104 protein-coding genes and 4 pseudogenes (1 of these 108 running past the window's edge) are annotated in these 114605 nt (G+C 67.7%); 64 read left to right on the forward strand and 44 right to left on the reverse strand.

The genetic code is table 11. From position 1 onward, the window contains the following. A protein-coding gene (cofD, locus tag F1D05_RS27530; protein ID WP_185443367.1) for a 2-phospho-L-lactate transferase crosses the window boundary here: on the reverse strand, positions 1 to 903 show its 5' portion. 75 nt of this gene lie to the left of the window's left edge; 903 of the gene's 978 nt are visible here — the first part of the coding sequence; the start codon lies at positions 901 to 903; its stop codon lies off the left edge, out of view. Between the two features lie 124 nt (positions 904 to 1027). Between cofD and F1D05_RS27535 the strand changes: the two genes are divergently transcribed. From F1D05_RS27535 to F1D05_RS27550, 4 genes are all read left to right on the forward strand, one after another. After that, entirely contained in the window at positions 1028 to 2338 is a 1311-nt protein-coding gene (locus F1D05_RS27535) for a hypothetical protein (protein WP_185443368.1), read from the forward strand. Between the two features lie 320 nt (positions 2339 to 2658). Next, positions 2659 to 2910, forward strand: a complete 252-nt coding sequence (locus F1D05_RS27540) for a WhiB family transcriptional regulator (protein ID WP_020389877.1) — start codon at positions 2659 to 2661, stop codon at positions 2908 to 2910. A gap of 221 nt (positions 2911 to 3131) precedes the next feature. Further along, positions 3132 to 6044, forward strand: a complete 2913-nt coding sequence (locus tag F1D05_RS27545) for a glycosyltransferase family 2 protein (RefSeq protein ID WP_185443369.1) — start codon at positions 3132 to 3134, stop codon at positions 6042 to 6044. Next, entirely contained in the window at positions 6041 to 7516 is a 1476-nt protein-coding gene (locus tag F1D05_RS27550; RefSeq protein ID WP_185443370.1) for a DUF5719 family protein, read from the forward strand. Before F1D05_RS27545 ends, F1D05_RS27550 begins: the two co-directional genes overlap by 4 nt. 119 nt (positions 7517 to 7635) lie before the next feature. Here the strand turns inward: F1D05_RS27550 and F1D05_RS43185 are convergent, their stop codons facing one another. After that, the gene (locus tag F1D05_RS43185) at positions 7636 to 8529 is read right to left on the reverse strand and encodes an alpha/beta fold hydrolase (protein WP_206685848.1); all 894 of its coding nucleotides are present in this window, start codon (positions 8527 to 8529) and stop codon (positions 7636 to 7638) included. Between the two features lie 292 nt (positions 8530 to 8821). After that, on the reverse strand, positions 8822 to 9265 hold the full coding sequence (locus F1D05_RS27560; RefSeq protein ID WP_246486013.1) for a metallopeptidase family protein: 444 nt from the start codon (positions 9263 to 9265) through the stop codon (positions 8822 to 8824). A 31-nt stretch (positions 9266 to 9296) separates the two neighbouring features. Here F1D05_RS27560 and F1D05_RS27565 point away from each other — a divergent pair, with 31 nt between their 5' ends. The 11 genes and pseudogenes from F1D05_RS27565 (at position 9297) to F1D05_RS27615 (ending at position 20020) form a co-directional block, all read left to right on the forward strand. Further along, a complete protein-coding gene (locus tag F1D05_RS27565) occupies positions 9297 to 9692 on the forward strand; it encodes a DUF3499 domain-containing protein (protein WP_185443371.1) in 396 nt (131 codons plus the stop codon). A gap of 166 nt (positions 9693 to 9858) precedes the next feature. Continuing rightward, positions 9859 to 10956: pseudogene (locus F1D05_RS27570) on the forward strand (Gfo/Idh/MocA family protein); the annotation flags it as partial. Positions 10957 to 10985: 29 nt separating this feature from the next. Then, positions 10986 to 11726, forward strand: a complete 741-nt coding sequence (locus F1D05_RS27575; RefSeq protein ID WP_185443372.1) for a ThuA domain-containing protein — start codon at positions 10986 to 10988, stop codon at positions 11724 to 11726. Between the two features lie 38 nt (positions 11727 to 11764). Next, positions 11765 to 13153, forward strand: coding sequence for a phosphomannomutase/phosphoglucomutase (locus F1D05_RS27580; RefSeq protein ID WP_185443373.1), 1389 nt, complete (start codon positions 11765 to 11767; stop codon positions 13151 to 13153). After that, the gene (locus tag F1D05_RS27585) at positions 13153 to 13353 is read left to right on the forward strand and encodes a Trm112 family protein (protein WP_185443374.1); all 201 of its coding nucleotides are present in this window, start codon (positions 13153 to 13155) and stop codon (positions 13351 to 13353) included. The genes F1D05_RS27580 and F1D05_RS27585 overlap by 1 nt, the downstream gene beginning before the upstream one ends. Continuing rightward, positions 13350 to 14381 (forward strand): phosphoheptose isomerase, encoded by a 1032-nt coding sequence (locus F1D05_RS27590; RefSeq protein ID WP_246486014.1) that lies wholly within the window; start codon positions 13350 to 13352, stop codon positions 14379 to 14381. Before F1D05_RS27585 ends, F1D05_RS27590 begins: the two co-directional genes overlap by 4 nt. A gap of 42 nt (positions 14382 to 14423) precedes the next feature. Continuing rightward, positions 14424 to 15593, forward strand: a complete 1170-nt coding sequence (manA, locus tag F1D05_RS27595) for a mannose-6-phosphate isomerase, class I (protein WP_185443375.1) — start codon at positions 14424 to 14426, stop codon at positions 15591 to 15593. Positions 15594 to 15623: 30 nt separating this feature from the next. Further along, the gene (locus F1D05_RS27600) at positions 15624 to 16583 is read left to right on the forward strand and encodes a cation diffusion facilitator family transporter (protein WP_185443376.1); all 960 of its coding nucleotides are present in this window, start codon (positions 15624 to 15626) and stop codon (positions 16581 to 16583) included. A 315-nt stretch (positions 16584 to 16898) separates the two neighbouring features. After that, complete coding sequence (locus F1D05_RS27605) at positions 16899 to 18590, forward strand: DUF885 domain-containing protein (RefSeq protein WP_185443377.1); 1692 nt, start codon at positions 16899 to 16901, stop codon at positions 18588 to 18590. Between the two features lie 21 nt (positions 18591 to 18611). Beyond that, complete coding sequence (locus F1D05_RS27610; RefSeq protein WP_206685849.1) at positions 18612 to 19442, forward strand: carbohydrate ABC transporter permease; 831 nt, start codon at positions 18612 to 18614, stop codon at positions 19440 to 19442. After that, complete coding sequence (locus F1D05_RS27615; RefSeq protein ID WP_206685850.1) at positions 19439 to 20020, forward strand: carbohydrate ABC transporter permease; 582 nt, start codon at positions 19439 to 19441, stop codon at positions 20018 to 20020. The genes F1D05_RS27610 and F1D05_RS27615 overlap by 4 nt, the downstream gene beginning before the upstream one ends. A gap of 4 nt (positions 20021 to 20024) precedes the next feature. Here F1D05_RS27615 and F1D05_RS27620 read toward each other — a convergent pair whose 3' ends face one another. Then, positions 20025 to 20237: a DUF1918 domain-containing protein gene (locus tag F1D05_RS27620; RefSeq protein WP_185443378.1), complete on the reverse strand. Its 213-nt coding sequence runs from the start codon at positions 20235 to 20237 to the stop codon at positions 20025 to 20027. A gap of 203 nt (positions 20238 to 20440) precedes the next feature. Here F1D05_RS27620 and F1D05_RS27625 point away from each other — a divergent pair, with 203 nt between their 5' ends. From F1D05_RS27625 to F1D05_RS27635, 3 genes are read left to right on the forward strand one after another with little or no spacing between them, the layout of a single operon-like run. Further along, entirely contained in the window at positions 20441 to 21832 is a 1392-nt protein-coding gene (locus F1D05_RS27625; protein ID WP_246486015.1) for an MFS transporter, read from the forward strand. 35 nt (positions 21833 to 21867) lie between these two features. Further along, on the forward strand, positions 21868 to 22038 hold the full coding sequence (locus tag F1D05_RS27630; RefSeq protein WP_185443380.1) for a hypothetical protein: 171 nt from the start codon (positions 21868 to 21870) through the stop codon (positions 22036 to 22038). Further along, on the forward strand, positions 22013 to 22447 hold the full coding sequence (locus F1D05_RS27635) for a TetR/AcrR family transcriptional regulator (protein WP_185443381.1): 435 nt from the start codon (positions 22013 to 22015) through the stop codon (positions 22445 to 22447). Before F1D05_RS27630 ends, F1D05_RS27635 begins: the two co-directional genes overlap by 26 nt. 28 nt (positions 22448 to 22475) lie before the next feature. On the opposite strand, the gene F1D05_RS41000 is transcribed toward F1D05_RS27635, so the two are convergent. Together F1D05_RS41000 and F1D05_RS27645 are read right to left on the reverse strand one after the other, a co-directional pair. Then, a complete protein-coding gene (locus tag F1D05_RS41000; protein WP_246486016.1) occupies positions 22476 to 22850 on the reverse strand; it encodes a dihydrofolate reductase family protein in 375 nt (124 codons plus the stop codon). Positions 22851 to 23011: 161 nt separating this feature from the next. Beyond that, entirely contained in the window at positions 23012 to 23380 is a 369-nt protein-coding gene (locus tag F1D05_RS27645; protein ID WP_185443383.1) for a MerR family transcriptional regulator, read from the reverse strand. 117 nt (positions 23381 to 23497) lie between these two features. Between F1D05_RS27645 and ahcY the strand changes: the two genes are divergently transcribed. After that, a complete protein-coding gene (gene ahcY, locus F1D05_RS27650; protein WP_185443384.1) occupies positions 23498 to 24934 on the forward strand; it encodes an adenosylhomocysteinase in 1437 nt (478 codons plus the stop codon). A gap of 194 nt (positions 24935 to 25128) precedes the next feature. After that, positions 25129 to 25551: a hypothetical protein gene (locus F1D05_RS27655; protein ID WP_185443385.1), complete on the forward strand. Its 423-nt coding sequence runs from the start codon at positions 25129 to 25131 to the stop codon at positions 25549 to 25551. Between the two features lie 16 nt (positions 25552 to 25567). Here F1D05_RS27655 and F1D05_RS27660 read toward each other — a convergent pair whose 3' ends face one another. Together F1D05_RS27660 and F1D05_RS27665 are read right to left on the reverse strand one after the other, a co-directional pair. Beyond that, positions 25568 to 26293: a helix-turn-helix domain-containing protein gene (locus tag F1D05_RS27660; RefSeq protein ID WP_185443386.1), complete on the reverse strand. Its 726-nt coding sequence runs from the start codon at positions 26291 to 26293 to the stop codon at positions 25568 to 25570. 29 nt (positions 26294 to 26322) lie between these two features. Next, complete coding sequence (locus tag F1D05_RS27665; protein WP_246486017.1) at positions 26323 to 27327, reverse strand: RDD family protein; 1005 nt, start codon at positions 27325 to 27327, stop codon at positions 26323 to 26325. A gap of 103 nt (positions 27328 to 27430) precedes the next feature. Here F1D05_RS27665 and F1D05_RS27670 point away from each other — a divergent pair, with 103 nt between their 5' ends. The 10 genes from F1D05_RS27670 to F1D05_RS27710 all read left to right on the forward strand — a co-directional run bounded on the left by F1D05_RS27670 (position 27431) and on the right by F1D05_RS27710 (position 37163). Beyond that, entirely contained in the window at positions 27431 to 28429 is a 999-nt protein-coding gene (locus F1D05_RS27670; protein WP_185443387.1) for a stage II sporulation protein M, read from the forward strand. Positions 28430 to 28461: 32 nt separating this feature from the next. After that, entirely contained in the window at positions 28462 to 29223 is a 762-nt protein-coding gene (locus F1D05_RS27675; protein ID WP_185443388.1) for a DUF1206 domain-containing protein, read from the forward strand. Between the two features lie 150 nt (positions 29224 to 29373). Further along, positions 29374 to 31023: an ABC transporter substrate-binding protein gene (locus F1D05_RS27680; RefSeq protein ID WP_281388764.1), complete on the forward strand. Its 1650-nt coding sequence runs from the start codon at positions 29374 to 29376 to the stop codon at positions 31021 to 31023. After that, on the forward strand, positions 30947 to 31219 hold the full coding sequence (locus tag F1D05_RS41010; protein ID WP_246486018.1) for an LPXTG cell wall anchor domain-containing protein: 273 nt from the start codon (positions 30947 to 30949) through the stop codon (positions 31217 to 31219). Before F1D05_RS27680 ends, F1D05_RS41010 begins: the two co-directional genes overlap by 77 nt. Continuing rightward, complete coding sequence (locus F1D05_RS27685) at positions 31216 to 32241, forward strand: ABC transporter permease (protein ID WP_185443389.1); 1026 nt, start codon at positions 31216 to 31218, stop codon at positions 32239 to 32241. The genes F1D05_RS41010 and F1D05_RS27685 overlap by 4 nt, the downstream gene beginning before the upstream one ends. After that, positions 32238 to 33116, forward strand: coding sequence for an ABC transporter permease (locus F1D05_RS27690; protein ID WP_185443390.1), 879 nt, complete (start codon positions 32238 to 32240; stop codon positions 33114 to 33116). The genes F1D05_RS27685 and F1D05_RS27690 overlap by 4 nt, the downstream gene beginning before the upstream one ends. After that, entirely contained in the window at positions 33116 to 34075 is a 960-nt protein-coding gene (locus F1D05_RS27695) for an ABC transporter ATP-binding protein (protein WP_185443391.1), read from the forward strand. The genes F1D05_RS27690 and F1D05_RS27695 overlap by 1 nt, the downstream gene beginning before the upstream one ends. Continuing rightward, positions 34069 to 35004, forward strand: coding sequence for an ABC transporter ATP-binding protein (locus F1D05_RS27700; RefSeq protein ID WP_185443392.1), 936 nt, complete (start codon positions 34069 to 34071; stop codon positions 35002 to 35004). The genes F1D05_RS27695 and F1D05_RS27700 overlap by 7 nt, the downstream gene beginning before the upstream one ends. Positions 35005 to 35346: 342 nt before the next feature. Further along, positions 35347 to 36549, forward strand: coding sequence for an AAA family ATPase (locus F1D05_RS27705; protein WP_246486019.1), 1203 nt, complete (start codon positions 35347 to 35349; stop codon positions 36547 to 36549). Positions 36550 to 36620: 71 nt separating this feature from the next. Beyond that, positions 36621 to 37163: an RloB family protein gene (locus F1D05_RS27710; RefSeq protein ID WP_281388994.1), complete on the forward strand. Its 543-nt coding sequence runs from the start codon at positions 36621 to 36623 to the stop codon at positions 37161 to 37163. Between the two features lie 241 nt (positions 37164 to 37404). Here F1D05_RS27710 and F1D05_RS27715 read toward each other — a convergent pair whose 3' ends face one another. Genes F1D05_RS27715 through F1D05_RS27735 form a run of 5 tightly spaced genes read right to left on the reverse strand, consistent with a single transcriptional unit; the run spans position 37405 to position 42585 of the window. Further along, the gene (locus F1D05_RS27715; protein ID WP_185443394.1) at positions 37405 to 38697 is read right to left on the reverse strand and encodes a DUF58 domain-containing protein; all 1293 of its coding nucleotides are present in this window, start codon (positions 38695 to 38697) and stop codon (positions 37405 to 37407) included. Positions 38698 to 38752: 55 nt separating this feature from the next. Further along, positions 38753 to 39709, reverse strand: a complete 957-nt coding sequence (locus F1D05_RS27720; RefSeq protein WP_246486021.1) for an AAA family ATPase — start codon at positions 39707 to 39709, stop codon at positions 38753 to 38755. Between the two features lie 41 nt (positions 39710 to 39750). Further along, a complete protein-coding gene (locus tag F1D05_RS27725) occupies positions 39751 to 40902 on the reverse strand; it encodes a DUF4350 domain-containing protein (RefSeq protein WP_185443395.1) in 1152 nt (383 codons plus the stop codon). Then, positions 40899 to 41531, reverse strand: coding sequence for a DUF4129 domain-containing protein (locus tag F1D05_RS27730; RefSeq protein WP_246486022.1), 633 nt, complete (start codon positions 41529 to 41531; stop codon positions 40899 to 40901). Before F1D05_RS27730 ends, F1D05_RS27725 begins: the two co-directional genes overlap by 4 nt. Before the next feature lie 25 nt (positions 41532 to 41556). Continuing rightward, positions 41557 to 42585: a hypothetical protein gene (locus F1D05_RS27735; RefSeq protein WP_185443397.1), complete on the reverse strand. Its 1029-nt coding sequence runs from the start codon at positions 42583 to 42585 to the stop codon at positions 41557 to 41559. 226 nt (positions 42586 to 42811) lie between these two features. On the opposite strand from F1D05_RS27735, the gene mtrA reads away from it, so the two are divergent. Further along, positions 42812 to 43489 (forward strand): MtrAB system response regulator MtrA, encoded by a 678-nt coding sequence (gene mtrA, locus F1D05_RS27740; RefSeq protein ID WP_185449525.1) that lies wholly within the window; start codon positions 42812 to 42814, stop codon positions 43487 to 43489. Here mtrA and F1D05_RS41015 read toward each other — a convergent pair. Continuing rightward, positions 43449 to 43844 carry a hypothetical protein gene (locus tag F1D05_RS41015; RefSeq protein ID WP_246486023.1) on the reverse strand — a complete coding sequence of 132 codons (396 nt, stop codon included), beginning with the start codon at positions 43842 to 43844 and terminating at the stop codon, positions 43449 to 43451. The two genes, mtrA and F1D05_RS41015, sit on opposite strands and share 41 nt — an antisense overlap. 65 nt (positions 43845 to 43909) lie before the next feature. On the opposite strand from F1D05_RS41015, the gene mtrB reads away from it, so the two are divergent. The 4 genes from mtrB to hpf all read left to right on the forward strand — a co-directional run bounded on the left by mtrB (position 43910) and on the right by hpf (position 48603). Further along, on the forward strand, positions 43910 to 45220 hold the full coding sequence (gene mtrB, locus F1D05_RS27745; protein WP_246486024.1) for an MtrAB system histidine kinase MtrB: 1311 nt from the start codon (positions 43910 to 43912) through the stop codon (positions 45218 to 45220). Then, positions 45217 to 46989 (forward strand): LpqB family beta-propeller domain-containing protein, encoded by a 1773-nt coding sequence (locus F1D05_RS27750; RefSeq protein ID WP_185443398.1) that lies wholly within the window; start codon positions 45217 to 45219, stop codon positions 46987 to 46989. The genes mtrB and F1D05_RS27750 overlap by 4 nt, the downstream gene beginning before the upstream one ends. Positions 46990 to 47065: 76 nt before the next feature. Next, positions 47066 to 47755: a ComF family protein gene (locus tag F1D05_RS27755; RefSeq protein WP_246486025.1), complete on the forward strand. Its 690-nt coding sequence runs from the start codon at positions 47066 to 47068 to the stop codon at positions 47753 to 47755. Positions 47756 to 47979: 224 nt separating this feature from the next. Then, entirely contained in the window at positions 47980 to 48603 is a 624-nt protein-coding gene (gene hpf, locus F1D05_RS27760; protein ID WP_185443399.1) for a ribosome hibernation-promoting factor, HPF/YfiA family, read from the forward strand. Between the two features lie 84 nt (positions 48604 to 48687). Here hpf and F1D05_RS27765 read toward each other — a convergent pair whose 3' ends face one another. Continuing rightward, the gene (locus F1D05_RS27765) at positions 48688 to 49485 is read right to left on the reverse strand and encodes a S1 family peptidase (protein WP_185443400.1); all 798 of its coding nucleotides are present in this window, start codon (positions 49483 to 49485) and stop codon (positions 48688 to 48690) included. Positions 49486 to 49592: 107 nt separating this feature from the next. Between F1D05_RS27765 and F1D05_RS27770 the strand changes: the two genes are divergently transcribed. The 3 genes from F1D05_RS27770 (at position 49593) to F1D05_RS27780 (ending at position 55378) form a co-directional block, all read left to right on the forward strand. After that, positions 49593 to 50846 (forward strand): winged helix-turn-helix domain-containing protein, encoded by a 1254-nt coding sequence (locus F1D05_RS27770; protein ID WP_185443401.1) that lies wholly within the window; start codon positions 49593 to 49595, stop codon positions 50844 to 50846. 247 nt (positions 50847 to 51093) lie between these two features. Then, positions 51094 to 54015, forward strand: a complete 2922-nt coding sequence (secA, locus tag F1D05_RS27775; protein ID WP_185443402.1) for a preprotein translocase subunit SecA — start codon at positions 51094 to 51096, stop codon at positions 54013 to 54015. Positions 54016 to 54130: 115 nt separating this feature from the next. Further along, complete coding sequence (locus F1D05_RS27780) at positions 54131 to 55378, forward strand: nitronate monooxygenase (protein ID WP_246486912.1); 1248 nt, start codon at positions 54131 to 54133, stop codon at positions 55376 to 55378. On the opposite strand, the gene F1D05_RS27785 is transcribed toward F1D05_RS27780, so the two are convergent. From F1D05_RS27785 to F1D05_RS27810, 6 genes are read right to left on the reverse strand one after another with little or no spacing between them, the layout of a single operon-like run. Next, the gene (locus F1D05_RS27785) at positions 55369 to 56658 is read right to left on the reverse strand and encodes an alpha-glucosidase/alpha-galactosidase (RefSeq protein WP_185443403.1); all 1290 of its coding nucleotides are present in this window, start codon (positions 56656 to 56658) and stop codon (positions 55369 to 55371) included. The two genes, F1D05_RS27780 and F1D05_RS27785, sit on opposite strands and share 10 nt — an antisense overlap. Then, positions 56655 to 57581 carry a carbohydrate kinase family protein gene (locus F1D05_RS27790; RefSeq protein ID WP_185443404.1) on the reverse strand — a complete coding sequence of 309 codons (927 nt, stop codon included), beginning with the start codon at positions 57579 to 57581 and terminating at the stop codon, positions 56655 to 56657. The genes F1D05_RS27785 and F1D05_RS27790 overlap by 4 nt, the downstream gene beginning before the upstream one ends. A 1-nt stretch (position 57582) precedes the next feature. Then, complete coding sequence (locus F1D05_RS27795; protein ID WP_185443405.1) at positions 57583 to 58401, reverse strand: carbohydrate ABC transporter permease; 819 nt, start codon at positions 58399 to 58401, stop codon at positions 57583 to 57585. Next, the gene (locus F1D05_RS27800; RefSeq protein WP_185443406.1) at positions 58398 to 59336 is read right to left on the reverse strand and encodes a carbohydrate ABC transporter permease; all 939 of its coding nucleotides are present in this window, start codon (positions 59334 to 59336) and stop codon (positions 58398 to 58400) included. Before F1D05_RS27800 ends, F1D05_RS27795 begins: the two co-directional genes overlap by 4 nt. Further along, entirely contained in the window at positions 59336 to 60622 is a 1287-nt protein-coding gene (locus F1D05_RS27805; RefSeq protein WP_185443407.1) for an ABC transporter substrate-binding protein, read from the reverse strand. The genes F1D05_RS27800 and F1D05_RS27805 overlap by 1 nt, the downstream gene beginning before the upstream one ends. A 39-nt stretch (positions 60623 to 60661) precedes the next feature. Continuing rightward, positions 60662 to 61492, reverse strand: coding sequence for an endo alpha-1,4 polygalactosaminidase (locus F1D05_RS27810; RefSeq protein ID WP_246486026.1), 831 nt, complete (start codon positions 61490 to 61492; stop codon positions 60662 to 60664). Positions 61493 to 61831: 339 nt separating this feature from the next. Between F1D05_RS27810 and F1D05_RS27815 the strand changes: the two genes are divergently transcribed. The 6 genes from F1D05_RS27815 (at position 61832) to F1D05_RS27840 (ending at position 69031) form a co-directional block, all read left to right on the forward strand. After that, positions 61832 to 62857, forward strand: coding sequence for a LacI family DNA-binding transcriptional regulator (locus F1D05_RS27815; RefSeq protein ID WP_185443408.1), 1026 nt, complete (start codon positions 61832 to 61834; stop codon positions 62855 to 62857). Continuing rightward, positions 62857 to 64146 carry an extracellular solute-binding protein gene (locus F1D05_RS27820; RefSeq protein ID WP_185443409.1) on the forward strand — a complete coding sequence of 430 codons (1290 nt, stop codon included), beginning with the start codon at positions 62857 to 62859 and terminating at the stop codon, positions 64144 to 64146. Before F1D05_RS27815 ends, F1D05_RS27820 begins: the two co-directional genes overlap by 1 nt. After that, on the forward strand, positions 64143 to 65030 hold the full coding sequence (locus F1D05_RS27825; RefSeq protein WP_185443410.1) for a carbohydrate ABC transporter permease: 888 nt from the start codon (positions 64143 to 64145) through the stop codon (positions 65028 to 65030). The genes F1D05_RS27820 and F1D05_RS27825 overlap by 4 nt, the downstream gene beginning before the upstream one ends. Continuing rightward, positions 65030 to 65854, forward strand: coding sequence for a carbohydrate ABC transporter permease (locus F1D05_RS27830; protein WP_185443411.1), 825 nt, complete (start codon positions 65030 to 65032; stop codon positions 65852 to 65854). The genes F1D05_RS27825 and F1D05_RS27830 overlap by 1 nt, the downstream gene beginning before the upstream one ends. 67 nt (positions 65855 to 65921) lie before the next feature. Continuing rightward, positions 65922 to 66980 (forward strand): glycoside hydrolase family 130 protein, encoded by a 1059-nt coding sequence (locus F1D05_RS27835; protein WP_246486027.1) that lies wholly within the window; start codon positions 65922 to 65924, stop codon positions 66978 to 66980. Next, on the forward strand, positions 66977 to 69031 hold the full coding sequence (locus tag F1D05_RS27840) for a hypothetical protein (protein ID WP_185443412.1): 2055 nt from the start codon (positions 66977 to 66979) through the stop codon (positions 69029 to 69031). The genes F1D05_RS27835 and F1D05_RS27840 overlap by 4 nt, the downstream gene beginning before the upstream one ends. Here the strand turns inward: F1D05_RS27840 and F1D05_RS27845 are convergent. The 5 genes from F1D05_RS27845 to F1D05_RS42235 all read right to left on the reverse strand — a co-directional run bounded on the left by F1D05_RS27845 (position 69015) and on the right by F1D05_RS42235 (position 74261). Beyond that, positions 69015 to 70073, reverse strand: coding sequence for an aminoglycoside phosphotransferase family protein (locus F1D05_RS27845; protein WP_185443413.1), 1059 nt, complete (start codon positions 70071 to 70073; stop codon positions 69015 to 69017). The two genes, F1D05_RS27840 and F1D05_RS27845, sit on opposite strands and share 17 nt — an antisense overlap. Positions 70074 to 70107: 34 nt before the next feature. Further along, entirely contained in the window at positions 70108 to 70794 is a 687-nt protein-coding gene (locus F1D05_RS27850) for a helix-turn-helix transcriptional regulator (protein WP_246486028.1), read from the reverse strand. An 84-nt stretch (positions 70795 to 70878) separates the two neighbouring features. Beyond that, entirely contained in the window at positions 70879 to 71823 is a 945-nt protein-coding gene (locus F1D05_RS27855; RefSeq protein ID WP_246486029.1) for a VanW family protein, read from the reverse strand. Positions 71824 to 72016: 193 nt separating this feature from the next. Continuing rightward, entirely contained in the window at positions 72017 to 73018 is a 1002-nt protein-coding gene (locus tag F1D05_RS27860; protein WP_185443414.1) for an Rv3235 family protein, read from the reverse strand. A 1-nt stretch (position 73019) separates the two neighbouring features. Next, positions 73020 to 74261, reverse strand: a complete 1242-nt coding sequence (locus F1D05_RS42235) for a LysM peptidoglycan-binding domain-containing protein (protein WP_185443415.1) — start codon at positions 74259 to 74261, stop codon at positions 73020 to 73022. 156 nt (positions 74262 to 74417) lie between these two features. Between F1D05_RS42235 and F1D05_RS27870 the strand changes: the two genes are divergently transcribed. After that, on the forward strand, positions 74418 to 74972 hold the full coding sequence (locus tag F1D05_RS27870; RefSeq protein ID WP_185443416.1) for a hypothetical protein: 555 nt from the start codon (positions 74418 to 74420) through the stop codon (positions 74970 to 74972). 3 nt (positions 74973 to 74975) lie between these two features. Here the strand turns inward: F1D05_RS27870 and F1D05_RS27875 are convergent, their stop codons facing one another. Next, entirely contained in the window at positions 74976 to 75137 is a 162-nt protein-coding gene (locus tag F1D05_RS27875) for a hypothetical protein (protein ID WP_185443417.1), read from the reverse strand. Between the two features lie 59 nt (positions 75138 to 75196). Next, positions 75197 to 75445, reverse strand: coding sequence for a helix-turn-helix domain-containing protein (locus tag F1D05_RS27880; protein ID WP_185443418.1), 249 nt, complete (start codon positions 75443 to 75445; stop codon positions 75197 to 75199). A gap of 147 nt (positions 75446 to 75592) precedes the next feature. Here F1D05_RS27880 and F1D05_RS27885 point away from each other — a divergent pair, with 147 nt between their 5' ends. From F1D05_RS27885 to F1D05_RS27905, 5 genes are all read left to right on the forward strand, one after another. After that, on the forward strand, positions 75593 to 76255 hold the full coding sequence (locus F1D05_RS27885; protein ID WP_185443419.1) for an SAF domain-containing protein: 663 nt from the start codon (positions 75593 to 75595) through the stop codon (positions 76253 to 76255). Beyond that, positions 76255 to 77523: an AAA family ATPase gene (locus F1D05_RS27890; protein WP_185443420.1), complete on the forward strand. Its 1269-nt coding sequence runs from the start codon at positions 76255 to 76257 to the stop codon at positions 77521 to 77523. Before F1D05_RS27885 ends, F1D05_RS27890 begins: the two co-directional genes overlap by 1 nt. Positions 77524 to 77647: 124 nt before the next feature. Continuing rightward, positions 77648 to 78436 carry a DUF4097 family beta strand repeat-containing protein gene (locus F1D05_RS27895; protein ID WP_185443421.1) on the forward strand — a complete coding sequence of 263 codons (789 nt, stop codon included), beginning with the start codon at positions 77648 to 77650 and terminating at the stop codon, positions 78434 to 78436. Between the two features lie 124 nt (positions 78437 to 78560). Continuing rightward, complete coding sequence (locus F1D05_RS27900) at positions 78561 to 79217, forward strand: HAD family hydrolase (RefSeq protein WP_185443422.1); 657 nt, start codon at positions 78561 to 78563, stop codon at positions 79215 to 79217. Positions 79218 to 79219: 2 nt separating this feature from the next. Then, positions 79220 to 80434, forward strand: coding sequence for a glycosyltransferase 87 family protein (locus F1D05_RS27905; RefSeq protein ID WP_246486030.1), 1215 nt, complete (start codon positions 79220 to 79222; stop codon positions 80432 to 80434). A gap of 152 nt (positions 80435 to 80586) precedes the next feature. Here F1D05_RS27905 and F1D05_RS41025 read toward each other — a convergent pair whose 3' ends face one another. From F1D05_RS41025 to F1D05_RS27915, 3 genes are read right to left on the reverse strand one after another with little or no spacing between them, the layout of a single operon-like run. Then, complete coding sequence (locus tag F1D05_RS41025) at positions 80587 to 81342, reverse strand: hypothetical protein (protein WP_246486031.1); 756 nt, start codon at positions 81340 to 81342, stop codon at positions 80587 to 80589. Beyond that, positions 81287 to 81916 (reverse strand): hypothetical protein, encoded by a 630-nt coding sequence (locus F1D05_RS41030; RefSeq protein WP_246486032.1) that lies wholly within the window; start codon positions 81914 to 81916, stop codon positions 81287 to 81289. The genes F1D05_RS41025 and F1D05_RS41030 overlap by 56 nt, the downstream gene beginning before the upstream one ends. Positions 81917 to 81923: 7 nt before the next feature. Next, positions 81924 to 82412 carry a cupredoxin domain-containing protein gene (locus F1D05_RS27915; RefSeq protein WP_185443424.1) on the reverse strand — a complete coding sequence of 163 codons (489 nt, stop codon included), beginning with the start codon at positions 82410 to 82412 and terminating at the stop codon, positions 81924 to 81926. A 224-nt stretch (positions 82413 to 82636) separates the two neighbouring features. Here F1D05_RS27915 and F1D05_RS42240 point away from each other — a divergent pair, with 224 nt between their 5' ends. The 8 genes and pseudogenes from F1D05_RS42240 to F1D05_RS42255 all read left to right on the forward strand — a co-directional run bounded on the left by F1D05_RS42240 (position 82637) and on the right by F1D05_RS42255 (position 91381). Further along, on the forward strand, positions 82637 to 83143 hold the full coding sequence (locus tag F1D05_RS42240; RefSeq protein WP_281388765.1) for a wax ester/triacylglycerol synthase domain-containing protein: 507 nt from the start codon (positions 82637 to 82639) through the stop codon (positions 83141 to 83143). Next, positions 83043 to 84101 (forward strand): WS/DGAT domain-containing protein, encoded by a 1059-nt coding sequence (locus tag F1D05_RS42245; protein WP_281388995.1) that lies wholly within the window; start codon positions 83043 to 83045, stop codon positions 84099 to 84101. Before F1D05_RS42240 ends, F1D05_RS42245 begins: the two co-directional genes overlap by 101 nt. Further along, complete coding sequence (locus F1D05_RS27925) at positions 84098 to 84637, forward strand: DUF6912 family protein (RefSeq protein WP_185443425.1); 540 nt, start codon at positions 84098 to 84100, stop codon at positions 84635 to 84637. The genes F1D05_RS42245 and F1D05_RS27925 overlap by 4 nt, the downstream gene beginning before the upstream one ends. Before the next feature lie 46 nt (positions 84638 to 84683). Next, positions 84684 to 85613 carry a Ku protein gene (locus F1D05_RS27930; protein ID WP_185449537.1) on the forward strand — a complete coding sequence of 310 codons (930 nt, stop codon included), beginning with the start codon at positions 84684 to 84686 and terminating at the stop codon, positions 85611 to 85613. 61 nt (positions 85614 to 85674) lie between these two features. After that, positions 85675 to 87906, forward strand: a complete 2232-nt coding sequence (locus F1D05_RS27935) for a hypothetical protein (protein ID WP_185443426.1) — start codon at positions 85675 to 85677, stop codon at positions 87904 to 87906. Between the two features lie 189 nt (positions 87907 to 88095). Next, positions 88096 to 89523: a rifampin monooxygenase gene (rox, locus tag F1D05_RS27940; RefSeq protein WP_185443427.1), complete on the forward strand. Its 1428-nt coding sequence runs from the start codon at positions 88096 to 88098 to the stop codon at positions 89521 to 89523. Positions 89524 to 89751: 228 nt separating this feature from the next. Then, positions 89752 to 90387: pseudogene (locus F1D05_RS42250) on the forward strand (aldehyde dehydrogenase family protein); the annotation flags it as partial. 76 nt (positions 90388 to 90463) lie between these two features. Then, positions 90464 to 91381 carry an aldehyde dehydrogenase family protein gene (locus F1D05_RS42255; RefSeq protein ID WP_281388766.1) on the forward strand — a complete coding sequence of 306 codons (918 nt, stop codon included), beginning with the start codon at positions 90464 to 90466 and terminating at the stop codon, positions 91379 to 91381. Between the two features lie 156 nt (positions 91382 to 91537). Here F1D05_RS42255 and F1D05_RS27950 read toward each other — a convergent pair whose 3' ends face one another. After that, on the reverse strand, positions 91538 to 92185 hold the full coding sequence (locus F1D05_RS27950; protein WP_185443428.1) for a TetR/AcrR family transcriptional regulator: 648 nt from the start codon (positions 92183 to 92185) through the stop codon (positions 91538 to 91540). Between the two features lie 157 nt (positions 92186 to 92342). On the opposite strand from F1D05_RS27950, the gene F1D05_RS27955 reads away from it, so the two are divergent. Next, positions 92343 to 93224 carry an alpha/beta fold hydrolase gene (locus F1D05_RS27955; protein WP_185443429.1) on the forward strand — a complete coding sequence of 294 codons (882 nt, stop codon included), beginning with the start codon at positions 92343 to 92345 and terminating at the stop codon, positions 93222 to 93224. 70 nt (positions 93225 to 93294) lie between these two features. On the opposite strand, the gene F1D05_RS27960 is transcribed toward F1D05_RS27955, so the two are convergent. The 3 genes from F1D05_RS27960 to F1D05_RS27970 form a co-directional block, all read right to left on the reverse strand. Continuing rightward, positions 93295 to 93492 carry a hypothetical protein gene (locus F1D05_RS27960; RefSeq protein ID WP_185443430.1) on the reverse strand — a complete coding sequence of 66 codons (198 nt, stop codon included), beginning with the start codon at positions 93490 to 93492 and terminating at the stop codon, positions 93295 to 93297. A 104-nt stretch (positions 93493 to 93596) separates the two neighbouring features. Next, complete coding sequence (locus tag F1D05_RS27965; protein ID WP_185443431.1) at positions 93597 to 94094, reverse strand: DUF2505 domain-containing protein; 498 nt, start codon at positions 94092 to 94094, stop codon at positions 93597 to 93599. A 156-nt stretch (positions 94095 to 94250) separates the two neighbouring features. Continuing rightward, a complete protein-coding gene (locus F1D05_RS27970) occupies positions 94251 to 95228 on the reverse strand; it encodes an aldo/keto reductase (protein WP_185443432.1) in 978 nt (325 codons plus the stop codon). Positions 95229 to 95319: 91 nt separating this feature from the next. Here F1D05_RS27970 and F1D05_RS27975 point away from each other — a divergent pair, with 91 nt between their 5' ends. The 3 genes from F1D05_RS27975 (at position 95320) to F1D05_RS27985 (ending at position 97977) form a co-directional block, all read left to right on the forward strand. Continuing rightward, on the forward strand, positions 95320 to 95850 hold the full coding sequence (locus tag F1D05_RS27975; RefSeq protein ID WP_185443433.1) for a TetR/AcrR family transcriptional regulator: 531 nt from the start codon (positions 95320 to 95322) through the stop codon (positions 95848 to 95850). Between the two features lie 337 nt (positions 95851 to 96187). Further along, positions 96188 to 96694 carry a SigE family RNA polymerase sigma factor gene (locus F1D05_RS27980; protein ID WP_185443434.1) on the forward strand — a complete coding sequence of 169 codons (507 nt, stop codon included), beginning with the start codon at positions 96188 to 96190 and terminating at the stop codon, positions 96692 to 96694. After that, positions 96691 to 97977, forward strand: a complete 1287-nt coding sequence (locus tag F1D05_RS27985) for a hypothetical protein (protein WP_185443435.1) — start codon at positions 96691 to 96693, stop codon at positions 97975 to 97977. Before F1D05_RS27980 ends, F1D05_RS27985 begins: the two co-directional genes overlap by 4 nt. Before the next feature lie 57 nt (positions 97978 to 98034). Here the strand turns inward: F1D05_RS27985 and F1D05_RS27990 are convergent, their stop codons facing one another. The 6 genes and pseudogenes from F1D05_RS27990 to F1D05_RS42620 form a co-directional block, all read right to left on the reverse strand. After that, positions 98035 to 99867: a glycoside hydrolase family 76 protein gene (locus tag F1D05_RS27990; protein ID WP_185443436.1), complete on the reverse strand. Its 1833-nt coding sequence runs from the start codon at positions 99865 to 99867 to the stop codon at positions 98035 to 98037. Positions 99868 to 99869: 2 nt separating this feature from the next. Then, positions 99870 to 102647: an AbfB domain-containing protein gene (locus F1D05_RS27995; protein WP_206685852.1), complete on the reverse strand. Its 2778-nt coding sequence runs from the start codon at positions 102645 to 102647 to the stop codon at positions 99870 to 99872. Then, positions 102595 to 103134: an FG-GAP repeat domain-containing protein gene (locus F1D05_RS43190; protein WP_428995040.1), complete on the reverse strand. Its 540-nt coding sequence runs from the start codon at positions 103132 to 103134 to the stop codon at positions 102595 to 102597. Before F1D05_RS43190 ends, F1D05_RS27995 begins: the two co-directional genes overlap by 53 nt. Before the next feature lie 49 nt (positions 103135 to 103183). Beyond that, positions 103184 to 104104 (reverse strand): annotated as a pseudogene (locus tag F1D05_RS43195) (GDSL-type esterase/lipase family protein); the annotation flags it as partial. Further along, entirely contained in the window at positions 104101 to 104760 is a 660-nt protein-coding gene (locus tag F1D05_RS41045) for a glycoside hydrolase family 76 protein (RefSeq protein ID WP_281388767.1), read from the reverse strand. The pseudogene F1D05_RS43195 and the gene F1D05_RS41045, both read right to left, overlap by 4 nt. A gap of 76 nt (positions 104761 to 104836) precedes the next feature. Beyond that, a pseudogene (locus F1D05_RS42620) lies at positions 104837 to 105568 on the reverse strand (glycoside hydrolase family 76 protein); the annotation flags it as partial. 264 nt (positions 105569 to 105832) lie between these two features. On the opposite strand from F1D05_RS42620, the gene F1D05_RS28010 reads away from it, so the two are divergent. Continuing rightward, positions 105833 to 106408 (forward strand): NPCBM/NEW2 domain-containing protein, encoded by a 576-nt coding sequence (locus tag F1D05_RS28010; RefSeq protein ID WP_185443438.1) that lies wholly within the window; start codon positions 105833 to 105835, stop codon positions 106406 to 106408. Here F1D05_RS28010 and F1D05_RS28015 read toward each other — a convergent pair. After that, positions 106369 to 106935 carry a hypothetical protein gene (locus F1D05_RS28015; RefSeq protein ID WP_185443439.1) on the reverse strand — a complete coding sequence of 189 codons (567 nt, stop codon included), beginning with the start codon at positions 106933 to 106935 and terminating at the stop codon, positions 106369 to 106371. The two genes, F1D05_RS28010 and F1D05_RS28015, sit on opposite strands and share 40 nt — an antisense overlap. A 131-nt stretch (positions 106936 to 107066) precedes the next feature. Between F1D05_RS28015 and F1D05_RS28020 the strand changes: the two genes are divergently transcribed. After that, positions 107067 to 107918 (forward strand): tryptophan 2,3-dioxygenase, encoded by an 852-nt coding sequence (locus tag F1D05_RS28020; protein WP_246486033.1) that lies wholly within the window; start codon positions 107067 to 107069, stop codon positions 107916 to 107918. Positions 107919 to 108060: 142 nt separating this feature from the next. Here the strand turns inward: F1D05_RS28020 and F1D05_RS28025 are convergent, their stop codons facing one another. Further along, on the reverse strand, positions 108061 to 113400 hold the full coding sequence (locus F1D05_RS28025; RefSeq protein ID WP_185443440.1) for an AAA domain-containing protein: 5340 nt from the start codon (positions 113398 to 113400) through the stop codon (positions 108061 to 108063). Continuing rightward, complete coding sequence (locus tag F1D05_RS28030; protein ID WP_185443441.1) at positions 113397 to 114584, reverse strand: M48 family metalloprotease; 1188 nt, start codon at positions 114582 to 114584, stop codon at positions 113397 to 113399. The genes F1D05_RS28025 and F1D05_RS28030 overlap by 4 nt, the downstream gene beginning before the upstream one ends. Positions 114585 to 114605 lie beyond the last annotated feature (21 nt).

The raw sequence follows: 114605 nt of genomic DNA on the forward strand, positions 1-114605 counted from the left end.
CAGCGGCACGGCCTGGGCGTGGATCCCCGCCGCGGCGATGGATTCGAGCTGGGCCGCGTCGGAGGTGTCGATCAGCCAGCCGTCCAGTACGCCGCCGGCCGCGCGCGACCCGTAGTACCGGGCTACGGCGCCCGCTGTGGACTCCACCCCGATCGCCGCGAGCACCTTGTCGGCCATGCCGCGGACCGGACTGGTGCCGATGATCGGCGAGACCCCGATGACCGGTGCGGCCGTCTCCCGCACCGCCTCCCGGATCCCGGGGACGCCGAGGATGGTGCCGACCGAGACCACCGGGTTCGAGGGCGGCAGGATCAACGCGTCACAGGTGGCGATGGCATCCAGTACGCCGGGGGCCGGTTTCGCCTTGTCCTGGCCGATCGCGAGGATCTGGTGGGCCTGGACCTCGGCGTGCAGCCGGACCCAGTACTCCTGGAAGTGGATCGCCTTGCGGGTGCCCGGGTTCTCCGGGTCGTCCACGACCACGTGGGTCTCGACCCGGTCGTCGCTCATCGGCAGCAGCCGCACCGGCAGCTCCCAACGGGCGCAGAGCGCCTCCGTCACGGCGGTCAGGCCGTAGCCCGCGTCCAGCATCTGGGTCCGGACCAGGTGGGTGGCGATGTCGCGGTCGCCGAGGCCGAACCAGCTCGGCTCCACGCCGTACGCCGCGAGTTCTTCCTTCACCACCCAGGTCTCGTCCTCGCGGCCCCAGCCGCGTTCCTTCGAGATGCCGTCGCCGAGCGTGTACATCACCGTGTCGAGGTCCGGGCAGACCCGGAGACCGAACAGGGTGATGTCGTCGGCGGTGTTACCGACCACGGTGATCTCGGCGTCGGGGCGGGCCGCCAGCAGGCCGCGCAGGAAGGTGGATCCACCGACGCCACCGGCAAGCACTGTCAATCGCATGGGGACAGTCTCCACGAGTCGTCAAAGCAACGAACCACCGCACGACTATGCTGCCGTGGGTCCGAACTATGTGCACCGAGTATCAATCAAGTTGCACGGCCCCCCAACATCCCGAGGAGCCCTCGTGGTTACCGACGCAACCAAGAAGCTCAGAGAGCCGGTCGCGTACATCCTGCTCGCCTTCGCCGGCCTTTGGGCGCTGGCCTCGCTGATCTCACTATTCGTCGGCGACGCGGGGTTCACCTCCGCCAGCGCTGTCGTGCTCCACACGTCCATCCCGCCGTCCTTCGTCGGACTGGTGCTGGTGGTCGTCCTGTCGGCTGCCGTCTGGCTGGTGACCGAGGCCGGTGAGCACACGCCGAACGCGCGCCTCGTCACCTTGGCGGCGCTGTCCATCACCGGTGTGTACGTGCTGGTGGGCCTGATCGCCGTGTTCGCCGTCTTCGGCGACGACGCGGACGGCGCCGCGACCAAGATCGTGAGCTTCCTCTTCGGTCTCGCCGGTCTCGCGCTGCTCGGCGTGGCCGGTCTCTACATCCTGCGGACCTTCCAGAGCCTGCCGGTTCCGGTCCGCGCACCGAAGGCCGGGCAGCAAGGCCAGTTCGCCGGCCCGGGCGGCCAGTACGGCGGCCAGGGTGGCCAGGGTGGCCAGCAAGGCGCGCAGTACGGCCAGCAGGGCGGCGGCCAGTACCCGGCGCAGGGTCAGCAGCAGTACGGCCAGTACGGCGCGCAGCAGGGTGGCGCGCAGTACGGCCAGGACGGCGGCCAGTACGGCGCTTACAACGCGGGCGCCGACGCGGCCGCGGGTGCTGCCGGTGGTTACGCGGCAGCACAGCAAGGCGGCGAGCAGTGGCCGCAGGAGCAGAACTGGAGCCAGGGTGGCGAGCAGCAGGCCTGGTCTGCCGGCGACGCCGAGGCCCAGCCGCACGCAGGTGCCGCCGAGCAGCAGCCGGCAGAGCAGGCCTGGTCTGCTGAAGCTCACGGCACCGAGCCGACCCAGCAGTGGAGCCCTGAGGGCCAGCAGCAGTGGGGCGGTCAGGACCAGGCAGCACAGCAGCAGTGGCCGCAGGAGCAGCAGTGGTCCGCAGGTCAGGAGCACGGGCAGGACGCGGCTCCGCAGCAGTGGGCCGGTCAGGAGTACGGCCAGCAGGGTCAGCCCGAGTGGCAGGGTGCCGACCAGGGTCAGCAAACGCCGGCAGCCCAGGGTGAGTCCTGGTCGGCCGAGCCTGGTTGGCAGCCGGCCGAACAGTCCTGGCAGGCAGAGGACACGCCTGCCGCGACTCCTGCCGACGCTCCTGTCGCGGACGCCCAGCCCGAGCCCGAGGCAGCCGACGAAACCCGCGTAGAGCCGCACGTTTCGGACGCACCGAAGGACGGCGAGCCGGACCAGCAGGGACAGGCAGGCCAGCAGGGCTGGTGGTCCCAGCCTTCCTGACAAGGCAGCAAGCCCTTGCCGAAGGGGCGGCGAAACTTCTCGCAGATCCCTTCGCAAGGCACCGGTTGTGAGCGAGAGGCCTGTATACGCAGGCCTCTCGTTCTTTTGCAGCCGTGTTGCGGATGATGCCAATAGCAGACCACGGCTTGACTTTCGTGGATTGCAGGAATGTAATTTCAACCGTGTCGTTCGTTGGACACTCGGTATCGGGGACCGTTTTCAGCACACAGAACGGTCGAGGTCAGGCATGTGGGACCGCAAGCCCACATGTACAGGGGAACGAACAGGGTCGAGGAGGTCGTACCGTGACAGAAACGCTGATGGCGATTGTCGACGGTGAGGCGATCGAGGAGGAGCCGAACTGGCAGGAACGGGCGCTGTGCGCCCAGACCGATCCAGAGGCTTTCTTCCCGGAGAAGGGCGGCTCCACTCGCGAGGCGAAGAAGGTCTGCCTCGGGTGTGACGTACGGGGCGAATGCCTGGAGTACGCACTGCAGAACGACGAGCGCTTCGGAATCTGGGGCGGTCTGTCGGAGCGGGAGCGCCGCAAGCTGAAGAAGAAGGCCGTCTGATCCATCGGCGCGTGGTGGTGCCCTGCCACCCCGCCGTCGTCGGTGCAGCCGTTCAACCAAGTCAACACAAACTTCCTTAGCGCGTAGGCCCCGGCCGGACACTGTCCACCGGGGCCCGCGGCCGTGTAGGGGCACCACCGGGGTTCGCGTAAGCTCAGTCCTCGCCCCGGCCTGAGCAGGTCGAGGCAGGCCGTCCAACCCCTGAGGTGTTACTGCTCCGCATGGAACCAGAAGCTCCGGCCGGCTGGGATTTCTTCGACTCCGTCGACTTCCCGACCGACCTCACCAATGACCCGATGGGTCGCGCGCCGGTCCGGCATGTCGTCACCGCGGTCGTGGTCGGGCACGAAGGTGCGGCCTGGCTCCCGCGGTTGACCGAGGCGCTGTGGGCACTCGGCCGCCGCCCCGAGCGGCTGATCGCGGTCGACACCGGCTCCACCGACGAGACCGCCGAACTGCTGGCCACGATGCCCGCGGTCGAGCCGGTCGTCAGCCTGTCCGCCCGGACCGGCTTCGGTACGGCGGTCGCCCGTGGCCTCGAGACGGTCGGGTTCGCCCCGGTGCCGTCCGCTGTCGGGCCGTACGGCGACGACGGGCACATGCCGGTGGTCGAGTGGCTCTGGCTGCTCCACGACGACTGTGCGCCCGCTCCGAAGGCGCTGGAGCAGTTGTTGCTGCAGGCCACGTCGTCCCCGGACACGGCCGTCTGGGGGCCGAAGCTCCGGTTGTGGCCGCGTGATCGCGAACTGCTCGAGGTGGGCGTCACCACCTCGCTCGGCGGTCGCCGCGACACCGGTATCGAGAACGGCGAGCTCGACCAGGGCCAGCACGACCAGCCGCGGAACGTGCTCGCGGTCAGCTCGGCCGGAATGCTGGTCCGGCGCGACGTCTGGGAGTCCCTGAAGGGATTCGACCCGCGGCTGCCGATGTTCCGCGACGACATCGACTTCGGCTGGCGGGCCAGCCGGGCCGGTTTCAAGGTCGGCGTCGCCCCCGACGCGGTCGTCTACCACGCGCAGGCCGCCGCCACGGGGGAGCGCGCACTGGCCGGGACCAGGCGGCACGCGTACCAGCTCGACCGCGCCCACGCCTACTACACCGTGCTCGCGAACGCGCCGGCCAAGCTGCTTCCGCTGCTGGTCCTCAGGTTCCTGGTCGGAGCCACGTTCCGGTCGCTGTGGTTCCTGCTCGGCAAGACGCCCTCGGGCGCCGTCGACGAATGGACCGCGCTGCTCGGCACCGTGCTCGCGGGTGGCTGGACCCAGGCCCGCAAGGACCGCCGCAACCTCGACCAGGTTCCGTACGACGACATCAAGACGCTTTTCGGCCGATCGGTGCACGCGCTGCGGCACAACCTGGAAGAAACCGGCGGCACGATCTCCGAACGGCTCCGCGAAGCCTGGGCCGACGAGCCCGAGGAGCAGGTCGTCACCACGGCCCGCCGGGCCAAGAGCACTGCCCGCGTCGCGGTCGACCAGCCGCGCTGGCGCCGGCAGCTGATCCGCCGGCCGTTCCTGGTGGCCTGGGCTTTCCTGTTCCTCGGCGCCTTGGTGGCCGCCCGCAGCCTGATCGGAGGCGGCGTACTGCGGTCGCACCTGCTGCTGCCGCCGCATGAGAGCCTCGGCGCGCTCTGGCACGCGGCGGCATCCGCGCCGGACGGAGTGACTCCGCCTGCCTGGCTTTCCCAGTTCTGGGCTTTGTCCACCGTCACCTTCGGCCCGTCCGGAGCGACGAACGTGCTGCTGCTGGGTGCGATTCCGCTGGCCGCGCTGGCCGCCTGGGCGCTTCTGCGCGCCTTCGTGGTCGATCGGGTCGCCCGAGCGTGGGGCGCATCGGCGTACGGGTTGGCGGTCTTCACCAACGGGGCGATTTCGCAGGGGCGGCTCGGGACCTGTGTGGCGGCGATCGTGCTGCCACTGCTCGGCGCTGCTGTGCACACGGTCGCCAGGCGTCGCCGGGTCGTCATCCAGGGCAGTTGGCGGGCCGCGTGGTTCGCGGGGATCTGCCAGGCCGTCCTGTTCGCCTTCACTCCCGCACTGGGTCTACTGGCTGGGGTCGCCCTGATCGCGGGTGCTCTGCTCGGACTCGGCTGGCGGCGGCAAGGTCGTCAGCTCGTCTTCTCGGTTTTCCTCGGGCTGGTGCTGGTTCTGCCGTGGACCATCCAGTTGGTGCTGCACCCGTCCCGGCTCGGCCAGGAAGCCGGCGGCCCGCCGACCGCATCGGTCGGCCCCGGCGACAGCATCGCCCGGCTGCTGACCGGTACGCCGGTCGGCGCGCCCGCGCCGTGGTGGCTCGCAGTACCGCTGATTCTGGTGGCCCTGCTGGCTCTCACTCGCGAGTCGCGGCAGCGGTACGAGTTGCTCGGCTGGCTCGTGGCGCTGGCCGGCATGGTCGGCACGTTGGTGGCGAGCCGGCTCGGTGGTGGCAGCGGACCGCTGATGTTCGTGATGAGCGCCGGCTGGATCATCGCGGTCACCGTGGCCTGGGACTCGGTCGGGAAGTCGCGCGTATTGCTCATCCAGGGTGTGCTCGGCGTTGTCCTGGTGACGACCCTCGCCACGGCAGGGTTCTGGCTCGTGCGCGGTGACGACGGCCCGCTCCGGCGGGGACCCGAGCAGGATCTCCCGGCGTACCTGCAGTCCTCGCAAGGACCGCCGCAGAACGCGTCGATCCTGGTGGTTCGCAAGGAGCCGGCCAGCCCGATGAGGTTCGCGCTCGTCCGCGACGGCGGCCCACGGATGGGATCGCTGGAGGCAGCGCCGACAGCCGCACAGACCAAGCCGATCACGGATGTGCTGTCGACGCTCGGTGGCGGTGGCAGTGGCGAGGAAGGGCGGCAGTTGGCTGGTCTCGACGTCGACTACCTCTACCTGCCCGCGCCGGTCGACCCGACGCTGATGTCCACCCTCGATTCGCTGCCGGGTCTGACCCGGGCCAGCGCGGAGGGCGACGACGCGTCCTGGCTGATCGACCGGTCCTCGATCGAAGGCAAGGCGCCGCTGAACGACACCACCCGCAACCTGTGGCGGGTGCTCGGAATCATCGCCTGGATCATCGCGCTGATCGCTTGCATGCCGGCTGCCCGCCGTACGGTGGCCGTGCCGCACGGGACGCACGCGAGGAGGTCCTCGTGAGCAGCCTGCTGTCCGACCTCCGGGTCCGCCTCGGCGTCTGCGTCCTCGCGCTGGGCGTGGTCGGTGGACTGGGCGTCGTGACCCACGCCAAGGCGCCGGTGACTCGTGGGGAGGGCGTCGACGAGCCCACTCGCACAGTGGTCAACCGCACCGCGATGGCCTGCCCGGTCCCAGGTGCCGGCGGCAAGGTGGAGTCCTGGGTGAACGCCGTTTCGCCGAGCCTGCCCGATGGCACCCCGGTCGCGGCCGGCGACTCCACACCGTTGACGATCGCGCCGCTGTCGGCCACATCCGACCCGGTCGGCTCGGTCCTGGCCCGCGGCAAGATCGCCTCCACCGCCCGTACGCCGAAGCTGGAAACGCTGTCGATCCGCGGTACCGGTCCGCTGGCCGCGGGCACGGCAGCCACGAGCACCACGGTCGGCGAAGAAGGAGTCAACCGCGGCATGGCCAGCGTGCCCTGCCAGGTGCCCGGCTCGGACTTCTGGTTCGTCGGGGCATCGGGCGCGGCGGGTCGTCGCGATGTGCTCGTGCTGACGAACCTGGACAGCATCAATGCCGAGGTGAACGTGACGTTCTACGCGGCGAACGGCGTCCAGGACGTGCAGAACGCGCGCGGCGTCGTAGTACCGGCCCACGGCACCGCCGAGATCTACCTGGGCCAGGTGGTGAAGCTTCCGGACCTCGCCCTGCACGTGGTGTCCAGCGGCGGCCGGGTCGCACCAGCTGTCCGGGACAACGCGAGCAGCGGGAAGAGCCCGGCCGGAGTCGACTGGCTGAACGCGTCGACCCAGCCCGCCCTCAAGGTGACCGTGCCCGCGCTGGCCGGCGGGAGCGGCGTACGGATTCTCACGGTGGTGAACCCGGGTGACCTGCAGGCGTCCGCGACGCTGACGATCAACGGGCCGAACGGACCGTTCAAGCCGGCCGACCTGTCGACGATGCAGATCCCGGCCGGGTCGACCAAGGTGATCCGGCTGGAGGGCGCGCTGAAGAAGTACGCGTCGGCGATCACGGTCACGTCCGACCAGCCGGTGACGGCCGCGACCCGGATGACGAACTCCGCGGTCACCGAGTTCTCCACCCTCGGCGCGACCGACCCGCTGCGCGGACCGGCGTACGTCGTACTGCCGCCGCACGACCAGCCGGTAGTCCTTCAGGTGACGGCACCGGGCGAATCGGCCGCCGTACGGTTCGAGCTGCGCGACGCGACCGACAAGGTCGTCCAGACCCGCTCGCTCGACGTCGTCGGCGGCGCGACCAACGTGATCACCTTCAAGCCGCAGACCAAACCGACCTACCTGATGGTCGAACAGCTCCGCGGCGACGTCGTCGCGGGCGCGACCTTGATGCCCCCGGCCAAGCCTGAATCCTCGGACATCCCGCTGGTGGCGGCCTGGCCGCTGACCACGTCGCTGGTCTTCCGAGCCCAACTCGGCGCCCAGCCTGACACGAAGGCTGCGCTCAACTAACTACCCGTTTCGCCTCCTCCCCTCGGCCCCCGACGCGTCCCGCCTGGCAAGCCCCTTCCCGTTGCCTGCAGCACGGATGTCTTTGTGCAGCGCCTGAGCGTTCAAGGTCGATCGCATGCTCAGGCCGTGCACATAGGCGTGGACGGCTGCCCGATTGCCGGCCTCTGTGCATCCGTTGAGCGTTTCCCGGAGGTGGAATGCTCGGCCGGTGCACAAAGACGCCCGTACTGGGGGCACCCAGCTACCTCGGGGCTGAGTCTGCGGTGGCGGCACCTAAAGTTTCGCAGTCTGGGTTGGGTGGCCCTCAGAGACAGGCTGGGCGTCCGGGCGTCAGCGCGGCCGTGACAGGTTCGCCGAGTAGCAGGGCAGCGACGGCTTCTGGTGCCTCGCGCATTGCGTCGTGGGCGGTGGGAAGGTGGTGGACCTGCCACTCGGGATCCTCTTCGAGGCGGGTGCGGAGTTCTGTGAAAGGTGTGCCGTCCCAGCCTGAGCAGAAGACGAACTCGCGGCGGGGGACTTGGGCCGCCGCGCCGGTGAGGCGGATGGCCTGCAGGAACGAGGCCAAGGGGTGCGGGCGGGTGCGGGGATCGGCGCCGTCGCGCGGGTGGACGGCGTAGCCGGTGGTCGCAGCGCCGTTGGCGAACAACTGCCGGTAGCCGTCGCTCGTTAGAGACCAGCATGACTCCCCGTCGCGTGGGACGTAGGCGTCGAGATGGACCAGGCGGGTGATCCGGCCCGCCGGCACGATCGGCGGCTGCAGCAATGACCATGCCGCCGTAGCTGTGGCCGACCAACGTCGCGTCGGTGATGTGTTCGCGATCCAGGAGTTGCAACACGTCGTCAGCGTGGGTGTCGAGGTTGGCGGTCGCGATCGTCGCGATGTCGTCGTCTGGCCGCAGACCGGTCAGGGTCAGGGCGTGAACGGTGTGCCCGGCACGCTCCAGATGCGGGACCACCGCGTCGTACGACCAGGCGCCGCGCCAGCCGCCGGGCACGAGAATGAACGTTGCCATGAGGTCTTCTCCGTTTTCAGGTGCAGTCTCAAGGCACGCTGCCTCGACCGAAGACCGCTCCACATGGATGCAATGTCATCAGCTGGAGGCGGTGGCGGGCCACCGATAAAAGGCCAACTGATACCCATTGACCGCCAACCTCGTATCGAGGTGCTTGCGCCGGGTTGGTTGGGTGCTGCTTTCGCGAGGCGATCGCAGTCACGAGCAACGACGCAGGAGCGGCGAGCTGGGGTGGGTGGGTCGAGCAGCCGACGGAGGAGGCGCGAAGCGGGTGCGACGTACGAGGTGAGGATCAGTCTTCGTCGGTGTCGAACTCGGGGTCTATTTGTTCGGGGGACAGGGCCAGGACGTCGGCCAGTTCGAGGACCAGGGCGGAGCGGACGAGCCAGGCGAGGCTGGTGCCGGAGCGTTCGGCGCGGAGTTCGATCGGGCGGCGGAAGACGACGATCCGGTAGGGCTCGTGGGAGGTGCCGCCGGTGGAGTGGGTGAGCGGGATCTGGCCGGCGTGCAGGTCGAGGTTGGGAACGTCCTCGATGGCGAACTCGACCCGGGCGACGACCTGGGGGAGACGTTTCTCCAGCCGGGTCACCTCGATCGCGACGACTTCGTCGAACTGGGCCGCGGCCGAGCGTTGCAGGGGTAGACCACGCGGCGCGAAGCTGCTCGGCCGGCTGATCGGGCCGAGCATGCCGCGCCCGTGGCGGTCGATATGCCTGCGACGGCGAGCCTCGGTCACACGATCACCCTAGTGGGGGTAGCGTCTGGACGTGAGCATCGCCAGGACTTGTTCGCGCGCCGCCTGTCATCGAACGGCTGTGTCGACGCTCACCTACGTCTATGCCGACTCCACCTGTGTGCTGGGTCCGCTCGCGACGTACGCCGAACCGCACTGCTACGACCTCTGCGCGGATCACGCGGACAGGCTCACCGCCCCGAACGGCTGGGAGGTGATCCGGCTGGCTCCGGATCCCGCCGCTGCCGGGCCGTCCAACGACGACCTCGAGGCGCTGGCGAACGCAGTACGAGAAGCTGCTCGCCCCTTGCCGCCCAGTCGCCCCGGCCAGCCTGCGCCGGGTGCACCGGTCGAGGTAGCCCGTCGCGGTCACCTGCGGATGCTCCAGGACCCCGACAACACCGCGGGCCAGGGCAAAGAACAAGCCTGAGCGCCGGTGGGCGAACCGCCAGCACTCACCTTCGGGGTTGTCGCGCAGGTTTTCAGCGGCGGCTGAGCGTGGCGGCCTTGGTGGTCAGGTGGTTGCTGAGTGTTGGCGGTGCGAGCCAACGGAACAGCCCACAGATCCGGTGTTGGATTGTGTTTCATCTCGTGGGATGAGGTTGACCGGGCAGGTAGGTACTGACAAGACTCGTGGTGTGAACGATCAAAAGTTACGCGTCGGAGTCGTCGGCCTGGGATTTGCCGGCCGGACCGCCCTGGAAGCCTTCGCCGAGCTGCCTGATGTCGAGGTCGTCGCGCTCGCCGGGCTGGAGAAGGACATCCTCGCCGAGCTCGGGGAGAAGTTCCGGGTGCCGCAGCTGTTCGAGAAATGGGAGGACCTGGTCGAGACCCCCGGCCTCGATGCCGTCAGCATCGGGACGCCGACCCAGTTGCACGCGCCGATCGCGCTCGCCGCGCTGGACAAGGGTCTGCACGTGCTGTGCGAGAAGCCGCTGGCCCGGACCGTCGCCGAAGGTACCGCGATGGTCGAGGCGGCGAAGAAGGCCGGGAAGGTGCTGAAGGTGGTGTTCAACCACCGTGAGCGCGGCGACGTCGCGGCACTCAAGCACCAGATCGACGAGGGCCAGCTCGGCCGGATCTACTACGCGAAGGCGCACTGGATGCGCCGCAACGGCATCCCCGGCATGGGCGGCTGGTTCACCAACCGCGAGCTGTCCGGTGGCGGCCCGCTGATCGACCTCGGCGTGCACATCCTCGATCTGGCCCTGCACTTGCTGAACGAGCCGCAGGTGACCACGGTCAGCGCGAACACCTTCGCCGAGCTCGGCCCGCGAGGCCGGGGCAGCTCGAGCAGCGTGATCCGGCCGACGGTCGACACGCTCGGCTCGAAGTTCGAGGTGGAGGACCTGGCCACGGCGTACCTGCGACTCGCGGGCGGCGGCGCGCTCCAGCTGGAGACGAGCTGGGCGACGTACCGCGCGCCGGGCGACAACTTCGGCATCGAGCTGTTCGGTACCGAGGGCGGCGCGAAGATCGAAGTACAGAACTACACCACCACCGACACGCTGCGGATCTTCACCGACGTCGCGGGCGTGCCCGCCGAGGTGCGGCCCGCCACCGGCGCGGGGCTCGGCCACCGCGCTGTCGTCAGCGAGTTCGTCGCCATCGTGGCGAGTGGCGACTGGTCGGCGCACAACGGATCCGAGGCACTCGTCCGGACCCAGGTCATCGATGCCTGCTACGCCTCGGCGCAGGCCGGACGGACGAGAGGTAGTACTGGATGTCTGAGCTCAAGGTCACCGTCTGGGGCGAGAACGTTCACGAGCAGGACGACGCCGCCGTACAGAAGATCTACCCCGACACCATGCACGAGACGATCGCGTCCGGCCTGCGGAGCAGTCTCGGTGACGACGTGAAGGTCCGTACCGCGTGGTTGCAGCAGCCCGAGCACGGCCTGACCGAGGAAGTGCTCGCCGACACCGACGTGCTCACCTGGTGGGGGCACCGCGCGCACGGCGACGTGGACGACGCGATCGTCGACCGGGTCCAGGAGGCCGTGCTGTCCGGGATGGGCCTGATCGCCCTGCACTCGGCGCACTTCTCGAAGATCTTCAAGCGCTTGATGGGTACGACGTGCTCGCTCGACTGGCGATCGGAGAACGACCGTGAGCTGCTCTGGACGGTCGCGGCCGGCCACCCGATCGCGGCCGGCGTACCGCATCCGCTGGTGATCCCGCAGGAGGAGATGTACGGCGAGCTGTTCGACATACCGCAGCCGGACGAGCTGGTGTTCGTCAGCTCCTTCTCCGGTGGCGAGGTGTTCCGCTCGGGCTGCTGCTACCGCCGTGGCCAGGGCCGGGTGTTCTACTTCCGCCCGGGCGACCAGGAATACCCGACCTACCACCAGCCGGAGATCCAGCAGATCATGGCGAACGCGGTCCAGTGGGCTGCTCCGGCCGTCCCGCGAAAGCTCCCGGACGTGCACCACCGGGCGACGCCAGGGTGGTTCGACCAAGCCTGAAACACGGTTTCCGCCCTCGGCCGGATAGGGTCCACCTCATGGTTGACGTTGCTGCGATCTTCAAGGCGTACGACGTCCGCGGGGTCGTTCCGGACCAGCTGGACGAGGCGGTGGCCCGGGCGACCGGGGCCGCGTTCGTCGAGGTCCTGGACGTGCTCGCGGGCCCCGGCTCGGTGGTGATCGGGTACGACATGCGTCCGTCCAGCCCCGCGTTGGCGGCCGCGTTCGCCGAGGGCGTGACCAGTACCGGCGCCGACGTGATCGACATCGGCCTGGCCTCGACCGACCAGCTGTACTTCGCCTCCGGCCGGCTCCAGCTGCCCGGTGCGATGTTCACCGCGAGCCACAACCCGGCGCAGTACAACGGGATCAAGATGTGCCGCGCGGGGGCGTCCCCGGTCGGCTCGGAGTCCGGTCTGCGCGACATCGCGGACCTGGTCTCCAAGTCGCTGACCGAGGGCCCGCTGAGCGTCCCGGTGCCGGGCAAGGTGCTGCACAAGGACCTGCTGACGGCGTACGCCGATCATCTCAACGACCTCGTCGACCTGAGCGGGATCCGTCCGCTCAAGGTCGTCGTCGACGCCGGCAACGGGATGGGCGGCCACACCGTCCCGGCCGTGTTCGCGACCGGCCCGGTCCAGATCGTGCCGATGTACTTCGAGCTCGACGGCAACTTCCCGAACCACGAGGCCAACCCGCTCGACCCGAAGAACCTGGTCGACCTGCAGGCCAGGGTGGTCGCCGAGGGCGCGGATCTCGGGCTGGCCTTCGACGGCGATGCCGACCGCTGCTTCGTGGTGGACGAGAAGGGCGACGCGATCTCGCCGAGCGCCGTCACCGGCGCCGTCGCCGTACGGGAGCTGGCCAAGCATCCCGGCTCCGCGGTGATCCACAACCTGATCACCTCCAAGGCGGTGCCCGAGCTGATCACCGAGCACGGCGGTACGCCGGTCCGGGCGCGGGTCGGGCACTCGTACATCAAGCAGAAGATGGCCGAGACGGACGCGGTCTTCGGCGGCGAGCACTCGGCGCACTACTACTTCAGGGATTTCTGGCGGGCCGACACCGGCATGCTCGCGGCACTGCACGTGCTCGCGGCGCTCGGTGAGCAGGACAAGCCGGCGAGTGAGTTGTTCGCGGTTTACGAGCGGTATGTGGCGTCCGGCGAGATCAACAGCCGGGTCGACGACGCGGCCGCGACAGTTGCGGCGATCGAAGACACCTACGGCGGCCGTGACGGGATTACCGTTGATCATCTGGACGGTCTGACGATCGACGCGGGGACCTGGTGGTTCAACGTCCGCTCGTCGAACACCGAGCCGCTGCTGCGGCTGAACGTCGAGGCCGGGGACGCCGCCACCATGGAGCGTGTCCGTGACGAGGTACTGGCCCTGATCACCGGTGCACCTATTAACAAAGGAAACTGATGGCTGTGAATCTGGACCCCGATCTGCTGAGCATCCTCGTTTGCCCGAAGTGTCGCTCGGAGTTCCGGGTCGACAACGAGGCGAACGAGTTGATCTGCACCAACGCGACCTGCGCGCTGGCGTATCCGGTGCGGGACGACATCCCCGTGCTGCTGATCGACGAGGCCCGCGAAACCCGCCAGGAGAACTCGCAGGCATGAGCTTCTTCGACGACTCGCGGCTGGACGACCCGGCCGCGCTGCAGGCGACCGATCACCTGTTGCGCCGGCTGGCCGGCGCGGGCGCCCGGGTGCGGGCCGAGATCGAGTTCTCCTCCGACGTGCTGTCCAACCTGGGCTCCGACGGGTTCCGGCCGCGGGCGATCGTCGCCGCCGGTCGCGACGCGCGCCTGGTGCGGGCCGTGCTCGAGCCGGTCTGCCCGGTGCCGTTCGTGGCCTGGCCCGGTCCCGGCCTGCCCGGCTGGGCCAGCCCGCTCGACCTGGTCATCGTCCTCGGCGGTACGTCGGAGGATTCCGGCGCGATGTCGGCGGCCTCCGAAGCCGTACGGCGTGGTTGCGGGCTGATGGTGGCTTCGCCGGAGGACTCGCCGGTGGCGCAGGCTTCGGCCGGGTCCCGGCACGCGATCCGGTTGCCGTCCCAGTCCGACGACCAGCTGGCCGCTGCCGTCGCAGTACTGCAGGGCCTGCATCAGCTCGAGCTCGGGCCCGCGGTGGACGCGGACGCGGTCGCGGCGATGCTGGACGAGGTCGCCATCGAGTGCTCGCCCAACAACGACGTGGCGTCGAACCCGGCGAAGGACCTGTCGCTGATGCTGGCCGACGCGCTGCCGCTGGTCTGGGGCGGATCGGTGCTGGCCGCTCGTGCTGCCCGTCGTGTCGTCGAGGCGATGCGGCTGGCCAGTGGGCGCCCGGCGCTCGCGGGCCGACGCGGGACACCTGCTGCCGGTGCTGGCGAGCCAGGCGCCGCGGGATGTCTTCGCGGATCCCTTCGACAAGCAGGAAGACCTCCGGCCCGGCCTGGTCATCCTGGACGACGGGGTCGAGGACGAGGGTGTGATGGAGACCCGCCGGACGCTGCAGGAGAAGGCCGACCGGCACGAGGTTCGCGTGCACGTGGTCACCCAGGCCAACGGCACCGACGTCGCGCGGTACGCGGCCCTGACCCAGCACGGCCGGTACGCCGCGGCGTACCTCGGGATCGGCCTCGGCCGGTACGGTACGCCGGTTGACGACGCCCCGTCCGTGCCAGGGAACCCGGCGGAGGATCCGGCGTGGTAGCTCGCCTGCAGAACACCATCCGCGACTACGCCTGGGGGTCGCGGACAGCGATCCCCGAGCTGATCGGGGTGGAGCCGGACGGGAAACCGCAGGCCGAGCTCTGGATGGGCGCGCACGAGTCGGCGTCCTCCTTGGTGGGTGGCGAGTCGCTGTACCAGTTGGTGTCGGGCGATCCTTCGGGAGTACTGGGTTCGGAGACGGCCACGCGGTTCGACGCGCGGTTCCCGTTTCTGGCGAAGCTGCTCGCGGCCGAGCAGCCGCTGTCGATCCAGGCGCATCCGTCGCGATCGCAGGCGGTTGACGGGTACGAGCGGGACGAGGTGGCGGCGATTCCGCGCGACGCCGGCGACCGGAACTACAAGGACTCCTGGCCGAAGCCGGAGATCCTGATCGCGCTCGATTCGTTCGACGCGCTGGTCGGGTTCCGGCCCCTGGACCAGACGGTGGCGTTGCTGGACGCCCTTGGTACTGAGGAGTTGCAGGAGCTCAACGACCTGCTCCGCAACGGGAAGCTTCAGGACGCGTTCACGCACTTCATGAGCGAGGACCGGGATTCGATCCGGCCGCTGGTCGCCGCGCTGGGCGAGGCCTGCCGACGGTACGAAGGTACGGCGTGGGCGATGGAGGTCGAGACGCTCGACAAGCTGTGTGTGGACTTCCCCGACGACCCGGGAGTGCTGGCCGCGCTGCTGCTGAACCGGGTCCGGTTGGAGCGGTTCGAGGCGGTGTACCTCCCGGCGGGCAACGTGCACGCGTATCTGCACGGCATCGGGTTCGAGGTGATGGCCAACTCGGACAACGTCTTGCGTGGCGGGCTCACGCGGAAGTATGTCGACGTGCCGGAGCTCGTTTCGGTGGTCGGCTTCGAGCCGCTGGAGTCGCCGGTGCTGCGCGGTGTCGAGGTCGCGCCGGGGGTCGTCGAGTACGAGACCGGGTGCGAGTACTTCGCAGTACGGCGGGCGGAGCCTTCGGTCGGACCGTTCAACGTGGCGGCGGAGGGTCCGCGGATCGTCGCCTGCGTTGAGGGAACCGTGGTGGTAGGTGCTCAGGGCACCGAAGCCACTGTGACGTTGTCCGCCGGACAGTCCGCGTTCCTTCGTGGACCCGAAGGACCCTGTAATCTGCGGGGTCCCGGCACGGCTTTCGTCGTGTCCGCAGGCTGAACCCCCTTATTTCACCGGAGGATCACGGAAATGGCAGGTGGCGGTAACAAGGCCGTCGTCGCGGCGCTGCTGGCGAACACCGGTATCGCGGTCACGAAGTTCGCCGCCTGGGGGCTGACCCAGTCCGCCTCGATGCTGGCCGAGGCGATCCACTCGCTCGCCGACGCGGGCAACCAGGTCCTGCTGCTGGTCGGCGCGAAGCGGGCCAAGCGCGAGGCCGACGAACTGCACCAGTTCGGCTTCGGGCGCGAGCGGTACGTGTACTCCTTCATCGTCGCGATCGTGCTGTTCAGCGTCGGTGGGTTGTTCGCGCTGTACGAGGGCTACCACAAGGTGCACGAGCCGCACGCGATCGAGCACTGGAAGTGGGTCCCGATCGCCGTCCTGCTGGCCGCGATCGTGATGGAGTCGCTGTCGTTGCGTACTGCGATCATCGAGGCGAACAAGCTGCGCGGATCGGTCTCGTGGACCCGCTTCGTCCGCAACTCAAGGGCTCCGGAGCTGCCGGTCATCCTGCTGGAGGACTTCGCCGCGCTGACCGGTCTGGTACTGGCGCTGATCGGCGTCGTCCTGACTCTTGCCACCGGCAACGGAATCTTCGACGGCCTCGGCTCGATGGCGATCGGCGCCCTGCTCGTCGGCGTCGCCATCTTCCTCGCCATCGAGATGAAGTCCCTGCTGCTGGGCGAATCGGCCACCCGCGAGGTCCAGTCCCATATCGTCACCGCGATCGAGTCGGTCCCCGGCGTACAGCGTCTGATCCACATCAAGACCCTGCACCTGGGCCCGGAAGAGATCCTGGTCGCCGCGAAACTCGCGGTAGCTCCCACCACAGACGCGGCCGTCGTCGCCGAAACCATCGACGCCGCCGAACGAGCCATCCGGGCAGTAGAACCGATGGCCCAGCAGATCTACCTGGAACCAGACATCTACACCGACACCTACACCCCCGACGAACGCCCGGCAGTCCCCGAGGCGCCGTCCCACTAAAAGCCGCCCGCTTCGCGTCCTTTCGCTGCCGCCACCGCCGCTGGCTCCGACGGTACTGCCGCGGGCAAGTTCTCCAGCAGGATCGCCGGGAGAGCGCTCCGTCGGCGCAGTGACGATGAGGAAGCCTGAGCGCGCGCCGATCGTCAGCCACGTGGGCTCTCGGGTGCGATCGCCGGCCGTCGAGCTGGCAGGCTCGGGCGCTTTCACTCCAACGCTGGCTTGACTGCGCGGGCCCGGAAATCATCGGGAAACACCCGGGAAAACCTGCACAGTAAGGCATTCCGGTCACTGGTGTCGCGGCGGTACTGTCGCCCGATGACGGACACGACGGCACCACGTAGCCCGATCGATGTGCTCTCCGAAGCCTTCTTGGAGGCGCATGCTGAGCTGTCGCCCGCCGCGGCGACGATCATGGGGATGCAGGGGTTCGACGACAAGCTGCCGGATCGGTCGCCGGCCGGCTTCGAGGCGATGATCGACCTGCACCGGACCACGATCGCCGAGGCGAGGACGATCGAGGTCTCCTCGTTCCGGGAGGAGACGGCCAAGGACGCGCTGCTGGAGCGGATCGAGCTCGGGCTGGAGCGTTACGAGGCCGGCGTACCGCAGTACGAACTGAACGGGATCTCCTGTGTCCCGGTCGAGATCCGCCAGGTCTTCGACCTGATGCCGACCACGACCGACGAGGACTGGGAGAAGATCGGCCTCCGCCTGAACCAGGTCGGTACGACGCTCGACGGCTACCGCGAGACCCTGTTGCAGCAGACCGCCGCCGGTCGCGTCTCGGCTGCCCGGCAGGTGAAGGTACTGGCCGAGCGGATCGCCAGCTGGACCGGCGCCGAGGGCAGCGACTACTTCGTCGGCCTGACCGCGAACGCGCCTGATTCGGCCGTCAAGGCGGGTGTCGAGGCGGCCGCGATCGAGGCCAGCAAGGCATTCGGGCAGTTCGGCCAGTGGCTGACCACCGACCTGCTGCCGCACGCGCCGAGTCGGGACGCGGTCGGCCGTGAGGTGTACCAACTCGCTTCCCGCGATCACATCGGCGCGGCACTCGATCTGGAGGAGGCGTACTCCTGGGGCTGGCAGGAGCTCGCCCGGATCGAGAAGGAGATGCAGACCATCGCCGCCGAGCTGAACAACGGCGACCGCAGCATCCCGGCGCTGGCCGCCGTACTGGACGAGGATCCGTCCCGCAGGATCCACGGCAAGGAGGCGTTCCGCGACTGGATGCAGGAACTCGCCGACGGCGCCGTACAGGAACTGGGCGGCAAGCACTTCGAGATCCCGGAGGCAATCAGGCGGATCGAGTGCATGATCGCGCCGACCTCGGAGGGCGTCATCTACTACACACCGCCGAGCGAGGATCTGACCACCCGGCCTGGCCAGATGTGGTGGGCAGTGCCGGCCGGGATCGAGGACTTCGCCACCTGGCGCGAGGTCACCACCGTCTACCACGAAGGCGTTCCCGGTCATCACCTCCAGGTCGCCCAGACGATGCTCCGCTCCGACCTGCTGAACCGCTGGCAGCGCGTCGGTTGCTGGGTCTCCGGTCACGGCGAGGGTTGGGGCCTGTACGCCGAACGGCTGATGGAGGAGCTGGGCTACCTCGACGAACCGGGCGCCCGGTTCGGCATGCTCGATGCGCAAGGCTTCCGCTCGGCCCGGGTGATCGTGGACATCGGCATGCACCTGGAGCTGGAGATTCCGCACGACAACCCGTTCGGCTTCCACCCGGGGGAGACGTGGAACGCGGACCTCGGATTCGAGTTCCTCCGGGCCCACTCGCGGATGGAGACCGACTTCCTGAAGGCCGAGCTGAACCGGTACCTCGGCTGGCCGGGGCAGGCGCCGTCGTACAAGATCGGCGAGCGGATCTGGCTGCAGGCACGCGCCGAGGCGAAACAACGAAAGGGCGCCGACTTCGATCTGCGCGCGTTCCACCGTGACGCGCTCAACCTCGGTTCACTCGGACTGGACCCGCTCCGCCGAGCCCTCGCCCGCCTCTGACAGATCGCCGGTGCGGCCGAGGTGTCAAGGTTCACCAGGTACAACCAGCTGCAGAGCCCGGAGTTCGTCGGACTGCTCAACTACCGCTTCCTGTTCTCCGCCGATCCCCAGATCGGCGCCGCGGCGCTGAACACCCTGTGGTTCGTTGTGGTCCTGGTCCCGGTGCGGATCGTGACTGCGCTCCTCGTCGCCGGTCTGCTCAGCCGGGCGCGAACGGGAGCGGGAATCTGGCGCACCCTGTTCTACCTGCCGGCTCTGGTGCCGTCGGTCGCCGGCGTTGTTGCCTTCGTGTTCCTCTTCAACCCCGGTACCGGCCCGGTGAATCAGCTTCTCCGGCTGGTCGGGATCAAGGGACCGCTCTGGTTCAACGATCCGGACTGGGCCAAACCTTCCCTGGTGATCCTCGGGGTCTGGGTCATGGGCGACATCATGATCATCTTCCTGGCCGCGCTTCTCGACGTACCGAAGGAGTTGTACGAGGCCGCGAGTCTTGACGGCGCCAGCGGACCGCGCAAGATCCGTCACGTCACCCTGCCGACGATCTCGCCGGTGCTCGGCTTCGCGGCGGTCACGGGGGTGATCGCCGCACTTCAGTACTTCACCGAGGCAGCCGTGGCCTCCGGGGTCGCCAGCGGCAAGGCAACTGTCGGTGGGGGCACCGCGGGCAGCCTCGGATACCCAGGGACGTCGCTTCTCACCTACACCGAGGTTCTGTACGTCCGCGGATTCGCCAGCTTCCAGTTCGGCTACGCCTCCGCGATGGCTGTGGTGCTCTTCTTGATCACTTCCGTCCTGCTCGTACTCACCGTGAGGCGTGTCAGCGTCTTCCGCGCCAAGGGAGCCGCTTCGTGACCGCCATCGCCAGCACGGGCGAACTCCGCGCCTCCGTGCGAGCCAGGCGCCGGACGCACAGACCCCTGCTCTGGATTGCCGAGCACGCCGCGCTCGTCACGGTCGCGGTGCTGATGATCGCGCCAGTCGTCTTCGTCGTCCTGACCTCGCTCATGTCGAGCAATCAGGCCCTGACAGCCTCGGTCGTTCCAAGCCCGGTGGACTGGAGCAACTACGCGAGGGTGTTCACAGAGCTGCCGTTGGCCAGGTGGTTCGGCAACTCTGCCATGTATGCCGTTCTCGCCACGGTGTTCATGCTGCTGTCCAGCGTGCCGGCGGCGTATGCGCTCGCCCAGATCGAGTTCAGGGCCTCGGGTCTCATCTTCACCACGATCGTCGTCGCGATGCTGCTACCGCCGCAGGTGACCGCGGTTCCGCAGTACGTGATGTGGAGCCATCTGGGCCTGACCGGATCCTTGTGGCCGTTGATCCTCCCCAACCTGCTCGGCGACGCCTTCAGCGTGTTCCTCCTCCGACAGTTCTTCTTCGCCCAAAAAGCCTTCGTCGAACGCATCACACTGACCGGCGTCAAGGGTTGAGTGCTCAGTGGTTGTGGGCCTGCTTGAGCTGATCGGCGGTGAGGATGTGGGCGCCTGCTGTGGGGCTGACCAGAGTTTCGGTCTCTGATTCGTCCCAACGGACCAGGTACGGCGGTGAGCCGTCGGGGCCGTGGACCTCGACGATCTGGCCGAGCCGTTTGTGGTCGCTGAGGTGGGTGCCTTCGATCATCAGCCAGTCACCTGGTGCTGCCTTCATGGTCGCGCTCCTTCCGGGTCGCTGCCGCTGATGGGTCCACCTCTCAGCAGACACCAGGTCGGGTCTCATCGGAAGAGTCGAAGTTCCCGTCTTGCATCGGGCAGCGCTCTGCGGTACTGATAAACTATACATCGCTGTCTAGTTTAGGGGATCTGATGAGTCACCAAGTGCAGGTAGGGGGCGGCCACGAGGTGGCTGGGGAAGTGGATCGGCGCCGGTGGTTGACGTTGGTGCTGCTGGCGTTCGCGCAGTTCATGTTGGTTGTCGACATCACGGTTGTGCAGGTGGCGCTGCCGACTATCGGTGACGATCTCGGGCTCGAGCGTGCCGCGCTGACGTGGGTGGTGACGACGTACACGCTGGTCTTCGGCGGTCTGATGATCTTCGGTGGCCGGCTGGCCGATGTCCTCGGTGCACGGCGGACCTTGCTGACCGGTCTGATGATCTTCACCCTGGCTTCGCTGGCATCCGGTCTCGCAGGTAGTGCGACGGTTTTGATTGCCGGGCGGGCCGGTCAGGGGATCGGGGCTGCGCTGATGTCGCCGTCGGCGTTGTCGATCTTGACCAGGACGTTCCAGGGCAGGGATCGCAACCGGGCGCTCGGGATCTGGGCGGCGATCGGTGGTGCCGGAGCGGCGATCGGCGTGCTGGTGAGTGGCCTTCTCACCGCGGGTCCCGGCTGGCAGTGGGTCTTCTATGTCAACGTTCCGATCGGCGCCGTTGTGCTCGTGCTGATCCCGCGCCTCGTGAACCGAGACGAGTCACGAGAGCGTCAGAGCCTCGACGTACCGGGCGCTCTGCTGGTCACCGCTTCCACAGCGGCACTGATTTGCGGTCTCGTGCACGCGGGTGATGCGGGCTGGGGTTCGACGGGCACGTGGGCGGCCATCGGGGGAGCGGTTCTCGGGTACGGCGTGTTCGCGCTCGCCGAGTCGAAAGTCGCCGTACCGCTGATGCGACCACAGACACTGGCTCGTCGACCGGTCGTGTCCGGGACGTTCCTGATGCTGATCGCGACCGGGTTGCTGCTCGGTCTGTTCTTCAACACTTCGCTGTACTTCCAGCACCTGTTGGGATTCAGCGCTCTGAAGACCGGTCTGCTGTTCCTGCCTGTCGCGCTCGCGATCACGCTCGGCGCACAGTTGGCGGTGCATTTCATCAGCCGTGTGGGCGGTCGGGTCATCGCCGTTGCGAGCTTCGCCCTGGTCGCGGTGGGCGCCGGCCTGCTGACGCAGATCTCGCCCGGTGACAGCGTGGCGACGTCCGTTCTTCCGGGCTTCCTGCTGGCCGCCTTGGGGGTCGGGCCGGTCATCGTCACCGCAACGACGACGACGCTGGCAAACGTGCCGGCGGCGGAGTCAGGTGTCGCGTCCGGTGTCATCAACACCTTCCACGAACTGGGCGGCAGCATCGGTGTCGCGGTCGCGTCGACCGTCGCCGCGGCCAGCCTGGCCGGTTCTGCGCCAGGCATCGGCGGCTTCACCGACGCCTACCTGGTCAGCGCCATCGTCGCGGGCGTTGCCGCCGTGGTCGCGCTGGTGCTGGTTCCTGCGGGCAAGCCGGCAGCGGTGGCCGGCCACGGTCATGCCCACTGATGCTGCCACGGCACACCGGTTCGTACGCTTCAGGCATGGTCACTGACAAAACTCGCCGTCGTGCGGATGCTGAGCGCAACGCGGAGACCATCCTGAGCGTGACCCGGGGCCTGCTCGTCGCCGGCACAGTGCCGGCGATGAGCGAGGTCGCGGCTGCGGGCCGGGGTGACGCGGGCGACCTTGTACTCCCACTTCGCGACGCGTGAGTTGCTGCTCGAGGCCGTCGTACGGCGAGCTGTCGTGGAAACCGATCAGCTGCTGTCCGCACTGGACCTCGACTCGCTCGACGATGACGATGCCTTGGAGCGCCTCGTCCAGACGTCCTGGCCGATGCTCGATCGCCATCGGAAGGTGCGGTTGGCCGCTCTGGAGCACCTCGGCACCACGCCTCTGCGCGAGTATCACGACGCGGCGTTCCGTCATGTCGAGGAGTTGATCGCTCGCGGCCAGGAGAACGGCACCTTCCGCACGGATCTGTCCCGCGAGTGGCTGGTGGCCACCCTGTACGCCGTACTCCACGCGGCCGCCGATGAGGTCGACGCCGGACGTCTCACGTCCGAGGCCGCACCCGCCACCTTGACCAAAACCCTCCGCTCCGTGCTGCACCCCCGCTGACTCGACGGAACATTTGCACCCGGATCTTTCAAGAAGTACGGCTCTTCTTGGCCGTGAAGGTGAGGTGGGTGACGCCGCTTGGGGTCGAGACTGCCTCGATGTCGTAGGTGTCCTCGAGTGACTCCAGGCCGTCCCACAGGCGGACTCCGCGGTCGAGCAGGATGGGCACCAGTGCGACGTGCATGTGCTCGACGAGTCCTTCGGCAAGGAAGTCGCGTACGACGGTGGGGCCGCCGCCGATCAGTACGTCGGCACCGTTGGCCGCCTTGCGGGCCTGCTCGAGCGCTTCGCCCGGGGTGGCGTCGAGGAAGTGGTACGTCGTGCCGCCCCGCTGGTCTATGCCTCCGAGAACGACGCCGCCTGGCCGGTCGCCTACGGCTTGGCGACTTTCCGGGGACAACACGGATCGGACTGGTCGATGACGATGGCGATGACCGTCGTCATCATGATCCCGGTCGTAGCCGTCTTCTTCTTCGCCCAAAAAGCCTTCGTCGAAGGCATCACCCTCACCGGCGTCAAGGGCTGACAGAGAGCTCGCCGACGGACGAGATACGTGGGGGATTGTCAGCGGGGGCGGTTGTGGGGTGGGGGGAGGACGCCGGAGCGGCCTAGCCATTGGAGGGCTCTTTCGCGGTCAATTTCGGCGGGGCTGGGTGGGGCGGAGAGGCGGCCGGTGCGGTAGCCGAGGTTGCGGATGTCGGCGGCTACCGACGGCTCGGCCAGTGCGCGGAGGGCGAAGGCGAGGGCGGCCGGCGTCACGTCGTACCGGTGTTCCAGCTCGAGCGCGAGCCTGACCGCGGCGAGGTCGCGGTCGTCGTACTGGCGTTGGGAGCTGCGGCTCGATCGCAACCGGGGGAGCAGCCCGAGCGCCTCCCGATAGCGCAACATCCGGGGCGTGGTCCCCAGCCCTCTGGCTGCCTCAGTGATCCGCATGACACCAATCTTGACATTTCACTGTCAGGAAAGCCTCTTCCGGCGGTATGCCGCCTGCGCGACCCCCTAGGCTCAACCCGTTGACCTCAACCGACACCCTCAAGGGAGCGGCACCGCATGACGTTCGACTACAAGGTGGCAGACCTCGGACTCGCCGAGTTCGGTCGCAAGGAGATCCGGCTCGCCGAGCACGAGATGCCGGGTCTGATGGCGATGCGTGCGCAGTACGGCGAGAGCAAGCCGCTGTCCGGCGCGAAGATCATGGGCTCACTGCACATGACCATCCAGACCGCCGTGCTGATCGAGACGCTGACGGCGCTCGGCGCCGAGGTGCGCTGGGTCTCGTGCAACATCTTCTCCACCCAGGACCACGCGGCCGCAGCGGTCGTCGTCGGCCCGAACGGTACTGCTGACGCCCCCGCCGGTGTGCCCGTCTTCGCCTGGAAGGGCGAGACGCTCGAGGAGTACTGGTGGTGCACCGAGCAGGCGCTGAAGTGGCCGGGCGCCGAAGGCCCGAACATGATCCTGGACGACGGCGGCGACGCCACCATGCTCGTCCACAAGGGCACCGAGTTCGAGAAGGCCGGCGCTGTGCCGGACCCGTCGACGGCTGACTCCGAGGAGTACGCCGTCGTGCTGACCACGCTGACCCGGACGCTGCAGGAGGACCCGCAGCTCTGGACCGGCATCGGCGCCGGCATCAAGGGCGTCACCGAGGAGACCACCACCGGCGTGCACCGGCTGTACGAGATGCACAAGGCCGGCGCGCTGCTGTTCCCGGCGATCAACGTCAACGACTCGGTCACCAAGTCGAAGTTCGACAACAAGTACGGCTGCCGGCACTCGCTGATCGACGGCATCAACCGCGCCACCGACGTCCTGATCGGCGGCAAGGTCGCGGTCGTGGCCGGTTACGGCGACGTCGGCAAGGGCTGTGCGGAGTCGCTGCGCGGCCAGGGCGCCCGGGTGATCGTCACCGAGATCGACCCGATCTGCGCGCTGCAGGCGGCGATGGACGGCTTCCAGGTCACCACGCTGGACGACGTGGTCGGTATCGCCGACATCTTCATCACCACCACCGGCAACAAGGACGTCATCACCGCGGACCACATGTCGCGGATGAAGCACCAGGCCATCGTCGGCAACATCGGCCACTTCGACAACGAGATCGACATGGCCGGTCTGTACAAGACGGCCGGCACCGAGCGCGTCACGATCAAGCCACAGGTCGACGAGTTCCGCTTCGCCGACGGTCACACCGTGATCATCCTGTCCGAGGGCCGGCTGCTGAACCTGGGCAACGCCACCGGTCACCCGTCGTTCGTGATGTCGAACTCGTTCACGAACCAGGTGCTCGCGCAGATCGAGCTCTTCGTGCGCACGACCGAGTACCCGACCGACGTCTACGTGCTGCCCAAGCACCTCGACGAGATGGTCGCCCGGCTGCACCTCGACGCGCTCGGCGTGAAGCTGACCGAGCTGTCCAAGGAGCAGGCCGAGTACCTCGGCATCCCCGTCGAGGGTCCGTACAAGTCGGACGCCTACCGCTACTGAGGTTCCTCCGTACTACGTAACGCAAGGAAGGCGCCCCGCGAGCTTCGCGGGGCGCCTTCGCGCTGTCTGTGGCCAAGTCGGGGAAGCGTTGTAGCGACCGGCGAGGCCGGCCATTCCCCGGCGGGAATTGAGGGTGTGGTGGTGCGGCAGCAGGATCAGGGGTGTCGAGAAGGCACACCAGCAAGGAGAAATCGATGAGCGAGAGCACTACCCATGAATTGGCCGCCCGGTACATCGCTGTCTGGGGCGAGGCCGATGCCGAGCAGCGTCGCGCGATGATCCAGGGGCTCTGGGCCGACAACGGCACGCATGTTGTGCACCCGCCGCAGGAGCTCCGGGACGCGGCCGAGGCGCTGGGGTTCCCGTCGACCACCCTGGTGGCGGTCGGGTACGACGAGCTCGAAACCCGGGTCGCCCGCAGCTACGACGAATTTGTTGCTGAAGGCAAATATATTTTCCGGTCGCGGGACAACGCGGTTCGGCTGAACGATCTGGTCAAGTTCAACTGGGAGATGGTCTCCACCGCAGACGGCGAGGTCGTCGGAGGAGGCCTGGAGATCCTCATGCTCACCCCGGACGACCAGATCCGCACCGACTACCAGTTCCCCGGCCTCTGAACCCCGTGTCGGGGCACTAGGTGGCCAGGAGGGCGGCGGTCGCCGGGTCGGCGGGGAGGAATGCTTCCAGCTTCAGTTCGGCGACCGTGATGTCGAGAGCGGTGGCGAAGGTGGCGATGGTGGTGGTGAGGTGGAGGTCGCCGCGAGAGGAGCGTAGGTGCAGCGGGGCGGCGAAACCGACGTGGTCAGGGCCCGGCTCGACGTGCGGGACGTAGGCGGCCAGTTCGTCGCGGAAGTCGCCTGGTGGGAGGCGGTCCAGTATGTGCTGGGCCCATTGGGAGAGGTTGACGATGCGTGGGGCAACGCCGTCGGGGTGCAGTGACAACCGCAGTACGTTGACTGGTGGCTCGAGCAGCTTCTCCGCGACGCCGTCGGTGAACAGGCTGAAGGCATCGTTCGCCATCACCAGCTGGTGTCCGGCGTCGACGACGATCGCGGGATACGGTAGGTGGCCGGTGAGGATGCGGTCCAGCGCCGACCGCACGTGCTCCAGGGCCGGATCGTCCAGTGCGGTCTGCGGGTACACCGGGGCGTAGCCGGCAGCGAGCAGCAGGTCGTTACGTTCGCGGAGTGGCAGCTCCAGCGATTCGCCGAGGCGGATGACCATGGTGCGTCCCGGTCGGGAACGGCCGGATTCGATGAAGCTGAGGTGCCGCTGGGTGGTGCCGGTGCGGAGCGCAAGGTCGAGCTGGCTGAAGTGACGCTCGTGCCGGGCGGACCGCAGAGCCTGGGGGAAGTCCATTTCTGCAGTCTCCCTGCCAGGTCAGACAGTTATGACCACTGGTCGGGTTCGCTGCCCGGCGCATGCCAGCCCTGCGCGTTCACCTTGGTGGGCTCACCTTGCGGGACTGCGCCCGCAGGCTGTTGGTGACTGGGCGTGCCATACGGTGTCGGCCCTGCGGGTGGCCCGGGATAAGGCGCAGGCGCACCGGCGTACGGGGTGGGGGTTGGTAGGGCGCCGTACGGGCTTGGTGGGGCGTAGGGAGCGGCGAAAGGGCCCGTATATGGCGCGAACTTCGGGCCTCGCGTCGCCAGCCGGGCCAGTTCACGGCGGCGGCGCTCTGCCAGTACTGCGGACAGGAACGCCGGTGCGGAGAGCTGCCCGGGTGGTGAGGGTGCAGTCATGCCGCTGACGCGGTAGGCGAGCGCATCTCCGAGCGCGATCCGTGCGCCCGGCTCCAGCTCGGTGTAGCGGGCCAAGTACTCGCGGGAGGTGTTCGCCAGCTCGTCTGACAGCCGCGACAGCTCCAGCGACTGCGCCCATTGCACCAGGTGACCCGGTACGAACAGCGGTGGCGACGCCATCGGCTGGTGGCGTTCGCGGATCACCACGGTGCCCGCCACGAGGTCGCCGATCCGCTTGCCCTGCTTGTTCATCAGGCTCGCCACGATGCCCGGGCTGGCCGCGAACCACGGCGCGAAGTCGACGAACAGCCACAGCAAGGTCCGAACCAGCGCATGCCGGAACCGGATCGAACTGCCGTCGTCACGGACCACCTTGAGGCCGAGCATCATCTTGCCGAGCGTGCGGCCGCGGGTGAGCGTCTCCATCACCACGCGGTAACCGACCAGTACCAGCAGCAGTACGAAGAAGATGAGTGCTCCCCTGAGCGCCTCGCTGGCACTCGTGAGCAGGAAGCCGAACAGCGTGGTGAACAGTACGGTCAGCACGATGCCCTGGATGATCACGTCGATCGCACAGGCGAGCGCCCGGGTCGGCATCCGCGCGATCCGCACCTGGAGGACGACTGCTTCCCCGGTGACCAGCTGAGACACTTCGCCCCCTCCAGAGCCTTGTGCTGGCCAGTGTAGGGGCGGCGCGTGCCTCGGACCCCGCAGTACGAGACACTCTCAAGTCAGCGGAGCGAACGGAGGGGCGATGGACGTCGAGGCGTTTGTGTCGGTTCACCAGCCTCAGTGGGACCGGTTGGCTCTGTTGACCCGCAGGCAGCGGCGCCTGACCGGCAGCGAGGCCGACGAGCTCGTGCTCCTCTACCAGCGCGTCGGCACTCACCTGTCGGCACTACGAGCAGGCGGAGCCGACCCTGTCACGGTCGGCCGCCTGTCAGGCCTCATAGCCGACGCCCGAGGCGCGGTGACCGGCGTACAGGCTCCTGTCTGGCGTGACATCTCCCGGTACTTCCTAGTGAGCTTCCCGGCCGCTCTGTACGCATCCCGACGCTGGTGGCTCACCATCGGCCTGCTGTTCTACATGGTCGCGGCGTGGATCGCGTGGCGGATCATCGCGCACCCGGAGCTGCTCGACTCCGTCGCTGCGCCCGCGCAGATCCAGCAACTGGTCGACAAGGACTTCGCGAGCTACTACTCCGAGAACCCGGCCCAGGACTTCGCCCTGCACGTCTGGATCAACAACGCCACCATCTCGGCCGCGGTCCTGGCGATCGGCATCCTGCTGGTTCCCACGATGTTCGTGCTCTGGAGCAACGCGGAAAACCTCGGCGTCGTGGCCGGCGTGATGATCAGCCACGACAAGGCAAACGTTTTCTTCGGCCTGATCACCCCCCACGGTCTGCTCGAGCTCACCGCCGTCTTCGTCGCCAGCGCGGCCGGGCTGCGACTCGGCTGGTCCTGGATCGCGCCCGGTCCACGCACCCGGATGCACGCGCTCGCCCAGACCGGCCGCGCCACGGTCGGAATGGCGATCGGCCTGGCCGTCATCCTGCTGATCACCGGCATGATCGAAGGCTTCGTGACCCCGTCCCCGCTGCCGACCGCAGTACGGGTCGGCATCGGCGTCCTCGCCGAGCTCGGCTTCTTCGTCTACGTCTGGACACTCGGGCGGCGGGCCTTCAAGGCCGGCGAGTACGGCGACGTCGAGGAAGTAGACCGCGAGGCGACGGCGCCAGTCTCCGCCTGATCCACGGGTTTGCTACTGGGTACGGGTAACACATGACGACCGCCCAGAAAGCACAACAAAGCCGCCTGTATGACGTGTCGATCACGGTCGGCCTGATTGCGTACGGCGTGGTGCATCTGCTGATCGCCTGGATCGCCCTGCAACTCGCGTGGGGCGGTACGTCGGAGCAGGCATCCCAGCAAGGAGCTCTGCAGGAGCTCGCGAGTAAGCCGTACGGCACGGTGCTGCTCTGGATCGTCGCCATCGGCCTGTTCGCGTTGGTGATCTGGATGGCGATGCAACTCATCTACGGAAACCTGAAGACCGAGAAGAAGGTATCGGCGGTAGGGCGCGGCATCGTCTACCTCGCGATCGGAATCAGCGCGGCGAAGGTCGCTGTGGGATCCGGCGGCGGTGGTAACCAGAAGGCCATGACCGCCCGCCTGATGCAGCACGGCGGCGGCCGCGTCCTGATCGTCGTCATCGGTCTGGTCATCATCGGTGTCGGTATCCGCCAGCTCTACAAGGCATGGACGAAGAAGTTCACCGAGGACCTCACCGGTGGGGTCTCCCGCTCGACCATCATGCTCGGCCGGATCGGGTACGCCGCCAAGGGTGTCGCGTTCGTCATCGCCGGCGCGCTCTTCGCCTGGGCCGCGATCAGCTACGACTCGAGTAAGGCCGGCGGCCTCGACACGGCCCTGCGCACCCTGAAGGACCAGCCGTTCGGCTCGTTCCTGCTCACCCTGGTGGCACTCGGCTTCGCATGCTTCGGCGTCTACTGCTTCGTCTGGTCCCGCAACGCCAAGCACTGACAGCTGACCCTGCCGTCCACCGGTTCCATCTCACCGCGTGCGGTGGGAAAACAACGGAAATGTGACAAAAGACCGTAAATCGTTGACGTGACACCGCTCGGTGGTGTGGTTTTCTCCCACAACCACCAGGGCGGAAGGTGCGTGGGGCGAATGCGGAAATGGATCGGTGCGACGGCCGCGATGGGGCTGGTGGCCCTCGGCGGGCTGCCGGCCTCGACGGCTTCGGCGGCCTCAGCCGCCTCGACAACTTCGACAGCCTCGACGGCTTCGGCCGCGGAGCCGGCCGGGCCGAAGGTGATCCGGGTCGGGGCGACCCAGGCGATGGACTCGATGAATCCGTTCCTTGCCGTGCGGCTGGTCTCGTCGTCGATCCATCGCTGGATGTATGGCTTCCTGACCGTGCCGGACGCGAAGACACTGAAACCGAGCCCCGACCTGGCCGAGTCCTGGACCACCTCGCCCGACGGACTCACCTGGACCTTCAAGCTCCGTACTGCGAAGTGGTCGGACGGGCAACCGGTCACGGCCGACGACGCTGCCTGGACCTTCACGAAGATGATGACCGACGACGGCGCGAAGACCGCGAACGGCCCGGCGGTGGAGAACTTCGCCGATGTCACCGCGGCCGGCCAGGATCTGACGATCAAGCTGAAGGCCCCGCAGGCCTCGATGCTGGACAACCCGGTCCCGATCATGCCCAAGCACGTCTGGGAGAAGATCGGCGACGTCTCGAAGTACGAAGCCGACGACTTCCCGGCCGTCACGAGTGGTCCCTACCTCGCGGTGGAGCAGAAGAAGGACCAGTACGTGAAGTTGAAGGCCAACCCGAACTACTGGCGCGGCGCCCCGAAGATCGACGAACTGCAAGTGATCTTCTACGACAACCCGGCGGCCGCGATCGTCGGGCTGAAGAAGGGCGACATCGACCTCATCGGCCGGCTCGCGCCGCCGGACTTCGAGGCGCTCAAGGGCGATCCGAACATCGTCCAATGGAACACCGAAGGCCGGCGGGCGTCGTACCTGCAGATCAACTACGGCGCGACGACCAGTGACAACAAGCCGATCGGCGACGGGCATCCCGCGTTGAAGGACCAGCGGGTCCGGCTGGCGCTGCATTACGCGATCGACAAGCAGAAGCTCGTCGACGAGGCGCAGAACGGGCTCGCGGTGCCGGCCGACGGGTCGATCATTCCGCCGATGTACAAGGACTTCTTCTGGTCGGCGAGCGGGGACCAGAAGGTCAGCCACGATGTCACCAAGGCCAACCAGATTCTCGACGACGCCGGCTACAAGAAAGGTGCCGACGGCATCAGAACGATGCCGGACGGATCGCACAAACTGCGGTTCCGGTTCAGCATTCACACCGATACGCCGAGCGAGGACAAGCTCGCCGAGTACCTGACCGGCTGGTTCAAGGAGATCGGGATCGCGCTCACCACGAAGCGGCTCGAGTCCAGCAAGTTCACCGAGGAGACCGGTACGACGGCGCTGTTCGACATCGCCATCAGCGGCTGGTCGGTGAACCCAGATCCGGAGGAGGTGCTGGCGACGCACCTCTGCAGCCGGCGCCCGACCGCGTCGGGCCAGGGTGGCGGTACCGAGTCGTTCTACTGCGACCCGCAGTACGAGGCGCTCTATCAGCAGCAGCAGAAGGAGCTGGACCGGCCGAAGCGGGGCCGGGCTCATCAAGCAGATGGAGCAGCGCCTCTACACCGACGCGCCGGTGATCGCCCTCTACTACCCGAACGACCTGGAGGGCTACCGCAAGGACCGGATCGCCAACATCACGCCCATCCCTGAGGACAAGGGCATGCTGTACGGCGGCAGTGGCTACTGGCCGTTCTACACGCTGGAAGCGGTGACGACTTCCGGTCAGGACGACGGCGGCTCCAACGCAGGGGTGATCGCGGGAGTGGCGGCGGCTGTCGTCGTACTGCTCGGCGGTGGCTTCTTCCTCGCTCGCCGTCGCAAGGGTGTCGCGGACGAACGCGAATGACGGTCACTCAACCGGCCGCTCTCGAGGAGGATTCCGTTCGGCACGGCTTACTGCGGTACGCCGTGGCCAAGGTGGGCGGGGCTCTACTGAGTGTCGCGATGGTGATCGTCGCGACCTTCTTCGCCTTCCGCCTGCTGCCCGGCGATCCCGTCCGGGCGCTCGCGCAAGGCCGCAACATGACGCCGGAGCAGCTCGACCTGGAGCGGCACCGGCTCGGTCTGGACAAGTCCCTGCCCGAGCAGTTCGTCCACTTCGTCAACCAGACCGTGCATTTCGACCTCGGCGTCTCGTACGAGTACAAGCGGCCGGTGCTCGACCTGATCGGTGAGCGGATCGGCTCCACGCTGCTGCTCACCGGTACTGCGCTGGTGATTGCCGTCAGTCTCGGGATCTGGCAGGGCGCCCGGGCGGGATGGAAACCGGGCAGCAGGTTCGACAGGATCTCGACCGGGATCTCGCTGGTGCTCTGGTCGGTGCCGACGTTCTGGCTTGGCCTGCTGCTGTTGATGGTGTTCGCGGCCGGGATCGGGCCGATCCCGGGGATCTTCCCGACGCGGGGGATCGAGAGCGTGGATGCGCCCTCCGGATTCGGTTACGTGCTCGATGTCGCGAAGCACATGGTGTTGCCGTGCCTGACGATGGTGGCGGTCGTGTACGCGCAGTACCTGCTGGTGATGCGGTCGTCGGTGATCGACGAGGTCGGGCAGGACTACGTCACGACCGCGCGGGCGAAGGGGTTGCGTGACGACGAGATCCGCCGGCGGCACGCAGTACCGAATGCTCTGCTGCCGACGGTGACGCTGGTGTTCATGCGGATCGGATTCGTGGTCGGCGGCGCTGTCACGGTCGAAGCGATCTTCAGCTGGCCCGGGCTCGGGCAGTTGTTCTACGAGGCGATCCGGGTGCCGGACTTCACGCTGATGCAAGGCACCTTCCTGCTGATCACGGTGTCGGTGATCCTGATGAACACGCTGGCCGACGTGATCTACCACGTGCTCGACCCGAGAGTGAGGTCGGCATGAGCATCACCTGGACCCGCCGGCGCCTCGCTTTCGGGCGTTCCTGGGCATCGTTTAGGACTCATAAAGCCGGTGTGGCCGGGCTCGTCATTCTGTTGATCGCCGTGATGCTGGCGTTGATCGCGCCACTGTTCATCGACGCCGGGGTGACCAACGTGGTGAGCGGGACGGGGGAGAAGTTGGCGCCGCCGAGTCTGGCCGACCCGCTCGGCACGGACGAGTCGGGGCGCTCGATACTGCTGATGATCTGGTGGGGATCACGGACTTCGCTGCTGATCGGATTCACGGCGGCCCTGCTCAGCATGGTGATCGGCACTGTGCTGGGGATCGCTGCCGGTCACTTCCGCAGCTGGATCGGTGCCGTCGTGATGCGGGTGACCGACTGGTTCCTGGTGTTGCCTTCCCTGGTGACAGCCTTGGTTCTGGCCGCGATCCTCGGCGGCAGCACAGTCACCATCATCGCGGCCATCGGTGTGACTTCCTGGCCGTCGACCGCCCGGCTGATCCGGGCTCAGACGCTCGCGGTGGAGGCCCGGCCGTACATCGAACGGTCGACCGCGCTGGGTGCTGGCCACTGGCATCTCACCACGCGGCATGTGCTGCCGAACGTCGCACCGTTGCTGTTGGCAAGTACTACGTTGGAGGTGGCGAGCGCGATCGTCACCGAGTCGACGCTGGCGTTTCTCGGAGTCAGCGCGAACAAGACTTCCTGGGGGACGATGCTGCGCGGCTCCTACGACTGGGGCGCCGCGACTTCGGGCGCCTGGTGGTACATCCTCGTTCCCGGTCTGTGCATCGTGACCGTGGTGCTGGCATTCACCCTTTGCGGTCGGGCGCTGGAATCGGTGCTCAATCCGAGACTTCGCAGGGCGGCGTGATGAGTCTGCTCGAACTGGATGATCTCTCAGTCACTTATCGGATCGCCGCGGGTGAGGTTCCCGCAGTACGGGGTGTTTCTCTTGCTCTGGCACCTGGTGAGGCGCTTGGTGTGGTCGGCGAATCGGGCTCCGGCAAGTCGACGCTGGCGCTTGCTCTGCTGCGGTTGCTACCTCGTGACGCGCTGGTCAGTGGCCGGATTCTGCTCGGCGGCGAGGACGTGCTGACGATGAATTGGGGGCGGCTCCGGGCTGTCCGCTGGGCAGAAGCTTCGATCGTGTTCCAGGGGGCGCAGCATGCCCTCAATCCGGTGCAGCGGATCGGCGACCAGATCGCGGAACCTCTGCTGGTACATCGGCTGGCATCTCCGGCTCGGTCTCGCTCGAGGGTCGCGGAGTTGCTGGAGCAGGTCGGTCTGCCGGCGTGGCGTTCGCGGAGCTACCCGCATGAACTGTCGGGTGGTCAGCGCCAGCGGGTGATGATCGCGATGGCGCTCGCGTGCGAGCCGCGGTTGATCATCGCGGACGAGCCGACCACGGCGCTCGACCTGATGGTCCAGGCGCAGGTGCTGACCCTGATCCGCGAACTGGTCGCGTCGCAGGAGATCTCGCTGCTGATGATCTCGCACGACCTGTCCGTGCTGGCCGATCTTTGCGACCGGCTGGCGGTCATGTACGCCGGTCGGGTGGTTGAGACCGGTCCTTCCAAGGGGGAGTTCAGCCACCCGTACAGTCGCGCCCTCGCCGCCGCGTTCCCGACCGTCGGGGACCCCACCTCCCGGCTCGCGCCACAGGGTCTCCCAGGGGATCCGCCGGACCCGATGGAGCTGCCGACCGGATGCACCTTCCATCCACGCTGCCCGGTCGCGCTCGACACCTGCTCGGCGGTCTCGATCGACCTCCGGCGAGTGGACGAACGGCGTACGGCGGCCTGTGTACTTGTAGGGGAGGATGCATGCTAGAGGCTACGGATCTGGCAGTCTCGTTCACCTCACGTGGACGCCAGGCGCGAGCTGTCGACGGCGTCAACCTCTCGATCGGATCGGGCGAGATCGTCGCCCTGGTTGGCGAATCGGGCTGCGGCAAGACCACACTCGCCCGCACCCTCCTCGGCCTCGAACGCCCGACCTCCGGCACGGTCTCGTACGACGGGTCGCCACTCAACTACCGCTCGCGTGCCTTGAAGGCCTACCGCCGGCAAGTCCAATTGGTCCTCCAGGACCCGATGGGCTCACTCAACCCCCGCCAGACCGTCTACGAAGCAGTTGCCGAAGGCCCCCGAATCCACGGCCTACCGGACGAGACCGCTCTGGTCGCCGAGGCCCTTTCCCGCGCCGGCCTCCGTCCACCCGAACGCTTCTTCCTCCGCTACCCCCACGAACTCTCCGGCGGCCAGCGCCAGCGCGTGGTCATCGCAGGAGCCCTGGCCCTGAACCCGAAAGTCCTGATCGCCGACGAGCCGGTCGCCTCCCTGGACGCCTCCGTCCGCGGCGAGATCCTCGCCCTCCTCCTCCGCCTCCGCGACGACCTCGGCCTGTCAGCCCTGGTAGTCACGCACGACCTGGGCCTCGCGTGGAACATCGCCGACCGAGTAGCCGTCATGTATCTCGGCCGAATAGTCGAATCAGGCTCCACCGAGGACGTCCTGCAAGCCCCTCAACACCCTTACACCCAAGCCCTCCTCTCGGTCCTCCCAGAATCCCCCAACCGCATCATCCTCACCGGCGAACCCCCAGACCCCACCCGAATCCCCACCGGCTGCCGCTTCCACCCCCGCTGCCACCTCCTAGCCACCGGCAAGGCAGACACCACCGAGCACCAATGCCGCTCCACCCAGCTCCCGATCCTGCCCACAACCCCAACCCACCAGGCCGCCTGCCACTTGCTGTAGCGCCGCAGTATCTCCGTCGTCGGTCCGACCCACCCCTGCCGCGCTCCTCCGTCGCTACCCCAACCCCGCGGCCCCTTGCCCACCCGGCCACCTGCGGGTTGCTTGCGGATTGCCGGATTCGCCCGGATGGCCTGTGGCGACTACGGGTGCTCCGGGCCGGAATTGTGCTGGCCAGTCATGTAAACGTGGCACTGCTTGCATTTTGCCTGTCGACAGAGCGCCAATTTCGTCGGAATCTAGCGGGAGTGACGGTATGTTGACACGACAGACGTTAGGATTCCAATGCTGATTCGCTTCGAAGTATCGAACTTCCGGTCCATCCATGAGCCGGTGGAGCTTTCGATGGTTGCTGTCGACGCGACGCGCGACGAGGCTACCGAGATCCCCAATCTGGGTGAGAGCCTGCTGCACGTCGCGGCGATCTTCGGTCCGAACGCCTCCGGAAAGTCGAACATCATCGCCGCGTTCAACTGGCTGCGCGATGCGGTCCAGTTCTCGCTTCGCAGCTGGGACGACGGGATCCCGGTCGAGCCGTTCGCTTTTGCCGGTGGTGGACTGGAGCCATCCGAGTTCACGATCGAGTCAGTGATCGACGGCGTTCGATTCGAGTACCTTGTCGAACTGCACCGTCATGCAGTCGCCTACGAAGCGCTCTTCCACTACCCCGAGAAGAAGCGTCGCCGGATCTTCGAGCGGACCGGGACCGACCTCAAGCTGCAACGCGGCCTGGGGAACCTCTCCGGAACGCGTGAGCTGCTGACCCCCCGGACCCTGGCGCTCTCGGCGGCCAGGCGGTTCGACGAGCCGCTCGTCTCTGACTTCGCCAATGATCTGCTGCGAGCACATTCGCTCGGCCTGAAAACTCATGATCGCAGGTGGCTGCCAGGTGAGCGGAGGCTGACGACAGTCCTGTTCGAACAGGGGGTGGATGGCCAAGAGTTCTTGTTCGAGGTCGAGGAGGCGGGTGGTTCCTCGTTGCCTGATCGCGCCCAGGCCCTGGCTCTGCTCCGACTCGCGGATCTGGGCATCGACGACGTCATAGTGGATGATCACGACCCCTCGGCCGGCACCGGGCGTGGACGTCGGCTTCGGTTGACACATCGAACGGCCGACGGCTCGGTACCACTCGACTTCGCCGCCGAATCCGAGGGGACCCGGACCTGGTTCCGGCTCATCGGTCCAGTGCTGGCGGCGTTGAAGGATGGTTCTGTTCTGCTCATCGACGAGCTTGACGCGAGCCTGCACCCGACGCTGTCCGGTGAGCTGATCCGGCTCTTCCAGGATCGGGCGACGAATCCGAGGCATGCCCAGTTGATCTTCACCAGTCACGACACGAGCTTGCTCAACCATCTCAATCGGGACGAGGTCTGGCTGACGGAGAAGGCGGAGAGCGGGGCCAGCCGGCTGGGTGCCCTGGCCGAGTTCGCCGGTGAGCGGGTTCGGACCTCCGTCAACCTGGAGAAGGCGTATCTGCACGGTCGCTTCGGAGCTCTTCCGGACACGGATCGCACCGACCTCCTGCGGATGCTGGGCTTGATCGGCTGAGGGCGCCGCGTGGACGGGGTAAGGACCTGCGGCGACGAACCGCGACGCGACCCGAACGGAAGACCGTTCTGATCTTCTGTGAGGGCGAGGCGTCCGAGCCCGACTACATCAACGCGGTGAAGCGTCTGCCGCAGGTTCAGCGCAACGTCGCCGTCAACATCGAGATCGATCCCGAACGAGGGGTACCGCTGACCCTCGTCGAGAGAGCAGTAGCGCGGTTGAAGTCCGACGCCGAGATCGATGAATGCTGGTGTGTCTTCGACGTCGAGTGGCCACGCCATCATCCCAATCTCGATCGGGCGCTTCGAATGGCCAAGACGAACGGGATCAAACTGGCCATCTCGACCCCCTGCTTCGAGCTCTGGCTGATCCTTCATTTCCAGGACCAGACAGCCTTCCTCGACAACCGGACAGCTGAGAGCCTGAGTAGGAGGCTTGAAGGCCGCACAGGCAAGCGGATCGACGGCTCGAAGTACCTGCCACTGCGTCGTGACGCGTCGAAGCGAGCGGCGGCGCTCGTCGATCGTCATCGGCGGGACCAGACGGTCTTCCCGAATGACAACCCCTCGTCGACCATGCACGAACTACTCGCCACGATCGAGCCGTCGAGCTAGGGAGGCGGACTCCCAGACCGGCGGTACGGCGGCGGCTTGGCGTGTGGAGTGCTCCGTCCGGGTGGTGACGCAGGTGGCACGACGGGGAGGAGCTGGCAGCTGGTTTGCAGCCGACCGGGCAAATCGTCGGGCGGTGAGGGCCGCGAAACGAAATGAGCTGCGTGGGTGCCTGAACGTGAGCCCGACCACCCAGGGCAACCACCGTGCGGTCACCGAGCGGCGACGTAGGAGCCGCGTGGGGTTAGAGGCGGCCGGCTTTCTTCAAAGCTAGGTAGGTGTCTGCCAGAGCGGGGGCGATGTGGTCGGGGGACTCGTCGACTACTGTCACGCCGGCTCGGGTAAGGACGGCGGTTACTCGTTCTCGGTCGAGGCGGGTTCGGGCGGCTGAGGCGGCGCCGTAGAGCTCGATCAGGTCGGAGCGGGATGCCTCCATTTCTGTCAGCCGGGGGTCGGCTACCGAGGCGAGTACTACGACGTGGCGGCGGAGGAGTGGGCCGATGACAGGGAGCAGGGACTCCTCGATTACGGCTGGGTCTAGGCCGGTGAGGAGTACTACGAGCGAGCGCTGGCCGAGTCGTTCGAGCACCTGGGAGACCACGACCCGGAAGTCTGTCTGGACCAGCTCAGCGTCCACATTCGCCAAGGCGTTCACGAAGGACGGCAGCACGTCCTCAGGAGCAGGTCGCCGTACGTCGGCGCGCACCTCCGAATCGCAAGCCAGCAACGAGACCCGGTCGCCGGCACGAGTAGCGAGAGCGGCGAGGAGTAGCGCCGCGTCCATCGCGTGGTCGAGTCGCGGTGCGTCCCCGACCCGCCCGGCGGACATCCGGCCGGAGTCGATCACGATGGCGACCTGCCGGTCCCGCTCAGGCCGCCAGGTCCGCAGTACGACGTTGCCGCGTCGAGCAGTAGCCCGCCAGTCGATGCTGCGGACATCGTCACCCGGCACGTAGTCGCGTAGCGAGTCGAACTCGGTGCCCTGACCCCTTACCAGCAAGGCCGTCCGGCCATCGAGCTCCCGCAGCCGGGCAAGCCGCGACGGCAGGTGCTTGCGCGACTTGAACGGCGGCAGCGCCCGCACAGTCCACGGCACCTTGTGAGAACCCTGCCGCCCAGCAAACCCCAGCGGACCGATCGACCGCACGGTCACTCGGTACGCCTGCCGGTCACCACGCCTAGTAGGAACCAGATGCGTAACAAGCCGCCGCCGCTCGCCAGTAGGCAGGTCCAGCTTGTGCGGTGGATCCTGTACTCCGGCGGAAGGCGGCCACGCATCCCGAAGCAGCCCGTTGATCCGCCGTCCGGGATTGGCCACCAGCAAGGTCACTACAGCCTGCTCACCAAGCCGTACTGCGCTGTCGCCCTCGCGAGTCAACTGCAACCGCCGCGGCGACCCGGCAAGCAGTATGTCGACCAGACAGACCAGAACCACCACTGCGACCACCACGCCGACACCGGCCCACCTAGGCATCAGCAGCGCGACAAACAGCACGCCCAGCCCAGCCAGCACTCCGGCCCGCCCGGTGACAACCATCAGCCCACCATCACCACAGCGCCAGCGCTAGCGAGGTGCGCAGCGACAGCGACGTTCACCGCGGCACCGGCACAGTAGCCAGCACGCTCTCCAGCACAGCGTCCGCCGTAACCCCTTCCAGCTCAGCCTCCGGACGGATCTGCACCCGATGCCGCAGGCAAGGACGCGCCATCGCCTTCACATCATCAGGAATCACATAATCACGCCCCGACAACCAAGCCCACGCACGCGCAACAGCCAGCAACGCAGTAGCCCCACGCGGCGACACCCCAAGCTGCAGCGACGGCGACTGCCGCGTCGCCCGACACAGGTCCACCACATACGCCAGAACATCGTCCCGTACGGCGACCCGTCGTACCGCAGCCTGTCCAGCCAGCAGATCCTCCGGCCCAGCCACAGGACGCAACCCAGCCGCGGCCAGGTCGCGCGGATCGAACCCTTGCGCATGCCGGGCGAGTATCGCGATCTCCGCGTTGCGCGGCGGGATGTCCAGCGTCACCTTGAGCAGGAACCGGTCCAGCTGTGCCTCAGGCAACGGGTACGTGCCCTCGTACTCGATCGGGTTCTGCGTCGCCGCCACCACGAACGGCGAAGGCAGCATGCGAGGCGTGCCGTCCACGGTGACCTGGCGTTCCTCCATCGCCTCCAGCAGCGCGGCCTGCGTCTTCGGCGGCGTCCGGTTGATCTCGTCCGCGAGCAGGATGTTGGTGAACACCGGCCCGGGCCGGAACTCGAACTCGCTGGTCTTCGCGTCGTACACCAGCGAGCCGGTGACGTCACCCGGCATCAAGTCCGGGGTGAACTGCACCCGCTTGGTCTCCAGCCGCATCGCCATCGACAGCGCCCGCACCATCAGCGTCTTCGCCGTACCGGGGACGCCTTCCAGCAGGACATGGCCGCGGCAGAGCAGTGCGAGCACCAGTGCGGTGACGGCGGTGTCCTGGCCGACCACGGCCTTGCCGATCTCGGTCCGCAGTTCGACCAGGGCTTGCCGAGCCCGCTCCGGAGTCACCTCGGCAATTGTCGAATCAGCACCTGAAGCTGACTGTGCAGTCACGGGCGTCTTACCTCCTGGGTAAGCAGGTCGAGCTGTTGGGACAGGGACATGAGGGCCGCGTCGTCGACAGGTGGCCAACCGTAGAGGAGTTCGTGCAGCATTGCCGGATTCCAGCCGGTGCGGGCGGCAACTGTCGTGACCACCGCCGACGGGTCGGCCCGGCGGGGGATCCCGTGCGCCTTGTGCAGCTTGCCGATCGCGGACTCACGCAGAGCCGCGGCAGCGCGGTCCCGGGCGCGGGACCGCCGGTAGAGCCTGGCCCGGCCCTCAGTGGTCTCCGCTGCGTGCACGATCACCGGCAGCGGTTCCGTGACGACCGGGCCGAGCCGGCGACCACGCCACAGCGCTACGACGAACACGGCGAAGGCGAGCGCCCACGCGACGTACCGGACGTCCGGTGGGATCAGCGGTTTGCCGCCGTCGTTCTCGTCGTCGGAAGTGGTGGAATTCTCGTACTGAGGCACGTACCAGACCAGCTTCAGATGGGTGCCGAGCAGGTTCAGCGCGAGCGCCGCGTTCCCATCGGTCGCCAGTTCCGCATTCGTGAACGAGCGCGGCGACCCGATGACGTCGACGATCCGGCCCTCGGTCTCGAGCCGTATCACGGTGTGGTTGATCCCGTCGCCGTAGCAGGCCTTCGCGGAATCAGGCGCGGAGTACGACGTACCCGAAACCGTCGCCGTGCCGGACTGAACGGCTGCCTTCAGATCGCACTCCGGTGCCCGGCTGCCCTTCGGCAGGCCAAGAGAAACGTCCTGTACTCCGGGTGCCAGCACCTCGAGTGCCCGGGCAGTCGGCCGCACCAGCACCAAGTGGCTCCACCGGGCGTCGGCGATGCGCTGCCAGTCGGACCGGCTCAGTGAACCGCCGGGAGCGACCAGGAGTGTCCGGTCGCTGCCAGTACCGACAGCATCCTGCAGCCCCTCGGTGCCGACCACGTCCACGCCGTGGTTCTCCAGCAGGGTTGCCAGGGCTTTGGCGCCGGTCGGCTCTGCCGAGTCCGGACTGAAGGGTCCCGAGGTCCGTGCCGCGGTGGCGATCATGAGCACGAGCACACCCAGCACTACGACGCCGGTGATGAGCAGCGGCAGCCGTAGTACCCGCCAGCTCTCTGCACCGCTGCGTCCGACAGCAGTAGTCGCGCTCATCCCTGGACCAACATTCGCGTGGAGACCTTGCGAGCCGCCTCGTCGGCTGCGACCACGAGCGCGTACCGCTCCGACGTACCAGGTCGGTTGCCGTAGACAACCTCTGTGAAGACGAGCGCCGCCGGTTGCAGTACGTCCCGCAGAGCCGGTACGGCGCGTCCTGCATCCGCGACAGCCTCGTACGCCGTCCGGCCGGCGCGTTCGTCCAGCACCGTGCGTTCGGTGAGCTCCGCGACACAAGCGCGGAACCGGCTTCGCACGGCGGCGGCGTAGTTGCCGGCGGCAGCCTCCTGCTCCGCTTGGGTGCGGTAGGCCGACGCAGTACGGGGCTTGTCGGTGTCGAAGACCGTACGCGGGGTGCTGCGCGTCGTACGGAGGACTCCGGCGCGCCAGAGGACCACGACGACGATCAGGGCGATCAGCGCAAAGAGCAGGATCAGACCCACATGGCCGTCGGACGAGTTACTGGCCATATTGCCCAGTAGGTCGCCGATCCAGTCCAGAACCTTGCCTACGGCCCGCGACACCAGCGAGTCGCCTGCCTGGCCGTAGACCGGCTTGGACAGCTCCTTGGCGGCCTCTGCGGCAGCGTCACTGCGACTGATGTCTACCGGCGGCTCCAGCCGCATTAACGGATCCAGCTCCATCAGGGCCTCACCAGGTCGGTCCGGTCGGCTGTGTGGGCGGCTTGAGGACCGGACGCAACCAGAGGTCGAGTCCTTCGCGCCGGACCCTGAGGTCGAGGTAGATCAGTGCCTGCACGGCAGAGATGAAGGAGAGGCTGGCGATCAGCGTCAGCACGGTGGCGGTGCCGGCAGCGGCTCCCACCGCGAGGGCGATGATCGCGGCGCTGGTGCTGTCGCTGTCGGAGGCCCAGGAACCCAAGGTGAAGAACAAGGTCACGACGCCGTACTGCACTGCGTAGCTGACGATGTTCACGACGACACCTGCGAACAACAAGATGCCGAAGACGCGCCAGAACCGGCCTCGCACCAGCTGCCAGGACCGCTTCAGTGCACCCCAGACCCCGACCCGGGCCGGTATGTACAGGCCGATGTCCGGGGCGTGCTTGCCTTCCAGCAGGACGACCGTGCCGGCCAGGATCAGCCTGAGCCCGACGATCAAGGTGAGCAGACCACCGCCCAGGATCAGCAGGATCGCGATGAATCCGGCCGCCTCCGAGGACAGCACGGCGTCGGTCCCCGAGCCGATCCCGAAGACCGCCAGTCCCCAGCCGGCGATCAGGAGCACGGCGGAGAAGGACTGCAGCACGCCGACCACCGCCAGGGCCGGCAAGGACGGCCGCACCAGCCGCAGCAGCTCCTTGGGGCCGACCCGGTGCGCAAGCTGGCTGCGCACCGCGGCCAGCGCGATGATCCCGGCCAGCATGCTGGAGACCATGGTGAACAGGACCAGCTGCACGACGTACATGAGCAGCATTGCCGCGCCTGCCTGCTCCAGCGGATCGTCGGCGCCGAAGAAGCCACTGATGCCGCCCGGCACGGTCAGCTGGGTCAGCAGCGCCTGGACGGCGGCCAGGCCGATACCGGCGAGCACCGGCAGGCCCAGCATGATCGTCTTGTTGTCCGAGATGGTCCGGGCCGCGTTGTCGAGCAGATCGGCGGGCAGCCAGGGGCGCAGCGGCTCGGAGAAGCTCTCGCGTACGCCGATGTCGTCGCGCATGCCGTGCCTCCCTCCCGGACCCGCCGGGTTGTCCCTGACCTCGGCTGTGCACCATGATCACAGCCCGGGCGGTCCAATCCGCCCTCAACTGGTGCCCGCCCGGCGATCCGGCGTGTGCACTACCCGGGGAATGGGACACTATCCGTAGTGCGTACGACCGGCAGCCGCCGGGCGCACTACAATCCGGACCGGCAAGGAGCAGGGCGTGGCTGAAGGTAATCGGACGATGCGGGGCCGAGTCCTCATCGTCGACGACGACACGGCGTTGTCCGAGATGCTCAGCATCGTGCTGCGCAACGAGGGCTACGACACCTATCTGGTCGCCACCGGTGACAAGGCGGTGCCGGCCTTCCGCGAGTTCAAGCCCGATCTGCTGCTGCTCGACCTGATGCTGCCCGGGATGGACGGCATCGACGTCTGCCGCGCGATCCGGGCCGAGTCCGGCGTGCCGATCGTGATGCTGACCGCGAAGAGCGACACCGTCGACGTGGTGCTGGGCCTGGAGTCCGGCGCCGACGACTACGTGGTGAAGCCGTTCAAGCCCAAGGAGCTGGTGGCCCGGATCAGGGCCCGGCTGCGCCGGATGGACGAGCCCGGCCCGGAGTCGCTGACGATCGGCGACCTGACCATCGACGTGGCCGGCCACTCGGTGAAGCGCAGCGGCGAGACGATCCAGCTCACCCCGCTCGAGTTCGACCTGCTGGTCTGCCTGGCCTCCAAGCCCTGGCAGGTATTCACCCGCGAGGTGCTGCTCGAGCAGGTCTGGGGCTACCGGCACGCCGCCGACACCCGGCTGGTGAACGTGCACGTCCAGCGGCTGCGGTCCAAGATCGAGAAGGATCCCGAGCACCCCGAGATCGTCGTCACGGTCCGCGGTGTCGGCTACAAGGCGGGTGTGGACTGATCGAGTACGGCCGCGACGAGGGGTCGCAGGCAGCGAAGCCGGACCACGAGCCGGAACCCCGCGGAACCGAGATCGAGCTCACCGCCGCGGGGATCGACTGGCATGCCCAGCCGCAGCCCTTGTGGCGGACCCCGATAAAGCACTGGCCGGATGTCTGGCGCCGGTCGATCCAGGCCCGGATCGTCACCGGCACGCTGCTGATGTCTACCGTCGTGCTGATCCTGGTCGGCTGGGTGATGATGAGCCAGGTCACCGACGGCGTGCTGGAGTCGCGCCGGACCAGCGCCCAGCAGGAGGCCGTCGCGCAGCTGGCGACGCTGTCCAACTCGATCAACGCGGCCGACCCGGCGTCCATCCCGCAGAGCCTGTCCCAGCTCGTCCTCGGCTCCAACCGGGCCGGGCCTGTACGACGTGGTGCTGATGCCGACCGCGGACACCGGGTCGAACGCGATCCGGTCCACCGGCCTGGTCAGGAGCGAGTCGATCCCGGCCGCGCTGAAGTCGTCGGTGGCCGTGGAGGACTCGAAGCTGTACGACACCTACACCCGGATCGACTACAACGGCGAGGTGAGTCAGCCCGGCCTCGCGATCGGCTCCCAGCTGCGGGTGAAGTCGACCGGCGAGCACTACGAGGTGTATTTCCTGTTCCCGCTGACGGCCCAGCAGGACACCCTGGACGTGGTCCAGCGGGCCCTGGTCACGGCCGGTCTGCTGCTGATCCTGCTGCTCGGCGCCGTCGCCTGGCTGGTCACCCGCCAGGTCGTCACCCCGGTCCGGATGGCCCGGCGGATCGCCGAGCGGCTGGCGGCCGGCAAGCTGGAGGAGCGGATGCAGGTCCGCGGCACCGACGACCTCGCCCGGCTCGCGGTCTCGTTCAACAAGATGGCCAGCAACCTGCAGCAGCAGATCCGCCGGCTGGAAGAGCTGTCCCGGCTGCAACGCCGGTTCGTCTCCGACGTGTCGCACGAGCTGCGGACGCCGCTCACCACGGTCCGGATGGCGGCCGACCTCCTGCACGAGGCCAAGGACGACTTCGAGCCGATGACCCGGCGGTCGATCGAGCTGCTGCAGAACGAGCTCAACCGGTTCGAGGAACTGCTCGCCGACCTGCTCGAGATCAGCCGGTTCGACGCCGGCGCGGCCGCGCTCGACCTGGAGGACATCGACCTGCGCGACATCGTCGCCCGGGTGCTGGAGAACCACGAGACCTTGCTGCACCGCAAGGGCTGCGAGATCCAGCTGGACATGCCGGAGCCGTGCCGGGCGCAGGTGGACTCGCGCCGGATCGAGCGGATCCTGCGCAACCTGATCGGCAACGCGATCGAGCACAGCGAAGGCGCACCGATCAAGATCAGTACGGCGTTCGACGACGAGGCGGCGGCCGTCGCGGTACGCGACCACGGCATCGGTTTCCGGGCCGACGAGGCGGAGATGGTGTTCAGCCGGTTCTGGCGCGCCGACCCGGCGAGGGCCAGGACAACCGGCGGCACAGGCCTCGGCTTGTCGATCGCCCTGGAGGACGCCAGATTGCACGGTGGCCGCCTGGACGCCTGGGGATCACCGGGCGAGGGTGCCTACTTCCGGCTCACCCTGCCGCGCCGGCCGGACGTCATGCTGTCCGGATCGCCGCTGCCCGCACGTCCGACCGATGCGCCCCGGGTGATCTCGGAGCTCTCCTTGGTCGACGTCGGAGCGCCGTACCAGAAGCTGACCGGCGGTGAGGACCTGTGAGAACGAAGTTGCTGGCGGTCGCGATCGCGACTTCCGTCGTACTGGCCGGCTGCGCCACCGTGCCGACCCAGGGCCCGATCAGGAGCGGCAGCCAGGCCGGTCTGGCGCCAGGGGCGGCCGGCGTCAACGTCAAGCCCAATCCGCCCCGCCCGAACGCGCCCCCGCTGGTGCTGGTGAACGGCTACCTGGAGGCGATGACGGACTCGAGCAACTTCGACCAGGCCCGTCAGTACATGACCCAGGACGCGGCCGCGACCTGGAAGCCCGAGTCGAAGCTGTCCGTCTACGACCAGAGCTCGCTGACCGCCGTCCGGCAGCTCAGCAACAACTCCGTCCAGTTGAGGGCACCGCTGATCGGGACCATCGACGATCGCGGCTCCTGGACGCCGGCGGTGCGCGGCGCCATCGTCAATGTGATCTTCACGCTGGCCGATGTCGACGGCCAGCGGCGGGTCTCCAAGGCGCCCGACGGTGCGTTCCTGGGCAGCAACCAGTTCGAGTCCCGGCTCACCGCCCGCTCGCTGTACTTCCTCACCCCGGACCACCAGACGCTGGTGCCGGACCCGATCTTCCTGCCGATCAACCTGCCGCCAGGCCAGGCCGCCACGCAGCTCGTCCAGGAGTTGCTGAAAGGCCCGACGAGCAGGCTCGGCAACGGGGTGGTCTCCGCGGCCCCGCCGGGCACGCAGGTGAACGTATCGGTGCCGGTGGAGCTCACCACCGCCACGGTCGCCCTGAGCGACGCGGCGCAGGTTCTCGGTGACCTGGAGCGCCGCCAGTTGGCAGCGCAGATCCTCTGGACGCTGCGGACGGTCAGCCCTCGGGTGAAGATCACCGTGGGCGGCGCCCCGCTGCTCGACGGTCAGCCGGATGCCATGTCGATCGACACCTTCAGCAATTTCGACCCGGTGGCCTCCAGTCCACAGATGAAGGAGCTCTACGGGGTCCGGAAGGGCAGGGTGCAGCACATCACCGGCTTGGACGGCGCGCAGGCCATCGCCTCGGTGCCACTCGACAACAGCCTGCTCTACGAGCCCTATGCGGACTCGCTGGCGGTCAACCTGAAGGCGGACTCCGGTGCGATCCTGACGAAGATCCACAACGAGCCGGTGGTCGCGTATGCCCGGCTGGACGCCACCGACAAGAGCGACAAGCTGGCCACCATCAAGACCAGCGGCCGCGTACTGCGCCCCAGCTTCGACTACCAGGAGAACCTCTGGATCCTGGACCGGGCGGGCTCCACCGACCCGCGGCTGCGCGTTCGCAACCGGGACGGCAAGGTCACCGACGTGGCCACCGACTTCGGCGGTGACACCCCGATGATCCTGCGGATGGCACCCGATGGCGTCCGGGTCCTGATGCTGATGAAGCGGAAGTCGACCCGGCAGACCTATGTCCAGACCGGCACGATCCAGCTGAACGATGCCAAGCAACCCAAGCTCGGCGACTTCCACGACCTCCAACTGTCGCTCGCCGACATCACCGACGTTTCCTGGAACCAGCCCGGCATCCTGGTAGCCGGCCGCTCCACCCCGACTTCCTCGCGGCAGCCGTGGCAGATCAACTCCGACGGCTCCCAGAGCCATCTGCTGCCGGGAACCAGCAGCGATTTCGACACCAACCTGATCGCCTCGACCCCGAACGCCGACTCCTTCCCGGTCATCCAGGACAGCCACAACGCGCTCCACTGGCAGCTGAAGGACCTCAGCTGGCAGATGGACGACGAGACCAGCAAGCCCCCGCCGATCATCCCGGTCTACCCGGGCTGAGCGTTCCGCTCCGGTTGTCCACAGGACAGCTGTGGGGCGGTTGCGGCGGTAGGGGAGGACAGCGCAGGGTTGTCCGGTGGGGTTGCGGGACGCGTTCGTGGATCTCGTACTGGGCGGCGTGTGCGCGGGCTGTGGGGTGCCGGGAGCGGCGGTCTGTCCGGGCTGCCGGACGATGCTGATGGCGGCGGTGCCTTTCACGGCGTGGCCTGACCCGGTCCCGGCGCGATTGCCGATGCCGACGGCGACAGCGCAGTACGACGGGGTGTTGCGCAAGGTGATCCTCGCGCACAAGGAGGAAGGTCACTACGCGCTCGCCCGACCGCTCGGCGAGGTGCTGGCCCGCGCGGTTCAAGCTGCCCTCAAGGCGCAGCGGGCGGCCTGGCTCTGTCCGGTGCCGTCGGCGCGAGGCACGGTCAGGCAGCGAGGGCACGACCCGTTGCGGCGGGTGGTGGTGGCTGCCGCGAGAGAGCTGCGCACGAACGGGTACGACATCCGGTTGGCGGACGCACTGGCTGTGGTCCGGCGACCGGCGGACCAGGCCGGGCTCTCCGCGAGGGACCGGGCGGCCAATCTTGCCGGCGCTTTCGAGGGCCGTTCGCGCTGGGCTGAAAGACTGACGAATCAACCGGTCTTGCTCGTCGACGACGTGCTGACGACCGGATCCACGCTCGCTGAGGCGGCGCGGGCTCTGTCGGCAAGGGGAATTCCGGTGCTCGGTTGCGCGGTCGTCGCCGCCACACCGCGGCGGTCGGCATCCGGTTCATGAGAACTTCCCTACCGGTTTTCGCCGAAGCCGACTAGCGTTGGCCTATGACACCCGCTTGGGCTTGTCGGACAGGGATGTGGGCGAGGACCGGATCAGCCGGAATCCTCACCACGGAGTCCGCCGGGCCGGACAGCGGGTGTTGTCGTTTCGGGCGCCCCAACGCAAGCCGCGACCACAACGGGGGTCCGAAAACGTAACAGAGTCGTCGATCGATGGAGGTTTCCGTGGACGTCGTTGTCAAGGGTCATCACTGCGAGGTCAGTGACCGCTTCCGGCAGTACGTCGAGGAAAAACTCGAGCGGATCGAAAAGGTCGATCACCGGGTACTGCGATGCGAGGTAGAAGTCAGCCAGGAGAAGAACCCGCGACAGCACGACCGGGCGATGCGCGTCGAACTCACCATGTACACCAAGGGTCCGGTGCTCCGGGCCGAGGCATCTGGTGAGACCAAGCAGGCGGCGTTCGACGTCAGCCTGGACCGGCTGCGGGCACAGGTCCGCAAGGCCGCCGACCGCCGCCGCGTGCATACCGGTCAGCACGCCCCTGAAGGACTGCGGCACGTAGCCGCCAAGCAGCCGCCCAACGGCTACGCTCCGGTCGAGGAGACGGTTGCCGAGGACGAGGTGATCACCCAGAAGTTCGGATCGCTGACGGTGACCGGTGACGGGCCGCTGGTGATGCGCGAGAAGACCCACACCGCGAAGCCGATGTCGCTCGACCAGGCGCTCTACGAGCTCGAACTGGTCGGACACGACTTCTACCTGTTCGTCGACGCCGACGAGAACCAGCCGAGTGTCGTCTACCGCCGCCGTGGCTACGACTACGGCGTGATCCGGCTGGCCGTCTGACGCCGAGAGCTTCGGGAGGAGCCGCAACAAAAGGGAGGCCCGGACCGTGGTCCGGGCCTCCCCTCCGTCCCCTGCGAAGGTCCGTCAGCCGATCTGGGCCTGGAGCTCGGCGGAGTAGGTGGCCACCTCGGCGTACACGCCCGGGTTGCCGGCGTCCGCGCAGCCGACGCCCCAGGAGACGACGCCGAACAGACGGCCGTCCAGGACCAGCGGGCCGCCCGAGTCGCCCTGGCAGGAGTCCTTGCCGCCGTCCTTGTAGCCGGCGCAGATCTCACCGGCCGCGGTGTAGCCCTCGCTGGCGTAGACGTCCGAGCAGTAGGCGTCACCGAGCACCGGCACCGCTACCTTCTGGAACGTGTCGTCCGGTCCGGTGCCCTCGGTGGAGCCCCAGCCGTAGACGACCGAGGCGGCACCCTCCGCGTCAGCCGCGGCACTCGTCTCCAGCGCCAGCGTCGGTACGCCGGTGAACGGTGTGGCCAGCGTCATCACCGCTACGTCGTGACCACTTTCTTTGCCGTAGTCCGGGTCCACCCAGATGCTGGTGATCTTCGAGGTCTGGCCACCGGAGTCGCTCAGCTTGTCGCGGCCCTGCACCGCCGTGTAGGTGCCGGCAGCCTCGGTCGAACAGTGCGCCGCCGTGACGATCTTGTTGGCCGCGACGAGCGTCGATCCGCAGTACTGGCCGCTGGGGACCGGGGATCCGCTGTTGTTCAGCGCGATGGCCCACGGTGCGTCGGCGGTGTGGGCGATGTCCCCACCGACGATCCGGGTGTGCGGTCCGTCGGGTGCCGGAGCCGCCGAAGCCGAGACGGCACCGATCGATGCCGCTGCCAGCACACCGGCCGCTACCGCGGCGCGGACCAGCTGAAGTCTTCCTGTCATGCCTCACACTCCAGGGTGATAGGGGCCGCGCGGGCGTCGCGGCCTACCGGCACACTCTCCCGGCCACCCTCCGTAGCGCACCTCCCACTTGCGGTAACACGAAAGCTATGACCAGCATTTTGTCGGTGGGGGCAGGCAGGATTGGTGGGGTGACTACGCAGGGGTTGTCGGTGGCTCAGGCCAGGCGGGTGGGGTTGGCCGCGCAGGGGTTTATGGATGCCCGGCCTAAAGGGGTGCCGGACATGCGGGCGCTGGGGCGGGTGCTGGGGCGGATCGGGTTGATTCAGATCGACTCGGTCAACGTGCTCAGCCGGGCGCAGTACCTGCCGTTGTATTCGCGGTTGGGGCCGTATCCGCGGGAGTTGCTGGACCGGGCCGCGGGGAAGGGGCCGCGGAAGCTGGTGGAGTACTGGGCGCACGAGGCATCGCTGATCCCGGTCGAGACGCACGCGTTGATGCGCTGGCGGATGGCCCGCGCGACGACCGAGGCGTGGGGCGGGCCGCGGGCGATCGCGGCGCAGCGGCCGGACCTGGTCAAGCAGGTGCTGGCCGACGTCCGCGACCACGGCCCGTTGACCGCGCGCGAGATCGACGACGACGTGGAGCGCGACCGGGACAACTGGGGCTGGAACTGGTCGGACGTGAAGCGGGCGCTGGAGTTCCTGTTCTTCGCCGGCGAGATCACTGTGGCCCGGCGGAACCAGCAGTTCGAGCGGATGTACGACGTACCGGAGCGGGTGCTGCCCGCCTCGGTGCTGGCGACGCCGACGCCGACCTCGGAGGAGGCACACCGCGGGCTGGTCTCGATCGCGGCCCGGGCGCACGGGGTCGCGACCGCGCAATGCCTCAAGGACTACTTCCGTACGTCGCCCGCGCCGACCGCGCAGGCCATCCGCGAGCTCGTCGAGGAGGGCGAGTTGCTGCCGGTCACGATCCAGGGCTGGAAGAGGCCGGCCTACCTGCACCGCGACGCCCGCCTGCCGCGCCGGGTGAACGCCCGCGCGCTGGTCAGCCCGTTCGACTCGCTGGTCTTCGAGCGGACCCGGACCGAGGTGCTCTTCGACTTCCACTACCGGATCGAGATCTACGTCCCGGCCGAGAAACGCATCCACGGGTACTACGTGCTCCCGTTCCTGCTCGGCGACCGGCTGGTGGGCCGAGTGGACCTCAAGGCGGACCGGAACGCGGGCGTCCTGCTGGTCCAATCCGCCCACTCCGAGCCCAAGGCGCCCGCCGAGACGCCCGAGGAGCTGGCCGCAGAGCTGGTCCAGCTGGCCGGCTGGCTGGGCCTCGACCAGGTCCGGGTAGCCGGCGGCGGCGACCTCGCCCCAGCCCTCAGCGTCGCCCTGCGGGGCTCCTGAGCGGAATCGCGGGCCAGGCGGAGCGGCGTACGAGGTGTTCTGAGCGGTAGGGCGGAACTTTTCGAGAAGCTCACTCGTGGGTGGGAGAAGGGTGTGACTTACGCCGGGCAGTGGGTTGACGCTCCCGGCCAAGTACGATGGGTGGCGCCCGCCAGGCGGGCAGTCCGTGCTGCCCTCGTCACTGGGCACACACGGTCAGGCACCCGCCGCATTGAAGGCTGCACAGTCAAGGAGTGGACCCCCCACGATGAAGGCGTTCGACAAGTTACTGCATATCGGCGAGGGCAAGAAAGTCCGCGAACTCGAGCGCATCGCGAAGCTCGTCAACTCGATCGAGGACGACTTCGTGGCGATGACCGACGAGGAGCTGCGCGACCAGACGGCCGAGTTCAAGCAGCGCGTCGACAACGGTGAGTCTCTCGACGCACTACTCCCGGAGGCCTTCGCGGTAGTCCGCGAGGCGGCCAAGCGGACCCTTCATCAGCGCCACTACGACGTCCAGATCATGGGTGGCGCGGCGCTGCACCTGGGCAACATCGCCGAGATGAAGACCGGTGAGGGCAAGACCCTGGTGGGCACCCTCCCGACGTACCTGAACGCGTTGTCCGGCAAGGGCGTCCACGTGGTCACGGTGAACGACTACCTGGCCCGCTTCCAGGCCGAGTGGATGGGCCGGGTGTATCACTTCCTCGGCCTCGACTACGGCGTGATCCTGCCGGAGATGACCCCGGCCGAGCGCCGGGTGGCCTACTCCAAGGACATCACCTACGGCACCAACAACGAGTTCGGCTTCGACTACCTGCGCGACAACATGGCCAGCGACATCGCCGACTGCGTGCAGCGCGAGCACAACTACGCGATCGTGGACGAGGTCGACTCGATCCTGGTCGACGAGGCCCGGACCCCGCTGATCATCTCCGGCCCGGCCGAGGACTCGCAGCGCTGGTACGTCGAGATGGCGAACCTGGCCGGCGCGCTGAAGCCGCGGTTCAACGACGACAAGATCCCCGAGGAGCAGCGCCCGGTCGCCGACTACGAGGTCGACGAGAAGAAGCGCACCGTCGCCATCCTCGAGCGCGGGATCGAGAAGGTCGAGGACCGGCTCGGGATCGACAACCTGTACGAGTCGGCCAACACCCCGCTGATCAGCTACCTGAACAACGCGCTGAAGGCCAAGGACCTGTTCCGCCGGGACAAGGACTACGTGGTCGTCGACGGCGAGGTGCTGATCGTCGACGAGCACACCGGCCGGACGCTGCACGGCCGCCGCTACAACGAGGGTCTGCACCAGGCGATCGAGGCCAAGGAGAAGGTCGAGATCAAGGAGGAGTACCAGACCCTCGCGACGATCACGCTGCAGAACTACTTCCGGCTCTACAGCAAGCTCGGCGGCATGACCGGTACGGCGAAGACCGAGGAGAACGAGTTCGCCAAGATCTACGGTCTCGGCGTGATCCAGATCCCGACCAACAAGCCGATGGTCCGCGAAGACCAGCGCGACCTGATCTACCGCACCGAGGACGCCAAGTTCGACGCCGTGGTGGAGGACATCGCCGCCCGGCACGAGACCGGGCAGCCGATCCTGGTCGGCACGACCAGCGTCGAGAAGTCCGAGCGGCTCTCGAACCAGCTGCGCAAGCGCAACATCCCGCACGAGGTGCTGAACGCGAAGCAGCACGCGCGGGAGGCCGCGATCGTCGCCGAGGCGGGTCGCAAGAACGCCGTCACGGTCGCCACGAACATGGCCGGCCGTGGTACGGACATCATCCTCGGTGGCAACCCGGAGCACCTGGCCGACAAGGACCTCCGGGCCCGCGGCATCGACCCGGTGGAGTCCGCGGAGCAGTACGAAGCGGAGTACCCGAAGGTCCTGGAGCAGTTCGAGCAGCAGGTCAAGGACGAGCAGGTCGAGGTCCGCGAGGCCGGCGGTCTGTACGTGCTGGGCACCGAGCGGCACGAGTCGCGCCGGATCGACAACCAGCTGCGCGGTCGTTCCGGCCGTCAGGGTGACCCGGGCGAGTCCCGCTTCTACCTGTCGCTGGAAGACGACCTGATGCGCCTGTTCAAGCGCGAGATGGTCGACTGGGCGATGTCGCGCAACGACGACGACACCGTGCCGCTGGAGAACAAGGTCGTCACCAAGGCGATCGCGTCGGCACAGTCCCAGGTCGAGGCGCAGAACTTCGAGACCCGGAAGAACATCCTCAAGTACGACGACGTGATGAACCGGCAACGGCACGTCGTGTACGACGAGCGCCGCCGGGTGCTCGAGGGCGCGGACATGCACGACCAGGTCCAGGACATGCTCGACGAGACCGTCACCGGATACGTGCAGGGCGCGACCGCCGACGGGTTCGCCGAGGACTGGGACCTGGACGCGCTGTTCACCGCGCTCCGGACGCTGTACCAGACCGAGATCACCGAGGACGAGCTGATCGAGGAGGCCGGCGGCGACCGGGCCGGGATGACCCCGGACTTCCTGATCGAGCGGTTCGTCCAGGATGCCCGCGACGCGTACGCACGGCGCGAGGAGCTGCTCGGCAGCGACGCGATGCGCGAGCTGGAGCGCCGGGTGGTGCTCAGCGTGCTGGACCGCAAGTGGCGCGAGCACCTGTACGAGATGGACTACCTGCGCGAGGGCATCGGCCTGCGCGCGATGGCGCAGCGCGACCCGCTGGTGGAGTACCAGCGCGAGGGCTACGACATGTTCGCCGCGATGATGGAGTCGATCAAGGAAGAGTCGGTCGCCTTCATCTTCAACGTCGAGGTCGACATCGAGGCGATGCAGGCCGACCTCGCCGCGCAGGCGGAGCTGGCCGAGCTCGAGGAGACCGAGCCCGAGGACATCCTGGTGCCGGGGGCGCCGGTGGCCGAGTTCCCGGGTCGCCAGTCCGGTGACGACGAGGACCGCCCGCAGGACACGCCGCGGCAGCAGGACGCCCCGAAGCTGCGCGCCAAGGGCCTGACCGGCTCGAGTCGGCCGCAGAAGCTGTCCTACTCGGCGCCGACGATCGACGGTGACGACGAGGTGTCCGTGCACCAGGACGCGGTCGAGGGCGGTGCCCTGGAGTACTCCGGTACGCCACGCAACGCGGTCTGCCCGTGTGGCTCCGGCAAGAAGTACAAGCGCTGCCACGGCGATCCGGCCTCGGACGTCTACAAGAGCTGAGTACCGCGAAAGCCGCCCCGGGGATTCCTTCGGGGCGGCTTTCGTGTTTCCTGGTCCTATGGGTACTTGGCTGACGGAGAAGTTCGGGCTCTCGGTGCCGGTGGTCGGTGCGCCGATGGCGAATGTGAGTGGCGGCCGGCTGACGGCGGCAATCTCGGCTGCTGGAGGACTGGGCATGCTCGGCGCCGGGTCCATGGTCAGCGCCGACTGGATTCGCACCGAGGGCGCGGTCGCCGCCGCCGGCGGGAAGCCGTACGGGATCGGCCTGATGGCGTGGTCCGTCGCGGATCACCCCGAGCACCTCGAAGCGGTCATCGAGCTCCGGCCCGCCTTCGTCTCGCTCAGCTTCGGCGACCTCACGCCGTACGTCGAGCCGCTGCAGGCAGCCGGGATCGTGGTGGCGATGCAGGCCGGTACGGTCGCCGATGCCCGGGAAGGGATCGCGGCCGGTGTCGACGCGATCGTTGCCCGGGGCGCCGAAGCCGGTGGGCACGGGCGGAACGTGGTCGGCACACTTCCTTTGCTGCAAGCGATTCTCGACCTCACCGACCTGCCCGTACTCGCGGCCGGCGGCATCTCCGGCGCGCGCGGTCTGGCGGCGGTGCTCGCGGGCCGGCGCGGCAGGTGGCTGGATCGGTACTGCGTTCCTCACGGCCGAGGAGGCGCTGACGCCCGAGACGTCACGGCAGGCCTTGCTCGCAGCCGACGAGACCGACACCGTCTACGGAACGGTTTTCGACGCCGCCTCCCGAGCCGGCTGGCCGGACGAGTTCGGCGGCCGCGCTCTCCGCAACGCCTTCTACGATCGCTGGGAAGGCCAGGAGCCGGCCCTCAAGTCCGACGACGCCGGCCACGACGAATATGTCGCCGCAACGCGAGCCGCCGACCCCACCGCCGCGTCCCTGTACGCCGGCCAGGGAGTCGGTGCCCTGACCGCGACGACCACCGCCGCTGCGGTCCTGGCCGACCTCGCCACCTACCGCACCTACCTACAAAACGCTACCAACCTCCTCTGACCTCTACACACTCAACGAGAACGCGCTGTCTTCGGTGGCACCCTTCCGCCGGTACGTGCGCTTGTCCCGAGCGACAGGTAATGGGTGCCGCTGGCTCGGGCTCCACGCTCAGCCAGGGCGAGGCGGGGCGGATTTGGAGACCATTACCTGTCGCTCGGGACACAGGAGAGGCCGTTCTCGCTGCGCGGAAACCTTTGTCGGTATATGCAAGTTTGTTTCCGGTAAGCGGAGCAACCTCGGGTGCCCCCTTGGTGGGGGAGCCCCCGGCACCCCGGTTGCCCCAGCCGTGTCACGGGACTCCGGTGCTCAAACGCTTCCCAGAACTTCGGCTCGGTCGTTATAGGTGAACCCGCAGGGACGGCTGCAAGTAGTTGCCGTGGGCCTCTACTAGGTCGTTGCAGAGGGCCCATAGTTGGTCCACGGGCAGCGTGGTGGCCGGGTCCATCAGCAACGCCTGCCGGATCGAGCGCGGATCGTCTTCCAGGGCGGCGCGGACGACGAGCTCGTTGACGTTCACGTAGGACCGGTTCAGCGCTGCGCATTGGGCCGGCAGCGCGCCGACCGCTGTCGGCTGAACGCCCGAACCGTCAACCAGGCAGGGAACTTCGACCACTGATCCCTCGGGCAGGTTGGAGATCAGTCCGTGGTTGACCACATTGCCGTAGATCGTCCGAGGCTTTCCGGTGACGATGCTGTGGATCACCTGCGGCGCGTACTCCATGGTGCCCTCGACCGGCAACGGTTCGCCGCGTTTCAGCGCGTCCCGGGTGCCTTCGTAGAGCGTCACGTTCTCCTCGACGATCCGCAGGTAGTCGCCGATCGGCAGCCGCAGCCGGTCCACTTCGGACTGGTGCGACAAGTACCAGGGCACGTACTCCGAGGAGTGCTCGCTCGTCTCGGTCGGGTAGTACCCGAGCCGGCGATACATGTCGACCCGGACCCGGCGGCGCAACTCCGGCTCCCGCGCGATCAGTTCGTCCAGCCGGGGATAGAGGTCCTCCCCGGCGCGTTCGAACCGAAGTACCCAGGCCTGGTGGTTGACGCCGGCGGCGAGATAGGTCACCTCGCCGTACGGGACCCCGACCAGTTGGGAGAGGTCGTTCATCGTCCAGTAGACCGAGTGGCAGAGGCCGACGACGTTGCGGAGGCCGAGCGCCTTGAGGTACCAGACGTTCATCGCCATCGGGTTCGTGTAGTTCAGCAACCACGCGTCCGGGCAGATCGCGGCGATGTCCTCGGCCAGTCCCTTCAGCACCGGGAAGGTCCGCAGTGCCCGGAACACGCCACCGACCCCGAGCGTGTCGCCGATCGTCTGCCGTACGCCGTACCTGGCCGGGATTTCGAAGTCGATCCGGGTCGCCTCGTTCATCCCGACCTGGATGATGTTGATGACGAAGTCGGCGCCTTCGAGGGCCGCCCGACGGTCCAGGTGCGAGGTGATCCGCGGTTTGATGCCCCGTTCCGAGGCGATGTACTTCGCGGCTCCAGCGGCGGTGTCGAGTCGCTCGGGGTCGATGTCGTGCAGAGCGATGTGCAGCTCGCCCAGATCCGTGAAGCTGAACAAGTCGGCCAGCAACCCCTGGGTGAACACGACGCTCCCCGCGCCGACGAACGCGATCTTGGTCATCGTGCACTCTCCAATGCCTGATCCCAGTCCGGCTGGGCCGCGGTGCCACCAGCCGCTCGGGTCGACAGCGATCCACAGGCAGCGGCGATCGCCAAAGCGCTGGCCCTGCCGAAGCCACGGAGTACGGCGGCAATGAATCCGGCGTCGAAGCTGTCGCCCGCACCAACCGTGTCGACCGGTTCGATCGGCAAGGCAGCGGCCTTGATCACCGATGAACCGTCGTGGGCGATGGCCCCGTCGGCGCCGTTCTTCACGACGACCAGCGGGCCGCGCCGGGCCAGGATTCCGGCGGCGTCGGCGAGCACCGGATGACCCGTGAGCGAGTGAACCTCGGACGCGTTCGGAAGCAGGATGTCGGTGACGCGCAGGACCGGGTCGAGCACCATCCGGTCCCAACGGTCGGCCGGGTCGTCGTTGGTGTCGAGCGAGGTGGTCGCCTTGTTGCTTCGCGCCTCCTTGAACAACCCGGCCAGTCCGGCCGCCAACTCCGGCATCAAGTAGAACGACGCGGCATGCACGTGCCGTACGGACCTCAACAGCTCAGTCGGTACGTCGTACGCGCTGGTCGCGGCCAGGCAGCCGGCGGCAGTCAGGATCGCGCGATCGGAGGCCGACGTGAGCACCGTCGTCAACGGGGTCGGCAGGACGGCATCCACCACCAGCGCCGAGGTATCCACCCCGCGCTCTTCCAGGGCCGCGCGGACGAAGGCCCCGGCCGGGTCGTCGCCGATCCTGCCCGCGAACGCGACGCTGAGGCCGAGCCGGGCGGCACCGCAGGCCATGATCGCGGCGGATCCGCCCAGGCAGAGTGATCCCGTCGGAACGAGTCGTTCGCGCTGGCCGAAGGTCAGTGGTTGGTTCACCGGGCCGATCACCACGTCGGGATTGGCGTCGCCGATGACGAGCAGGTCGAAAGTCTTCATGTCAGCCTTTGAGTCCGGTAGAGGCCAGCGACCGGATGAATGCCTTCTGGGCGAGCAGGAACCCGAGCAGCACCGGCAGCACGGTGATGACGTTGCCCGCCATCACGGCCGCCCATTGGGTGTGGTGCTGCCCCTGGAAGGTGGTCAGTCCGAGCTGGAGCGTGTAGTTCGAGTCGTGGTTGATCGCGATCAGCGGCCAGGTCAGGTCGTTCCACGTGCTCAGGAAGGTCAGTACCGCGACCGTGCTGAGCGCCGGCCGGGCGAGCGGGAGTACGACGGAGACCAGGATCCGGAGCCGGCCGCAGCCGTCGATCCAGGCAGCCTCTTCCAGCTCGCGGGGGAGCGTGACGAAGAACTGGCGGAACAGGAACACCGAGAACGGGGTCACCAGCGACGGGACGATCAGCGCGCCGAGGGTGTCGATCAGGCCGAGATCCTTCATCACCAGGAAGGTCGGGATCATCGTCAGCTGGAACGGGATCACCATTGTCGCGAGCATCAGCCCGAGCAGCAGTTTCGAGCCGGCGAACCGCATCCGCGCGAACGCGTAGCCGCCGAGCGAGCCGAAGACCAGGTTCGCCGTCACCGCGACGGCCGAGACGATGAACGAGTTCAGGAACCATCTGGGGAACAAGGCGTTCCCGAGCACGAATCGGTAGCCGCCGAGGTTGATCCCCGAGGGAATCAGCGCCGGTGGGAACCGGTTGATCTCCGCGTTCCTCATCACCGAGCTGACCAGCAACCAGATCAGCGGCAGCGCGAACAACAGGGCCAGCGGCGCGAGTACGAGATGCCACGGGCTGAAGGGCAACCTCTTCATCGGGCCGCCTTCCCCGTACGACGGCGCTGGTACAACTGCAGGGCCAGGCCGGCCAGCAGTAGCGCAACGGCCAGCGCGTACGCCGCGGCAGCGCTGTAGCCGGCCGTGAAGGTCTTGAACGCCTTCTCCCAGATGAAGTAGACGATCACCGTCGTCGACCCGAGCGGCCCACCCTTGGTCGTCACGAATACCAGGTCGAACACCTGCAACGCGTTGATCGTCTGGAACAGCACCAGGAACACGCTCACCGGAGTCAGTGTCGGAAGCACGACGTGCCGCAGTACGCCGGACCGCCCGGCGCCATCGATCCTGGCCGCCTCGACCAGCTCGCCCGGAACCCCTTGCAGGGCAGCGAGGTACACGATCACGCAGAAGCCGGTGCCACTCCACAACGAGATCGCGACCAGCAGGTAGAGCGCTTGACCGGGATCGCTGAAGAACCCTTGCGCGGGCAGCCCGAGCTTGTGCAGCAGCGAGTTCGCCGCACCGAACTCGGGATCGAGCACGAACGAGAACAGCACGCCCTGAGCCGCCGCCGAGACGACGAACGGGACGAACACGAGGGTGCGGTAGATGCTGATGAAGCGGATCTGGCGGTCCAGCATCAGCGCGATCCCGAGTCCGCCGACGACACTGAGCGGCACGTACAAGGCGGTGTAGACCAGGGTGTGCCCGACCGCCGACTTGAAGGCGGGATCGGCCGAAAGCGCTTTGTAGTTGGCGAATCCGACCCATTGGCTCGGCGAGACGAGGTCGTTGGACTGGAAGGACAACAGCAACGACCACAGCACCGGCACGATGCTGAGCCCGAGGATGATCAGCACGGACGGGCTGACGAACGCCCAAGCGGTCGGGCCTTCACCTTTGGTACGCCGCTTCGCCTCGGCCCGGCGGGCTCGTGGATCGATGGTGAAGGTGCCGACGACGCTGGCCATCAGCTCGGCACCGCGAGGATGGAGTTGGACGCCTCGACGCACCCCTTCAACGCCTCGGCGGGCGACTTCTTGCCGAGCAGGACCGCGACGATCGCCTGGCCGAGTTGCTGGGAGATCTGCGGGTACGCCGTGATGGTGGGCCGGACCCGCGCGGTCTCCAGCGCATCCACGAACACCTGCAACCCCGCAGTACTGGAGGCGTGCTTCTTCCACTCGGGCAGCGCTGCCGTCGCCGTCGTCAGGGGGAGACTGCCGCCTTGGATGTCCCAGCGGACGTCCTGTGCCGGAGTGGTCAGCCAGGTGAGGAACTCGGTGGCGGCCTTGACCTTGGCGGAGCCGTTGTCGAACACGGCCCAGGTGTCCGGCCCGGAGATCGTGAGCGGCTTACCGGAGTACGACGGCAGTGGGACGACGCCGTAGTCGAGGCCCTTGTCGAGGATGTCGGGGAGTTGCCAGGGGCCGGTGGCAACCATTCCCATCCGGCCGCCGAGGAAGACCTGGTAGAGCTGTTCGCCGCCAGGCTTGGGATCGACGTACAGAGACTTGTCGGTGCGAAGTCGATCGAGGGTGCCGAGCGCCTGCTCGCCGACCTTGTCGAAGCCGACCTTCTTGCCGTCCTCGCTGACGACGTCACCGCCGAGGTCCCAGATCATCGGCCAGAGCCGCCAGACCGTGTCCTCGTCGCCGACGCCGGGCCAGCCGGTGCCGAAGACGCCCTTGCCCGGGTTGGTCAGCTTGTGCGCGGTCGCGATGAAGTCGTCCCAGGTCCAGCCGGCCTTCGGCGCGGACAGGCCGGCCGCCGCGAAGAGCTTCTTGTTGTAGACAACGCAGAGTGAGTCGAGCAGGGCCGGGATCGCACGGACCTTGCCCTTGACCGTCACGGCGTCTCGGGCTGCCGGCCAGTTGTCCTTGAGGTCCACGGCCGAGGTCAGATCGGCCACCTGCGGGCTGCGGGTCATGCTGGCCAGGTCCGACCCGAAGATGTACGCCACATCCGGGTAGGACCCGGCCGCTAGGCCGGCGGTGACCTTCTGCAGCATGCTGTCCGCGGTCACCCCGCCACCACCACCGACCACCTTGATCTTGGGATGGCTCTGGTTGAACTCCTTGACCAAGGCATCGATCGCCTTCTTACCGGTGTCGACCTGGCCGTGCCAGAAGTCGATGGTGACGACGCCGTCGGCGCCGACGCCCTCGTCCCCGGATTTACCGCAGGCGCCGAGGGTCCCGGCCGCGGCCAGGACGGCTGCCGCGCGCAGGATGTCGCGGCGGGATGGTGATGACATGGGTGACCTCCTGAAAGGACTACCGGTGGAGGGTTTTGGTCAGCAGGTCTTGCGGACGTAGCCGCTGTCGCCGGGGACGGAGACGTCCACGTCGCGCTGCACGATGCTCAACCTGGTGCCGAACCCGCTGCAGGCCTTGGTCCGGCCGCTGTTGGTGTACTCGATGACGATCACGTTGTTGCCGAAGGCAGCGGTGTAGTCGCCGCACTCGTTGTACTGACCGCACTCCTCGGCGACCGCGAAGTCCAGGCCGACGCTGGTCCGGTCACCGGCCAGTTCGACGGTGTTCTTCTGGGCGATGGCCAGGTTCTTCGTGTGTGCGTGCGTGGCCAGCAACTTCAGGTACGCCTTCGCCTGACCGGTGCTGATCAGGTTCTTCGAGCGGCTGTAGCTGTCGTAGTTGTCCGGCTCGATGGCCTTGTAGCCCTTGGTCGCGCAGCCGTCGATCCAGCCGTTCACCTTGGCAGCGACCCGGGTCTGCTTGGCCGTGGTGCGGATGTCGAGCAGTGCCTCGCCCCAGTCCTCGTCGATGACGACGTTGCCCTGGGCATCGCGAAGCAGCAGGTCGGAGTCCCACGAGCCCTGCTCGCCGGGCTGGACCTGGAAGGCGTTCACGTAGCAGATGTTGTAGAGGCCGGCCGCTGGGGCGGCCGTCCGGTCACGGGTGACGATCTGGACGCCGGCGGGCGGCGGGTAGGCCCCGCCGATCTGGTAGTCGAACTTGGCATGGGTCGGAGGCAGCGTCGCGGCTGCCGAGGCGGGGTTCCGGCTGAGCACCGAGACAAGGGCGGTCAGTGCCAGTGCGGCCGCCATGCTGGTTACAAGGCCGGACACCAGCAGACGGCGGGAGAGCGGGCGAGATTCGGACACGATTGCTCCATCGGTCCCGTGGACGCTACCCCGCCTCGGGCATGAGCCCTGGCGCCGGAGTACCGGACTTCGGGCGGTGCGGCCGGCGCTGAGTCTCAGCCTTCCGGCCAGCCCTGTACCGGCTGGGTGCGTCACTGAGCACCAGGGCATCGCCTCGGTGCTTAGCGCCCTAGTTAAGCGACGCCTGGGCCGCCGCGTCAAGGAACAACTGCAAACGAATGCGCGGAACCTCACGAAGAGCGCGTTACTGCGCAGTGAGAGCTGAGGCCTTGACTGTGCGGGTTTGCACCGGTTTAGTAGTCGTCTAAACCGGTTTAAACACTCAGAATGAGGGCGTGGATGAGCAAGGATCGGCCGACGATCGCGGATGTGGCGACCCGGGCAGGCGTGTCCAAGGGTGCTGTCTCGTTCGCCCTGAACGGTCGTCCCGGCCTGGCCCGGACGACCGTCGACCGGATCCTCGCGGCCGCTGACGAGCTCGGCTGGCGGCCGAGCAACCGGGCTCGCTCGCTCTCGGTCTCGAAGGCCTTCGCGCTCGGCCTCGTCATCACCAGGGACCCGGCCGTGCTGTCCTCGGACCCGTTCTTCCCCGCCTTCATCGCCGGGGTCGAGAGTGTGCTCGCGCCCCGCGGACAGGCCCTCGTCCTGCAGGTCGTGACGGCGGGCGACGAGGAAGCGGCCGGCTACCGCCGGCTGGCCCAGGACGGCCGGGTGGACGGGGTCTTCCTGTCCGACCTGCGGCACGAGGACCCCAGGATCGACCTGCTGGTGGAGCTCGGGCTGCCGGCCGTCACCCTGAACCGCCCGGTCGGTTCATCGCCGTTCCCGGCGGTCTGTCTCGACGACCGGCCGGGCACGGTCGCGGTCGTCGAGCACCTGCTCCAGCTCGGTCACCGCCGGATCGCTCATGTGGCCGGTCCGCCGGCCTTCGTCCACGCGACCGCCCGGTCGCAGGCCTTCACGTCGGCTTTGGCCGCGGCCGGTCTCGAACCGGTCGCGATCGAGGTCAGCGACTTCACCGCTGCCGGCGGGACCGAGGCGACCCGGCGGCTACTCGCCCTACCCGAGCCACCGACCGCCATCGTCTACGCGAACGACCGGATGGCGATCGCCGGCATCGGCGCGGCTCACAAGGCCGGCCTGACCGTGCCCGACGACCTCAGCGTCGTCGGCTTCGACGACAGCGAACTCGCCGAGTTCGTCCATCCCGGCCTGACCACCGTGCGCGCGGATCCGTTCACCTTCGGCGCCGCCGCGGCCACCACTTTGAACCAGTCGATCGACGGCGACGGTGACGTCGCCGATGTGGAACTTCCGCCGGCCCAGCTGGTCGTCCGGCGTTCCACCGCCCTTATGGAGGAGTAATGAAGCGAAAAGTCACATCCGTCCTGCTAGCACTGGGATTGGCCGGTACTGCGGCCGCCTGCGGCGGTGGGGGCGGCGGTAGCTCGGACGCGGCCGCGCAGGCCAAGGGCCCGGTCACGGTCTGGTATTCCAACAACGCCGAAGAAGTTGCCTGGGCCAAGCAGATGGTCGCGTCCTGGAACTCCGCGCACGCGGACCAGAAGGTGACCGGCCAGGAGATTCCGACCGGCAAGTCGTCCGAAGAGGTGATCGGTGCGGCGATCACGGCCGGGAACGCGCCGTGCTTGATCTTCAACACCTCGCCCGCGTCGGTCTCGCAGTTCCAGAAGCAGGGTGGCCTGGTGGCGCTCGACAGCTTCCCGGACGGCAAGTCGTACATCGAAGAGCGCAGCGGCAAGGTCGCATCGCAGTACAAGTCGACCGACGGCAAGTACTACCAGCTGCCGTGGAAAGCCAACCCGGTGATGATTTTCTACAACAAGAAGGCCTTCGCGAAGGCAGGGATCGACACCGCGAAGCCACCGCTGGCGACGTACGACGAATTCCTGGCCACGTCGCGGAAGGTCGTCGCCGCGGGCGGCGCGAAGTTCGCGATCTACCCGGCGCCGAGCAACGAGTTCTTCCAGTCCTGGTTCGACTTCTACCCGCTGTTCGCGGCCGAGACCGGTGGTAAGCAGTTGGTTGCCGACGGCAAGTCCCAGTTCGCTTCGGAAGAGGGCAAGAAGGTCGCCGCGTTCTGGCGGACCTTGTACTCCGAGAAGCTCGCCTCGCAGGAGAAGTACAACGGCGACTCGTTCGTCGACGGCAAGGCCGCGATGGCGATCGTCGGGCCGTGGGCGGTCGCGACGTACAAGGGCAAGGTCGAATGGGGTGCCGTCCCGGTGCCGACCTCGGCCGGCAAGTCCGCCGCTGAGACCTACACCTTCAGCGACGCGAAGAACGTCGGCATGTACTCCGCGTGCAAGAACCGCGGTACCGCGTGGGACGTGCTGAAGTTCGCCACCAGCAAGGAGCAGGACGGCAAGTTCCTCCAGGGCACCGGCCAGATGCCGCTCCGAGACGGAGTATCGAGCGCCTACCCGGAGTACTTCGCGAAGAACCCCGACTACAAGCAGTTCGCGGACCAGGCGGCCCGCACGGTCGAGGTGCCGAACGTGCCGAACTCGATCACCATCTGGCAGACCTTCCGTGATGCCTGGTCCAAGTCGGTCATCTTCGGCCAGCAGGATCCCGGCGCGGCCCTCGACGGAGCAGTCCAGAAGGTCGATCAGCTCGCCGGCCAGTCATGAGGCTGATCGGCCGGGTCGTCGGGAAGCAGCCGATCGGGACGGCCTTCGTCACGCCGTACGTCGTCTTCCTGGCGGCCGTGTTCGCCTACCCGCTCGGCTTCGCCGTCTACATGTCCTTCCACGACTACTTCTTCGCGGCGCCGGGCGCGATCGTGGATCGGCCGTGGGTGGGGTTCGCCAACTATGCGAGCGTGCTGTCGGACCCGGCGGTCCGGCGGTCGTTCGCGAACGTCGGTATCTTCCTGCTGATCAACGTGCCGCTGACCGTGGTGCTCTCGTTGCTGCTCGCCTGGTCGCTCAACGCGGCCATCCGATGGCGCGGGTTCTTCCGGGTCAGCTACTACGTGCCCTACGTGACGGCGAGTGTGGCCGTGGTCGGTGTCTGGCTGTTCCTCTTCAACTCGGGCGGCCTGGTGAACTCCGTACTCGGTCCGCTGGCACCTGATCCGTCCTGGCTGGTGAACTCGAAACTGGCCATGCCGACGGTGGCGATCTACGTCACCTGGAAGCAACTCGGCTTCTTCATCCTGCTCTACCTGGCCGCGTTGCAGAACGTGTCGAAGGACCTGTACGAAGCGGCGTCGATGGATGGCGCCGGAAAGTGGAAGTCGTTTCGCAACGTCACGGTGCCGGGGGTCCGACCGGCCACGACGCTGGTCGTCCTGCTGGCCACCGTGACCGGCGCGAACCTGTTCACCGAGCCGTACCTGCTGACCGGCGGCGGTGGTCCGGACGGGGCGTCCGCTTCGCCGGTGCTGATCATGTACCAGCGCGGCATCGAGCAGGGCAATCCGGACGTCGGCTCGGCGATCGGCGTACTGCTGGTGATCGGTGTGCTGATCCTTGCGCTGATCCAGCGCCGGCTACTGGATCGGGAGAGCTGATGAAGAGTCCGTGGCGGTTCATCGCCTTGCTGGTCGGGGCGTTCGTGTTCCTGTTCCCCTTCTACTACATGCTCGTCGGCAGTCTGCAGGCCGAGCCGGACTCCTCCGTGGGCGGGGCCTTCCCGAATCCGGGCAACCTCACCTTGCACAACTACCAGGAGATCAACGCCGCGATCAATCTCGGCAAGTCCCTGCTGAACTCGGGGATCTTCACCGGTGGCGTCATCCTCGGCACGCTGGTGTTCGGCGTACTGGCCGGGTATGCGCTGGCCCGGCTGCAATTCCGCGGTCGCGGCACGGTGTTCAATCTGATGTTGCTGGTCCAGGTGATTCCGTTCCAGTTGCTGACGATTCCGCTCTATGTGCTGATCGTGCGCAGCTACGGCCTCGCCGATTCGTACCTGGGCATGATCCTGCCGTTCGCGATCAACTCGACGGCGGTGTTCGTGTTCCGGCAATACTTCCTGCAGTTGCCGCAGGAGTTGTTCGACGCTGCGCGTATTGATGGTGCCGGTGAGCTGAGCATCCTGTGGCGGGTGGCGGTTCCGTTGGTGAAGCCCGCGCTGCTGACCGGAGTGCTGCTGACCTTCATCGGTCCGTGGAACGAATTCCTCTGGCCGTTCCTGATCACCAAGCAGCAGGGTCTCCAGCCGTTGGCGGTGTCGCTGTCGAACTACATCACGACCGTGTCGGCGCGGGCGGCGAATCCGTTCGGCGCAGTACTGGCCGGGGCCTGCGTCCTGGCCGCACCGGCGGTCGCGCTCTTCGTCATCTTCCAGCGCCGCTTCATCTCCTCCAGCCTCGAATCCGGGGTCAAGGGGTAATTCGCCCTCGCCCTTGCCGCCCATCCCTCGCCTTTTGTCTTTGGTTCTTCTTTTGAAAGGTTTTGTTGTGACTGTTCCATACACGTTGACCCGTCTTGGTGTCGTGATGACGCCCGAGCCCGGGAACGAATTCGAGTCCGAAGGAGTGCTGAATCCGGCCAGCGGCTATGGTCCGGACGGTCAGCTCTATCTGCTGCCACGACTGGTTGCGCCTGGCAACATCTCGCGGGTCGGCCTGGCGGCGGTCGAGCTGACCGACGGCGTTCCCAGCGGCGTACGCCGGGAGGGGATCGTGCTGTCGCCGGACGAAGGCTGGGAGCGCGGCCTGAACAACGCCGGGGTCGAGGATCCGCGGGTCACCTGGATCCCGTCGCTGAACAAGCACGTGATGACGTACGTCGCGTACGGGCCGCTCGGGCCGAAACCGGCGCTCGCGGTGTCGGAGGACTTGCGGACGTGGACCCGGTTGGGGCCGTTGCACTTCGAGTACCAAGCCGACCTCGACACCGATCTGAACCTGTTCCCGAACAAGGACACGGTGTTCTTCCCCGAGCCGGTGCCCGGGCCGGACGGCGAACCGGCGTACGCGATGTTGCACCGGCCGATGTGGGACCTCGGCTGGTTCCGCGAAGGCGAAGGCGTACACCTGCCGGCGGGGGTGAAGGACGACCGGCCGGGGATCTGGGTGTCGTTCGTGCCCGTCGCCGAGGTGGAGCGTTCGCTGTCGAATCTCGTGCATCTTCGGCAGCACCGGCTGGTGGCGATGTCGGAGTACCCGTTCGAGGAGCTCAAGATCGGGGCGGGGCCGGCGCCGCTGCGGGTGCCTGAGGGCTGGTTGGTGATCCATCACGGCGTGACGGGGGAGCAGCCGGTCGGGTTCGATCCGACTACCCAGAAGGTTTCGTACGCCGCGGGTGCGTTGTTGCTCGATCCGCTGGATGTCACGCGGGTGATCGGTCGTACGGCGGAGCCGATCCTGGTGCCGGAGACCGAGGAGGAACGGATCGGGACGGTGGGGAACGTGGTGTTCCCGACGGCGATCGAAGAGGTCGACGGTGTTCGGTATGTCTTCTACGGGATGGCGGACGCGAAGATCGGCGTCGCCAGGCTGGACCGGCTGTCATGACGTCATCGGCGTTCGGAGCCGCGCCTCGACCAGCGCGTCGGACTGTCCTCGGTGGTGCGCTGGTTGTTGCGGCTGCCTCCGGCGTCACCTTGCCCGCTTCCGCTTCCGCTTCCGCTTCTGCTTCTGCTGTTGGGCTGCTGACCAATCTTGCGCATCTCGACTTCCTCGGGGCTACGGTGTCGCCGCCCGCTGCGGCTGGGCACTCGACGTACGGATCGGGTCCTGTCGGCGTGCTGTGGACGTACGCCGATCACCGGGATGACGGTTCTTATGCCCGGGTTGGCGGTGGCGCTTATGACCCGGCTACTGACACCTACGGCCAGGGCGCCTTCAATGCGGACGATCTGGCGCGGGCTGCTGTTGTGTACTTGCGGCACTACAAGCTCCGTCATGACTCGCACAGTCTCGCTGCGGCTCGCGGGCTGCTGCGGGGGTTGACCTTCCTGCAGACGGCCAGCGGTCCGCGGGCAGGGAATGTGGTGCTCTGGATGCAGCCGGACGGAACGCTGAACCCCAGTGCCGATCCGGTGGAGCTACCCGACCCATCGGACTCCGGACCGTCGTACTGGCTGGCCCGAACCGTGTGGGCGTTGGGGGAGGGCTATGCGGTCTTCCGGACTGTCGACCCGGGCTTTGCCGCGTTCCTGCGCTCGCGACTCGAGTTGGCGATCGCTGCGCTGGAACGGCAGGTGCTGGTCCGCTATGGCCAGTGGAACGTCGTGGACGGCCGACGGGTGCCGGCCTGGTTGATCGTGGCCGGTGCGGACGCTACTTCCGAGGCTGTGTTGGGGTTGTCGGCTTATGTGAGGGCTGGTGGATCTGCGCGGGCTCGGAAGGCTCTGGCCCGGTTTGCTTCAGCTGTTGCCGCGATGGGTGCGGGTGATACCCGGAGTTGGCCGTTCCGTGCCCTGTTGCCTTGGGGCGAGTCGATCTCGGACTGGCACGCGTGGGGTGCTCAGATGCCGTCGGCGCTCGCCGCTGCGGCGAAAGCGTTGGGCGACCACTCGCTCTTGGGGCCTGCGATTGGTGACGCGGCCGGCTTCACTCCGCTCCTGTTGACAGCCGGTGGACCCGACAACGGCTGGCTTCCTGCACCTATCGACCGCACCCAGATCGCGTACGGCGTGGATGCGCGCGTGCAGGGGCTGCTGAGTGTGGCTCGTGCGGCTGATCGCCCTGGGCTTCGGCAGGTCGCCGCCTTCGCGGCAGCGTGGTACTTCGGCGCCAACCGGGCCGGCGAACCGACGTACGATCCCGCCACGGGCCGGACCTTCGATGGCGTGTCCGGCGACGGTGTGATCAACCGCAACTCCGGTGCCGAGTCCACCATCCATGGTCTGCTGTCCATGCTCGCCCTCGACTCGCATGCTGAGGTCGCTCGGATGGCTCAAGCCTTTGCCGGTGGTGGGCGAACGCTGTCAGGTCTGGCAGTGGTTGAGGCCGAGGGCGCTGCGCTCGCCGGCGGCGCTACCGTGGTCACTCCGCCTTCTGCTTGGACCGGGGAATCCCAATGGAGCAACGGCTCCTACGTCGCCCTACCGCCCGGAGCGACCGCGACCTGGATCGTTGACGCGGCTCAGCAACCGCGCCTGGTGCTGCCGATCGTCAACCTCTTACCAGGGTCCGGCCGCTCGGTTTGGAAAGCCGGCTCTGCCGCACTGGACGCGGCTGCGCCGGGCGCTGCCACGGCTGGTTCGGTCGCGTTGGGTTCGGTCGACCATGGCAAGGTCGGGCCGCAAGGCATCTCAGCTGCGCCCGGCGCTCTACTCCCCATCACCCTCAAGGGAGTCTTGCCCGCCGGCGCTACCAGCTTCACCTCCATCGCGAGTGGGCCGTCGGTGCAGATCGACGCGGTACTGCTGCTCCCGCTGATCTCCTCGCTTCGGCTAGGGCGCGGTCTGCTGCTCACCAGCGTCGACGCCCACACCAGGTCGGTCAGCCTGCCGATGGCAGCGACGTCCTACAGCTACGACAGCACAGGCCGTCTGCGCTCGCGTCAGTCGACTGCCCGGGCCGTCGTACTGCCGGGAGGCTTCACCGTCGTCTGTTGATCACCTGAGCGCACTGTTCGGCGAGGAAAGTGAGGATGATGCCGCGCTGCTGGAAGAGATGCTGACTGTCGGCCTCTTGGTGATAGGCGTTGTGGGTCTTGTCGCCCGCGCGAAGCAGGATGAGCGGGACAAGCCAGGCGTACTTGACTCCTGACGCCATCACCGCAAGCCGGACGCTGTCGGCATCTCCTCGTCCGCACCCTTCTTGCCAGTCGCCTTCTCGCAGGCCTTCGAGATAGCTCTCGACGCAGGTCTCTGCCAGCTCGGCCAGTCGCTCGGCCGGCCAGAACAGGTCCAGCGCGGCATCGGGAACGTGATTCCCGATGTCCTCACCGAGTGCGCCATCACCCGTGAAGGCCCAGTCGAGCAAGGCGAACTCCCCGGTCGGCCGACGGATCACGTTCGAGACCCAGAGATCGAGATGACACCTCGCCCGCGGCAACTGCTCGACCGTGCTCAGGAGCTCGTTGCGATGAGCAACAAGTGTCGTCCACGCTGCCCGAAGCCCCGACGGCCAGTTGTCGGCTATCAGTGGTTGCCGCCAGGCCCGATCGTCGTCGAGCAGCTCCCACGGCACATCGCGGGTGGTCGAGTAGTCGCGGAGGAATCCGGTGGACGACCACGGCACCTCTGCTGCGGGTCGCGCTTGCCATCGCCCCACCGCGCGGCCCAGCGCTGCATGATCAACCAGAGCGAACTCGGTCCCCGGGGTTCCCTCGATGTCTTCCAGGTAAAGAACCGCGCCGCCATCAAGCTCCTCGACCTCAACCTCCGGGAGCGCGATGCCGGCGTCCGTCAACTGCTGGCGAAGATCTCCATCCTGATAGACGTCGACTTCACGCCGCCAGTAGTTCCAATGTCGTGGGTCCGCGGACGCCGCCCAGGGCCCTTGCGAATCACCTGGCGCGCTCAGCTCCTTACGGATCACCGTCCGCCCATCGGCAGTGGTCAACCGCTCCACGGACGCCGTCACGCCATTCAAAGGATTGTGTCGCAGTGTCGAAGTACTGACCGACTCGTCCACCGACCGGATAAGGCTCATGGAAGTCAATGGTGACCGAAGCCCCGGGTCAGCCTCACAGGAGGGCGCGGGGTGGTACGCCGGTCAGGGCTTTGATCTCGCGGGTGAAGTGGGCCTGGTCGGCGTAGCCGGTTTGTGCGGCGACGGTCGCCAGTGCGAGCCCGGTGCGCGCGCGGTCGAGGGCGCGGTTCATCCGAAGTACGCGATCCAGCATCTTCGGTCCGTAGCCGAACGCGTCCAGGCATCGGCGGTGGAGTTGCCGCTCACTCAACCCGACGCTGCCGGCCAGCGCCGGTACGCCGATCCCGTGGCGTACACCGCGCACCACCTGGCTGACCAGCCGGTCCGGCGGCTCATCGGACAGTCCGATCGCCGCGTCCTCCAACCCGGACGCCGGATCAGCTCTCCGGATTCGCGCAGCCAGCCGCTTTGCCCGGCCGGGCGACCACAGCTCGGCGAGCGGCACCTGGTGATTCACGATCTCCCGCGCCGGTACGCCGAGGAAGCCGGGCGCGGTCCCCGGCGCGAACCGGAGCGCGGCGAATCGGACACCGGCCTCGGACGACGAGACGTACGCGCGGGTATCGGGACCCGCGACCACCAACTCGCCTTCGATCCAGAGCAGGTCCATGCAACCGTCGGGGAGGATCCTGTACGACCCGCCGTCCGCAGTACGGGTCCACAGGACGGCACCGGGCATCCGGGCGGCTCGCTCGCGGTAGGGCTGAGGTTCCTGACTCACCCGACCAGTGTTGCGCGCTCCACCGACATTTACTGAGGCACGCTCCAGACGGCGTCGGCCGCGCGTACGCAGTACCGCGATCAGCTAGCCGGCAGGCGGGTACTGCGTGAGGTCGATGTCGATCACCTTGACCCCGGTCGGGACGTACTTGACCAAGGCAACGTTCTCGCGCACCAGCTCGTCGCCGAGCGAATCACCGGTACGGCGGTCGATCACCGTGCGCCAGATCTCGTTGCGACGGAAGTACTCGGCACCGGCCCGGAAGAACCGCTCCCCGCGCGCGAACACCCGGTACGACGAGGAGGTGCTCTCGTCGGCGAAGATCTCGCCTTCCAGGTAACGGTCGCTGACGCCGACCCGCAGCTGGAACGTCTGGTCGGTGTCGTTGCGGAACTGCAGATCCACGTAGTTGTAGACGATGCTGCAGCCGACTCCCCACGGCAGCACGCGGCCGTTGTCCGGGAACGGGTCGAAGCTGTGCGTGGATCGCTGCGTCACGGTCAGCGGCGAATGGAGCACCATCCAGTGCAGCAGGTTCGCCAGCTGGCAGATCCCGCCGCCGATCCCCGGCCGGGCCTGACCGTTCGACAGCCGCATGCCCTTGAGATATCCCTTGCGCCGGGTCGCGTTGCCGACCAGCTTGTTGAAGGAGAACGTCTCACCAGGCTTGATCACCAAGCCGTCGACCTGGGCGCAGGCAAGCTTCAGGTTGGTCACCTTGTTGTGCTGCATCCACATCTCGGTCTCGCCGAGCTGCCTGAGCAGCAGCGACTTGTGCCGCTTGACCCGGACGGGCAGATCCTCGCTCTGGCGGGTATTCGCGAACGCAGTGTCCGACCGCATCCACTCGATCCGCCGCCGGGCCCGGTGATACCGCACAGCGACCGGATAAAGCGCCGGAATCCGCTGCGACCAACGCCGTGCACCGACTCGCGGCAACACCCGGGCCAACTCGGCCGGAGTCAGCTCATCGGCCTCGCCGAGGTCAGGCGCGGACAGATTCGTCATGGTGGTGGTGCTCTCAGACATTCGTTCCCCCAGAACGGGACATGATCGATCCCCCGGATCGATCCGGCAAACGCTACGCCCGCCCGCATGGCAGCCAGATGACAACAGCCACACGATCGGATTGCGCCAGGTAAGACGCCCCCAACCCCACCCAAGTTCGACTGGCCGCCCCAAACTCCTCACCAAGGGCCGGCATTACGGAGGGTGGCCGGGTTCAGCCGATTTGCAGGGCGGTACAGACCCAGCGGCCGCGGTGGACTTCGAGGCGAAGGGCGATCGCCCGGGAGCGTTCGCCGTACCGGACGTGGGCGGCGACTTCGGCAACTTCGGTGGCGGGGTTGCAGACATGCACCGAACGAACCGCGCTGCGCTCCTTCAACCCACGGGCGGTCGCCGTGGTGGTCAGCCCGAGGACCCGGACCCGGCGGTTGAGCTCACCGAACACAGTCGAATCCGTGAACCGGACCAACTGCGAGATCGGCCGATCCCCGGCCAGCACCTCGGCCACCGCCTGCACCAGCTTCGACGCCCAGGCTTGCGGATCCGGCAGCCGCGGCCCCGCCGGCACCAACCGCAACGCCGGCGCCGCCGGCACAACCTCAACCTCAAGCTCAACCTCCTGATACCGCAGCGCCAACGCCCCCTGCGTCATCCCCCCAGCCCGAACCAAGTCGACGCGAGCGCCCCGGCTGGAGTCGATCGAAGTCGGCCCGGAGGTGACCGGAGACGCATCCGAGCCGGAGGTAAGCCGGGACGAATCCGCACCGGAGCCGAGGTGAGATGCATCCGCGGTGGGGGTGAGTCGGCGCGTGTCCGCGCTGGAGGTGAGGTGGGAGGCGTCCGCGCCGGGGGTAGGTCGGGACGAATCCGCACCGGAGCCGAGGTGAGATGCATCCGCGGTGGGGGTGAGTCGGCGCGTGTCCGCGCTGGAGGTGAGGTGGGAGGCGTCCGCGCCGGGGGTAGGTCGGGGCGCGTCCGCGCCGGGGGTGAGGTGGGAGGCGTCTGCGCCGGAGGAGAGCAGCGAGACATCCGCACCAGTGGTGAGCCAGGGCGCGTCCGCGCCGGAGGAGGGCCGAGCCGTATCCGCACCGGTGGTGAGGCGGGACGCATCTACGCCGGAGGTGAGTCGGGATGTATCCGCGGCGATTGCCGGGGCCGGGGGTGGGTTGGTGTCGGGGAGGGGGTGGACGGTGGCGAGGGTTTGGTAGGCGCTCATGTCACTTCTCCTGGTGGGTAGGCGGCACGGGGTGGTTGGTGGCTGGTGCTGGGATACGCAGCGCCTGGCCGGGGTAGAGCAGGTCAGGGTCGGGACCGATCAGTGCGCGGTTGGCGGCGTACCACTGCGGCCAGCGCTCCGCGATAGCCGACTCACTCGCGCCCGGCCCGAGCTCGGCCGCGGCCAGCCCCCACAAGGTGTCGCCGTACTGAACGACCCGCGTCGCAATCCGAACCGGCTGCCCCGACCGAAGATCGGTGTACCGAGTAGGCGCCCCCTCAGTCGGCCGATCCGGCACCCCAACCCGTCCCGGTACCTCGACCTGCCCCGGCACCTCGACCCGTCCCGGCACCTCGACCCGTCCCGGCACCTCGACCCGTCCCGGCACCTCGACCCGTCCCGGCACCTCGACCCGTCCCGGCACCTCGACCCGTCCCGGCACCTCGACCCGTCCCGGCACCTCGACCCGTCCCGGCTTCGGCCGCGCCGCCCGCTCAGCCGGAACGGTCGGCTTCTGCCCAGCACGCCCTGCCCCCGTCGGGCCGCCCGTCAGCCGAACACTCGAAGGCTCCTCCACCGCCCGCCAGTCAGAGGCCCCTGATTGCGTAGGACCTCCGGCCAGGGCTTCAGGCGTACCGATCTGTGCAGGTCGCGTGGCAGGTACTGCGGTGCGCTGGTCGGTGTGGGCGGAAAGGCGGGGCTCGTCGGTGAGGTGGAGGGCCGAGGGCTTTTCGGTTGTGCGCCAGGTGGTGGGGGCGGAAAGGCGGGGCTCGTCGGTGAGGTGGAGGGCCGAGGGCTTTTCGGTTGTGCGCCAGGTGGTGGGGGAGGTCGGGCCGGTTAGGCGGACGGAGGAGGGGGACTCCAGCGGGGCCCAGTCGGAGGAGGCGCCGTTGCCGGGGGTGGCGTGGGCTACTCCGATGGTTAGTGGAGTGACGGCGGCTACGCCTAGGGCGGAGCGAAGTAGGGCTCGCGAAGTTTGTGACGTGATCCGGGCGGAGACGGCCGACGCGACGTGGCCTAGGGCGCCTGGTGCCTGCTCGAGTGCGGTGGCTAGTACGGCGATCAGCAGCCAGGTGTAGGCGACCCAGGCGACGGTGCCGACCGTGAGTACTGCCATCGAGGTCAGGTCCTGCGTGCTCGCCGAATCGACTGAACCAGCGGTCGCCCAGCGCAGCCCGATGCCTACCCCGACCAGGGCAGCCAGCGCGAGTAGACCTTTCAGCCCCCGGATCGTCGCTTTCATCTGCTTTAGCCTCAGATCTATGAGTTTGCCTTAGTTTGCGTCGGCTTGACTAATATAGACCTGACTGGCAAGGCTTTGGCAAGCTCATTCGGCGATCTGGGGGTCACGGAAAGTCAGAGCGACCACGGAGAGTGCTGATGAAGTAGGTTTTGGAGCATGCGTCTGGATGCCCTGTTCGAGGACCTGGAGTCGCAGTTCGACGCGCTGCAGGACGGTGATCTGTACGGCGAAGTGGCGGATCGGATTCGGGCCGAGGTCGGCAAGATCACCGTGCTGGACCGTCTCCGCGGCGCGGTCGGGACCTTCGTACGGGTCGAGTTGACCCACGCCGAGCCGGTCGCGGGCACGCTCAGCCGGGTCGGCAAGGACTGCCTTCTGCTGGAGGCCGAGCGCTACGAGGAGTGGCTGATCCCGGTCACCGCACTGGCAGCGGTGCACGGACTCGGGCCGTGGGCCGAGCCGGCCGAAAGTGCGATCGCGGCGAAGCTCGGCCTGGCGCATCTGCTCCGCGGCATCGCGCGGGACCGCTCACCGGTGACGGTGTTCAGCGCTGTCGCTGGAGCGCACCCCATCACCGGCACGATCGACCGGGTCGGCGCGGACTTCCTGGAGATCGCGGAGCACCCGCTCGACGCGCCCCGCCGCCGGAGCGAGGTCTACAACTCCCGGCTCGTCCCCACCCAATCCCTCACCGCAGTACGCCGCCGCTGACGCTCACCCGAGCCAACCGCAGTACGTCGCCGCTGACCTCTGCTCCAAACACCACCGCAGTACGTCGCCGCTGACCTCTGCTCCAAAACACCACCGCAGTACGCCGCTGCTGACGCTCACCCGAGCCAACCGCAGTACGTCGCCGCTGACCTCTGCTCCAAACACCACCGCAGTACGCCGCTGACCCTGTCGACCCAGAGGCAGTGCGGAGAGGAGTAGGCGGCTCAGGTGTTGGCTTCTTCGGGGGTTTCTGCTTCTTCGCCGAAGGGGTGGGTGTCTATGAACTGCTTGGTTTCGGTGTAGAGGCGCTCGATGTATTTCTCGAGCTCGGTCGACTCCACCCGCCACTGGCCGCGGCCGCCGATCTTCACCGCGGGGATGTCACCGCGGCGGACCAGCGCGTAGACCTGGTTGGCGGAGATGTTCAGCACCTCCGCGACGTCGGAGAGCTGGAGGAAACGCGGTGCCGGCATGTGCTTCAGTTTGCCACGGTTGGCCTCCGGATGAGGCCGTTTGTCCACAGATGACCGGAGACGATCAGCAGTAACCCGGCCGACACGGCAGAATGTCGATCTCCGAGAGCGATCAGGTAGTGACGGCGAGACATCTGGGGAGTCCGAGTGGTCGACAGTTCAGCGGTGCGGAGCGGCTTCGCGGCGCCGTCAACCCCGACCGTGCGCAACAGGAAAGCGCGGTGGAAGGACGGCCGGCTCGTCCTCGGCGTGCTGCTGGTGGCGATCACAGCGCTCGCCGGCGCCAAGTTGCTCGCGTCGGCCGACGACACGACCACCATCTATGCCGCCGATCGCGATCTGCCCGCGGGCACCAAGCTCACCACCGACGACCTGACCACTGTCCGCGTCCGCTTCACCAGTAATGAGGAAGCCGGGCGGTACGTCGATGCCGCCGCCGACCTGAAGGGTCTGGTCGTCGTGCGCGCCATCGGAGCGGGCGAGTTCATGCCGCGCCAAGCAGCCGTCACTCAGACCGAGAACGACCGCACCGAGCTGCCACTGTCCATCGCGGCGGGCCGCTTGCCCGGCGACACGGCCGTGGGCGACCAGGTGGACGTCTGGGTAGTCCCCAAAGACGCGGACCAGCAGGCCAAGAAGCTCTGGGACACCATCCGCGTAGTTCAGGTCGACACAGTGAAAGGTGTAGCCGGCGGTTCCGCTCGTCGGCAGGTCCTGGTCGGGCTGGACCCGGCTGACCTGCCCAAGCTCCCTGCTGCCCTGGCAGCGATGAGCACGGGCGAGCCGGTCCTCGTCCGGCGAGGCCGCTGATGGCAGTACCGCTCCTCCTGGCAGTGACCGGTGCTCCGTGGGAGGCGGACGTCGTACGCCGGGCAGAGCGCGCGCCGGGCATCCGCGTCGTCCGCAGGTGCGTCGACATCGCAGACGTGATGGCGGCAGCGGCCAGTGGTCAGGCCCGAGCCGTGCTGCTCGCAGAAGACCTTCCACGGTTGACCTCTGACGCCGTAGCCGCTCTGCACTCGCGGCGGATCGCGGTTGTCGCCATGGTCGACCCGTCGGACACAGGTGAGCCGTCCGGCGGCGAGGACCGCCTCAGCCGGATGGGGATCGAGCGGATTCTCCCGGCGGACGTGAGCGCCGAAGACCTCGGCCGGGCGATCGTCGACGCGGTCGAGTCCGGGCCGCCGGCCACCGTCAACCACTTCGCCGGCGGCTTCGTGCCGTACGCGGGAGACGCGCCATCCAACGAGCCACCCCGCCCGTACGGCGAGGGGACCGGCCGGGTGATCGCAGTCTGGGGCCCGACCGGCGCACCTGGTCGCAGTACGGTCGCTGTCGGGCTGGCAACGGAGCTGGCGGCCAAAGGGATGCCCACGCTGCTTGCGGACGCCGATGTGTACGGCGGGACGGTGGCGCAGCAGCTCGGCATGCTCGACGAGACTTCAGGGTTGGCCGCAGCGGCGCGGTCAGCCGGCGGCGGCTCGCTGGACGTGGCAGTGCTCGCACGGCAGGCCCGGCAGGTCAGTCCCCATCTCCTGGTGCTGACCGGGCTGAGCAGGGCCGACCGCTGGACCGAGCTCCGACCGGCAGCGATCGAGTCGGTCTGGTTGACGGCGCGCATGCTCGCCCCCTGCACGGTGGTCGACGCCGGCTTCTGCATCGAGAGCGATGAAGAGATCTCCTTCGACACGCTCGCTCCACGCCGCAACGGCGCCACCCTGGCCACGCTCGAGGAGGCCGACGAGGTCGTAGTGGTCGGTACTGCGGACCCGGTCGGGCTGACCCGCCTCATTCGGGCCCTCCACGAACTGCGGGCGGCAGTGCCGTCTGCGAACCCGCGAATCGTGGTCAACCGGCTCCGGTCGGGCCCACTGGGCAACGCCCCGGCGGAGGCTGTCGCCGAGGCGCTCAGCCGGTACGCCGGAGTACAGGCTGCTGCGCTGCTGCCGTTCGACCAGGCGGCCTGTGACACCGCGATCGCGCACGGGCGGAGCCTCGCCGATGCGGCGAAATCGAGCAAGCTCCGGAAGGCGATGCAAGGGTTGGCAGCCGGGGTTTCGGCGGATCTGCTCAGTTGAAATATGGGGGTAAACCCCACCGACAAGCAGCTCTGGATATGCCAGGGTTGGCCCCAGTCAGCACCGTCGGTACGGAGCGGACCGCCAAGCAGCTCCGTCACCATCGCAGCATCAGGGGAGAACCATGTCCGAGGTCCAGGGCCGGCCGGCCGGCACGATGAGCACCGAGCGCAGATACGGCATCGCGATCTCGGTCGCGCTGATCCTCGGCGGTGCGTACTGGGCCCTGACCGGGCTGACCGATGACAGCAGGTCCAGCCAGGGGTCGTATCCCGTGCAGGACGGTGCGATCACGATCCAGGCCGTGTCGGCGGATGTCGACCTGGTCACCGGTGACGTTTCCGAGGTCACCGTGACCAGGAAGTTCAACCGGAACCTGTTCGGGTCCGACCCGAAGGAGAAATACAGCGAGGGGAAGCTGGAGCTGAAGGACACCGGCTGCGGGTTCCTGTCGTTCGGTTGCGACACCGACTACCAGATCACCGTGCCGAGGGATCTCAAGGTGACCATCGAGAGCAGCAGCGGCGATCTCAAGGTGTCGGATCTGTCCGGCGGCGCGACGGTGAAGACGTCGTCCGGCTCCATCGAGATCCACCACGCGGGCGGCGAGGTGGAGTTGAGGTCGTCGTCCGGCGACATCGGCGGCGACGGCTTGACCGCGACCGGCGTGACGGCGCAGAGCAGCTCCGGCGATATCGAGCTGGCCTTCGACGGCCCACCGCAGAAGGTCGATACCCAGTCCAGCTCCGGCAACATCGAGATCCAGCTGCCGGCCGGCGCCGAGACGTACAAGGTCGACGCCGACACGAACAGTGGTGACCACACGGTCGAGGTGAAGACAGACCAGGCATCGGCCCGCGAGATCAAGGCGAAATCGTCCTCCGGCGACACGGTCGTCGAGTACGGCAACTGACGCCGCCAGAGCTCGCCGACGGGGATCTCGTCCCCGGGTCCCACCCGGTACGCCGTACGCCGGAGCGCCTCCCGGGGGTTGACCGGGGGGAGCTGGGCTGCATGTCCTGAGTAGTCTTGCGCGCATGCCTGACGACAAGCCCGTGCCGCGCGGCCTGCTGGTCGACTGGGGTGGAGTGCTCACTTCCGGTCTCGACGAGGCTCTGCGCCGCTGGGCCGAGCTGGACGGCCTCGACTTCGACGCCTACTACCGGGCGATGGTCGGCTGGCTCGGCGCCAGCCCTGCCGAGGCCGAGATCAACCCGATCCACGCGCTGGAGCGCGGCCAGATCGCCGTACCGGACTTCGAGCGCAAGCTCGCGGCCCTGCTGGTCCGCGAGGACGGCACGAACGTGCCCGCCGAGGGACTGATCGAGCGGATGTTCGCGCATTTCGAGCACCAGCCGCAGATGTCGGCGCTGATCCGCCGGGCCAGGGTGATCGGCATCCGCACGGCGCTGCTGTCGAACTCGTGGGGCAACTCCTATCCCCGCGAGACCTGGGACGGGATGTTCGACGACATCGTCATCTCCGGCGAGGTCGGCCTGCGCAAGCCCGAGCCGGAGATCTTCCTGCTCGCGGCCGAGCGGATCGGGCTGGCCCCGGCCGAGTGCGTCTTCATCGACGATCTCGAGCTGAACATCGCCGGCGCCCGCGAGCTGGGCATGATCGCGGTCCACCACACGTCGTACGAGCAGACGCGGCAAGAGCTGGAATCGGTGTTCGGAGTAGATCTGACGTGAGTGTGTCCACCCCTGTACGAACCGCCGACCCGCGCCGGATCGTCATCGGCATCCTCGTCTGTGCGGCGCTGGTGGCCCTCGGCGCCTGGGCGTACGGCCTGTTCGACGGCATGATCGACCTGCGCGTCTACCGGATGGGCGGCTCGGTGCTGCTCGACCGCGGTTCCCTGTACGACGCGAAGCTGGCCGGCTCGGGTCTGCCGTTCACGTACCCGCCGTTCGCCGCGATCGCGATGCTGCCGCTGGCGGCGGTTCCGTGGGGCGTCGCGCTGGTGCTCTGGACGACGCTCTCGGTGCTCTGCGTCGCCGCGATCTGGCGCAACAGCCTGCCCGCTTCGGCGTGGGCGTACTTCCCCGAGCGGAAGCGCGTGCTGGTCCTGGTCGCGCTGACGGCGGCGTCGCTGCTGCTCGAGCCGGTCTGGCAGACGATCCAGTTCGGCCAGATCAACCTGTTGCTGACGGCAATGATCCTGCTGGACCTGATCCGGCCGGCCGGGGCGAAGTGGCGCGGATTCTGGGTCGGCGTGACGATCGGGGTGAAGCTGACGCCGCTGCCGTTCCTGGCGTTCCTGCTGATCACCAAGCAGTGGCGCGCCTTGCGCAACGCAGTACTGGGCCTGCTGGCAACGATGGCGATCGGGTTCGCCGTAGTACCGAACCAGTCGTGGCACTACTGGACTGTGGTCATCCGCGACGCGAACCGGGTCGGCGGGCTCGCCTACACCGGGAACCAGTCGTTCATGGGCTTCCTCAGCCGGCTGGGGAACGAGGCGTCGTGGGTGGAGCCGACCTGGTTCTTGCTGTCGGCGGTGTTCGGCCTGGCGGTGCTGTGGCTGGCGCGGCGCTTCTGGCTGGCGGACGAGCGCGTCACGGCGATCTCCGTGATGGCGCTGGCCGTCCTGTACGCGTCGCCCGTCTCGTGGAGCCACCACTGGGTCTGGATCATCCCGCTGGGCGTCAGCCTGATCCGCGCGGTCAACCGCCAATGGGGCCTGAACCCAGCCGTCGTCACCGGCGTCCTCTGGTACGGCCTGTTCGTCCTGCGCTCGATCTGGTGGGTGCCGTTCCGCGACGACCGAGAACTCTCCTGGACCTTCTGGCAATCCATCCCCGGCAACTCCCACCTGATCCTGGGAATGCTGGCCTTCCTGCTACTGGCCTTCACCAGCCGCAACCTGCCTAAGCCGTCAGCTCCCGCAACGGCCCGGCAAGCCTGACTGCCAGCGGATGCCCAGCCAGGCAATGGTGCCTGGAAAGGGTGCGGGACTGGTGGGATTGAGCGTGAGCGTCGCCGCGTGAGACGACCACTGCCTGGCTGGCAGTTCGCTTCAGAGCGATGACAACTAGTGGACGCTTTCCCCCGTAGTACCTAAGCGGAAAACAGCAAGAGCAACCCGCCGACTGTGTAGCCGACCATGACCACCAGCAAGGGGAGTTGGCCGGCAAGGGCTTTGTGGCGGGGGAAGAGGGCTACGGCTCGGTCGTGCGCGGAGATGACGCCCATCAGGTGACCGCCGACCACTGCGAGCACCTGGATGACGGCGATCGATGTGCTGTGGTTGGTGATCGACGTGTTGAGGCCGAGCAGACCGGTGCCGAAGATGTTGGCGCCGTTGCTGAGCGGATCGCTGAGGTAGATCAGGGTCCGTTGGCCTTCGAGGATGAGCAGCGTGAGGTAGTGCGCCACGACGTACCCGAAGGCGATCGGTACGACGGAGTGCCCGAACAACCCCGGCAGCGCCCGACGCGAACTGTCGGACAGCCGCCCGGCCAGCAGCGTGGCGCTCGAGTACGTCACCAGGACGAACATGATGAAGCAGATCAGCGCCAGGGTGCCGAGCGTCGTCATCGAGTAGTCGGTGTTCTGGGCCCAGCCGATCCACGTCGTCGAGTTCGAGAATCCGTCGTACGCCGTGGAGCCGAGGAGCGCCGCGACCATGCCGACGAGGCCGGGCTGTGGTTTGAGCCCGTCCAGGTTCTCCAGCGGCCGGCGGATCACCAATGAGCCGTCGGTGCGACGACCCCACGGGGACAGCCGCGACATCAGCGCGGCGTAGACCTCGAACGGGTCAGCGGTTGAGAACCATCGATCGCCGAACAGGATCGCGCCGAACATGGTGATCACGACGTACAGAGCCAGCCAGCCTTGCAGAACAGGCAGCGTGGCGCGGTCGGGCGCGACCAGCTCGAGCCAGGTGAAGGCGAAGATGCCGAGCGCGGGCCGGCCACAGACCGAGCCAGGACGGCAGCTCGAACAGACCCTTCGACGGCGGCTGCCGCATCGCCTTGCTGAGCAGGAGATGCAGCGTTCGGAGCGGGTTCAGGGTGCGCCAGACCGGTCCGAGGACGAGCGAGATCGGCACCAGGCCGACCCAGACCAGGATGTAGATGAACCCGAAGATCGGGTTCGTCAGCCGGTCGACGCCGAACAGCAGCGAGACCATCGCGTACAGGAAGGTCGCCAGTCCGACGATCCGGACGAACCACCGGAACCCCAGCGAGTCGACGGTCCGGGTGATTGCAGCCGGCAACGGCTTGCCGGCGGCGTTGCCACGGTACTTCGGGTTGCGCCACGCGAGACCGAGGATGACGAACGACAGCGCGATCGCCACCCCGGCGCCGCCGACGGCCAGGCCGAACGGGATGGGCAGATCCTGTCGGCCGCCGATTCCGTGCAGCGGCAGGAGTAGAGGTGTCACGGCCGGGTCAGGAGACGACGAGCTTGGCGACCAGCTTGCCGCTCTTGTGCGTCTCGACCTCGAAGGTGCCCTTCATGTTCGCGGTGAACTTGACCGACTGCAGCTTGCCCGGCGTGAGTTCGAGCTCCTTGTCGTAGCCGTGGATGTGCAGTTCCTCGGCCACGTCCGAGACGGCGGTGACGAGCACGCTCTGGCCGGCCTTCACCTTGATGCTGGCACCGTTCGGGCTGACCTTGCCGTTGGCAACGGTCACGTTGACGGTGACGTCGGCCTGCTCGCCGGACGGGTCGGCGGTGTTCGACGGCGTGTCCGTCTTGGGTCCACCCGGGGTCGGCGCCGAGGTCGGGGCGGAGGTCGGGACCGACGTCGGCGTGCTCGACGGGTTCGTGCTCGGGCTCGAGCCGGCGGGGGAGTCGTCGCCGCAGCCGGCCAGGACCAGCATGCCGAGGGCGGGCAGGAGCGCGAGCGCGGAGCCGCGGGAGAGCGTCGAACGCATGAGACGAGGGGCCTTTCAGCAAGTCGGTTCAGAGTGCAGGGCGTGGAACACGCCCCCTTGCCTGACGAACGCGCGACGTCCAGTGTTCCCGGTATGCACCATCGGTCCTGTCACGATCGCTCCAGTGCCTGCCCGCCACGCTGAGCCAGTGTCGCAGCAGACTGTCCGTGGACCCGGTTAGGGTGACTGAACAAGAAACCTGACAACGGAGGGGGAGGACCCGGATGCCGGACCGGTTGACGTCGCTGGATCTGACCTTTCTCAAGACCGAGAGCCCGGCCACGCCGATGCATGTCGGCACGGTGGACATCTTCGAGCCGCCGGTGCACGGTGACGACGGGTTCGACTACGAGAGCCTGGTCGCGCTGATCCGCGACCGGATCGCCTTCGTCCCGCGGTACCGGCAGCGCATCCAGCAGATCCCGGGCCGGTTCGCCGGGCCGATCTGGGTGGACGACGAAGACTTCGACATCACTTTCCACGTACGCCGGTCCGCCCTGCCGCGGCCCGGGACGCACGCCCAGTTGCTGGAGCTCGTCGCCCGGATCATGTCCCGGCGGCTGGACCGGGCCCGGGCCGCTGTGGGAGATGTATCTGGTCGAGGGTCTGCAGGGCGACCGGTTCGCGATCATCGCGAAGTCCCATCAGGCGCTTGTCGACGGCAACAGCACGGTCGACATCGGCCAGGTGGTCCTGGACGCGACCGCGCGCCCCCGCGACACCCCGACTGACACCTGGCAGCCGGCACACCCGCCGTCCGCGCTGGAGCTGCTGGCAGGCGTCTTCGCCGACGCGACCCGCGGCCCGAACGCGGTCCTGGAGCTGGCGCGGGCCGAGATGGCCAGCCTGACCGGGTCCACCTCGGTTCGTGAGGTGCTCGGCGACGTGGTCGGCTCGGTCGTCGCGCAGCGGCACGTCCAGGAGTCTTCGCTGCATGTGAAGACGTCGGGGCAGCGCCGGTTCACGACGGTGCAGACGGAGCTCGAGGACTACCGGACGGTCCGGGCGATGCACGGCGGCACGGTCAACGACGTGATCCTCGCCGTCGTCGCAGGCGCGCTCCGGGCCTGGATGATGACCCGCGGCGAGTCGGTCAGCCCGACCCGTGGCGTCCGCGCGGTGGTCCCGGTGAGCATCCGCGACGACGATGACGAGGAGCCGACCTCGCTCGGTTCGACGGTGATCGCCTCGACGGTGAACCTGCCGGTCGGCGAGAACTCTCCGGTGATGCGGCTGCACCAGATCTCGTACCAGACGAAGGTCCACAAGGACACCGGTCGCGCGGTCAGCGCCCGCTCGCTGGTCGGGATCGCCGGCTTCGCGCCGACCACCCTGCACGCGCTCGCGGCCCGGGTCGCGACGGCGACGGTCAGGCCGATCGACGACGTGGTGATCACCAACGTGCCCGGGCCGCAGTTCCCGCTGTACGCGCAAGGCGCGCCGATGCTGGCGTCATACCCGGTGGTGCCGTTGATGCCGGGGCAGGGTCTGTCCGTCGGCGTCACGTCGTACGACGGCAAGGTCTCCTTCGGGCTGAACGCGGACCGGACGGCGATGCCGGATCTCGTCGTGTTCGCCCAGTGCGTCACCGACGCGCTGGACGAGTTGCTGGATACCACCAAGGGGAGCCGGAGCCGTGCGTCCCGCGGCCGGAAGAAACCTCGCAGTCCGAAGAAGGCAGGCTCATGAGGGTTTACATCCCGAGTACGCTCCCCCTCCTCGATCTCGCCTGTCACGCGGGTGAGTTCGGCCCGGCGCCGCTGACCGCGTACGCCGTGACGCCGGCGCTGCGCGAGTGGTTCGCGGCCAGTGACGACGAGGAGCTGGAGTATGCCGCGATGGCACAGGCGGCCAGAGCATCCGTCGGGCTGCTGGCGGCCGATCCGGGCGCGGCACGGAGGCGGGTAGTGGTGGCGTGCGAGGTGGGGGCAGTCCCGCCGGCCAACGGCACGGTCCAGCTGGGCGACGCTCGGCTGGAGTTGCACGTGGTGGTCCCGTGGACGGCCGTCGCGGCCGTGCATCTGGATGCCGCCGGAGCCGTCGAGGTGGTCGGCAAGGGCGCGGACAGTTGGGCCGTGGCTCACGGTGACACCGCGAACGAGGATCACGACGACGCGGTCTTCGCCCTCGACTCGTGCGAAGGTGAAGACCTGTTGTGGTACGCGACGCAGGAGATCCCCGATCTCCTCGCCGCCGAGGGACCGCACCGCGGTCTGCGGGCCTGACGGCCGAGCGCTGGACCGGACGAGCTGAGCAAGGGAGCTGATGGCGATGCAGGCGATCTGGAAGGGTGCCATCTCGTTCGGGATGGTGACGATCCCGATCAAGGTGTTCTCCGCGACAGAGGAGAAGGACATCTCGTTCCGTCAGGTGCACGTCGCCGACGGTGGCCGGATCCGGTACAAGCGGGTCTGCGCCGAGTGCGGCGAAGAGGTGCCGTACTCCGATATCGGCAAGGGCTACGAGATGGCCGACGGCCGGATGGTGGTGCTCGAGCCGGACGACTTCGCCGACCTGCCGCTGTCCAGCAAGAAGGTCATCGACGTACTGGAGTTCGTGCCGGCCGACCAGGTCGACCCGCTCTACCTCGGCAAGTCGTACTACCTGGCCGCTGACGGGGGCCCCGGCGCCAAGCCGTACGTGCTGCTCCGGGATGCGCTCGAGGGCTCCGAGCTGTATGCCCTGGTGAAGGTGGCATTGCGGTCGCGCGAGAGCCTCGGTCTGCTCCGGACCCACGACAACGTGCTCGTCCTGCAGGTGATGCTGTGGCCGGACGAGGTCCGCGACTCCTCGTTCGCGGCGCCGTCGGAGGACGTCGAGATCCGCAAGCAGGAGAAGGCGATGGCCGAGTCGTACATCGACACTCTGCGTGGCGAGTTCGACCCGGACCAGTACCACGACGAGTACCGCACCGCGCTGGAACAGGTCGTCGAGGCCAAGGCCGCCGGCGTACCGATCCCCGAATCGGAAGAGGAAGAGACCGAGGGCGCCGAGGTCGTGGACCTGGTCGCGGCACTGCGCGCCTCGGTAGAAGCCGCCAAGGCCCGCCGGGCCGGTGGCGGCACAGGCGGCGGCGGCAAGGGCAGCACCGAAGCGGACGAAAAGCCCGCGGCCAAGAAGGCCCCCGCCAAGAAGGCCGCAGCCAAGAAGGCCGCAGCCAAGAAGACCGCGGCAAAGAAGGCAGCCAAGAAGTCCGCCTGACCTGACGCAACTTTCGTGGGATCGCGCGCATCGTGATGGTCAATGGGAAAGGACTATCACGATGCGCAACCTGGTGCGGGCGTTGCTCGCTGTGTCTTTGACTGTCGGGCTGTGCACCGGGATGACCGGTACTGCCTGGGCGGTCGACCTCGACCGGATTCCGACCCGCCCACCCGCCATCCAGGTGCTCGGCGCTTCGGCGGCCGGCGTGCTTTACCGGGTCCACGCGGCGGACCAGGACGCGTCCGATCAGACAACCTGGGTCAAGCCGGCCGGCGGACCGTCGTACCAGGTGCCGGATTCGTTCGACCTGCTCTCCGGGAGCCGGATCTTCAGCTCCGACTATGGGACCCAGAAGGTCAGCTACCAGGTGATCGGAACACCGGCCACCCTCACCTGCGAGCTGCAACGTCGGCTGGCCGCGGCCACCTCGTTCGGCTGGATCAGCGAGGACGGCGATCGGGTGGAGATCGGCTCGTCCGGCTGCCAGGTGACCGCTCAGTTGCCACGCCAGGGGCGGATCGTCGCCGCCGACGACCTCGGCTATGTCGAGCGCCGCGACCTCGACGACCAAGGCACCAGGACGCTGGCCTACTACTCGTACGCCGATCCGGCGCATCCGCGGCTGATTCCCGCCGGTGACTACAACTGGTGGATCGAGGCGGTGTCCCTGAGTGGGCCAACGATCACCTGGCGGGCCTTCAACCGGGTGAACCCGCCGCTGCGTTCCTATCTTGTCCGGGCGAAGACCGACGGATCGTCGACGGTTCTGCTCGACACGTACGACGGAGACATCGCGTCGACGGCGATTCTGGGCGGGTCCACCGGCTGGACCGCCTGCGGCGGCAGCGGCAACACCACGTGCGCCAGTGGGTCGATCGACGCGAACGGCACCCACCATCGGTTGGGCGAGACCCAGTCCGTGGTCAGTGACGGGGCCCGGTTCGTCTTCGACACGCACGGAACGGCGGATGCGATCGATGCGGCCGTCGCGGTCGACGCGACGACCCCGCGGACCCGGATTGTCTCGGTGCCGTACCTGCCGCCGCTCGCCACCGGCGTCTCACTCGGAGCCGGAGGAGTCGCCTACTTGGACAACCAGGTGCCGGCGTACGCCGTCAATCGACGCGCGTACAGCAAATCCGGGACCACGATCACGCTGTCCAGCCAGATCCGGGTCGCTCAGACCAGCCGCACCAACCAGAGTGTGTCCCGCGACGGACGGCGGACGGCGTACCTGGACTCGGGCGGCGATCTCTGGCTGGCCACTGACGACGGTGTTCGGACGCGGGTTTTCGACTCGGCTGTGACGGTAGCTGTCGCGGGTGGGCGCATCCAACTGTCCGGTACCCGGTTGCTGTGGTGGCGGGCGACCTATCGCGGACAGGTGTGCGACCAGGTGAGCTGTTTCCCGGACTACGACCCAGCTGTGGCGATGCTCTATAACGTTGGCACCGGGGTGAGTTCGCAGGTCAACGGACCGATCGGCTCCAAGTCGGCGGCGCTGTGGGGAAGCTACCTGGCGTACGCCGACACCGGGCAAGGGATCTGGCGGCGGGATCTGTCCAGCAATGCGCTCGTCCAGGTGAAGGCGGCCGGTGGGCCGGAAGTAAACAGCGTAGCCGTCCACGACGACTACGTTGCGTGGTCGACGTGCGCGCAGGGCACCTCCAACTACTGCGGCCCTTCTACCGTTGCCTTCCGCAACATGGCCACCAGGACCGCCGCCGTACGCATCACCACCACCAGCACGCTGCGGATCGCGCTGTCTGGCGGCCATGTCCTGTTCGACGACTATGTCGGCAACTTCCCACAGACCGGGGTCCTCAAGGTGCTCCGGCTCGGCACGACGGCAACCGGCGTGGTCGGGTCTGTCAAGGCCGGCACCCTGTTCGACGTCCATGACGAGACACTGGGCTGGGTAGGTGCGGACGAGGTCGCCCGGATCGGGACGAATTCCTCTTTCGTCGCGCCGCCGCGCTTCCTCGGCAACACGATCGGTACGGCGTCGTTCACGCCGTCGGCCGGGAGTTGGACGCCGGAGTTCCCGATCAGCAAGGCGTTGACCTCGTGCAAGTTGACGATCAGGTCCGGTACTACGGTGCGGCGGGTGCTGACGTGTCCGACGGCGGTGGGGTCGGCTCGTCCGAGTTGGAATGGGGTCGACTCGGCTGGTCATCTGGTGCCGAAGGGCACCTATTCGTGGACTCTTGCGGCCGGTGATTCCGACGGGACTCTTCGCTGGTGGACCAATGCGACCCATCCGATCGCGGGCACCGTCCGAGTCACCTAGGTCGCATCGATGATTGCCTTGTGCAACTGACTTTCGGGCGGAAACAGAAGAGGGCAAGGAGATGTTCTCCTTGCCCTCTTCAATTTATAACGTAAGGGGGGACTTGCCGCAAGGGCCGGGTTCTGCCGGAGAATCACCCCCCGAACCGCGAAGGCGGTCAAAAAATAGGCGATCAACCTTGGGGGTCGCATGTTCGACGTGATCATTGCCGGTGGCGGGCCGACCGGGATGATGCTGGCCGGGGAGCTCCGGCTGCACGGTGTGAACGTGGTGGTGCTGGACCGGGAGATGGAGCCGACCAAGCAGGTTCGCGCGCTCGGGATGCACGCGCGCAGTATCGAGGTGCTGGACCAGCGTGGTCTGGTCGAGCCGTTCCTCACGATCGGTAAGACGTACCCGGTCGGAAGTTTCTATGCCGGTATCGGCGCCAAGCGGCCGGTTCAGCTGGACACCACGCATCCCTACACCCTCGGTATTCCGCAGACCACGACCGAGCGGCTGCTGACCGAGCACGCGATCGCGCTGGGCGCGGAGATCCGGCGTGGCTGCGAAGTGGTCGGAGTGAGTCAGGACGACGAAGGCGTGACGGCCGAGCTGGCCGACGGCACGCAGTTGCGCTCGCGCTACCTGGTCGGCTGCGACGGCGGTCGCAGTACGGTGCGCAAGCTGCTCGGCATCGGCTTCCCGGGAGAGCCTGCCCACCACGAGTGGCTGCTGGGCGAGATGGAAGTGACCATGCCCGCGGAGGAGCTGACCGCGGTGGTCACCGAGATCCGCAAGACCAACCTGTGGGTCGGCGCGGGGCCGTCGGGCAACGACGATCTGTGGCGCGTCGTCGTACCGGCCGAGGTGGTGGCCGAGGATCGGGCCGTCCCGCCGACGCTGGAGGAGATGAAGCAGCAGTTGCAGCGGTACGCCGGGACCGACTTCGGCATTCATTCACCGCGGTGGCTGTCCCGCTTCGGCGATGCCACCCGGCTGGCCGAGCGCTACCGGGTCGGCAGGGTGCTGCTGGCAGGCGACTCGGCGCACGTTCACCCGCCACTCGGCGGACAGGGCCTGAACCTCGGGATCCAGGACGCGTTCAACCTCGGCTGGAAGCTGGCCGCGGCGGTCGCCGGGTGGGCGCCGGAGGACCTGCTCGACAGCTACCAGACCGAGCGGCACGCGGTGGCTGCCGAAGTACTGGAGAACACCACGGTTCAGGGCGAGCTGATGTCGACCGACCGCGGTCCGCAGGCCGTCCGGCGGTTGATCACCGAGTTGCTGGACATCGAGGGCGTGCACCGGTTCCTGATCGAGAAGATCACCGGACTCGGGATCCGCTACGACTTCGGCGCGGGGCCTGAGCTGCTCGGCCGGCGGATGCGGGACATCGAGCTGAAGGACGGTCAGCTGTACGCACGGATGCACGAGGGCCGTGGACTGTTGCTCGACCAGGGCGGCAGGCTTTCGGTGGAGGGCTGGGCGGACCGGGTCGACCACGTCGTCGATGTCAGCGAGGAGCTGGAGGTGCCCGCCGCGCTGCTGCGGCCGGACGGTCACGTCGCGTGGGTCGGTGAGGATCAGCAGGACCTGCGCACCCACCTCACGAAGTGGTTCGGCGCCGCCGGCTAGCAGGAAGGGTGCACCGGCTCGGGCCCGCCCGGCCGGGCCGGTGCACCACCCTGATTCTGCCAGGGGTGTAACGATGGTTGATAATTACCTGACCGGACCAGTCGGGTTCGTGGTCTACGGGTTCCGCGTGGCAGCATGAGGAGCGCGACCGTGCCGTGGGCGATCCCCGCCGCACCCCGCAGACCAGACCCCCGGCGTACACCTGAGCTGATCGAGGAGCCCCGCGAAATGGATGCCGTCACCGCTGTCCCGACGCCCGTCAACGAGACCGTCCGGGGCTATGCGCCCGGTTCGCCCGAGCGGGGCAGCCTGGAGGCGAAGGTCAAGGAGTTCAACGCGGCCGGGGCGATCGACCTGACCTGCACGATCGGTGGCGAGCAGCGGCTCGGCGGCGGCGCGCGGATCGACGTGGTCCAGCCGCACAAGCACGCCCACGTGCTCGGCACCCTGGGCAACGCCACCGAGGCCGATGGCAAGGCGGCCGTGGACGCGGCGATGGCAGCGGCCCCGTCCTGGCGCGCGCTGTCCTTCGACGACCGCGCGGCGATCTTCCTCAAGGCGGCCGACCTGCTGGCCGGCCCGTGGCGCGACACGCTCAACGCGGCGACCATGCTCGGCCAGTCGAAGACGGTCCAGCAGGCCGAGATCGACGCGGCCTGCGAGCTGATCGACTTCCTGCGCTTCAACGTCGCGTTCGCCCGGACCATCATCAACGACCAGCCGATCTCCTCGCCGGGCATCTGGAACCGCACCGACTACCGCCCGCTCGAGGGCTTCGTCTACGCGATCACCCCGTTCAACTTCACCGCGATCGCCGGCAACCTGCCGACCGCGCCCGCGCTGATGGGCAACACCGTGGTGTGGAAGGCGTCCCCGACGCAGCAGTTCGCGGCGCACTGGACGATGCGACTGTTCGAGGCGGCCGGGCTGCCGGGCCGGCGTGATCAACCTGGTCACGGGCGACGGCATGGACGTCAGCAAGGCCGCGCTGACCCACCCGGATCTGGCCGGTATCCACTTCACCGGCTCGACCAAGACCTTCCAGAGCCTCTGGGCCACGGTCGGCCAGAACATCGCCGGCTACAAGACCTACCCGCGGCTGGTCGGCGAGACCGGCGGGAAGGACTTCATCCTGGCGCACCCGTCGGCCGACCCGGCCGTGGTGAAGACCGCGATGGTCCGCGGCGCCTTCGAGTACCAGGGCCAGAAGTGCTCGGCCGCCTCACGTGCGTACGTCGCTCGCAGCGTCTGGGCCAAGATCCGCGACGACATCGCGGCCGAGACCGACTCGCTGACGATGGGCGACGTCGCCGACCTGTCGAACTTCATCGGTGCCGTGATCGACGACCGCGCCTTCGCCAAGCACAAGTCGGCGCTCGACCGGGCCCAACAGACCGACTCGATCGAGGTGCTGGCGGGCGGTACGTACGACGACAGCGAGGGGTACTTCGTTCGGCCGACCCTGCTGGTCACCGACGACCCGACCGACGAGATCTTCACCACCGAGTACTTCGGTCCGATCCTGGCCGTGCATGTGTACGAGGACGGCGACTACTCGAAGGTGCTCAAGCAGATGGAAAGCGCCGCGCCGTACGGGCTGACCGGTGCGGTCATCGCGCAGGACCGGCACGCGGTCGCGGAGGCGAGCGAGTTCCTGCGGTTCGCGGCGGGCAACTTCTACGTCAACGACAAGCCGACCGGCGCGGTCGTCGGGCAGCAGCCGTTCGGCGGCGCCCGGGCCAGCGGCACGAACGACAAGGCCGGCTCGATGTGGAACCTGATCCGGTGGGCCAGCCCGCGCTCGATCAAGGAGACCTTCACCCCACCCACCGACTACCGCTACCCCCACCAGGGCTAAAGCCTTGAAGGCAAGGAAAGCGTGATGGTGTGTTCCCACCAGGGCTAAAGCCTGGAGGGAAGGAAAGCGTGATGGTGTGTTCCCACCAGGGCTAAAAGCCTGAAGGGAAAGGAAGGCGTGAGGTGTAGCCCGCGCCTTCCTTTGGGTTTGCCGGGGTTAGTGGGTGCCTAGGCCTCGGCGGACGGTGATGTAGAAGGTTGTCATGTCGTCGATCAGGGTTTCGAGTTCGCTGGCTGACTTCAGGTTGGCGTCCAGGAGCCAGTCCGAGATCAGGTCGAAGAGGCCGCCTACCAGGCCGATGGCGACGGCGTGGCGCATCCGCTTGTCCGCCGCGTCCTGTTTGGCCGGCAGAACCCCGTCGTACCGGTCCCAGATACCTTCGAGGAAGTCGCCTGCCCAGCGGCGGTTGGTACGACGCTGGCGTTCGACCGTGGATGAGATCCCGGCCGCGATGCCGAAGGTGACCCTGGCGACCCGGGGGTCGTCCATCAGGCCGTGCGCGAAGGCGGCGATGAGAGCGGGCAGCGCCTGCTTCTCGTTGCCTGCGCCTTGGCGGGCAACGGCGACCATCTCCTCCTCGAGCCGCTCGGACGTGCGCTGCAGCAAGGCGAGATAGCAGGCTTCCCGGTTCTCGAAGACCTCGTAGAAGCTCTTGGTGCCGATGAACGCCGTACTGCAGATCTGCTCGATCGTCGTGTTGATGTAGCCGTTGGCCGCGAACAGATCGAGCGCGGTGTCGAGGAGTTGCTCGCGGCGTTCCGCTCGGCGCTCGTCCGCGTCCAATCCTCTGATAAGTCGCCCCATGTGTGCAAATTACCCGGCTATGAACCAAGGTAACCAATCGGTCTGTTATGAACACGAGCGCTTGTTCATAACCTGAACTCGTGCTCGACTGTCAGTCAGCTTGTCACTACCCTAAGGCACGGTCAATCGACCGTACGTACCATCCTCCGGAGCCGTCATGAGCACAGTCCTCAGGCGAGCCGTTTTGGCCTTCCTGGCCACCGCGATGCTTGCCACCTCAACAACCGCCGCGACCGCCGTCGCCCAGGCAACTACGACAGCCGCGCCCTCGGCCGGCTTCGACGACTGGTCCTGGAAGCCGTCCGCCGCGCATCCGGAACCGCTGGTCCTGCTGCACGGCCTGGGCGGTAATGGTCCCGGTAACTACTCATACCTCGGTCCGTACCTCGCGGCCAAGGGCTACTGTGCGTTCACAGTGACTTACGGTCAGGCAAATCCGGCGATCCCCGTCGGCGGCACGGCGTCCGTGGTCCAGTCCTCCGCCGAGATCGAGGCCTTCATCGACCAGGTCCGTACGTCGACCGGTGCTGCGAAGGTGAGCATCGTCGGGCACTCGGAGGGTGGCTTCCAGAGCATCTACGGGCCGAAGGTCCGCGGGTACGCCGCCAAGGTGGCGAAGGTGGTCGCGCTCGCGCCGCCCACGCACGGTACGACGTTCGGCGGTCTGGTCAGCGTCGGCGACTATCTCGGGCTCCGGCCGCTGGTCGACCAGGTGCTCCGCGACTACGGCTGCCCGGCCTGCGACGAGATCATCGTCGGTGGTTCCGCGGTACAGAAGCTGACGGCCGGCCCGATCGCCCAGCCGGGGGTGAAGTACACGGTGATCGCCTCTCGCGTCGACCTCTTGGTGACGCCGCACGAGACGTCGTTCATCCGTGAGCCGGGGGTCCGTAACGAGTTCGTCCAGGACACCTGCCCACTCGACCTGGTCGGCCACGTCGGCCTCGCTTTCGACCCGAGCGTGGCGCAACTGGTCGCGAACGCACTCGACCCCGCGCACGCCCACTCGGTCATCTGCGCCTTCGGCCCGCCACTCTGAGGCCCCCACACCGCTTGCGTCCGAAGAGTCGAGGGTCCTGACCCTCGACTCTTCGGACGCAAGAGATTGGTTAGGCGGTGTGGTGGAGGAGGTACTGCTGGGGCGGGCCGATCAGCAGGGCGGTGCCGCAGGCGACGCAGATCCATTCGCCGGCGGGATCGTCCAGCGGGTGGTCGGCCGCCTCGACCTGCTCGAAGAGCATCACGGCGTCGCAGAACACGCAGTACTGGGTGTCTTCCGACTGCGTGAGAGTCCGGCGTTTCCGCATGGCAGGCTCACCTCCGGTGGCAACTCGTCTTCCTCAGAGTGTCACCGGAGTACCCGGCTGCCGTGCAGCGACACGGCCCTCACCAGGGGCCGGCCGCCGAGCGGTCAGTTCGTGCCCTCATGCCAGTCGCGGCCGAGCTCGTGCTCCTTCTGCAGGCCCTTGCGGATCGCCTCGACGACGAACGGCTCGATCTTGCGGCCGATCAGCGGCACGGCCACCTTCACGTCGAGGTTGATCGCCTGGACCGTCTCGCCACCGGTGGAGCTGATCGTGGCGGTGCCCTTGAGCGTGACCGGCGTGTTGGCGATCTCGCCCTTGACGTCGGCGTTGCGGGAACCGTCCGCGTTCGCCGGGTGCCAGGTCTCGGTCTGGACGACGGTCAGCGTCTGGCCGACGAACTTCCGGGCGATATCGGGCACGTCTTCGGACGGCATCTCCCGCTGCACCCGGACGACGGTGTCGCCGCCGGACTCGCTGACCTTCACGTCGTACGACAACGCCTTGGTCTTCTCGCAGGCCTGCTCACGAAAGGTGGCGTCGGTGACGATGGCGAATACTTCCTCAGGGGTCGCGTCGTACGACGCCGACATCTTCAGCTCCATGCCGCACATCATGGCATTACCGACCAGTCACCCTCCTCGCTCGGCCGTGGCCAGGGAAGGAAAGCGGGAGGGGTCGCCGCTCACCAGCCGCCGGTGGCTAGTCGCAGATGTCGGTGCGGTGGGTGGACACCTTGAGATCGGGCGGCTGCAGTTCGGTTAGATCGCGATGCCGTGGGGTGTGTACGGCGCCTCCAGGCGGACGATCTCCTCGTCGGTCAGGTCGAGGTCGAGGGAGGCGATGGCGTCGTCGAGGTGCTCGGGTTTGGTGGCGCCGATGATGGGGGCCGAGACGGCCGGGTGCTTGGAGACCCAGGCGAGTGCGACCTGGGCGCGCGGTACGCCGCGATCGGCCGCGACCGATGCGACGGCGTCGACGATCTCCGGGTCGCTGGAGTTCTGCCCGTAGAGAGACTGCGACCGCGCGTCACCACCCGAACGGTTGGTGCTCGCGTCATCCCAGTCGCGGGTCAGCCGGCCGCGAGCGAGCGGGCTCCAGGGAATGACGCCGATGCCTTCGTCGAGGCACAGCGGCAGCATCTCCCGCTCCTCTTCGCGGTTGAGCAGGTTGTAGTGGTTCTGCATCGTCACGAACCGCGCCCATCCGTTGGCCTTCTGCAGATGCAGAGCCTTGGAGAACTCCCACGCAGCCATCGACGACGCCCCGAGGTAGCGCACCTTCCCAGCCCGTACGACGGAGTCGAGCGTCTCCAGGATCTCTTCCAGCGGGACGCTTCGGTCCAGTCGGTGGATCTGGTACAGGTCGACGTAATCCGTCCCGAGCCGGGTCAGGCTGGCGTCCAGTTCGGCCAGGATCGCCTTGCGGGACAGGCCTCCGCCGTTCGGCCGGCCAGGGCGCATCGTGCCGTGGACCTTGGTGGCGATCACCACGTCGTCGCGGTCGGCGAAATCGTTCAGCGCGCGGCCGACGATCTCCTCGCTGGAGCCGGCGGAGTAGACGTTGGCGGTGTCGAAGAAGTTGATCCCGGCATCGAGTGCCTGCTTGATCCCGGCCCGGCTGGCATCCTCGGGCAGGCTCCAGGGCTGGCCGCCACGCGAGGGTTCGCCGTACGTCATGCAGCCGAGGGCGATCGGGGAGACGTCCAGGCCGGTGCTGCCGAGCTTCACGTACTTCATCTGCTGGGAACTCCTATACTCATAAACGGAGTCGAATCCGGTTGATTCCAGGATAGGTCGCCGGGAGGCCGGGCCACCGAGGGAGGTCACTATGCGGGCAGACGCGCAGCTGAATCACGAGAGGCTGCTGGCGGCGGCCGCTGCGACCTTCGCCCGGGATGGTGCCGACGCGTCGCTGAAAGACATCGCGAAGGAGGCGGGGGTCGGGATCGGAACGCTCTACCGGCGGTTCCCGACCCGGGAGATGCTGGTCGAGGCGACGTACCGCAACGAGACGAGCAGGCTGGGCGAGGCGGCTCCTGAGCTGCTCGAGAAGCTCGATCCGATGCCGGCCCTGCGGACCTGGATGGATCAGTTCGTCGCCTACATCGCGACGAAGCACGGCATGGCCGAGTCGCTCAAGGCAGTGCTCGACGACGACCGCCGGCTGGAGTCGCGGCAGTTGCTGGCCGATGCGCTCGGCGTACTCCTGCGGGCCGGGATCGAAGCAGGTGCCCTACGCGACGACGTACCCGCCGAGGACGTGCTGATGGGCCTCGGTGGCATCACCCTGATCGCCGATGGCGATCGAGCGCTCGCGGGTCGACTGTCCGAGCTGCTGGTCGCCGGTCTGCGCAACTGACCAACCGACCCGCGCCGCCGGTGCCGACCGGACCTAGTGCCCCGAGTCCGAAGTTCTTTGACGTGGACCGGCGCCCAGGCACGCACCTCGGGGCACTTGAGAATCATCCACGATGCTTCGCATCGAGGACGCTTCTCAAGCACCCCGATGCACGCACCTGAACACCGCCCACTGTCAAACAACTTCGAACTCGGGGCACCAGTGCCCCGTGTCGAGATCAGGAAATAGATCTGATCCTTGAAGTCGATGGAACCTGGTCGTGCGAAGCTGACAACCTCTCGCCCGGGAGTCCCGTATTCATCGGTGACGGGACGATCGAGGGGGTCGGATAGCCACAATGGGACGCGACGAACAGTTCAGTGAGTACGTCGTACAACGAAGAACGCAGCTCCGGCGGATCGCGTACCTGCTCTGCGGGGACGTGCACAAGGCCGAGGACCTGGTCCAGACAGCCCTGATGAAGCTGTACGTCGCCTGGCCGCGCGTGCAGCGGGCCGGCAACGTCGACGCCTACGTTCGCCGCATCCTGGTGAACTCCGGCATCGACGAGAGTCGCCGGCCGTGGCGCCGGGAGGAAGCCGGGCTGGAGGGCCTGGATCCGCAAGCGGTGCAGGCCCCGGCGGTCGAGGACAGAACGGCGCTGATGGACGCATTGGCGACGTTGCCCATCGGCCAGCGCCGGGTGGTGGTCCTGCGGCACTTCCTCGGGATGTCGATCGAGGAGACGGCCGGCGACCTCCAGTGCAGCCCAGGCACGGTGAAAAGCCAGAACTCGCGCGCTCTTGCGCGCCTCAATGACTTGCTGGCCCCGCAGTTCGGGGCGATAGGAGGAACTGACCGATGATCGACGAGAAACTGCAAGAACGCCTCGCGGCGGCCGCGGCCGCGCAAGATGATCTGTTGCCCAGAGCACTGGAAGAAGACCTGGTCGGCGGACGTCGCCGACTCCGACGACGCCGGCTACTGACAGGCGGTGGCGTAACCGCCGCGGTGGCAGCGGTCGCAGTACTTGGTGTCGGAGTGACGAGCTGGCTGTCGCCGAGCGCGAGCCCGCTGCCGGACAGCGGGCCGGTCGCCGGCCAGTCGTCGGCAGCCCCGAGCGTGCCGCCGACCAGCATCGGACCGGGGCCTGACACCACCGGCGACCTGCCGGTGCCAGTGGAGTCCGGGCCGCCGGTGCCCGGCCCGGACGCGGTGTTCAACCAGAACCTGGCCGCCGCGCTGTACGCGCACCTCGATCCCGCCAGGAGACACCTGGACTTCGGCTCCGGTGGTTTCACCGTCGACCGCCAGCTGGGCACGATCCTGAGCGGCGGTAAGCGGATCGGCTGGCGGATGCCTGGTCAGATGGGCGCCGAGGGGATCGTCGCGCTGTCGGTGCAGCCGGCGAAGCAGAGGCCGGATCCGTGTGGATCCCACCCGGATGTGCGGGTGATCTGTCATTCGGTCCAGCTGCCGAACGGCCGGACGGCGCAATTCGGTCGCAAGGGCGACTTCGCGGATGTGCTCTACCAGCAGCCGGACGGCGAGTGGATCAGTGTCCATGTGAGCACGTTGTTCGGCAACAACACCGAGATCCCGGTCCACGACATGGGGATCACCGACCAGCAGTTGCTGGCGCTCGTCCAGGACAGCCGACTCAGTCTGCCGAAGCTGACCAAGGGGGAGCAGTCCAGCGAGAACGCACTGAAGGGCTTCTATCCGTCAGCGAAGGAGTTCCGTGCCGCCATCGTCCGGGCTTTGCCGGGTAGCACGCTCACCGGTGGTCAGCTGCAGAACGTCACGGAGGAAGTCTCCTACGAGATGACATGGCGCAAGGGTACGGCGACGGCGACCGTCGACGTCGGCGTCGACGCGAGGACTGCCGTCAGCCCCTGCCGTGAGGAGCTCTCGATCCTGACCGACTGCCACGAGGTCACCCTGCCGAACGGAAAGAAGGTGCAATTCGGCCAGCGGGCGATGACGTACCAGGGCGGCCCGATGTACGTGATCGGCGGCACCTACCTCCAGCCGGACGGCGACTCCGCCCATGTCCGCGTCCTGTACCCCGGCAAGAAGCTGCCGGCCGACGCGATCACCCAACAAGAGATCACCACCCTCCTCACCGATCCCAAGCTCGACAAGTAGCAGGACGTCCAGGCGTCCGGTCAGGGCTTCAGGCTCTGGCCGGACGCTTCAGCGCGGTCAAGTACGCGGGGTGGCGGCGAGGAGGGCTCCAAGGGCGCTGGCCTGGGTTCGCCAGTCGTGGGGGTTGGTGCCTTGGGCGGCCCAGCGTTGGCCTAGGTGGTTGAGGGCGTCGTGGTCGTGTTGCCAGATGGAGTCGGACTGGCGTTGGGCGTAGGTGCGGTAGGTGGCGTCGCCGGTGGTGTCTGCCAGGTCCATCAGGTAGCGCATGAAGATGCCTTTGAATTGTTTCGCGTTGTCGTCGCAGGTTGCGGAGCCGATGTCGCAGGCTTCGGCGAGGATTCCGCCCGGGCTCAGTGCCGAGGTCATCGCTGCGTCGCCGAGTTGCCGGGCCTTCGTGAGGAGCGTGCTGTCGCCGGTCGCGCGGTACAACTCGAGTGCGCCGCCGATGGCTAGGCCCTGGTTGTAGGTCCAGACTGTCTGGCCGTTGTTGGCGCAGGAGCCGGTGAGGCCGTCGTTGACCAGGTTCGACGAGTTGATCATTCCGCTGTTCTTGAACCAGTTCCAGCCGGTCGTTGCCCGTTGCAACCAAGTGGTGTCGCCCGGCAGTCGGTTGTGCAGGGCCGCGGTCATCCGGATGTAGAGCCCGTTCGTGATCGCGTTCTTGTAGGTCCGCTCGCGATCCCACCAGACACCACCGCCGCAGCTCCCGGTGTCCCAATAGCCCTGGACATAGTTCGCGATCGTCCCCGCCATGTCGAGGTACTTGTGATCCCCGGTCAGGTCGTACGCCTGGATCCAGGCGATGGCCCACCACTCGGTGTCGTCGATCGCGCGGCTGATGAAGTTGCCCTCCAGCGCGTCACCGCTCTTGACCCCGGCCGCGAAGACGCCCTTGTTTTTCGTGAAGATCTCGTCGACCATCCAGCGCAGGTCGGTGCGACGAGTGCGCTGCTGGTAGTCGAACAGCGTGGTCGCGGCGACCGCGGAATTCCACCAGCTCGACAGCCACCACGCGGTGTCCGGCTGATAGGAGTAGACGAGCGCGTCAGCGGCGGCACCAGCCCGATCCGACGCCGGCCTCGCCCACGCAGTACAGGCGCCGTTCTGTCCTTCGACGGCACGACCACAAGCCCGTACTGCGCCGCCCGCCAACCGCGATTTCGGATCGGTGGTGGCAAACAGTTTCGTCTTCACCGAGGCAGCCCCGGTCGCGACGCTGAGTCGGCCGAGGGACGATCCGCCGGCCCAGGACGCACCCTCGTTCCAGGAACGGTCCAGCCAGACCTCGTCGCCGGCCGTGCCGGTGTCCAGGGCCGCCCAAGCCATCCCGCGATTGTCGAAATGCAGAGAGATCCGCCGGTTCGCGAGCGTCGCCGCGCCGATCGGCTGGTTGTCTCCCACGGGTCCGTCGCTGCCGTCACAAGCCGCAGCGCAGACGGCCAGGTGCACCCAGGAAGTGCAGTCGACGCCGCTCGCGTCACCGCAGGCACGGATCAGCCCGCGCCGATGTCCGACCGGGTCCGCCAGGTTGTACATCAGCGTCCGCGTACCGGTCCAGGTCGACGGGATCGTTGCTTTACCCAACAATCCGTCCCAGGTCGCGCCGCCGTCCCAGCTGCGGTCCAGCCAGACGGCGTTACCGGCCGTCCCGTTATCGATGCTGCCCCACGCCATCGCGTCCTTGTCGGACACGTGCAACACGACCCTACGTCCGTTGATCACCTTCTCCGGCACGGGAAACGTCTCTTCCTGCGCCCGCGACGGATCGAGAGTGTCGCACGAGACCGAGCAGACGGTCGCCGCGGCAGCCTTCGGTACGGCGTACGCGGTCTGTTGTGCGGCCGGCGTCAGGGTGGCCGCTACCAAGGCGGCGATCAGCAGTCGTCTCATGGTCAGCCTCCAAGTCCGGCCTGGTCGGCCCAGGTCGTGTCGGCGTCGTAGCTGCTGCCGCCGTCCCAGGCGTTCGCGCCGCCGTTCGTGGCGATGTAGACCAGCTCGCTGGCATGCCGCACGTAGTACGTGGGGTAGTTGATCGATTGGAGCGACACATTGCCGGCTCCGCCGGCCCGCGGCGGCTGGGCGCAGAAGGTGGCGTCCTTCTGGAACGTGGCCGTGCCGTCGCTGGTGGCCTTGGAGAGCCGGTAGTTGCTGTGCCTGAGGTACTGACCAGGGAAGTTCAGCGACTCGAGCGAGTAACAAGTGCTGTCTGCCAGACCAGGCCGGATCACGAAGCTCGCGTCCCGCCGGTCGGTGAGCGAACTGTTCGCGTCGATCACGTCAGTCCGGGCGTTGCCGTCCAGATGACGGAGCACTCGGTTGGTGAAGCCGGCCGTGGTCACGCGGAACGTCCGGACCTGCCCGACACTGAGGTCAGCGCCGCTCTTCCACCAGGTTGGTACCAGGTTCCAGGTGGCGTCGTCGCGGTACGAGCCACCCGTGTCGGCGTCGAGCCAGACCTCGGAGTTGCGGTGCCGTAGGAAGAAGCCGGGCCGGGCCGCCGACTCCAGCGACGTACCGCCGCCGCTCAGACCAGGGCGAGTGCAGAACGTGGCGTCGGCCGCGAAGGTGCCACCGGAGTTGGCCTCCTTGTAGATGCGGAGGTCGCGCTGGCGCAGGTACTGGCCGGGGAAGTTGCGTGACTCGAACGAGTAGCAACCACTGTTCGACAACCCGGATCTGACCCAGAAGCTGGCGTCCTGCTTGAGACCTTGGTTGCTGTTGGCATCGACGACCTCAGTACCCGCGACGCCGTTGACATGCCGGAGATAGCGGTTGGTGTAGTTCGGGGTGGTGACCCGGAACGAGACGAGCTTGCCGGTCGGCAGCTTGGTTCCGTTGGCGGCGGCGAGGACGCGGAGGTTCACCTCGCGGACTTTGGCGAAGTCCATCTTGTGGACCTGCCGGTCGTAGGTGAAGAACCCGTTGATCTCGTCCTCGACATCGGTCGGTTCGGTGTAGACCGATCCGGACAGGCCCGACCCCGTGATGAGGTCAGGTAGCTGATCGGCGACCTGGACATAGCGGTTGGTCAGCGCCTCGGACGTCGGCAGCATCTCGTACGCGAAGGTGTCGCCGGTCGACCACTCGTGCCCGGGTACGTGCAGCCCGAGGCCACCGAACTCGCCCAGTTGCAGGACGCGCGTGGACGAGGGCGCTCGGGCCACCGCCGGCCCGACGTACATGTGGTCGTCGATGATGTCGCCGTTGCCGGGGTCGGGATCGGAGTCGCAGCAGTTGGAGCCCGAATTGTGGTTGACGAGTCTGGTCGGGTCCAGCGACTTCACCAGGTCGGTGATCCTGCCGGCCTGGAATTCGCCCCAGCCTTCGTTGAACGGGATCCACTGGACGATCGAGGTGATGCCCTTGTGGTTGTCGACCATCCGGCGCAGCTCGGTCTCGTACCGCGCTTCGCCGGTCGCCGACGCGTTCCGGCCGGCCACCAGCGCCGGCATGTCCTGCCAGACCATCAGGCCGAGCTTGTCGGCCCAGTAGAACCAGCGGGCCGATTCGACCTTGATGTGTTTGCGGACCATGTTGAAGCCGAGTGCCTTCTGCTGTTCGAGATCGAAGCGCAGGGCGTCGTCGGTCGGCGCGGTGTAGAGGCCGTCCGGCCAGTAGCCCTGATCGAGGGTGCCGAGTTGGAAGACGAACTTCCCGTTCAGCGTCGGCCGAAGTACGCCGCCCAGCATCGCCTTGCCGACCGACCGCATCCCGAAGTACCCGCCGACGGCGTCGCTGCCGAGGGTCACCTTCAGCTCGTAGAGGAAGGGATCGTCGGGGGACCAGAGCCTCGCATTCGGAACCGGCACCCGGAACTGAGCACCGGTGGTGCCGCTCGCTTCACCGACGACCTGGCCGCCGGACAGGACCTGCGCATGCACGCTCTGCCCAGCGGATGACCCTTGTACTACGAGGTCGAGCCCGCCTGCGGCCACATTCGGTGTGGTGTCGAGCCGGGTGATCCGCGTCGCAGCCGTCGGCTCCAACCAGACCGTCTGCCAGATGCCCGAGGACGGCGTGTACCAGATGCCGCCGCGGTTCAGCCGCTGCTTGCCGAGCGGAATGTCCTGGGTGTCGACCGGCGCCCAGACGCCGACGATGATCTCGTTCGACCCGGCCCGCAGCGCGGACGTGATGTCGTACGAGAACGCGTCGTAGCCACCCTCGTGGCTGCCGAGCAGCGTGCCGTTCACCCACACCTTGGACTGCCACATGACGGAGCCGAAGTTGAGCTGGACGTGCTGGCCGGACCAACTCGCCGGCACGGTGAAGGTCCGCCGGTAGTACATCCGCTCCTCGTGCCGCTGGATGCCGGACAGTGCCGATTCGATCGGGTAGGGCACCAGCACCTCTTCGGCCAGGTTCGACCCGGTCGGCGGACTGTCGAGGGTGGCAGCCGGCGCGAACTGCCAGACCCCGTTGAGGCTCTGCCAGTCGGTCCGGGTCAACTGCGGGCGCGGGTACTCCGGCAGCGGATTGGTCACCGATACCTGGTTGGTCCACGGCGTGGTCAGCCGCGGCGGCTTCGGGGTGAACGCGGTCGCGGGCAGTGCGGTGGTTGCCGAGAGTGTTGCCAGGAGCAACGAGATGAACAGGATCAGCCAACGTCGCATGTCGTCACCCGACCTGTACGCCGGTAGCGACCTGGCCGAGGCCGATCCAGCCGCCATGGCCGTCACCACCTGCCCAGGAGTACACGGTCGCCGCGTTCGTTGCCGGATCGACCATCGCGTAGTCGGCGTTGCCGTCGCCGGTGAAGTCGCTGAACGAGACCCGGTCGGCCGTCGTGGTCAGCCCGGTCGCCACCTTGCCGAGCAGAAGCCAGCCACCTCGGCCGTCGCCGCCACGGTTGAGGTAGCTCTGCACGGATCCGTCGGCCGCGATCGTGCTGTAGTCCGCCCGGGTGTCTCCGTCCAGATCGGCGAACCGCACGGTCGACCGGATGGTCGTCGTACCGGTTGCCACCTGGCCGAGAGCCGACCAGTTGTTCACGCCACGGTTGAGCCATACCTGGACGGCACCGGAGGCCGCGATCGTCCAGTAGTCCGTCTTGCCGTCGCCGTCGAAATCCGCGAACCTCACCTGCGCCTGATCGGTGGTCACTCCGGCGGCGACCTGGCCGATCGACGACCAGCCACCGCGGGCCGTCGCCACCACGGTTCAGCCACGCCGAGACGGAGCCGTTCGCGTTGATCACCAGGTAGTCGGCGCGACTGTCGCCGTCGAAGTCCGCGAACCGGACCCTCGTCGCATCGGCGGTCACACCACCCGCCACCTGACCGAGTACGGCCCAGCCACCGTGGCCGTCGCCACCTCGGTTGAGAAACGCCTGTACCGCGCCGTTGCTCGCGACCGTGAGGTAGTCCATCCGCCCGTCGCCGTCGAAGTCGGCCCAGCGGATCTTGCCTGACCCACCGGCCTCGTTGCCCGCGTTGAGTGCGGGCGCCGCGGCGATCACGCCATCGGAGTACGCGCGATCCAGGGCCGGGTAGAACGCCTGCGCCATTCGCTGGAATCCGGCGTCGTTGGGATGCAGCCCGTCGGCCATTTCAGCGGACGTGAGCGCGGGCGGATCGACGTACCGGGTCTTCGGGTTGGTCAGCGCCGACTTGACCGCGGCGTTGAAGGTGGCGACCTTGGACTCGAGCCCGGGGGTGGTCGGGATCAGGCCGAGGACGATCACGGTGACGCCGGGCTTGTCGGCGACGATCCGGTCGACCAGGCCCCTGAAGCGGGCCGGGGCGTTCGGTACGTCGACGTTGCGGTTCAGGTCGTTGATGCCGAGATGCAGGAGTACTACGTCCGGCCGGGCGGCTGCCAGCCAGCCGTCGATCTCGGCGCGGACCTGGTCGATGATCCAGCCGCTGTGGCCCTCGTTCGAGAGGTCGGCGAGATTGCCGGATGCCTGGGAACCGACGAAGTTCACGGCGTACCGGGTCTGGCCGCCGATCAGCGCGGCGAGCGGGCGGCGGTACGAGGACGAGGTCGGGCTGCCGACGCCGGCGGTGATCGAGTCACCGAGCGGCATCACCCGAAGCGTTTTGACAGCAGGGACAGCCTGAGCAGCAGGCGTGGTGATGACGAGGAGCCCGGCGATCAACGCGAGGGCCACGCTGAGGCGCCTCATGAGGCGGCGTTCATCAGGTCGAGTGCGCTCTGCTGGCGGGCGGCGTCGAGTTTGTCGATCGGGCCGTACCAGCGCAGGCCGTACTGGTCCATCGCCGTCCGGTCGGAGGCGAAGGCACGGTCGGCATTGCGGCGCAGGTAGGTCGTGTACGGGTGGTCGGTCAGCGCCGCGTTGAGCTTGCCGAGGCCGCGGACGTGGGCGCCCTTGAAGGTCGGGCCGTCACCGCCGCAGTCACCGGCTTCGCACGGCTCCTTGAGGATTCCGTCGGCGGTGTTGAGGCCGGACGAGGTCGTCGCCGCATCGGCGATCTGACGAGCCGTGGTCAGGTACGAAGTATTACCCGTTGCCTTGGACAACTCGGTGAGTGCGCCGAGCAGCACACCCTGGTTGTAGGTCCAGGCGACGTCTCCGTTGTTCTTGCAGGTGGAGAGGTTGATGCCGTCGTTGACCAGATGCGAGCTGTTGATCATCCCGGTCTGCTGGAACCAGGTCCAGCCGTTCTGTGCCTTTTGCAAGTACGCCGTATCGCCGGCGATCCGGTTGTGCAGGGCCGCGGTGAGCTGGATGTAGAGCGAGTTGGAGATCGCGTTCTTGTAGGTCTTCGCCTCGCTCCACCAGACACCTCCGCCGCAGGTGTTGTCCCAGTACGCCGCCATGTGGTCGGCGTCGGCCCCTGGCGGTCTGGAGGTAGCGAGCTTCCCCGGTCAGGTCGTAGGCGGCGATCCAGGCGAGACCCCACCAGCCGGTGTCGTCGATGTAGTCGTTGCGGAACTGACCTTCGGCGGCGTTGACGTTCAGGTCGTAGGTCTTGCCGATCGCGTACTTGTAGCTCGGCATCCCGGTGATCCGCGCGTTGTCGATGATCGCGTTCAGCGCGTTGGCGTTGTTCCACCAGCCGGTCGTGTCGAACTTTCCGGTCGAGAGGTTGTAGAACTGCATCTGGGCCGTTGCTGCCGCCGTACGCCGGTCGCCCGCGTTCCAGGTGGTCCGCGCCCACGCAGTACAGGCGATGTCGGCGCGGTCCGCGGCTTTGCCGCACGCGCGGAGGGCGCCGACGCCGAGGTTGTTCCAGTCGTCGACGTTGAACATCTGGGTGCGCCAGCCGCTCTGACCGGCCGGGATCGCGGTGTTGCCGAGCCTGCTGCTGCCCGACCAGGAGCGGCCGCCGTCCATCGAGCGGTCCAGCCAGACCTCGTCGCCGGGGTTGCCGTTCTCGATCGAGGCCCAGCCCATCGCGTCGTTGTCGTCGAAGTGCAGCCGGAGCGTCCGGCCGAAGATCGTCGCGCTGACCGGGGACCGGTCGCCGGGGGACAGGGCCGGGTCGCGGGCGTCGCAGTACTTGTTGCAGATGGTCGCCTGTGAACTCATCGGCACCGCCGGAGTCGAGGGGGCTGGGGGAGGTGGTGCGCCGACGGGGAGCGACAACGTTGTCAGCAGAGCAGTCGTGATGAGTCCGGCGATCATGATGGATCTCCCTGGGGCGGTAGGAAGAGAGCGCTTCCATCGAAAGGTAAGGCGCGTTCTGTGAGGGGGTCAATACGTCGGGTGATCGAAAATGTGGGAAAACGTGGGACAACCGAACTCTTGACCCGATCGGAGCATCGATGCCCAGTGCGACGTGTCGGAGGTTGCGTTGCACGACCGGCGCCCAGGCACGCACTAACGCAACCTCCGACACGCCGCACCGGCGTGCGGCGCGAGCCCACCGCTGATTGATTGTGTTCGATCGTGAGGAGAGCTGCATGTCCTTCCGCCCACCTTCCGCTGCCCGTCGTTCAGGTCCTGGCGCTGATGCTCACCTGTGGAGTGGCTGGAGTGCTGACCGCGGCACTTCCCGGCCGGGCCGCGGCCGTCGACGGCCCGAGTGACGTCTACACCTACCTGGAGAACCCCGGCATGGTCGCCGAGGGTCAGGTCGCGCCGCACACCAGGCTCTGGCCGTACGCCGATGACGCGGCCGCCGTCCGCGCGAGCGGTTCGCAGTACGTGCGTTCGCTGGACGGGGCGTGGAAGTTCAAGCTGGCGGATACGCCGGGCAAGGTGCCGACCGGGTGTACGCGGTTCGAGGCCACGGTCGGTCTGGACGCCGAGGTGGGCGGCTCGGGCAGCGTGACGTTCGAGGTCAAGGGTGCTGACGGCGCAGTACTGGCTTCTACGCCACGGATGACCGGTGGTGGCAGCGGCGTGAATCTGTCGGCCGCATTGTCCGGCCAGTCGCAAGTGCAGTTGGCCGTTACCGATGCGGGTGACGGCAATGGTACGGATCACGCCGACTGGGCCGCGGCCCGATTCACCTGTGGATAGCGAGGGAGGCCAGGACACCGAGCGCCAGTAGGGAGGTCACGACGATCGCGACGTTGCGGCCGCAGGCGTTGCGCCGGTTCAGCTCGGTTCGGCGAACCGGCCCGGAGCGAGCACGGGTCGAAGTCGTCGCTCTCGGGGGCTCTGGTGAGTGCGAGCAGGCGGATGGCCCAGGCGCGCGGCTGCAGGCGCAGCGGCGTACGGGCGTCTGCTTGTTTGATCGCGGCCTGCAGCACGAGGTTGCGGACGAAGGCGGCGGCGTCGGTCGCGCCGGCCAACTGTCGTTCGAGGTGGCGGTGATCGGGGAGTGCTCGCTGGACCACGCCGTGCGCGGCCAGGACGTTGCGGTGGCGGCTGAGATTCGGCGGCAGGTTGGCATACGCCAGCCGAACCAGGTCGGGGTAGTGATCGAGTAGCGCCGCTTCGACGTCGGCAGGGCAGATCTGGGGGCGGACAGATCGTGCTACTGACGGTGCTGGTGACAGGGCTGCTGTCGGTCGGTGCCTTCGCAGTGTTCTGGTATCGCTCATTCCGCGCTCGCCGCTCCAAGGTGTCCGGACAAACTCTCTTCCGAAGCAACGAGCGAGTGACTCTGTGGTCACCCTATCCAGATTTTCGCTCGACGCCGTTACTCTCCGTGAGGGCGGTTATCCTCGGCATCGTGACCAGCGCGAGCGAGACAGACGGGACCAGGACCGGCGGCGACGCGGTGACCGGGCGGTGGGACGGAGTCGACGTCCACTTCGGTGAGGAAGGCGGCCGGCTCACCTACGGCAGCTACCTGCGGCTCGGCCAGCTGCTCGACCAGCAGCGGCTGGAATCCGATCCGCCCGCGCACGACGAGCTGCTGTTCATCACGATCCATCAGGTCTACGAGCTGTGGTTCAAGCAGGTCCTGCACGAGATGACCGCGTCCCGCGACGCGATGCTGTCCGGCGAACTCTGGCTCGCCCAGCACCTGCTCCGCCGGGTGCACACGATCGAGCGGACACTCACCCAGCAGGTCGACATCCTGGAGACGATGACGCCGCAGGACTTCGGCGAGTTCCGGCACCGGTTGTCACCGGCGAGCGGGTTCCAGTCGGTGCAGTTCCGGGAGATCGAGTTCCTGTCCGGTGCCAAGGACCCGTCCTTCGTGAAGCGGTTCCGCGGGCTGTCCGAAGCCGAGAAGATCCGGATCCAGCAGCGCCTGGACGAACCGACCCTGTGGGACGCGTTCCTGGTGGTCCTCGAGAAGGCCGGCTTCGCCACCGCCTCGGACGACGACCTCTACAAGGCCCTGCAAACAGTCGCCGGAGACCGCGCGCAGTACGGCGCTGTCTGGGAGCTCGCCGAAGCTCTCCTCCAGCACGACGAACTGGCCGCCGCCTGGCGCGCCCGGCACGTCGTCATGGTCGAGCGCATGATCGGCACCAAACCAGGCACCGGCGGCTCCTCCGGCGCCGGCTACCTCCGCTCCCGCCTGGACCTCCGCTACTACCCCCACCTCTGGCACCTCCGCACCGCCCTCTGAACCGCAGTTGTTGCCTGCTGTCTTGCCTGGCGCCCGGCACATCCCGTCTCGTAGCGTCCGAAGAAGCCGAGGTCCTGCCCCACAGCTCTTCGGACGTAAGGACCGGCATGGCGTAAGGCCCGCGACCCGGAGGAGGTGGATGTCAGGTGTCGGTGGGGCGGTTGAGGGCGTCGGTCAGGTGGGTGATGACCGCGTCGGGGGTGTTGGTCCAGTCGGTGGTAAGGACGTGGTGGACCTGCCAGCCGCCAGTAGCGAGTGCTCGGGGGTGGGTGGTGAGGCGCTCCAGGAGGGAGTCGGCGGCGATTCGCTCGGATGTGTCGACCAGTACTGCGATCCGATGGCCCTCGTCCTCGGGCCGTCGCAACGCCAGATCGCACCGGAAGACCGATTCACCGACCTCGGTCTCGACCACAACCCCCTGCTCCCGAAGCCGCTTTGCCAATTGCTCCACAACAGCCGATCGCAAGGGACCCCCGACACCTCCCGCAGCCCGGTGCCTCCCGGCACTGCTCGCAACCCGTTCCGTCCCGCCACTTTCCGCAACGCGGTCCTCCCCGCCACTTTCCGCAACGCGGTCCTCCCCGCCACGGATAACCCGTCGCCCGGGATCACGCTCCGCTCGCCCGGCCCTGGGGGTGCGGTGGCCGGCGACGGCGTATTGGGACAGGGCCGACTGGGCTGCTTCCAGGTTGCCTTGGGAGATGGCGTCGGCGTAGGTGAGGAAGCGGCGCAGGGTGTTGGCGCCGTCGTTGTAGGTGTTGGTGATGGCATCGGGATCGATGCTGGAGACGATCACCATGTGTTCGCGGGCGCGGCTGAAGATGACGTTCAGGCGCTTCTCGCCGCCGGAGGTGTTGATCGGGCCGAAGTTCATCAGCATCCGCCCGTCCGGCCCGGCCGCGTAGCAGACGCTCATGATGATGATGTCGCGCTCGTCGCCTTGGACGTTCTCCAGGTTCTTCACGAACAGCCCGGCGTCCTGGTCGTCACGGGTCCGGAGCTGCTCCGCCTCGTACCGCGCGCCGAACTCCGGGTCCTGCTCGCCCAAGAGGTCGAGCGCCCGCTCGATCTCGCCCTGCTGAGCCTCGGAGAACGCGACGATGCCGAGACTCTTACCGGTCTCACGGCCGAGGAGTTCGCGCACCAGACCGGCGATCCAGGCTGCCTCGGCGGGATTCGTCCGCCGTACGTAGATCCCGTCGACCACCCGCACCGAGGTGATGCTCCCGGCCAGGACGCCGTCCGCGACCTCGGGCCCGACCGGAGCGCCGGCACTCACGGCCCACGGCGGCGCCGGAGCAGCGGGCAGCCGGTCCGGGATCGTCGCAAGTCTGCCTTGGTAGAAAGCGGCGTTGCTGAACGAGATCAACGCCTCCGACCGGCTCCGGTAGTGCCAGGTCAGCATCGTCGACGCCAGCCGCAACGCGCTGATCGCGAGGAAGCTGTCGTCGGTCAGCGCGATCCCGACCGAGTCGTCGGTCTCGTCCTCCGGGTCGGCGGTCGGCGTCGTGACCCGGAAGTACTGCGTGGGTGGCAGCTGCATCTGGTCGCCGACCACGATCACCTGCGGCGCTCGGTGCAATGCGGGAATCGCCTCTTCGATCGGGATCTGGCTGGCCTCGTCGTAGATCACCACGTCGAACTCCGCGTCCAGCGGCAACGTGTCCGACACGGACGACGGGCTCATCAACCAGACCGGCCGCAGCAGCGACACCACCGAACCAGGATCGCCCGAGGCGAGCTCGCGGATCGACTTGTACCGCATCACCTTGCCGAACTCGTGTTCCAGCTCGCGCCGGCCGGAGCTGAAGGTCTTCTTCCGGGCGCGATCCTCGGCGGACATCCCGGTGACGCTCAGCTCGGAATGCGCGAGCTCGGCACGGAAACGCCGCCGTACGCCGGCCACGACCACTTCGGCGTTGACGCCCGTGAGCTCGTCGTACACGAGGCTCAGCTCGCCAACCACCTCGTCCAGTTGGGCGGACGTCAATCGCGGACCGACAGCGCGAGCCCGCTCCCAGTGCAGCGCGCACACCGCATACTCCAGTTGCGCAGGCGTAGCCTCCAACCTCCGCACGGCGGTCGCCACGGAACCCGGACCGTCGGCGAGCGCGCGCATGGCCGGAACCAGCGCCTGGATCGCTGGAACAAGCTGCGCCGAAGACAAGGCCGTGGAGATCTCCCGTACTGCGGCCAGCGTCTGCTCCGAGTACGCCTCGATCAGGAAGCCGCGCGTCGCCTCGTCGGCCGCCTCCAACGCGGTCGCAACGTCGGCCAACTTCGCCGCAAGCCCGCTCGAAGCCTTCTCGCTCGCCGAATCGGCAGACGCGGTCGAGCGCGCATCGCCCGCCGAATCCGCGGACGCGGTCGAGCGCGCATCGCGCTCCGACTCCGCGAGTGCGGCCCGCCAGGAGGCGAGCATCGGCTCCTTCCTCAACCGCTGAAGGCGTTTCGCCAGTCCGGCCGGATCGCCCGTACCCCATTCGCGCTCAGTCTCAGCCCGGTACTGCGTCACCGCGGCGGTCGCGTCGTGAGCGGCGACCAGATGTGTGAGCAGGTCAGTCACGGAAGGCTGAACCGCCCGCGCGGACGAGTCGTATCGCGAGCGAACCAGGCTCTTCACCTTCCGCCAGTCGCCGTTGAGGAAGGAGAACACGCCACCTTCCTTGCTCTGGGCAACCGTTAATGCGGAGCGCGCATCGACCACCGACAACGGATCCCGCCATCCGGCGGCCGCCTCCCAGGCGGTCCGCTCCGCGGCGACGAGCGCTTCCTGCCGATCCACCGCCTCCCGTAACTTGCGTGCTGCCGTCGACCTCGGCTCGATCGCGTTCCCGAGCCCGCGCTCGACCAACGGCAGCAGCACCACGCCCAGCTCAGCAGCACCTCGCACCCACGCCAGCGGCTGGTCAGCTACCTCTTCATCAATCGCCACTGCGGCGCCGTCGAGAGCAGCGGAGACGGCATCCCAGCGGCCCCGGATCTCGCGGGCACGGATGGGAATCTCCGTGTCAGCACCTTGGGCCACCCAGATCTCGGGGGAGACAAAGGCGAGCGGGCTTCGAGCCAGTACGCCGCCGCTGGCCGGGTCGGCCTTGACCAGCGCTTGCCCCAGACCCTCCACCGCAGCCCGCCCGGCCCACCACTCGCCAGCCGCCGGAATCAGCCGAAGCTCCAACGGCTCCAGCTCCCCGCCCCACCGAGACTCCCGCAACTCCGCCAGCCGATCCACCACCACCCGCAAACTCGGCCCGCCCGCGCCAGGTTCCTCTAGTGCGAGAAGCGCTTCGAAGTCGGCGACTGTGGTGAGTAGGCGGTTCACGCGGGAGAGGAGGGCGTCCCGGCGTACGGAGAGTTCGTCGGCGTTGTCCTCGGCGGACAGCCAGGCTTCGTAGGTGTCGCGGAGTCCGTGGACGAAGGCCTTCTTGTCTGCCTGGGAGTCGTGGATCAGCGTGCACAACCCGTCCAGCCGGCGGCTCGCCAGCCGTGCGTGCACGACGTCCAGCGCCGCTCGCTTCTGGCAGACGAACAGGACCCGCTGCCCGCGCGCGACGAAGTCCGCGATCATGTTCGTGATCGTCTGCGACTTCCCCGTCCCCGGCGGGCCCTGGATCACGAAGCTCTCGCCGCGCTGCGCCCGCGCGACCGCCGCCACCTGTGAACCATCGGCAGGCACCACCAGATGCCGGCCCTCAGGCGGCAACTCGGACGGCTCATCGCTGATCGGCCGCGGCCGGTCCGAGAACAGTTGCTCGAACGACGGGCACGGCCGTCCCGTCGCCAGCAGCTCGTCGTAGTCGCGAACGAGCCCGAGCGTGCGGTAGTTGAAGTTCGACAAGGCGACGGCGCACAGGTCGACGTCCCACGAGTACGGACCGCCGTCGGTGTCGATCGTGTAGGTATCCGTCTCGAGTGCGCCCGGCCGCCGCAGCGCCGGGTCGGCGCCGAGCGCGATGCTCAGCGGCAACTCCTGCACGCCCAGCTGACTCCGGAAGATCTGCACGCCGAGCGGCTCGTAGTCGGACCGCCGGTACGAGTACGAATAGTGCCGTCCGCCGAATTCGTTCGCCGTGTTCCCGTGCTGTCGACGACGGTAGTTCCGCAGCTTGATCATCGCCCGCTGCCGGACGAGATCGATCCGCGGCTTCTCCCGCAGATGAAGCCGCAGCCCCGGCTCCGATGCCTGGATCTCCTTGGCCAACCGCTCATGCAGTACTTCGATGGCGCCGGGCTCGGCCAGATCCACGCTCACCGGCAGGTTGATCCCGTACAGCTGGTGCAGGTGATGCCGCAGCGTCGGGTTCACCTCCGCGATGGGATCGATGATCTTCAACGTGTACGAGTCCCGCACGCCGCGCTTCTTCGCCAACTCCACCTTCACCAGCACCAGCGGCGACGCGAGCCGGGTATCGGGATCGTTCTTGAGATCGTGCCAGCGCAGAAACGCCGGTACGAGAAGCAGTTGGTCCTGCCCGTACTCCGCCCGGTCCCGGCGTGCCGTCGAGATCAGCTTGTCCAGCGAGCTCGCGGCGTACGGCGCCTCGTCGTACCGGATCCACTTCCCGAGCGACTGTGGCGAGCCGCTGACGAGGCGGGCGGCTAGCTCGGAGTTCCAGGTGAAGAGTTGTTCCGCGCGGATGGTGCGGATGTCGAGCATCAACGGGACCGAGACCTCGGTCAGGTTGACGGTCTGTGCGGTGTGCCGGAAGTTGACCAGGCGATTGCGGCGGGAGAGGTCGAACAGCCGGTCCCGGAGCGCTCGCAGTACGGCGGCCCGTCGGTCCTCGGCGCCGGTGGTGATCGCGGTGACGTCGAAGTCGAGCGGCTGGTCGCGATAGTTCTCGAGCTGCTCGATCAGCGAGCGGAGGTCCTGGGCGCGGTGATGACGGTCCGGTTCGGCCATCTGCGCGGCCACGGACAGGATCACCGGGTGCAGCTCGGAGCCGAGGGAGTAGAAGTTGCCGCGGGCCTCGATCAGGACGGCGACGTCGTCGGGATCGTCCAGGTCGAGGCCGCAGCCGAGGCCGATCAACAGCTGGCCGAGACTGAAGATGTCGGTGAGCGGGTCGTGGTGACCGACCACGTGCTCCCAGCTCTGCCAGCCGGGCACGAGCACCGGCGCTTTGATCGCCTCCGGCATCGGCTCGGTCACCTGGGTCCGGAGTCGGCCGCCGCTCTCGCTGAGGTCGATCTCCTGCTGCCGGTGCGCGATCACCTCGACGGCGTCCGAGCGATGCCCTTGCCTGGCTTCGAGCTCGGCCGCGGCGATGCTCGGACGGGATGCGTACTCCGGTGCGAAGCCCAGCCGCGTGTGGTCGTCCACCGTCAGCCGGTCGAGCCCACTCAACGGTGCGACCAGGCCGCGCTCGTGCACCTCCGCGGTCGCGTGGAACAACGGCAACACCGCCGCCAGCAACGCGTCGCTGCCCAGGCCCTCCCGCGACTCCGCCAACTCCACCAGATCCCGTGCGGGCCCGCTCATTGGATCGCCTCCGCGGCGGCGGAGAGCTGGGCGCGGCGTTTGTCGGACCAGCCGAGCTCGTCGTCGGCCAGATCGTCGTACGGCGTGAGCCCGGCTTTTCGGGCGACTCCCATCGACGCGATCAGACCGGCGTCACCCGTGTCGGGATCGGCCGTCGCCAGGTCCAGCAACAGGTAGCACAGGTACTGCTTGGTTGCCGGAGTCAACGATCTGGGCCGCGGTATCGGCGCCCCGTCGACCGGACGGACAGCCAGTGGCTCGTCGAACCTCGTGATCGCACCGCCCGGTACGCCGAGAGGCCCGGGTGGATCCGCGAAACCGGCCGCGTACGTCGCGACCGCGTCGGTCCGGAGGCCGTCGGTCTGCGCGATGTCGGCGGCGAAATCCATGCTCAATTCGCGCAGCAGCGCGGCGTCGAGGAGATCGGGCGAATCCACGTCGAGCGGACCGGTCAGCAGGATCTCCACGTCTTCGCCGGCCAGCCAGTTCTTCAACGCCCAGGCTCGGGCGACGCCCTCGGGATGGCTCGTCCCTCGGCTTCCGGTGCTGAGGTCGAGCTCGTCGGCCTGCCGGAGATAGGCCTCGGGATCGACGCCTGCCAGGCCGGTCTGGGTCTTGAGGAGCGCGCGCACCGTAGTACTGAGATCTCCGCAGGCGACCAACGCGCCACGGTCGGCGAACAGCTCCGACGCCATCACCCAACGGCGCCGGGTCTCCAGATACTGCCTCGGCGTACGGGCGTCCCCAGCAGCAGCATCGAGCAACCGGTCGACAGCAAGGTAAGCACCGTCTTCGAGCGTCCAAAGCAACCGGTGAGCCAACTCATGACCACAGATCGCGGCCAGTTCATCGTTGTCGAGCCGCTCCAGCAACGGTCCCTCGAACAGGATCACCGCCTTCTCCGCCTGATGCAGCAATGACGCGTTGGGCGCCGCGGACCCGTCACCTTGGTAGTACTCGATCGCCACCTCGAGCCCCAACGCCTCCGCGGCCCGCCGCCCAGCCGCGTGCAACTCGGGATGCCCGTCTTCGTCGAGCCGGTAGGTGTGCCGCAACAACGCCTCATCCAACCCCGGATCCGCCTCAGGCTCCGGCAGCAGGGCCTCCCAGGCACGCTGATCCACCCGACGAACGTGCCCAAGCACGCCCCGGTGATAGCTCAACGCCCCCACAGTCTCAACCACAACGCCACCCTAACTACCCCC

The organism is Kribbella qitaiheensis (assembly GCF_014217565.1).
GTDB classification, from domain to species: Bacteria; Actinomycetota; Actinomycetes; order Propionibacteriales; family Kribbellaceae; genus Kribbella; species Kribbella qitaiheensis_A.

Coding starts and splice junctions, on each gene's coding strand:
- F1D05_RS27960 (WP_185443430.1), bottom strand. CDS start 93,492: ATGCGGAAACGCCGGACTCTCACGCAGTCGGAAGACACCCAGTACTGC.
- F1D05_RS27585 (WP_185443374.1), top strand. CDS start 13,153: ATGGCTGTGAATCTGGACCCCGATCTGCTGAGCATCCTCGTTTGCCCG.
- F1D05_RS27950 (WP_185443428.1), bottom strand. CDS start 92,185: ATGGGGCGACTTATCAGAGGATTGGACGCGGACGAGCGCCGAGCGGAA.
- F1D05_RS27855 (WP_246486029.1), bottom strand. CDS start 71,823: ATGTCTGAGAGCACCACCACCATGACGAATCTGTCCGCGCCTGACCTC.
- F1D05_RS43185 (WP_206685848.1), bottom strand. CDS start 8,529: ATGGCAACGTTCATTCTCGTGCCCGGCGGCTGGCGCGGCGCCTGGTCG.
- F1D05_RS27895 (WP_185443421.1), top strand. CDS start 77,648: ATGTCCGAGGTCCAGGGCCGGCCGGCCGGCACGATGAGCACCGAGCGC.
- F1D05_RS27795 (WP_185443405.1), bottom strand. CDS start 58,401: ATGAAGAGGTTGCCCTTCAGCCCGTGGCATCTCGTACTCGCGCCGCTG.
- F1D05_RS27705 (WP_246486019.1), top strand. CDS start 35,347: ATGGTTGCTGTCGACGCGACGCGCGACGAGGCTACCGAGATCCCCAAT.
- F1D05_RS42235 (WP_185443415.1), bottom strand. CDS start 74,261: ATGAAAGCGACGATCCGGGGGCTGAAAGGTCTACTCGCGCTGGCTGCC.
- F1D05_RS27965 (WP_185443431.1), bottom strand. CDS start 94,094: ATGGAGCTGAAGATGTCGGCGTCGTACGACGCGACCCCTGAGGAAGTA.
- F1D05_RS27925 (WP_185443425.1), top strand. CDS start 84,098: ATGAGGGTTTACATCCCGAGTACGCTCCCCCTCCTCGATCTCGCCTGT.
- F1D05_RS27700 (WP_185443392.1), top strand. CDS start 34,069: ATGCTAGAGGCTACGGATCTGGCAGTCTCGTTCACCTCACGTGGACGC.
- F1D05_RS27605 (WP_185443377.1), top strand. CDS start 16,899: ATGACGGACACGACGGCACCACGTAGCCCGATCGATGTGCTCTCCGAA.
- F1D05_RS27800 (WP_185443406.1), bottom strand. CDS start 59,336: ATGGCCAGCGTCGTCGGCACCTTCACCATCGATCCACGAGCCCGCCGG.
- F1D05_RS27725 (WP_185443395.1), bottom strand. CDS start 40,902: ATGAGCGCGACTACTGCTGTCGGACGCAGCGGTGCAGAGAGCTGGCGG.
- F1D05_RS27675 (WP_185443388.1), top strand. CDS start 28,462: ATGACGACCGCCCAGAAAGCACAACAAAGCCGCCTGTATGACGTGTCG.
- F1D05_RS27820 (WP_185443409.1), top strand. CDS start 62,857: ATGAAGCGAAAAGTCACATCCGTCCTGCTAGCACTGGGATTGGCCGGT.
- F1D05_RS27630 (WP_185443380.1), top strand. CDS start 21,868: ATGGTCACTGACAAAACTCGCCGTCGTGCGGATGCTGAGCGCAACGCG.
- F1D05_RS27590 (WP_246486014.1), top strand. CDS start 13,350: ATGAGCTTCTTCGACGACTCGCGGCTGGACGACCCGGCCGCGCTGCAG.
- F1D05_RS27655 (WP_185443385.1), top strand. CDS start 25,129: ATGAGCGAGAGCACTACCCATGAATTGGCCGCCCGGTACATCGCTGTC.
- F1D05_RS27805 (WP_185443407.1), bottom strand. CDS start 60,622: ATGTCATCACCATCCCGCCGCGACATCCTGCGCGCGGCAGCCGTCCTG.
- F1D05_RS27975 (WP_185443433.1), top strand. CDS start 95,320: ATGCGGGCAGACGCGCAGCTGAATCACGAGAGGCTGCTGGCGGCGGCC.
- F1D05_RS41015 (WP_246486023.1), bottom strand. CDS start 43,844: ATGGACGCCGGGTCGGCCGCGTTGATCGAGTTGGACAGCGTCGCCAGC.
- F1D05_RS27730 (WP_246486022.1), bottom strand. CDS start 41,531: ATGCGGCTGGAGCCGCCGGTAGACATCAGTCGCAGTGACGCTGCCGCA.
- F1D05_RS27890 (WP_185443420.1), top strand. CDS start 76,255: ATGGCAGTACCGCTCCTCCTGGCAGTGACCGGTGCTCCGTGGGAGGCG.
- mtrA (WP_185449525.1), top strand. CDS start 42,812: ATGCGGGGCCGAGTCCTCATCGTCGACGACGACACGGCGTTGTCCGAG.
- F1D05_RS27955 (WP_185443429.1), top strand. CDS start 92,343: ATGAGCACAGTCCTCAGGCGAGCCGTTTTGGCCTTCCTGGCCACCGCG.
- F1D05_RS27580 (WP_185443373.1), top strand. CDS start 11,765: ATGGTTGACGTTGCTGCGATCTTCAAGGCGTACGACGTCCGCGGGGTC.
- rox (WP_185443427.1), top strand. CDS start 88,096: ATGTTCGACGTGATCATTGCCGGTGGCGGGCCGACCGGGATGATGCTG.
- F1D05_RS27930 (WP_185449537.1), top strand. CDS start 84,684: ATGCAGGCGATCTGGAAGGGTGCCATCTCGTTCGGGATGGTGACGATC.
- F1D05_RS27695 (WP_185443391.1), top strand. CDS start 33,116: ATGAGTCTGCTCGAACTGGATGATCTCTCAGTCACTTATCGGATCGCC.
- F1D05_RS27935 (WP_185443426.1), top strand. CDS start 85,675: ATGCGCAACCTGGTGCGGGCGTTGCTCGCTGTGTCTTTGACTGTCGGG.
- F1D05_RS27860 (WP_185443414.1), bottom strand. CDS start 73,018: ATGAGCGCCTACCAAACCCTCGCCACCGTCCACCCCCTCCCCGACACC.
- F1D05_RS27830 (WP_185443411.1), top strand. CDS start 65,030: ATGAAGAGTCCGTGGCGGTTCATCGCCTTGCTGGTCGGGGCGTTCGTG.
- secA (WP_185443402.1), top strand. CDS start 51,094: ATGAAGGCGTTCGACAAGTTACTGCATATCGGCGAGGGCAAGAAAGTC.
- F1D05_RS27870 (WP_185443416.1), top strand. CDS start 74,418: ATGCGTCTGGATGCCCTGTTCGAGGACCTGGAGTCGCAGTTCGACGCG.
- F1D05_RS27735 (WP_185443397.1), bottom strand. CDS start 42,585: ATGCGCGACGACATCGGCGTACGCGAGAGCTTCTCCGAGCCGCTGCGC.
- F1D05_RS27845 (WP_185443413.1), bottom strand. CDS start 70,073: ATGAGCCTTATCCGGTCGGTGGACGAGTCGGTCAGTACTTCGACACTG.
- F1D05_RS27900 (WP_185443422.1), top strand. CDS start 78,561: ATGCCTGACGACAAGCCCGTGCCGCGCGGCCTGCTGGTCGACTGGGGT.
- F1D05_RS27620 (WP_185443378.1), bottom strand. CDS start 20,237: ATGAAGGCAGCACCAGGTGACTGGCTGATGATCGAAGGCACCCACCTC.
- F1D05_RS28015 (WP_185443439.1), bottom strand. CDS start 106,935: ATGAGCGATACCAGAACACTGCGAAGGCACCGACCGACAGCAGCCCTG.
- F1D05_RS42240 (WP_281388765.1), top strand. CDS start 82,637: ATGCCGGACCGGTTGACGTCGCTGGATCTGACCTTTCTCAAGACCGAG.
- F1D05_RS27985 (WP_185443435.1), top strand. CDS start 96,691: ATGATCGACGAGAAACTGCAAGAACGCCTCGCGGCGGCCGCGGCCGCG.
- F1D05_RS27785 (WP_185443403.1), bottom strand. CDS start 56,658: ATGACCAAGATCGCGTTCGTCGGCGCGGGGAGCGTCGTGTTCACCCAG.
- F1D05_RS27690 (WP_185443390.1), top strand. CDS start 32,238: ATGAGCATCACCTGGACCCGCCGGCGCCTCGCTTTCGGGCGTTCCTGG.
- F1D05_RS27780 (WP_246486912.1), top strand. CDS start 54,131: ATGGCGAATGTGAGTGGCGGCCGGCTGACGGCGGCAATCTCGGCTGCT.
- F1D05_RS27815 (WP_185443408.1), top strand. CDS start 61,832: ATGAGCAAGGATCGGCCGACGATCGCGGATGTGGCGACCCGGGCAGGC.
- F1D05_RS41045 (WP_281388767.1), bottom strand. CDS start 104,760: ATGGCGGCGTACTGGGACAACACCTGCGGCGGAGGTGTCTGGTGGAGC.
- F1D05_RS27540 (WP_020389877.1), top strand. CDS start 2,659: ATGGCGATTGTCGACGGTGAGGCGATCGAGGAGGAGCCGAACTGGCAG.
- F1D05_RS27685 (WP_185443389.1), top strand. CDS start 31,216: ATGACGGTCACTCAACCGGCCGCTCTCGAGGAGGATTCCGTTCGGCAC.
- F1D05_RS27715 (WP_185443394.1), bottom strand. CDS start 38,697: ATGGTTGTCACCGGGCGGGCCGGAGTGCTGGCTGGGCTGGGCGTGCTG.
- F1D05_RS27840 (WP_185443412.1), top strand. CDS start 66,977: ATGACGTCATCGGCGTTCGGAGCCGCGCCTCGACCAGCGCGTCGGACT.
- F1D05_RS27995 (WP_206685852.1), bottom strand. CDS start 102,647: ATGGCGGCTGGATCGGCCTCGGCCAGGTCGCTACCGGCGTACAGGTCG.
- F1D05_RS27790 (WP_185443404.1), bottom strand. CDS start 57,581: ATGAAGACTTTCGACCTGCTCGTCATCGGCGACGCCAATCCCGACGTG.
- F1D05_RS27990 (WP_185443436.1), bottom strand. CDS start 99,867: ATGAGACGACTGCTGATCGCCGCCTTGGTAGCGGCCACCCTGACGCCG.
- mtrB (WP_246486024.1), top strand. CDS start 43,910: ATGCCGACCGCGGACACCGGGTCGAACGCGATCCGGTCCACCGGCCTG.
- F1D05_RS27645 (WP_185443383.1), bottom strand. CDS start 23,380: ATGCGGATCACTGAGGCAGCCAGAGGGCTGGGGACCACGCCCCGGATG.
- F1D05_RS27970 (WP_185443432.1), bottom strand. CDS start 95,228: ATGAAGTACGTGAAGCTCGGCAGCACCGGCCTGGACGTCTCCCCGATC.
- F1D05_RS27575 (WP_185443372.1), top strand. CDS start 10,986: ATGTCTGAGCTCAAGGTCACCGTCTGGGGCGAGAACGTTCACGAGCAG.
- F1D05_RS28025 (WP_185443440.1), bottom strand. CDS start 113,400: ATGAGCGGGCCCGCACGGGATCTGGTGGAGTTGGCGGAGTCGCGGGAG.
- F1D05_RS27915 (WP_185443424.1), bottom strand. CDS start 82,412: ATGCGTTCGACGCTCTCCCGCGGCTCCGCGCTCGCGCTCCTGCCCGCC.
- ahcY (WP_185443384.1), top strand. CDS start 23,498: ATGACGTTCGACTACAAGGTGGCAGACCTCGGACTCGCCGAGTTCGGT.
- F1D05_RS27545 (WP_185443369.1), top strand. CDS start 3,132: ATGGAACCAGAAGCTCCGGCCGGCTGGGATTTCTTCGACTCCGTCGAC.
- F1D05_RS27670 (WP_185443387.1), top strand. CDS start 27,431: ATGGACGTCGAGGCGTTTGTGTCGGTTCACCAGCCTCAGTGGGACCGG.
- F1D05_RS27770 (WP_185443401.1), top strand. CDS start 49,593: ATGACCAGCATTTTGTCGGTGGGGGCAGGCAGGATTGGTGGGGTGACT.
- F1D05_RS27765 (WP_185443400.1), bottom strand. CDS start 49,485: ATGACAGGAAGACTTCAGCTGGTCCGCGCCGCGGTAGCGGCCGGTGTG.
- F1D05_RS27825 (WP_185443410.1), top strand. CDS start 64,143: ATGAGGCTGATCGGCCGGGTCGTCGGGAAGCAGCCGATCGGGACGGCC.
- F1D05_RS27880 (WP_185443418.1), bottom strand. CDS start 75,445: ATGCCGGCACCGCGTTTCCTCCAGCTCTCCGACGTCGCGGAGGTGCTG.
- F1D05_RS27600 (WP_185443376.1), top strand. CDS start 15,624: ATGGCAGGTGGCGGTAACAAGGCCGTCGTCGCGGCGCTGCTGGCGAAC.
- F1D05_RS27660 (WP_185443386.1), bottom strand. CDS start 26,293: ATGGACTTCCCCCAGGCTCTGCGGTCCGCCCGGCACGAGCGTCACTTC.
- F1D05_RS27980 (WP_185443434.1), top strand. CDS start 96,188: ATGGGACGCGACGAACAGTTCAGTGAGTACGTCGTACAACGAAGAACG.
- F1D05_RS27680 (WP_281388764.1), top strand. CDS start 29,374: ATGCGGAAATGGATCGGTGCGACGGCCGCGATGGGGCTGGTGGCCCTC.